Source organism: Streptomyces sp. NPDC024698, assembly GCF_055559015.1.
In genome coordinates, this window is record NZ_JBVHLK010000005.1 from 277,045 (window position 1) to 392,387 (window position 115,343).

General features: G+C 70.6%; 91 protein-coding genes and 1 pseudogene (1 of these 92 running past the window's edge). 34 read left to right on the plus strand and 58 right to left on the minus strand.

The window, feature by feature from the left end; genetic code table 11:
* Window positions 1-114: 114 nt before the first annotated feature.
* A complete protein-coding gene (locus tag ACZ4AA_RS14620; protein ID WP_467600988.1) occupies window positions 115-456 on the minus strand; it encodes a hypothetical protein in 342 nt (113 codons plus the stop codon).
* Window positions 457-666: 210 nt separating this feature from the next.
* Between ACZ4AA_RS14620 and ACZ4AA_RS14625 the strand changes: the two genes are divergently transcribed.
* Entirely contained in the window at window positions 667-1,485 is an 819-nt protein-coding gene (locus tag ACZ4AA_RS14625; RefSeq protein ID WP_467600990.1) for a rhomboid family intramembrane serine protease, read from the plus strand.
* Window positions 1,486-1,528: 43 nt separating this feature from the next.
* Here ACZ4AA_RS14625 and hemE read toward each other — a convergent pair whose 3' ends face one another.
* Window positions 1,529-2,596, minus strand: a complete 1,068-nt coding sequence (gene hemE / locus ACZ4AA_RS14630; protein WP_467600992.1) for a uroporphyrinogen decarboxylase — start codon at window positions 2,594-2,596, stop codon at window positions 1,529-1,531.
* Between the two features lie 185 nt (window positions 2,597-2,781).
* On the opposite strand from hemE, the gene ACZ4AA_RS14635 reads away from it, so the two are divergent.
* From ACZ4AA_RS14635 to ACZ4AA_RS14655, 5 genes are all read left to right on the plus strand, one after another.
* On the plus strand, window positions 2,782-3,456 hold the full coding sequence (locus ACZ4AA_RS14635) for a DUF3000 domain-containing protein (RefSeq protein WP_467600994.1): 675 nt from the start codon (window positions 2,782-2,784) through the stop codon (window positions 3,454-3,456).
* Window positions 3,457-3,755: 299 nt separating this feature from the next.
* The gene (locus tag ACZ4AA_RS14640) at window positions 3,756-4,418 is read left to right on the plus strand and encodes a response regulator transcription factor (protein WP_019073943.1); all 663 of its coding nucleotides are present in this window, start codon (window positions 3,756-3,758) and stop codon (window positions 4,416-4,418) included.
* 170 nt (window positions 4,419-4,588) lie between these two features.
* The gene (locus ACZ4AA_RS14645) at window positions 4,589-5,866 is read left to right on the plus strand and encodes a ribonuclease D (protein WP_467600996.1); all 1,278 of its coding nucleotides are present in this window, start codon (window positions 4,589-4,591) and stop codon (window positions 5,864-5,866) included.
* 632 nt (window positions 5,867-6,498) lie between these two features.
* Window positions 6,499-7,725, plus strand: a complete 1,227-nt coding sequence (locus tag ACZ4AA_RS14650) for a thiolase family protein (RefSeq protein ID WP_467600999.1) — start codon at window positions 6,499-6,501, stop codon at window positions 7,723-7,725.
* Window positions 7,722-9,848 carry a 3-hydroxyacyl-CoA dehydrogenase NAD-binding domain-containing protein gene (locus ACZ4AA_RS14655; RefSeq protein WP_467601001.1) on the plus strand — a complete coding sequence of 709 codons (2,127 nt, stop codon included), beginning with the start codon at window positions 7,722-7,724 and terminating at the stop codon, window positions 9,846-9,848. The genes ACZ4AA_RS14650 and ACZ4AA_RS14655 overlap by 4 nt, the downstream gene beginning before the upstream one ends.
* 83 nt (window positions 9,849-9,931) lie before the next feature.
* On the opposite strand, the gene ACZ4AA_RS14660 is transcribed toward ACZ4AA_RS14655, so the two are convergent.
* From ACZ4AA_RS14660 to ACZ4AA_RS14670, 3 genes are all read right to left on the minus strand, one after another.
* A complete protein-coding gene (locus ACZ4AA_RS14660) occupies window positions 9,932-11,458 on the minus strand; it encodes a hypothetical protein (protein ID WP_467601003.1) in 1,527 nt (508 codons plus the stop codon).
* 32 nt (window positions 11,459-11,490) lie between these two features.
* A complete protein-coding gene (locus ACZ4AA_RS14665; RefSeq protein WP_467601005.1) occupies window positions 11,491-12,975 on the minus strand; it encodes a hypothetical protein in 1,485 nt (494 codons plus the stop codon).
* 371 nt (window positions 12,976-13,346) lie between these two features.
* Complete coding sequence (locus ACZ4AA_RS14670) at window positions 13,347-17,207, minus strand: bifunctional glycosyltransferase/CDP-glycerol:glycerophosphate glycerophosphotransferase (RefSeq protein WP_467601007.1); 3,861 nt, start codon at window positions 17,205-17,207, stop codon at window positions 13,347-13,349.
* Window positions 17,208-17,570: 363 nt separating this feature from the next.
* On the opposite strand from ACZ4AA_RS14670, the gene ACZ4AA_RS14675 reads away from it, so the two are divergent.
* Entirely contained in the window at window positions 17,571-18,665 is a 1,095-nt protein-coding gene (locus tag ACZ4AA_RS14675; protein ID WP_467601009.1) for an LCP family protein, read from the plus strand.
* Window positions 18,666-18,829: 164 nt separating this feature from the next.
* Here ACZ4AA_RS14675 and ACZ4AA_RS14680 read toward each other — a convergent pair whose 3' ends face one another.
* The gene (locus tag ACZ4AA_RS14680) at window positions 18,830-19,846 is read right to left on the minus strand and encodes a DUF8189 domain-containing protein (protein WP_467601011.1); all 1,017 of its coding nucleotides are present in this window, start codon (window positions 19,844-19,846) and stop codon (window positions 18,830-18,832) included.
* Between the two features lie 117 nt (window positions 19,847-19,963).
* Here ACZ4AA_RS14680 and ACZ4AA_RS14685 point away from each other — a divergent pair, with 117 nt between their 5' ends.
* Window positions 19,964-20,356, plus strand: coding sequence for a PIN domain-containing protein (locus ACZ4AA_RS14685; RefSeq protein WP_467601013.1), 393 nt, complete (start codon window positions 19,964-19,966; stop codon window positions 20,354-20,356).
* Window positions 20,357-20,429: 73 nt separating this feature from the next.
* Here the strand turns inward: ACZ4AA_RS14685 and ACZ4AA_RS14690 are convergent, their stop codons facing one another.
* The 9 genes from ACZ4AA_RS14690 to ngcE form a co-directional block, all read right to left on the minus strand.
* Window positions 20,430-21,953, minus strand: a complete 1,524-nt coding sequence (locus ACZ4AA_RS14690; RefSeq protein WP_467601366.1) for an amino acid permease — start codon at window positions 21,951-21,953, stop codon at window positions 20,430-20,432.
* 147 nt (window positions 21,954-22,100) lie between these two features.
* Window positions 22,101-24,032 (minus strand): 1-deoxy-D-xylulose-5-phosphate synthase, encoded by a 1,932-nt coding sequence (gene dxs / locus ACZ4AA_RS14695; protein WP_467601015.1) that lies wholly within the window; start codon window positions 24,030-24,032, stop codon window positions 22,101-22,103.
* Window positions 24,033-24,289: 257 nt separating this feature from the next.
* The gene (locus ACZ4AA_RS14700; protein ID WP_467601017.1) at window positions 24,290-25,603 is read right to left on the minus strand and encodes a sugar ABC transporter permease; all 1,314 of its coding nucleotides are present in this window, start codon (window positions 25,601-25,603) and stop codon (window positions 24,290-24,292) included.
* Window positions 25,600-26,391 carry an ATP-binding cassette domain-containing protein gene (locus ACZ4AA_RS14705; protein WP_339135838.1) on the minus strand — a complete coding sequence of 264 codons (792 nt, stop codon included), beginning with the start codon at window positions 26,389-26,391 and terminating at the stop codon, window positions 25,600-25,602. Before ACZ4AA_RS14705 ends, ACZ4AA_RS14700 begins: the two co-directional genes overlap by 4 nt.
* Before the next feature lie 271 nt (window positions 26,392-26,662).
* Entirely contained in the window at window positions 26,663-27,769 is a 1,107-nt protein-coding gene (locus ACZ4AA_RS14710) for a sugar ABC transporter substrate-binding protein (RefSeq protein ID WP_467601019.1), read from the minus strand.
* A 121-nt stretch (window positions 27,770-27,890) separates the two neighbouring features.
* On the minus strand, window positions 27,891-29,090 hold the full coding sequence (locus tag ACZ4AA_RS14715; protein ID WP_467601021.1) for an ROK family transcriptional regulator: 1,200 nt from the start codon (window positions 29,088-29,090) through the stop codon (window positions 27,891-27,893).
* Between the two features lie 241 nt (window positions 29,091-29,331).
* Window positions 29,332-30,270 carry a carbohydrate ABC transporter permease gene (locus ACZ4AA_RS14720; RefSeq protein ID WP_467601023.1) on the minus strand — a complete coding sequence of 313 codons (939 nt, stop codon included), beginning with the start codon at window positions 30,268-30,270 and terminating at the stop codon, window positions 29,332-29,334.
* A 15-nt stretch (window positions 30,271-30,285) separates the two neighbouring features.
* Window positions 30,286-31,218, minus strand: a complete 933-nt coding sequence (locus ACZ4AA_RS14725) for a carbohydrate ABC transporter permease (protein ID WP_467601025.1) — start codon at window positions 31,216-31,218, stop codon at window positions 30,286-30,288.
* 34 nt (window positions 31,219-31,252) lie between these two features.
* On the minus strand, window positions 31,253-32,701 hold the full coding sequence (gene ngcE / locus ACZ4AA_RS14730; protein WP_467601027.1) for an N-acetylglucosamine/diacetylchitobiose ABC transporter substrate-binding protein: 1,449 nt from the start codon (window positions 32,699-32,701) through the stop codon (window positions 31,253-31,255).
* A gap of 485 nt (window positions 32,702-33,186) precedes the next feature.
* Here ngcE and ACZ4AA_RS14735 point away from each other — a divergent pair, with 485 nt between their 5' ends.
* A complete protein-coding gene (locus tag ACZ4AA_RS14735) occupies window positions 33,187-37,011 on the plus strand; it encodes a GH92 family glycosyl hydrolase (RefSeq protein WP_467601029.1) in 3,825 nt (1,274 codons plus the stop codon).
* 91 nt (window positions 37,012-37,102) lie between these two features.
* Here ACZ4AA_RS14735 and ACZ4AA_RS14740 read toward each other — a convergent pair whose 3' ends face one another.
* The 4 genes from ACZ4AA_RS14740 to acnA form a co-directional block, all read right to left on the minus strand.
* A complete protein-coding gene (locus ACZ4AA_RS14740; protein WP_467601031.1) occupies window positions 37,103-40,381 on the minus strand; it encodes a GH92 family glycosyl hydrolase in 3,279 nt (1,092 codons plus the stop codon).
* Window positions 40,382-40,818: 437 nt separating this feature from the next.
* Window positions 40,819-41,910, minus strand: a complete 1,092-nt coding sequence (locus tag ACZ4AA_RS14745; RefSeq protein WP_467601033.1) for a lytic polysaccharide monooxygenase auxiliary activity family 9 protein — start codon at window positions 41,908-41,910, stop codon at window positions 40,819-40,821.
* 165 nt (window positions 41,911-42,075) lie between these two features.
* Window positions 42,076-43,575 carry a sensor histidine kinase gene (locus ACZ4AA_RS14750; protein WP_467601035.1) on the minus strand — a complete coding sequence of 500 codons (1,500 nt, stop codon included), beginning with the start codon at window positions 43,573-43,575 and terminating at the stop codon, window positions 42,076-42,078.
* Between the two features lie 560 nt (window positions 43,576-44,135).
* A complete protein-coding gene (gene acnA, locus ACZ4AA_RS14755; RefSeq protein WP_467601037.1) occupies window positions 44,136-46,850 on the minus strand; it encodes an aconitate hydratase AcnA in 2,715 nt (904 codons plus the stop codon).
* 400 nt (window positions 46,851-47,250) lie between these two features.
* Here acnA and ACZ4AA_RS14760 point away from each other — a divergent pair, with 400 nt between their 5' ends.
* Window positions 47,251-47,445, plus strand: coding sequence for a DUF4236 domain-containing protein (locus ACZ4AA_RS14760; protein WP_467601039.1), 195 nt, complete (start codon window positions 47,251-47,253; stop codon window positions 47,443-47,445).
* 228 nt (window positions 47,446-47,673) lie between these two features.
* Window positions 47,674-49,203, plus strand: coding sequence for a helix-turn-helix domain-containing protein (locus tag ACZ4AA_RS14765; RefSeq protein WP_467601041.1), 1,530 nt, complete (start codon window positions 47,674-47,676; stop codon window positions 49,201-49,203).
* A gap of 78 nt (window positions 49,204-49,281) precedes the next feature.
* Here ACZ4AA_RS14765 and ACZ4AA_RS14770 read toward each other — a convergent pair whose 3' ends face one another.
* On the minus strand, window positions 49,282-49,707 hold the full coding sequence (locus ACZ4AA_RS14770; protein ID WP_467601043.1) for a DUF6299 family protein: 426 nt from the start codon (window positions 49,705-49,707) through the stop codon (window positions 49,282-49,284).
* Between the two features lie 379 nt (window positions 49,708-50,086).
* On the opposite strand from ACZ4AA_RS14770, the gene ACZ4AA_RS14775 reads away from it, so the two are divergent.
* Complete coding sequence (locus ACZ4AA_RS14775; protein ID WP_467601045.1) at window positions 50,087-50,281, plus strand: DUF5999 family protein; 195 nt, start codon at window positions 50,087-50,089, stop codon at window positions 50,279-50,281.
* Window positions 50,282-50,348: 67 nt separating this feature from the next.
* Here the strand turns inward: ACZ4AA_RS14775 and ACZ4AA_RS14780 are convergent, their stop codons facing one another.
* A complete protein-coding gene (locus tag ACZ4AA_RS14780; RefSeq protein WP_467601047.1) occupies window positions 50,349-50,747 on the minus strand; it encodes a RidA family protein in 399 nt (132 codons plus the stop codon).
* The gene (locus ACZ4AA_RS14785) at window positions 50,744-51,859 is read right to left on the minus strand and encodes an acyl-CoA dehydrogenase family protein (protein WP_467601049.1); all 1,116 of its coding nucleotides are present in this window, start codon (window positions 51,857-51,859) and stop codon (window positions 50,744-50,746) included. The genes ACZ4AA_RS14780 and ACZ4AA_RS14785 overlap by 4 nt, the downstream gene beginning before the upstream one ends.
* Before the next feature lie 151 nt (window positions 51,860-52,010).
* On the opposite strand from ACZ4AA_RS14785, the gene ACZ4AA_RS14790 reads away from it, so the two are divergent.
* Complete coding sequence (locus ACZ4AA_RS14790; RefSeq protein WP_467601051.1) at window positions 52,011-53,759, plus strand: AMP-binding protein; 1,749 nt, start codon at window positions 52,011-52,013, stop codon at window positions 53,757-53,759.
* 15 nt (window positions 53,760-53,774) lie between these two features.
* Window positions 53,775-54,623: a PaaX family transcriptional regulator gene (locus ACZ4AA_RS14795; protein WP_467601053.1), complete on the plus strand. Its 849-nt coding sequence runs from the start codon at window positions 53,775-53,777 to the stop codon at window positions 54,621-54,623.
* On the opposite strand, the gene ACZ4AA_RS14800 is transcribed toward ACZ4AA_RS14795, so the two are convergent.
* Together ACZ4AA_RS14800 and ACZ4AA_RS14805 are read right to left on the minus strand one after the other, a co-directional pair.
* On the minus strand, window positions 54,613-56,901 hold the full coding sequence (locus ACZ4AA_RS14800; RefSeq protein ID WP_467601055.1) for a bifunctional salicylyl-CoA 5-hydroxylase/oxidoreductase: 2,289 nt from the start codon (window positions 56,899-56,901) through the stop codon (window positions 54,613-54,615). The genes ACZ4AA_RS14795 and ACZ4AA_RS14800 overlap by 11 nt on opposite strands.
* A gap of 7 nt (window positions 56,902-56,908) precedes the next feature.
* The gene (locus ACZ4AA_RS14805) at window positions 56,909-57,736 is read right to left on the minus strand and encodes an enoyl-CoA hydratase family protein (protein WP_467601057.1); all 828 of its coding nucleotides are present in this window, start codon (window positions 57,734-57,736) and stop codon (window positions 56,909-56,911) included.
* A gap of 396 nt (window positions 57,737-58,132) precedes the next feature.
* Here ACZ4AA_RS14805 and ACZ4AA_RS14810 point away from each other — a divergent pair, with 396 nt between their 5' ends.
* A complete protein-coding gene (locus tag ACZ4AA_RS14810; protein WP_467601059.1) occupies window positions 58,133-58,573 on the plus strand; it encodes an ATP-binding protein in 441 nt (146 codons plus the stop codon).
* Here the strand turns inward: ACZ4AA_RS14810 and argF are convergent.
* Window positions 58,570-59,601, minus strand: coding sequence for an ornithine carbamoyltransferase (gene argF, locus ACZ4AA_RS14815; protein ID WP_467601061.1), 1,032 nt, complete (start codon window positions 59,599-59,601; stop codon window positions 58,570-58,572). The genes ACZ4AA_RS14810 and argF overlap by 4 nt on opposite strands.
* A 193-nt stretch (window positions 59,602-59,794) precedes the next feature.
* On the minus strand, window positions 59,795-61,018 hold the full coding sequence (locus ACZ4AA_RS14820; RefSeq protein ID WP_467601063.1) for an arginine deiminase: 1,224 nt from the start codon (window positions 61,016-61,018) through the stop codon (window positions 59,795-59,797).
* 164 nt (window positions 61,019-61,182) lie between these two features.
* Here ACZ4AA_RS14820 and ACZ4AA_RS14825 point away from each other — a divergent pair, with 164 nt between their 5' ends.
* Entirely contained in the window at window positions 61,183-62,262 is a 1,080-nt protein-coding gene (locus ACZ4AA_RS14825; protein WP_467601065.1) for an SPFH domain-containing protein, read from the plus strand.
* Entirely contained in the window at window positions 62,259-63,152 is an 894-nt protein-coding gene (locus ACZ4AA_RS14830; protein WP_467601067.1) for an NAD(+)/NADH kinase, read from the plus strand. Before ACZ4AA_RS14825 ends, ACZ4AA_RS14830 begins: the two co-directional genes overlap by 4 nt.
* A gap of 234 nt (window positions 63,153-63,386) precedes the next feature.
* On the opposite strand, the gene ACZ4AA_RS14835 is transcribed toward ACZ4AA_RS14830, so the two are convergent.
* From ACZ4AA_RS14835 to ACZ4AA_RS14845, 3 genes are all read right to left on the minus strand, one after another.
* Complete coding sequence (locus ACZ4AA_RS14835) at window positions 63,387-65,930, minus strand: polynucleotide kinase-phosphatase (protein WP_467601069.1); 2,544 nt, start codon at window positions 65,928-65,930, stop codon at window positions 63,387-63,389.
* Window positions 65,927-67,420: a 3' terminal RNA ribose 2'-O-methyltransferase Hen1 gene (locus tag ACZ4AA_RS14840; RefSeq protein ID WP_467601071.1), complete on the minus strand. Its 1,494-nt coding sequence runs from the start codon at window positions 67,418-67,420 to the stop codon at window positions 65,927-65,929. The genes ACZ4AA_RS14835 and ACZ4AA_RS14840 overlap by 4 nt, the downstream gene beginning before the upstream one ends.
* 357 nt (window positions 67,421-67,777) lie before the next feature.
* Window positions 67,778-68,401 (minus strand): TetR/AcrR family transcriptional regulator, encoded by a 624-nt coding sequence (locus tag ACZ4AA_RS14845; RefSeq protein WP_467601073.1) that lies wholly within the window; start codon window positions 68,399-68,401, stop codon window positions 67,778-67,780.
* Between the two features lie 171 nt (window positions 68,402-68,572).
* On the opposite strand from ACZ4AA_RS14845, the gene ACZ4AA_RS14850 reads away from it, so the two are divergent.
* Both ACZ4AA_RS14850 and ACZ4AA_RS14855 read left to right on the plus strand, forming a co-directional pair.
* On the plus strand, window positions 68,573-69,286 hold the full coding sequence (locus ACZ4AA_RS14850; protein WP_467601075.1) for an SDR family oxidoreductase: 714 nt from the start codon (window positions 68,573-68,575) through the stop codon (window positions 69,284-69,286).
* Between the two features lie 155 nt (window positions 69,287-69,441).
* Window positions 69,442-70,365 (plus strand): LLM class F420-dependent oxidoreductase, encoded by a 924-nt coding sequence (locus ACZ4AA_RS14855; RefSeq protein ID WP_467601077.1) that lies wholly within the window; start codon window positions 69,442-69,444, stop codon window positions 70,363-70,365.
* 127 nt (window positions 70,366-70,492) lie between these two features.
* On the opposite strand, the gene ACZ4AA_RS14860 is transcribed toward ACZ4AA_RS14855, so the two are convergent.
* The 4 genes from ACZ4AA_RS14860 to ACZ4AA_RS14875 form a co-directional block, all read right to left on the minus strand.
* Complete coding sequence (locus ACZ4AA_RS14860; protein ID WP_467601079.1) at window positions 70,493-70,972, minus strand: DUF6099 family protein; 480 nt, start codon at window positions 70,970-70,972, stop codon at window positions 70,493-70,495.
* 230 nt (window positions 70,973-71,202) lie between these two features.
* Window positions 71,203-71,535: a nucleotide pyrophosphohydrolase gene (locus ACZ4AA_RS14865; RefSeq protein WP_467601081.1), complete on the minus strand. Its 333-nt coding sequence runs from the start codon at window positions 71,533-71,535 to the stop codon at window positions 71,203-71,205.
* A gap of 30 nt (window positions 71,536-71,565) precedes the next feature.
* Window positions 71,566-72,723, minus strand: a complete 1,158-nt coding sequence (locus ACZ4AA_RS14870) for an AAA family ATPase (RefSeq protein ID WP_467601083.1) — start codon at window positions 72,721-72,723, stop codon at window positions 71,566-71,568.
* A 96-nt stretch (window positions 72,724-72,819) separates the two neighbouring features.
* The gene (locus tag ACZ4AA_RS14875) at window positions 72,820-73,209 is read right to left on the minus strand and encodes a cell division protein SepF (RefSeq protein ID WP_467601085.1); all 390 of its coding nucleotides are present in this window, start codon (window positions 73,207-73,209) and stop codon (window positions 72,820-72,822) included.
* 174 nt (window positions 73,210-73,383) lie between these two features.
* On the opposite strand from ACZ4AA_RS14875, the gene ACZ4AA_RS14880 reads away from it, so the two are divergent.
* The 3 genes from ACZ4AA_RS14880 to ACZ4AA_RS14890 all read left to right on the plus strand — a co-directional run bounded on the left by ACZ4AA_RS14880 (window position 73,384) and on the right by ACZ4AA_RS14890 (window position 76,614).
* Window positions 73,384-73,803: a TOBE domain-containing protein gene (locus ACZ4AA_RS14880; protein ID WP_467601087.1), complete on the plus strand. Its 420-nt coding sequence runs from the start codon at window positions 73,384-73,386 to the stop codon at window positions 73,801-73,803.
* Between the two features lie 88 nt (window positions 73,804-73,891).
* Window positions 73,892-75,634: a hypothetical protein gene (locus ACZ4AA_RS14885; RefSeq protein WP_467601089.1), complete on the plus strand. Its 1,743-nt coding sequence runs from the start codon at window positions 73,892-73,894 to the stop codon at window positions 75,632-75,634.
* Window positions 75,635-75,822: 188 nt separating this feature from the next.
* Window positions 75,823-76,614 (plus strand): SDR family NAD(P)-dependent oxidoreductase, encoded by a 792-nt coding sequence (locus ACZ4AA_RS14890; RefSeq protein WP_467601091.1) that lies wholly within the window; start codon window positions 75,823-75,825, stop codon window positions 76,612-76,614.
* 309 nt (window positions 76,615-76,923) lie between these two features.
* Here the strand turns inward: ACZ4AA_RS14890 and ACZ4AA_RS14895 are convergent, their stop codons facing one another.
* From ACZ4AA_RS14895 to ACZ4AA_RS14935, 9 genes are all read right to left on the minus strand, one after another.
* Complete coding sequence (locus ACZ4AA_RS14895; protein ID WP_467601093.1) at window positions 76,924-78,270, minus strand: vWA domain-containing protein; 1,347 nt, start codon at window positions 78,268-78,270, stop codon at window positions 76,924-76,926.
* The gene (locus tag ACZ4AA_RS14900) at window positions 78,267-79,571 is read right to left on the minus strand and encodes an AAA family ATPase (protein ID WP_467601095.1); all 1,305 of its coding nucleotides are present in this window, start codon (window positions 79,569-79,571) and stop codon (window positions 78,267-78,269) included. Before ACZ4AA_RS14900 ends, ACZ4AA_RS14895 begins: the two co-directional genes overlap by 4 nt.
* A gap of 101 nt (window positions 79,572-79,672) precedes the next feature.
* Window positions 79,673-81,208: a hypothetical protein gene (locus ACZ4AA_RS14905; protein WP_467601097.1), complete on the minus strand. Its 1,536-nt coding sequence runs from the start codon at window positions 81,206-81,208 to the stop codon at window positions 79,673-79,675.
* A gap of 237 nt (window positions 81,209-81,445) precedes the next feature.
* Window positions 81,446-82,801 carry a hypothetical protein gene (locus tag ACZ4AA_RS14910; RefSeq protein ID WP_467601100.1) on the minus strand — a complete coding sequence of 452 codons (1,356 nt, stop codon included), beginning with the start codon at window positions 82,799-82,801 and terminating at the stop codon, window positions 81,446-81,448.
* 179 nt (window positions 82,802-82,980) lie between these two features.
* A complete protein-coding gene (locus ACZ4AA_RS14915) occupies window positions 82,981-83,514 on the minus strand; it encodes a DUF7144 family membrane protein (protein ID WP_467601103.1) in 534 nt (177 codons plus the stop codon).
* A gap of 200 nt (window positions 83,515-83,714) precedes the next feature.
* On the minus strand, window positions 83,715-84,806 hold the full coding sequence (locus tag ACZ4AA_RS14920; protein WP_467601105.1) for an LLM class flavin-dependent oxidoreductase: 1,092 nt from the start codon (window positions 84,804-84,806) through the stop codon (window positions 83,715-83,717).
* Complete coding sequence (locus ACZ4AA_RS14925) at window positions 84,806-85,330, minus strand: SRPBCC family protein (protein ID WP_467601107.1); 525 nt, start codon at window positions 85,328-85,330, stop codon at window positions 84,806-84,808. Before ACZ4AA_RS14925 ends, ACZ4AA_RS14920 begins: the two co-directional genes overlap by 1 nt.
* 151 nt (window positions 85,331-85,481) lie before the next feature.
* Window positions 85,482-85,979, minus strand: a complete 498-nt coding sequence (locus ACZ4AA_RS14930; protein WP_467601109.1) for a winged helix-turn-helix transcriptional regulator — start codon at window positions 85,977-85,979, stop codon at window positions 85,482-85,484.
* 220 nt (window positions 85,980-86,199) lie between these two features.
* Complete coding sequence (locus ACZ4AA_RS14935; protein WP_467601111.1) at window positions 86,200-88,128, minus strand: N-acetylmuramoyl-L-alanine amidase; 1,929 nt, start codon at window positions 88,126-88,128, stop codon at window positions 86,200-86,202.
* Window positions 88,129-88,668: 540 nt separating this feature from the next.
* On the opposite strand from ACZ4AA_RS14935, the gene ACZ4AA_RS14940 reads away from it, so the two are divergent.
* The 7 genes and pseudogenes from ACZ4AA_RS14940 to ACZ4AA_RS14970 form a co-directional block, all read left to right on the plus strand.
* On the plus strand, window positions 88,669-89,322 hold the full coding sequence (locus ACZ4AA_RS14940) for a hypothetical protein (RefSeq protein ID WP_467601112.1): 654 nt from the start codon (window positions 88,669-88,671) through the stop codon (window positions 89,320-89,322).
* Entirely contained in the window at window positions 89,319-90,395 is a 1,077-nt protein-coding gene (locus tag ACZ4AA_RS14945) for a hypothetical protein (RefSeq protein ID WP_467601114.1), read from the plus strand. Before ACZ4AA_RS14940 ends, ACZ4AA_RS14945 begins: the two co-directional genes overlap by 4 nt.
* 20 nt (window positions 90,396-90,415) lie before the next feature.
* The gene (locus ACZ4AA_RS14950; RefSeq protein ID WP_467601116.1) at window positions 90,416-90,718 is read left to right on the plus strand and encodes a hypothetical protein; all 303 of its coding nucleotides are present in this window, start codon (window positions 90,416-90,418) and stop codon (window positions 90,716-90,718) included.
* Window positions 90,719-91,406: 688 nt separating this feature from the next.
* Window positions 91,407-92,099 (plus strand): hypothetical protein, encoded by a 693-nt coding sequence (locus ACZ4AA_RS14955; RefSeq protein ID WP_467601118.1) that lies wholly within the window; start codon window positions 91,407-91,409, stop codon window positions 92,097-92,099.
* An 87-nt stretch (window positions 92,100-92,186) separates the two neighbouring features.
* On the plus strand, window positions 92,187-92,774 hold the full coding sequence (locus tag ACZ4AA_RS14960) for a hypothetical protein (RefSeq protein ID WP_467601120.1): 588 nt from the start codon (window positions 92,187-92,189) through the stop codon (window positions 92,772-92,774).
* Window positions 92,771-93,088, plus strand: a complete 318-nt coding sequence (locus tag ACZ4AA_RS14965) for a hypothetical protein (RefSeq protein ID WP_467601122.1) — start codon at window positions 92,771-92,773, stop codon at window positions 93,086-93,088. The genes ACZ4AA_RS14960 and ACZ4AA_RS14965 overlap by 4 nt, the downstream gene beginning before the upstream one ends.
* Before the next feature lie 213 nt (window positions 93,089-93,301).
* Window positions 93,302-93,586 (plus strand): annotated as a pseudogene (locus tag ACZ4AA_RS14970) (DNA/RNA helicase domain-containing protein); the annotation flags it as partial.
* 223 nt (window positions 93,587-93,809) lie between these two features.
* On the opposite strand, the gene ACZ4AA_RS14975 reads toward ACZ4AA_RS14970, so the two are convergent.
* On the minus strand, window positions 93,810-95,138 hold the full coding sequence (locus ACZ4AA_RS14975; RefSeq protein WP_467601124.1) for a class I SAM-dependent RNA methyltransferase: 1,329 nt from the start codon (window positions 95,136-95,138) through the stop codon (window positions 93,810-93,812).
* A gap of 161 nt (window positions 95,139-95,299) precedes the next feature.
* Window positions 95,300-97,348, minus strand: coding sequence for an APC family permease (locus ACZ4AA_RS14980; RefSeq protein WP_467601126.1), 2,049 nt, complete (start codon window positions 97,346-97,348; stop codon window positions 95,300-95,302).
* Between the two features lie 443 nt (window positions 97,349-97,791).
* Here ACZ4AA_RS14980 and ACZ4AA_RS14985 point away from each other — a divergent pair, with 443 nt between their 5' ends.
* On the plus strand, window positions 97,792-98,463 hold the full coding sequence (locus tag ACZ4AA_RS14985) for a potassium channel family protein (protein WP_326785032.1): 672 nt from the start codon (window positions 97,792-97,794) through the stop codon (window positions 98,461-98,463).
* Window positions 98,463-99,143: a potassium channel family protein gene (locus ACZ4AA_RS14990; protein WP_326785033.1), complete on the plus strand. Its 681-nt coding sequence runs from the start codon at window positions 98,463-98,465 to the stop codon at window positions 99,141-99,143. The genes ACZ4AA_RS14985 and ACZ4AA_RS14990 overlap by 1 nt, the downstream gene beginning before the upstream one ends.
* Window positions 99,144-99,332: 189 nt before the next feature.
* Here the strand turns inward: ACZ4AA_RS14990 and ACZ4AA_RS14995 are convergent, their stop codons facing one another.
* The 8 genes from ACZ4AA_RS14995 to ACZ4AA_RS15030 all read right to left on the minus strand — a co-directional run bounded on the left by ACZ4AA_RS14995 (window position 99,333) and on the right by ACZ4AA_RS15030 (window position 107,478).
* Window positions 99,333-100,100, minus strand: a complete 768-nt coding sequence (locus ACZ4AA_RS14995; RefSeq protein WP_467601129.1) for a DUF3159 domain-containing protein — start codon at window positions 100,098-100,100, stop codon at window positions 99,333-99,335.
* Between the two features lie 3 nt (window positions 100,101-100,103).
* The gene (locus tag ACZ4AA_RS15000) at window positions 100,104-100,502 is read right to left on the minus strand and encodes an OB-fold nucleic acid binding domain-containing protein (RefSeq protein ID WP_467601131.1); all 399 of its coding nucleotides are present in this window, start codon (window positions 100,500-100,502) and stop codon (window positions 100,104-100,106) included.
* A gap of 127 nt (window positions 100,503-100,629) precedes the next feature.
* Window positions 100,630-101,313, minus strand: a complete 684-nt coding sequence (locus tag ACZ4AA_RS15005) for a response regulator (RefSeq protein ID WP_467601133.1) — start codon at window positions 101,311-101,313, stop codon at window positions 100,630-100,632.
* Window positions 101,310-103,853, minus strand: a complete 2,544-nt coding sequence (locus tag ACZ4AA_RS15010; RefSeq protein WP_467601135.1) for a sensor histidine kinase — start codon at window positions 103,851-103,853, stop codon at window positions 101,310-101,312. The genes ACZ4AA_RS15005 and ACZ4AA_RS15010 overlap by 4 nt, the downstream gene beginning before the upstream one ends.
* A 262-nt stretch (window positions 103,854-104,115) precedes the next feature.
* Complete coding sequence (locus tag ACZ4AA_RS15015; RefSeq protein WP_467601137.1) at window positions 104,116-105,336, minus strand: alginate lyase family protein; 1,221 nt, start codon at window positions 105,334-105,336, stop codon at window positions 104,116-104,118.
* Between the two features lie 255 nt (window positions 105,337-105,591).
* On the minus strand, window positions 105,592-106,356 hold the full coding sequence (locus ACZ4AA_RS15020) for a DUF3710 domain-containing protein (RefSeq protein ID WP_385403161.1): 765 nt from the start codon (window positions 106,354-106,356) through the stop codon (window positions 105,592-105,594).
* 1 nt (window position 106,357) lies between these two features.
* Complete coding sequence (gene dut, locus ACZ4AA_RS15025) at window positions 106,358-106,849, minus strand: dUTP diphosphatase (protein WP_339132051.1); 492 nt, start codon at window positions 106,847-106,849, stop codon at window positions 106,358-106,360.
* A 44-nt stretch (window positions 106,850-106,893) separates the two neighbouring features.
* A complete protein-coding gene (locus ACZ4AA_RS15030; RefSeq protein ID WP_467601140.1) occupies window positions 106,894-107,478 on the minus strand; it encodes a PaaI family thioesterase in 585 nt (194 codons plus the stop codon).
* Window positions 107,479-107,536: 58 nt separating this feature from the next.
* Here ACZ4AA_RS15030 and ACZ4AA_RS15035 point away from each other — a divergent pair, with 58 nt between their 5' ends.
* Window positions 107,537-108,013, plus strand: a complete 477-nt coding sequence (locus ACZ4AA_RS15035; protein ID WP_467601142.1) for a DUF3093 domain-containing protein — start codon at window positions 107,537-107,539, stop codon at window positions 108,011-108,013.
* A 101-nt stretch (window positions 108,014-108,114) separates the two neighbouring features.
* On the opposite strand, the gene ACZ4AA_RS15040 is transcribed toward ACZ4AA_RS15035, so the two are convergent.
* From ACZ4AA_RS15040 to ACZ4AA_RS15055, 4 genes are all read right to left on the minus strand, one after another.
* Entirely contained in the window at window positions 108,115-109,026 is a 912-nt protein-coding gene (locus ACZ4AA_RS15040; protein ID WP_467601144.1) for a hypothetical protein, read from the minus strand.
* Between the two features lie 13 nt (window positions 109,027-109,039).
* Entirely contained in the window at window positions 109,040-109,336 is a 297-nt protein-coding gene (locus tag ACZ4AA_RS15045; RefSeq protein ID WP_003997302.1) for a DUF4193 domain-containing protein, read from the minus strand.
* Between the two features lie 394 nt (window positions 109,337-109,730).
* A complete protein-coding gene (locus ACZ4AA_RS15050; RefSeq protein WP_467601146.1) occupies window positions 109,731-110,963 on the minus strand; it encodes a sensor histidine kinase in 1,233 nt (410 codons plus the stop codon).
* Window positions 110,964-110,969: 6 nt separating this feature from the next.
* The gene (locus ACZ4AA_RS15055; protein ID WP_103549594.1) at window positions 110,970-111,623 is read right to left on the minus strand and encodes a response regulator transcription factor; all 654 of its coding nucleotides are present in this window, start codon (window positions 111,621-111,623) and stop codon (window positions 110,970-110,972) included.
* Window positions 111,624-112,041: 418 nt separating this feature from the next.
* Here ACZ4AA_RS15055 and ACZ4AA_RS15060 point away from each other — a divergent pair, with 418 nt between their 5' ends.
* Entirely contained in the window at window positions 112,042-112,215 is a 174-nt protein-coding gene (locus ACZ4AA_RS15060) for a hypothetical protein (protein WP_467601148.1), read from the plus strand.
* 118 nt (window positions 112,216-112,333) lie between these two features.
* Here ACZ4AA_RS15060 and ACZ4AA_RS15065 read toward each other — a convergent pair whose 3' ends face one another.
* Both ACZ4AA_RS15065 and ACZ4AA_RS15070 read right to left on the minus strand, forming a co-directional pair.
* Window positions 112,334-113,149, minus strand: a complete 816-nt coding sequence (locus ACZ4AA_RS15065) for an inositol monophosphatase family protein (RefSeq protein WP_467601150.1) — start codon at window positions 113,147-113,149, stop codon at window positions 112,334-112,336.
* Window positions 113,150-113,157: 8 nt separating this feature from the next.
* Window positions 113,158-114,285, minus strand: coding sequence for a ferrochelatase (locus ACZ4AA_RS15070; RefSeq protein WP_467601152.1), 1,128 nt, complete (start codon window positions 114,283-114,285; stop codon window positions 113,158-113,160).
* A 175-nt stretch (window positions 114,286-114,460) separates the two neighbouring features.
* On the opposite strand from ACZ4AA_RS15070, the gene ACZ4AA_RS15075 reads away from it, so the two are divergent.
* Window positions 114,461-115,343, plus strand: the 5' portion of a protein-coding gene (locus tag ACZ4AA_RS15075) for an MFS transporter (protein WP_467601153.1). 356 nt of this gene lie beyond the right edge of the window; the window shows 883 of its 1,239 coding nt (coding positions 1-883); it begins with the start codon at window positions 114,461-114,463; its stop codon lies beyond the right edge, outside the window.

A 115,343-nucleotide genomic window follows, 5' to 3' on the forward strand; every position in this document is an offset into this window, starting at 1 on the left:
CGTGACGGGCGGGCCGGCCCGCCGTCCTGCCCGTCCGGCCGACGGGCCGGTACGCGGACGGCGGGGGCCCACCCCTTGGTGGAGCCGGCGGCGGTGCGACCGCCGGTGTGCCGGCTACGCGGACTCGTTGCCGGCCGATCCGTTGATCCGGTCGATCGCCTGCCGGGCCTGCTCCGCGGGCGGGCGGGGCGGCAGCGAGGAGACCGAGGAGACCGTCGCGGACGCGGTCACCGCGGGCGGGGTCTGAACCGGCTTCGCGTGCGCCGCCGGGCGGGAGGACCGCAGACGATGGCTGACGGCCTCGTCCAGGGTCACGGGCCGCTGCATCCGGGCCGCGAGCCGTCCGGCCTCCTGGCCGAGCGCGGCCACGTCCTCCCACGGGAGGTGCAGCACCAGGGCGATTTCCGCCTCGCCGTCGGGCAGAGCATGCATCGGAGGAGTAACTCGGTCGCTCATGGCCTGTGTCCTCACGTCTTCACGTCGTCGCGTCGTCGTACCCCGCCGCGCCGGGGGCGCGGCGCGGGGGGCTGAGAAGACATACGGCCGCGGGGGCACAAGTGTTCAGTGCGCCCGGCGGGAACCGTTCCGGCGGGTCCACCGTCCGGGTGCAGGACCGGGCCGGGTGCGGCGCGGATTCACCCCGCCCTGCGAGGGCAGTAGTTCCTCGTGGTCATTCCCGTCCATGACGTGAACCCGGTGCGGCGCACGCCCTATGTGACGTACGCGCTGATCGCCGCCAATGTGCTCGTCTTCCTCTACACCCCCGGTCTCGCCGGGTCGGTGGCGGGCGACAGCGCCCTGTCGCAGCTGTGCCATCTGCACGCGTTCATGGACCACTACGCGGCCGTGCCGCAGGAACTGATCCACCATCGGATGCCCCGGCTGGTGCCGACCGGCGAAGTCGGCGCCGGGCCGCACGGATCGGGCTGTGCGCTGGCCCCGCCGGGCTACGCCAAGTCGCCGCCGCTGTCGGTGCTCACGGCGATGTTCCTGCACGGCAGCTGGCTGCACCTGCTGGGCAACATGCTCTTCCTGCTGATCTTCGGCAACAACATCGAGGACCGGCTCGGACATGTGCGCTTCACGCTGTTCTACGTGGCCTGCGGCTTCGCGGCGGCGTACGGCTTCGCCCTGGTGAACCAGGACTCGGGCGACCCGCTGATCGGCGCCTCGGGGGCGATCGCCGGGGTCCTCGGGGCGTATCTCGTGCTGTATCCGAGAGCCAGGGTCTGGGTCCTCGTCCCGTTCCTGGTGTTCCTGCCGCTCCGGCTGCCCGCGTGGCTCGTGCTGGGCTTCTGGTTCGTGCTCCAGGCGGCGTACTCGTCCGGCGCCGCCGTGCCCGCGGCCGGGACCGTGGCGTACGCGGCGCACGTCGTCGGCTTCCTGGCCGGGATGCTCCTGGCCTGGCCGCTGCGTCAGGGCACCCCCCCACCGCCCGAACCGCGCCGTCTGCTGTGGGGCAGACAGGCGCGGCACGGCTGGTGAACGGGCGGGAGACGGGCTGTCAGCGGACCGCCGGGGACGGCTTCTAGCGGACGGTCCGCGTGTGGACGTACTCCACCAGACGGCTCAGCGCGTCCGGGTCCATGCTCGGCATGACTCCGTGCCCGAGGTTGAAGACGTGGCCTTCGAGGCCGGCGGCGGCGGCGAGCACCTCGCGGGTCTTCGCCTCGACGGCCTCGGTGGAGGCGAACAGGACCGCGGGGTCGAGGTTGCCCTGGAGCGCCTTGCCGGGGCCGACACGGCGGGCGGCCTCGTCGAGCGGGACGCGCCAGTCGACGCCGACGACGTCCGCGCCGGCCTCACCCATGAGGCCGAGCAGTTCGCCGGTGCCGACACCGAAGTGGATACGCGGCACGCCGTACGAGGCGACGGCGTCGAAGACCTTCGCCGAGGCGGGCATCACGGAGCGGCGGTAGTCGGCCGGGGCCAGGGCGCCGACCCAGGAGTCGAAGAGCTGGACGGCGCTGACGCCGGCCTCGATCTGCACCTTCAGGAAGGCGGAGGTGATCTCGGCGAGGCGGTCGAGCAGATCGGCCCACAGCTGTGGGTCGTTGTACATCAGCGCCTTGGTGTGCTCGTGGTTCTTGGACGGACCGCCCTCCACGAGGTAACTCGCGAGGGTGAAAGGCGCGCCCGCGAAACCGATGAGCGGGGTCTCGCCGAGTTCGGCCGTCAGGAGCCCGATCGCCTCGGTGACGTACCAGACGTCCTCGGGGGTCAGATCACGCAGTTGGGCCAGGTCGGCACGGCTGCGGATCGGGTTCTGGACGACCGGGCCGACGCCCGGCTTGATGTCCAGGTCGACGCCGATGGCCTTCAGCGGGACCACGATGTCGCTGAAGTAGATCGCGGCGTCCACGTGGTGCCTGCGGACCGGCTGGAGCGTGATCTCGGCGACCAGGTCGGGCCGCATGCAGGACTCCAGCATGGGGATGCCCTCGCGCACCTTGAGGTACTCGGGCAGTGAGCGGCCGGCCTGCCGCATGAACCACACGGGCGTGTGCGGCACGGGCTCGCGCCTGCACGCCTTGAGGAAGGCGGACTCGTACGTGGCTGTCGGCTGCTGCCCGGCGGGGCTGTGGTTGGCGCTCACGACGGAAAGTCTCCCACGCTCCGCGGACGCCCCCGTCCCGGGCTCCGCCGCGCCCGCCGCCCCGGCCCGGGTCCCGCGGACGGCCCGTCCGCGGAGCGGTGTCCGCGTGGCGCGATCCGGACAGGGGTCCCACGCACGGGTGTCTCTCCCTGCGCGCGGGCTCCGTTCCCCTTAATCTTCCCGGCATGGCTGCGGCTCAGGGACGACTGTCGGACGGCGCTGGCGGAATGGACGACGCGAGGGAGAAGGAGGGGGACAGGAATGCGGCGGAGACGGCCCCGGGGCCCTTCCGGGCGGCCGTCGACGCACTACGGGCCGCCCGGCTGCGACCGGACATCGAGATCGACCCGACACGACCACCGCAGCGCCTGGCTCCGTACGCGTACGCGCTGGAGGCCGCGGTCGTCGCCGACGACGAGGACCTGGCCGACGGCCGCCTCGTCCTGCTGCACGACCCGGCCGGGCACGACGCCTGGCAGGGCTCCTTCCGTCTGGTGACCCTGGTCCGCGCGGAGCTGGAGCCGGAGATGGCCGCCGATCCCCTGCTCCCCGAGGTCTGCTGGTCATGGCTGACCGGCGCGCTCCAGGCCCGGGGTCTGTCGTACGGCGAGCCGAGCGGCACCGTGACGCGCGCGAGCTCGCACTACTTCGGCGGGCTCGCGGAGCGTCCGGCCGCCTCGCAGATCGAGATCCGCGCGTCGTGGACGCCCCGGGAGGGACTCGGCGGCGTACCGGACACCGCCGCGCACCTCGCCGGCTGGTGCGACCTGCTGTGCCAGGTCGCCGGACTGCCGCCGGTGACTCCGGGTGACGCCTCGGTCGTCACCCTGCCGCAGCGCCGTGGACCACAGTCCCGCTGACCGCCACGAGGGCGCGCGCCGACGCGCGCGCCCTTTCCTTTTCCTTACCGGCCGAATGTCGTTACGACCACTTTCGGCCGCGTATTGACGCTGAACGACCCGGAACGACCCGGAACGACTCGGTTCGATCTTCGGATGATCGATCGCCTGTCCGAATTGAACGGATTGTTACTCACCCCATCGTGATCATTCTCTAAAGGTCCACAGGTTTGATGCCGAAGACGTCTGTGACCTTGAAAGCACGGTTCGTCCTGGCTCGCCCCCCAGAGCCGGCCCCGTCCCGCCCCCCAGGAGGCCTGGTGTCCGTTCTCCTCGAGCAGCCCGCAAGCCTGGTCGCCTACCGCCCGAACAAGCCGACCGCCATGGTGGTCGTGGCAGACCCCCGGGTCCGTTCCACCGTCACCCGCCATCTGTGGGCGCTCGGAGTGCGCGACGTCATCGAGGCGTCGTCCGTCGCGGAGGCCCGTCCCCGAATCGGCAACCCGCGTGACATCTGCGTCGCCGACGTCCATCTGCCGGACGGTTCCGGCCTCACCCTCCTCTCCGAAACCCGAGCCGCGGGCTGGCCCAACGGCCTCGCCCTCTCCGCCGCCGACGACATCGGCGCCGTACGCAACGCCCTCGCGGGCGGCGTCAAGGGCTATGTCGTCACCGGCACCCGCACGAACGTCGGGCTCCCCACCCGGCCCGGCGCCGCGCCCATCGGCTCGGCCGCCGCCCGTATGCACCGCCGCCCCCCGGGTGCCCCGAGCCACCCGGGCGGCTACCGCGAACTGTCCGGACGGGAGGTCGAGGTCCTTCGACTGGTCGCGGAGGGCCAGTCGAACAAGGCCATCGGCGTCTCCATGGGCCTGTCCGCGCTGACCGTCAAGAGCCACCTCGCCCGCATCGCGCGCAAGCTCGGCACGGGCGACCGCGCCGGAATGGTCGCGGTGGCCCTGCGGACCGGAATCATCCACTGACCCCGCCTCGCACCACTCCCCCGGCACCGGGCGGCCCCCGGGTCTCCTGACCGCTTCCCCTCGCGAGTGAACCGTGTCTTGCCCTCACCTGACTGGTTTACGACCATCCGACGCCCGTCGACGGAACGTTCCGTCGACGGGCGTCGTCCATCCACGGATACCCTTGACAGGTGACCGACGCCCAAGAGACCGCAGCAGACAGCTCACTGCGAACCACCGGAGGCGGCCCTCCGGACGACGTCGAATCGGCGCCGACCCCTTTGCTGGAGCCCCGAGAAGGCATCCCGCCGGTGATCACCGACGAGGCCGCGCTCGCCGAGGTGATCGCCGCCTTCGCCGCCGGCACCGGCCCGGTGGCGGTCGACGCCGAGCGCGCGTCCGGCTACCGCTACGGCCAGCGCGCCTACTTGGTGCAGCTGCGCCGCGAGGGCGCCGGCAGCGCGCTCATCGACCCCGTCGCCTGTCCCGACCTCTCCGGCCTCGGCGAGGCCGTCTCCGGGGCCGAATGGGTGCTGCACGCCGCCACCCAGGACCTGCCCTGCCTCCGCGGCATAGGCATGATCCCCACCACCCTCTTCGACACGGAGCTGGCCGGACGCCTGGCCGGGTTCCCCCGGGTGGGCCTCGGTGCCATGGTCGAGAGCGTCCTCGGCTTCGTCCTGGAGAAGGGACACTCCGCCGTCGACTGGTCCACCCGCCCGCTGCCCGAGCCCTGGCTGCGCTACGCCGCGCTCGACGTGGAGCTGCTGGTCGACCTGCGCGACGCCCTGGAGAAGGAGCTCGACCGGCAGGGCAAGCTGGAATGGGCCCGGCAGGAGTTCGACGCCATCGCCCAGGCCGAGCCCGCGCCGCCGCGCAAGGACCCCTGGCGCCGTACGTCCGGGATGCACAAGGTGCGCCGGCGCCGCCAGATGGCCGTCGTCCGGGAGCTGTGGGAGACCCGGGACCGGATCGCGCAGCGCCGGGACATCTCGCCGGGCAAGGTGCTCGGGGACGCGGCGATCGTCGAGGCGGCGCTCGCCGTCCCCGTCAACCTGCACGCCCTGGCCGCCCTGAACGGCTTCGGGCACCGCATGGGCCGGCGCCAGCTGGAGCAGTGGCAGGCCGCGGTCGACCGCGCGAGGGAACTGCCGGACGCCGAGCTGCCGCAGCCCGGACAGCCGGTGACCGGGCCGCCCCCGCCGCGGGCCTGGGCCGACAAGGACCCGGCGGCCGCCGCCCGGCTCTCCGCCGCACGCGCCGGGGTGTCGGCACTGGCCGAGCGGCTCACCATGCCCCAGGAGAACCTGATCACCCCGGACACCGTGCGGCGCGTGTGCTGGGAGCCGCCCAGGACGCCGGACGCGGAGTCCGTGGGCGCGGCGCTCACCGCCTGCGGCGCGCGGCCCTGGCAGGTCGAGCTGGTCACTCCGGCACTGGTGACAGCCCTTTCGGTGAAGGCGCCCTAGGCTGTTTGGCCCGATGACCCGGGCGGTGCCAGACCGCCGGGGTCGTCGGGACCGACCGGTCATCGGGACCGTCCGAGCCAACGGTCCGTGGGGACGGCAGGGTCTAGGGGCCTACGGGCCTACGGGCCTACGGGCCTACGGGATCATCGGGTCCGCCCGAACCGCCGGGAGCACCGGGAGCACCGGGAACATCAGGTCCACCGGGAGCACCAGGACCGTCCGGGACCATCCGGTCCACGCCGAACGGGTCCCCGACACGAAACCGACCCGCCGAACGGGGATCGAGATCACGCCAAGATCCTGGGCCAGCCGGAGGCGCGGCCCCTCCCCCGGACCTTCCGCCACGCGGCCCTCGTCGAGCAGGGTCGCGCAGGCCGGAAGCCCGCGCGCGGACCGGGCGTCACGGCCCCCGTCGCGGTCAGCGCCAGGGCGAGCCAGGAGCGGCGTCCCCGTGCCGGACGCCCCCGGGCACGCGGCCGGGCCGGAACACGTAGGCCTTCCGGATGTGACCTTCGCCGCTCCCGCGCCCGGGACTGGGCAGGTTGGTTACTCGTAAGTAGCATGGGTGCTGAGCGCGCGCTCAGGCGTGTGTCCGCGCAGCAGTGCCATCCCGCATCTGGAGGAGAGCCATCGTGCCTCGTACCGTCAGGGACGTCGTCTTCGTCGACGGCGTCCGCACCCCGTTCGGCAAGGCGGGCCCGAAGGGCATCTACCACGAGACCCGCGCCGACGACCTCGTCGTGAAGGCCATCCGGGAGCTGCTGCGCCGCAACCCCGGTCTTGACACCAAGAAGATCGACGAGGTCGCCATCGCCGCGACCACGCAGATCGGTGACCAGGGTCTGACCCTCGGCCGCACGGCCGGCATCCTCGCCGGACTGCCGCAGTCGGTCCCGGGCTACTCCATCGACCGTATGTGCGCGGGCGCGCTGACCGCCGTCACCAGCGTCGCGGGCTCCATCGGCTTCGGCGCGTACGACGTCGTCATCGCCGGCGGTGTCGAGCACATGGGCCGTCACCCCATGGGCGAGGGCGTGGACCCGAACCCGCGCTTCGTGAGCGAGAAGCTGGTCGACGAGTCCGCCCTGTTCATGGGCATGACCGCCGAGAACCTGCACGACCGCTACCCGACCATCACCAAGCAGCGCGCCGACGAGTACGCGGTGCGCTCGCAGGAGAAGGCCGCCAAGGCGTACGCCAACGGCAAGATCCAGCAGGACCTGGTGCCGATCTCGGTGCGCAACACCAACCCGGACGCCGGTGAGACGGGCTGGGGCCTGGTCACCGCCGACGAGCCGATGCGCCCGGGCACCACCCTGGAGAACCTCGCCGGTCTGAAGACCCCGTTCCGCGTCCACGGCCGGGTCACCGCCGGCAACGCGGCCGGTCTGAACGACGGCGCCACCGCGTCGATCATCGCGTCCGAGGACTTCGCCCGCGAGAACGGCCTGCCGGTCAAGATGCGCCTGGTCTCGTACGCCTTCGCGGGCGTCGAGCCGGAGGTCATGGGCTACGGCCCGATCCCCGCCACCGAGAAGGCCCTGGCCCAGGCCGGTCTGTCGATCGAGGACATCAACCTCTTCGAGATCAACGAGGCCTTCGCCGTCCAGGTGCTCGCCTTCCTCGAGCACTACGGCATCGCCGACGACGACGCGCGCGTCAACCAGTACGGCGGCGCCATCGCCTACGGCCACCCCCTCGCCTCCTCCGGCGTCCGTCTGATGACGCAGCTGGCCCGCCAGTTCGAGGAGCAGCCGGAGGTCCGTTACGGCCTCACCACCATGTGCGTCGGCTTCGGCATGGGCGCCACGGTGATCTGGGAGAACCCGCACCACAAGGACGCCGGAGGCGACAAGTGAGCACCGCTGAACTCCTCAAGGGAGCGGCCGAGCTGTTCCCCGACGAGGTCGTGACCTCGGCGAACGTACGCCACCTCGACCTGCCGTTCGGTGCCGGGCGCTTCGCGCTCATCACCCTCGACAACGGCTTCGACCACACCAAGCCGACCACCTTCGGCCCGGCGTCGCTGGCGAACCTGGACACCGCCATCGACCAGGTCGAGCGGGAGGCCGCGGCCGGCGAGATCGTCGGTATCGGTGTCACCGGCAAGCCGTTCATCTTCGCGGTCGGCGCCGACCTCAAGGGTGTCGAGCTGCTGAAGCGGCACGAGGACGCGCTCGCCATCGGCAAGGGCGGCCACGAGGTCTTCAAGCGTCTGTCGGGCCTCGCGGTCCCGACCTTCGCGTACTACAACGGCGCGGCGATGGGCGGTGGCGTCGAGGTCGGTCTGCACTGCTCGTACCGGACCGTCTCCGCGGCCCTGCCGGCCTTCTCGCTGCCCGAGGTCTTCCTCGGTCTGGTCCCCGGCTGGGGCGGCTGCACGATCCTGCCGAACCTGATCGGCGCGGACAAGGCCGTCTCGGTGATCATCGAGAACTCGCTCAACCAGAACAAGCAGCTCAAGGGCGGTCAGGTCTACGACCTCGGCATCGCCGACGCGCTCTTCGAGGGTGCGGACTTCCTGGAGCAGTCGCTGCTGTGGACGGCCGCCGTCCTCAAGGGCGAGATCGCCGTCGAGCGCCCGGAGATCGACCGCGGCGAGGCCTGGGACCAGGCCGTCGCGCGGGGCCGGTTCATCGCCGACAGCAAGGTGCACGGGGCCGCCCCGGCCGCCTACCGCGCGCTGGACATCATCGCCGCGGCCAAGGACGGCGACCTCCAGAAGGGCTACGACGCCGAGGACGTGGCGCTCGCCGACCTGATCATGGGTGGCGAACTGCGCTCCGGCATCTACGCCTTCAACCTGGTCCAGAAGCGCGGCAAGCGTCCGGCCGGCGCGCCGGACAAGTCCCTCGCGCGTCCGGTCACCAAGGTGGGCGTCGTCGGCGCGGGCCTGATGGCCTCGCAGCTGGCCCTGCTCTTCCTGCGCCGCCTGGAGGTGCCGGTCGTCCTCACGGACATCGACCAGGAGCGCGTCGACAAGGGTGTGGGCTACGTCCACGCCGAGATCGACAAGCTGCTGCTCAAGGGCCGCGTCAACCGGGACAAGGCCAACCGCCTCAAGGCCCTGGTCTCCGGTGTGCTGGACAAGGCGGACGGGTTCTCCGACGCGGACTTCGTCATCGAGGCCGTCTTCGAGGAGATCGGCGTCAAGCAGCAGGTGTTCGCGGAGGTCGAGGCGGTCGCCCCGGCGCACGCGATCTTCGCCACCAACACCTCCTCGCTGTCGGTCACCGAGATGGCGTCGAAGCTGAAGAACCCCGAGCGGGTCGTCGGCTTCCACTTCTTCAACCCGGTCGCGATCCTCCCGCTCCTGGAGATCGTGCGCGGCGAGCAGACGGACGACGCCTCGCTGGCCACGGCGTTCGCCGTCGCCAAGAAGCTGAAGAAGACCGCGGTCCTCACCAAGGACGCCCCGGCGTTCGTCGTGAACCGCATCCTGACCCGCTTCATGGGCGAGATCCAGAACGTCATCGACGAGGGCACCCCGGTCGAGGTCGCCGAGAAGGCCATCGAGCCGCTCGGCCTGCCGATGTCCCCGCTGGTCCTCCTGGAGCTGGTCGGTCCCGCGATCGGTCTGCACGTCTCGGAGACCCTCAACCGGGCCTTCCCGGACCGCTTCACGGTCTCCCCGAACCTCGCGACCGTCGTCAAGGCGGGCAAGCGCGGCTTCTACGTCTACGACTCCGGCAAGCCGGAGCTGGACCCCGAGGTGGCGGCTCTCCTCAAGCAGGGCGACGTCGTCCTGAGCGAGGAGCAGGTTCGGGTCCGTGTCCTCGACGCGGTCGCCCAGGAGATCGGGCTCATGCTCGACGAGGGCGTCGTCGCCGAGGCCCAGGACATCGACCTCTGCCTGATCACCGGCGCGGGCTGGCCCTTCCACCTGGGCGGCATCACGCCGTACCTGGACCGCGAGGGCGTCTCGGAACGCGCGACGGGCAAGCGTTTCCTGGAGCAGGGCGTGGCGTCGGTTCCGGCGTAACGGCCTACGACTGAAAGGGGGCCTCCCGGAATCCGGGAGGCCCCCTTTGTCGTCTGCACGGCCCCTGGGAGCGTGCCGTCGGCTCAGGAGGTAACACCGTGGTAAGCGGCTTGGGCCGTCGTGGCCACGGCGTGCGCCACGGTGAAGGAAAGCCTGGGCGCCGGGAACTCGGCACCCGAGGCGTCCACCGCGAAGACGTCGACGATGTGCGTGCCCACGCTCCACTGCCGGCCCGAATCCCATGACCAAAGGCCGTCCGGGGCAACCGCCGTGCGGCCCAGCAGCTTCCCGTTCTCGCGGAAGCCGACCTGGGCGGAGCCACCCGCGGAGCCGGTGAAGACGACCCGCGGGTTCAGGACCGGTTCGTGCGCGACGGGTTCCAGCACCACGGGGGCGGTGGCGCCCGGCCCGACCGCGGACAGCATCGCGCCGCCGTTCCGTGCCGGAGGCGTGGCCGGGGTCACGGAAGTCGCGCGAATGCCGTCCACCGCCGTGAAGCGGAGTTCGGTACGGCGGGACTGGAACCCTGCCGAGTCCACGCCGTACAGCTTCACCACATGTTCGCCCGGGCTCCAGTCCCTTCCCAGCTCCCAGGACCAGGCACCATCGGCGGTCACATCGGTCCGGCCGAGGTATTTGCCCTGTTCCCACAGAACCACGCGTGCGGCGCCCGGAGCACGGCCCTCGAACCGGACGGCGTGCCTGCCCACTTGGGCCCGCAGCCCGGGTGCAGTGACCGACGGGGGCGGGAACTCGGCCCCGCGCATGATGGCCGTGGCGGCCAGGTAGGAGTCGATGGCGGACCGGTCGCGGTCCGGCTCCTCGAACCCGTTGCGCACGAGGCCCAGCCGTGGCGCGATGCCGTCGATCAGAAAGTTGACCAGGCCCATCAGCATGGGGACGTTGCGTCCCGTGACCTGGGCATGGTCGGTGATGTGCGGCGAGTCGCTCAGGACGAAGTTGAAGTTCTCATAGTGCTGGAACAAGCCGAGGAACGGCTCGACCTGGACCGGATACTGGTCATCCTGAGGTGAGGAGAGCACGTAGATGTTGGCGGTCGGATTGGCGCCGGAGCGCACCAGGTCGGGGATGAGCGAGTCCACGATCTGCAAATTCTCCTCCGGTACACCCTCACCGAGCATGTACCGGGCGGTACCGGGACGCTCGTTCTTCACATACGTGCCGATCGCGAACTGGGGCACGACGGCGACGATGTTCCGGAATTCGTACTTGAGACCGAAGTAGAGGGCGGCACTGCCGCCCTTCGAACCGCCCCACAGCGTCACGGAGTCCGTGGTGAGGTCGAGGGCTCCCATCACCTTCCGGATGAGCGCGACGACAGATCGCTCCAGACCGAAGTCCATCTCCTTGCAGAGGTAGTAGGTCTGGTTTCCCTCAAAACTGTCCCGAATCCACAGGATGTTCGCGCGGACCTTGTCGAACACTCCGTTGGACCAGCCGTAGTCGGACGGTGCGGAGAAGTTGGCGAAGACGACAAGCAGGTGCCGGTTGCCCTTCTGGCCATGCGTGAACCGGTATTCGACCGGGAACGTCCCTGCTGTTTCGATGCCGGTGAGCAGCTGCCTACCGCTGGAGGGTGCTGGAGACATGGGCTGAATCAACTCCTGAGGTGTGTTCCGGTTCACCGGCCGGGGATGGATATGACACCAAAGGCGATGGTCGCGGGCGGGGACACCTCTCCCGCCCCGTTCGCCGCGACGACTTCGACGGTGTGCGCACCGGGGAGCCAGTTGTGGTCCGCGTTCCAGAGCCAGCGGCCGTCATGAGCGACCGGGCAGGAGCCCAGCAGGACGCCGTTCTCCCGGAAGCCGACGTGGGTGGCGGCATTGGAGGCGCCGGTGAAGCGAAGACTGGTGGCGAGAACTTGCTGGCCGGGCTCCGGGGTGTGCAGCAGAGGAGGCAGCAGAGTCACCCGAGCCCCCGCGGCGTCGAAGTACTGCTCCGTTGCCGTGCTCTCCGGTGCCTGCGGGGCGGCGATCCGGTCCGCCGTCGTGAACGTCGCGTCGATGCGGGCGGACTGGATCCCGTTCCGGTCGACGGCGAAGAGCCGTACCGTGTGCTCGCCGGTGCTCCAGGGCTCCCTGCGCTGCCAGGTCCAATCGCCCTCGGGGCCGACGGGTGCGGAGGCCAGGTAGTCGCCGTTCTCCCAGATGCTGACGCGTACCGCCTCCGGTGCCCGACCGGTGAAGGAGACGCCGGTCACGAGCAGGGAATCGTGCGGGAGCGGTGTGGTGACCACCGGCGGCGCGAGCCAGTCCTGCACGATCGAGGTGGCGTTGAGGAATCCGGTGATGCCCGACCGGTCGGCGTCGGGCTCCTCGTAGCCGTGCCGGGCGATGCCCAGCCTCGGACTGATGCCCTCCACGAGAAGGCCCGCGATACCCAGCAGTGGAGGGGTGTTGCGCTGGGTTACCTTGCCGTGGCCGGTGATGTGCGGGGACTCGCTGAAGAGGAAGTTGAAGTTCGGGTACCGCTGGAGCAGTCCCAGGTACGGTTCGATCTGAGTGGCGTACTGCTCGTCCTGCGGCGAGGACACCAGGTAGATGTGGGCGTCCGGATTGACGTCGGAAGCCAACAGGTCGGGCAGGACCGAGTCGAGGAGCCGGACCCTGTCCTCGGGCATCGCCTTGCCGAGCATGCGCCGGCCGGTATGGGGATACATGTCGCGGACGAAGCTGCCGATCCGCAAATGCGGAACGCTGGCGACGATGTTGCGGAAGCCGTGGCGCAGTCCGAAGTAGAGGGCCGCGCTGCCACCCTTCGAGCTGCCCCACAGCGTCACGTCGCCGGGGGTCAGCCCAAGGGCCTTCATCACCCTCTGGATGAGCCCTGTCACGGAGTGCTCGACCCCGAAGTCCCCGTCTCTGCAGAGGTAGTAGCTGTTGCCGCCGTCGAACCGGTCGCGAATCCAGAGAATGTTGGAGCGCAGGTCGTCGAGGGCGCCGTTGGACCAGCCGTAGTCGTCCGGCGCGTGGACGTCGGCGAAGACGACTGTGAGATGCCGGTTGCCGCCCAGCGCGTGGGCGAACCGGTACTCCACGGGATAGGCGCCGGAGGCGTCGATCCCCCGGATGACCTGGCGTCCCTTGGCGGCTGATTCAGACATTGTGCGCTTTTCCTTGTCCTTGAGAATGTGTGATGTCTGGTCCGAGGGCGCGTCGAAGCGGTCCCTGACCACAGCGACCTGGAACACATGTGAGGTGTGGTGCGGCGGAGATGCGTGGCCGGCGGCAGGACGCCGAAGAGCGGTCGCCGGGTCTCCTCGCCATCGCCGCTGAGGCGCGGTGATCTTCGCGCAGGAGACCTGCGGCACCGAACGGCACTCCACACGAAGGGCCTTGGGCCGGTTCTGGCACGCAGCGGCCCTCCCGACGCGACCGGACGGGCAGCGCCCTTCCCGTCCTCAGGCCCTGGGCGGATACACCGAGGGCCTGAGGCCGGAGGCGGGCACGGTCATGGGTGATGCGGCCGTAGGGGTTACACGACCATGCCGTCGACGAAGCTGTCCCGGGGAACCTGGCTGCCCACGCCGTCCCGCCGCACGGGCTGGCTGGGCAGGGCGTTCATGTGCTGGTCGGAGCCCTGCTCCACCGGAGTCCGCGTCGGCGTGAACCAGCGCTCGGCCTTCCAGCCGATTGGCATGAGGGGGCGTCCCTGGTGACGGGTGTCCGCGGAGCTCACCGCGGGGGCCCACGCCTCTTCGGGAGCGAGGTCGCCTCCGGCGATCAGCATCCGGTCCGCCAGGCGAGCCGCGGCGAAGCCGTCGTCGAGGTCGCAGAACTCCTGCTGGAACCGGCGGTAGCGCTCGGCGTAGGCGTCCTGGATCCGGTCGATGTCCCGGATCGCGCTCACCAGGTCCTCGGAGGTGTCCACCAGGGGTCCGGGGGCCCTGCGTTCGAAGTCGAAGTAGAAGCCGCGCAGGGTGTCGCGGTAGTGGTCCAGGTCGTAGGTGAAGAACAGGATCGGGCGACCGGTGTTGACGTAGTCGAACATGAGGGACGAGTAGTCCGTGATCATCACGTCGGTGATCAAGGACAGGTCGGCCATGTCCGGGTAGTCGGAGACGTCGAACACGAAGCCGTCACCGGCTCCGGGGACCGGGTCCACCACGTTGGGATGACGACGCACCAGGAGGACATGGTCGGCTCCCAGTCGGGCGCGCGCGTCCTCCAGATCGACGCGGAAGTCCAGCTTGTACTTGCCGGGCGCGTAGAACTGGTCGTCGCGCCAGGTCGGCGCGTACATCACGACCCTCTTGCCATCGGGCAGTCCGAGACGGCGGCGGATCTCCCGCTCCTGCTGTTCCGTGCCGGGCTTGCGCAGGATGTCGTTGCGCGGGTAGCCGCACTCGACCATCTCGCCCGGGAATCCGAAGGCGCGCTTGAGGATCGGTGTGGAGAAGCTGTTCGGCGAGACCAGCATGTCCCAGTTCTGCACCTCCTTCTCGACCCGTTCCAGATAGCGCTGGTCAGCGAAGTGGATGGCCTCGATGTCGTGGCCGATCTTCTTCAGCGGGGTGCCGTGCCAGGTCTGTACGACGATCTGGCCGTCACGCTTCTGGAACCAGTCGGGCAGGTGATTGTTGGCGACCACGTAACGGCTGGTGGCCAGCGCCTCGTACCACTGCGGGGACCACATGCGCACGGGTGTGGCGGTCGACGGGACCTGGACCTGGTCGTCGCGCACGACCCACAGGTGTTCGAGGTCGAGGCCCCGGCGCACCAGTTCCTCGTGCAGGGCGCGCGGGCTGTCCGAGTACTGGGTGCCCTTGAAGGCGTCCAGGAGGATCGCGGGTCGCACCTTCTCGCGGCGTGCGACCGGGTACTCCTTGGTGCGGAGCACCTTCTGGCGGTAGGGGCCGCGGGCGTGGTCCGGCATGGCGGAGTGGACGAGGAGGGAGAGCCGGTCGTACGCCTCGGCCTGGAGTTCGTAACGGCGTTCGTCCGCCTCGTACTCCTCCGGGAAGGCGGCGACGATCTTCTGCTCGATCTTCACCATGAGGTCTTCGAGCCTGTCCTCGCGGGCCACCGCGGACAGGTCCTGGCGCCGAAGGAAGAAGTCCCAGCGTCCGGACGCGAGCGGGATGTCGCCGGCCAGGGTGCGCATGGCGGCCGGCGTCAGGACGGACCGGAACTCGTTGCCGTCCCACTGGACGGGGACGGGACGTTCGGCACCGTGGGCGCGCGAGCGGACCACGAGGTGGGCGTCGCGGTACTCGCGCTCGGTGAGCCGATCGGCGGCGAGATAACGGCCGGTGATCTCCAGAGAGCCGTTCTCGTGCCAGGCGAAGCCCGTGACCGTGGGCAGGGTGGCGCGTTCGAAGAGCACCAGGTAGCCGGAGCCGTTGCGGTGAACGACGAGTTCACGGTCGCCCTCGCGGGTCTGGAGCGGGGCGGGCATGCGGTAGTGCCCGTCGAACATCTGCTCCGCGGCCACCGGGTAGATGGTCGACTTGCGGCCCTCGACGTAGAACGTGGTCTTCCAGCCGTTGCTGCCCATGCTCCAGGACTGGGGCACCTCCACGCCGGACACGGCGTCGGCGCGGTATCCCGGCACCAGGACGCGCAACGGGATCCGGGCGGTGAAGGTGCACCAGCCATCGCCGCCGGGCCAGAAGTGGACCTTGGCGTCATGACGCCCGGCGCCGCTCATGCTGGTGACCCGGAGCTTGCCCCACTCCGGCACCCTGGCGCCGAGAAAGACACCGTTGATCTCCAGGTGGTCGCCGCTGACACGGTGGCCGGTGATCCGGCAGCGCACGACCTCCACGCGCAGCTTCAGCTTGCCCTGCAAGAACACCGGCAGAACACGGGTGTTGCGGTCGACGTAGCGGTACGGCGGGTTCGCGGCGGTTCCGGCACCGCCGCGGTCCATGCCTCGGTAGCGGAACAGCCCACGGCTGAGAACGCCGACGGCAACGTCCCACGTGCCCTCGGCCCACTCGCCCTTGCGCTTGAGCCGAGTGGTGTCGATCTGCGTCTCGAAACCGGCCCAGTCATAGCAGTAACGATTCTGCTGAGAGTGCTCGGTGGCCTGGGGCGCGTACGTGGTCTTCGCAGTGGCAAGAAGCATCCGCCCCTGCTTCTTGTTGCGCAGGGCGACCGCTTTCACCGACATGTGCTTCTTGTGCACATTGACGAAACGAACATAGGCCGCACCTGTGAGGGTGAGCAGCTCGCCGTCGTCGCTCCAGCGGGCGCCGCCGAGCGACCCGTGCAGCGAGAACTCCTTGTCCAGCCGGTACGCCTTCTTGTCGAGGCCGACCTCGCGGTCGCCGAGGTAGGGATAGTTCAGATAGCGGCGGAAGCGTCGCTGGACAGGCATCGGGCCGCCGAGCCGCTCGAACTGGACGACCTCCAGGAGCTCGGACAGCCGCCGTTCGCGCACCAGCAGCCACTTGACCCGGGCGTCGGCCGGCAGTTCGTCGATGATGGCGGGGTCGGCCTCGTCGAGGAACTCGTTGGCCCACTCCATGAAGGCCTGGCGGTACTCCTCATCGGCGTCCGGGAGCACCTTCAGATGGATCATCAGGTCGGACTTGAGACAGGCAAGGTCGTACTTGCGCTTGCTCTCCTCGTAGACGCGGGAGCGCCCCTCGGCGAGGAAACGACTCACGGACTGCACAGCGGCAACCCGGTCACGCAGGTTGGGCACCTCGGTGTGACGCTGGGTGATCGACGGGGCGGCACCACCCTCGCGGCGACGCCAGAAGTAGACGATGTCGGTGACGACGTCGACCTTGGCGGCCCGGAAATGGGCGTACATGTTGACCCAGGAGTCCTCGTAGAGGACACCCTCGGGGAACTTGATGAAGTGGCAGTCCCAGAAGGACCGCCGGAACAGCTTGTTCCACACCGTCCGGTCATAGATGAGCGCGTCGAACTTCGTGATGTGGGTGCCGCGTCGGTCCTTCTGCATCGGGCTCCGATGCAGGGGGGACTGCCACTTCTTGCTGGAGTTCATCATCTGCACGTTGCCGGAGACGAAGTCCGAGCCGGACTCCTGGAGGGTGCGCACCAGCAGCTCGTAGGCATATTCGGGAATGACGTCGTCACCGTCGACGAAGGCGATGAACTCGGCGTGCGGATGCATGGCCCGCAAACCGGCATTCCGGGCATGTCCGGGCCCCTGCGGCTCCTGCCTGATCAGCCGGAAGCGGGGGTCGGCGGCGCAGAACTCAGCCGCGATGCGCGTCGAACCATCGGTGGACCCGTCGTCGACGAGGATCACCTCGAAGTCGCGAAACGACTGACGTGCTATCGATTCCAGACATTCGGCGAGATAAGCCTCGACATCCTGAAATGGAACAATAACGCCAAGACGCGGACGATACGTCAAGTTCTACTCCTACCGGGGCAGTGCACCCAATGAGTCCATCGATCAGCTGACTGGGCACCCCCGTGACCCCGCGGGTCCGCAGCCCCCTACAGCGCGGACAACCGCCGTCCTCGTGAACTCGGATTCGAGCCCCCTGCACCGATGATCACAGGACCTCCACATTCTTAACCAACACCGCACCTTGGTCAAGAAGAGGCCATGCGATGTCCACCTGGGGTTCAGGACCAGGCCATCCCCCCTTAAAGCATGGTCATGGGGACACCTATAGTTCTCGCACTGCATCGCTTCGTATCAGTTGGGCCGGTTCCCCCTCCGGGCCCACAACTCCGCGTGCGCGGAGCTCGTGAGGAGAGGACCAAGTCCATGACGTACACCACCACGCCCGAAACCAGACAGAACGGCGAACCGGGCAAGACCGGACGGCCCGGCTCGGTACCGCGTAAGAGACGCCGGGGCCGCATCGTGCTGCTGACACTCCTGGTCCTGCTGCTGGCCGCCGGCGGTACCGGCTACTGGCTCTACAGCGGCCTCGACGGCAACATCAAGGGCATCGACCTCGACAAGGCGATCGGTGACGACCGGCCGGCGAAGCTGCCCACCTCCGGGCAGAACATCCTCGTCCTCGGATCGGACTCGCGCGCCGGTGCCAACGCCGCGCTCAAGACCGGCCATGTCTCCGGGGCGCGTTCCGACACCGCGCTGGTGATGCACATACCCGAGGGCCGGAAGAAGGCCGTCGCGGTCAGCATCCCGCGCGACACCCTGGTCACCCGCCCCACGTGCACCAGGGCGGACGGCACCACGGTCCCCTCAGCGCGGCGCGTCATGTTCAACTCCATCTACTCCCAGGTCGGTTCGGCCTGTGTGGTGAAGACGGTGGAGAAGATCACCGGCATCCGCATGGACCACTACATGGAGATCGACTTCGCCGGCTTCAAGGGCTTGGTCGACGCGATAGGCGGCGTGACCGTCAGCGTCGACAAGGACATCCACGACAGCTCCAGCGGCCTCGACCTCACCGCCGGAACGCACCGTCTGGACGGCACGCAGTCGCTGGAGTTCGTACGGACCCGGCACGGCATCGGCGACGGCAGCGACCTCGGACGCATCGGCCTCCAGCAGCGGTTCATGACCGCGCTGCTCTCGGAGATCAAGAAGCAGGACCTGCTGGGCAGCCCCACGAAGACGTACAAGATCGCCGACAGTCTGACCCAGGCGCTCACCACGGACTCCGACCTCGCCTCGCTCTCGGCGCTGGCGGAGTTCGGCCGCAGCATGAACGGCGTCGACCCGTCCACCATGGAGACCATCATGCTCCCGGTGGCCTACGACAAGGTCGACCCGAACCGGGTGGTGGCGGCCGAACCGCAGGCGTCGACGCTGTGGAAGGCGCTGCGGACCGACTCCGTGATCCCCGAGTCGGCGAAGAAGTCGCCCGCCACGGGCGGGAGTTCCTGACCCGACGCGAGGCACCGGGACGACGGGCGGCGGGTGGCGGCCAACCGCGGTGGCCCACCCGTCCGTTGGCCCGCTCCACCGCCGTACCGGCTCGCGGTACGGCGGTGTCGGCATGCCCCGACCGGACAGGGGCTGTACCGTTCGCGGGCTCGGGACCCTCGGTGTCAGACCGTCTGCCACGCCTCCAGCGCGATCCCCGGTTCGTCCTTGCGCCGGGTGACCCGGAGTTCGCCGGTGGCCGGTGAGAGCGTCGCGGCGACCACCCGGCCCCTCTCGTCCTCCGCCAGCGACAGCAGGGCGTCGGCGGGGAGTTGGGGACCCGACTCCGTCCACCACGCGCCCGCCGATTCGTCCTCGGTCGGATAGGCGGCGAAGGCCACCCGGCCGCTCGCCGCGCGCTGCGCGAGCAACGTGCAGTCGTGGCCGTCGAGTTCACAGCGGATGACACGGACGGGACCCGGGCCGGCCGAGGCCAGCAGCGCCACGGGCCTGGCCCCGGGACGCCAGGCGCACACGTCTCCCGCGTCGTCGGTGAAGAAGAGCGTGGTGGAACCGGTGGAGGTGGCGAGCGCCTGGAGGGTGTCCGGGCGGACCCGTGCCTCCAGCGCCTCGTCCAGCGCGGGCACCCCGCCCGGCTCCCCCTGGCTCCAGTGCAGTACGCCGCCCGCCACGGCCGCGTACAGCTCGACGCGGCCGGACATCCCGGTCACGGCCGCCAGATCGCCGCGGACGTCATGCCCCTTGAGATCGTGCCAGGACCCCCAACCGCCCTTCTCCTTCTGCGCGATCACGCTCACTCCGCCGGCGCTGTTGCGCACGAAGACATGGGCGCGCCCCTGCGCGTCGACCGCGACGGCGGGGTTGCCCGTCCGCTCCCTCGAGCGGTCCGGGTGTCCGATCGGGTTCCAGTCGAGGGCGGCGAGATCCGGCCGGAAGTGGGTCGAGTGGACGAGGCCCGCCTGGTCCTGCACGGTCGGGCGCCAGGAGACGAGATGGGTGTAGCGGTCGGGCCCCTGGCCCAGGGCCAGTACGGAGTGCAGGCGCTGGGCGCCCCCCACGGTGCGGGGAGGATCCCAGGGGCCGCCGGGTCCGTGCTCCGCCCGGCAGCGGACGGTGGCCTCCGACAGCAGGTACACACTGAGCCTGCCGTCGCGACCGCGTATGAGCCAGTCCACGTTCACCGTTTCACCTTAATCGCGGGCGGCCGGGGCGGTGACCTGGGGCATGCCCTCGCCGGGGCCACCCCGGTCACCGGCGCCGGGCCAACGGAGCACAGAGCACTCCGGCAGGATGAGGGCATGACGACTCCTCAGGATCCGCCGACGCTGCTCGTCGTGGACGGCGCCAATGTGGTGGGGTCCGTCCCCGACGGCTGGTGGCGGGACCGGCGTGGTGCCGCCGAGCGGCTCAGGGACCGGCTGGCCGGCCTCGCCGGACAGGGGCTGCCCGGCCACCCCGGCCCGCTGGAGATCGTCCTGGTGGTGGAGGGCGCGGCCCGCGGGGTGGACTCCGTCCCTGGGGTCCGGGTGGACGAGGCGCCGGGCAGCGGCGACGACCGCATGGTGGAGCTGGTGGCCGCGGCACGCGACCGTCCCTGTCTGGTGGTCACGGCCGACCGCGAACTGCGCCGCCGGGTCGGCGAACTGGGCGCCGAGGTCACGGGACCGCGCACGGTACGCCCCCGGGGCTGACACCGGACACGCGTCGGCCCCGTGCCGCGCGGCGGGTGCCGGGAGCACGGGGCCGGTGGGCCGGTGGTGGGGTTCAGTCCGCCGTGCCGCCGGGCGGGGTCCGGGTGCTGCCCGAACCGGTCTCCGGGCGAAGGGCCAGACGGCTGTGCGTGCGCCCGTACAGGAAGTACACGGCGATGCCGATCACCATCCAGATCACGAACCGCAGCCAGGTCTCCGCCGGCAGGTTCAGCATCAGCCACAGCGTCGCGAGCACCGACAGGATGGGCACCCACGGCACCCACGGGGTCCGGAAGGCGCGGGGCAGGTCGGGGCGGGTGTGGCGCAGGACGACGACGCCGACCGCGACCACGATGAAGGCGAAGAGCGTGCCGATGTTGACCAGTTCGGCGAGCTCGCTGAGGCTGGTGAAGCCCGCGAGGATCGCGATGATCACACCGAGCAGGATGGTCGGCCGGTGCGGGGTGCGGAACTTCGGGTGGACGCGGGAGAAGAACCGCGGCAGCAGCCCGTCGCGGCTCATCGCGAAGAAGACACGGGTCTGGCCGAGCAGCAGGATCATGCACACCGTGGTCAGTCCGACGGCGGCGCCGAAGCTGATGACGCCCGCGTACCAGGGGTGCCCGGTCGCCTTGAACGCGTCCGCGAGCGGCGCGTCCACGGACAGTTCGGTGTACTTCTGCATACCGGTGACCACGATCGACACCAGGACGTAGAGGGTGGTGCAGATCACGAGCGAACCGAGGATGCCGCGCGGCATGTCGCGCTGCGGGTTCTTCGTCTCCTCCGCGGCCGTGGCGACCACGTCGAAGCCGATGAAGGCGAAGAAGACGACGGAGGCCGCGGTGAAGATGCCCATCACGCCGAAGTTGGTCGGCGCCCAGCCGAACATGATCTGGATCAGCGGCGACTTGATGCCGGTGCCCGCCTCCACGGCCTGCGCCGGGGGGATGAACGGCTTGTAGTTCTTGCCCTCGATGAAGAAGGCGCCCGCGATGATCACGATCAGGACGACGGTGACCTTGATCGCGACGACCAGGGTGGTGATCCGGGCGGAGAGCTTCACGCCGACGACGAGGATGGCGGTGAGGACCAGCACCAGCGCGGCGGCCAGGATGTCGAAACCGAACCCGTGCGCCCCGTCGCGCCCGCCGAGCGAGGCGGGAAGGTGCCAGCCCGCGTTGTCCATCAGCGAGCGCACGTAGCCGGACCAGCCGACGGCCACCACCGCCGTGCCGAGCGCGAACTCCAGGACCAGGTCCCAGCCGATGATCCAGGCGGGCAACTCGCCGAGGGAGGCGTACGAGAAGGTGTACGCGGAGCCCGCGACCGGGACCGTGGAGGCGAACTCCGCGTAGCAGAGGGCCGCCAGCGCGCAGGCGACACCCGCGGCGACGAAGGCCAGCGAGACGCCTGGCCCCGCGTTCTCCTTGGCCACCTTGCCGGTGAGGACGAAGATGCCGGTGCCGATGATGACGCCGACGCCGAACACGGTGAGGTCCAGAGCGGACAGCGACTTCTTGAGCGCGTGCTCCGGTTCCTCGGTGTCCAAGATCGATTGTTCGACCCTTTTCGTCCTGAAGAGGGTGTTGCGCACGGACGTACCTCCCACGCTTGTCGTCCTCGACATGATCGAGAGGGCAGGTAGCACGTATCCCCCGACGCGGCGCTTTTCACGCAGACGGGCCGGTTTCACCACCCGTACAGGGTGCTGAAACCGGCCCGTCGGCCGTGTGCGGCGGCGTCAGTCGCGCGCGGGCTGTACCGCGTCGACCGTCTGTGCCGTGGCGCCGTCGAAGCGGCCGTCGAGCTTGGAGACGAGGCCGGTGACCTGCCGGGCGATGTCCGGAGCGGTCAGCCCGATCTCGGCCATGACCTCGGCGCGGGAGGCGTGGTCGAGGAAGCGCGGCGGGATGCCGAAGTCGCGCAGCGGCATGTCGACGCCCGCGTCGCGCAGCGCCTGCGCGACGGCGGAGCCGACACCGCCGACCCGGGAGTTGTCCTCGACGGTGACGACCACGCGGTGCCGCTCGGCGAGCGGCGCCATGGCCTCGTCCACCGGCTTGACCCAGCGCGGGTCGACGACGGTGGTGGAGATGCCCTGCCGGTCCAGCAGGGCGGCGATCTCCAGGCACATCGGGGCGAGCGCGCCGACGGAGACCAGCAGCACGTCGGGGGTGTCGGTGCCGGGCTCCCGCAGGACGTCCATGCCGCCGATCCGGCCCACCGCGGGGACGGCCGGACCGACCGCGCCCTTGGAGAAGCGCACCACGGTGGGCGCGTCCTTCACCTCGACGGCCTCGCGCAGCTGGGCCCTGACCTGGTCGGCGTCGCGCGGGGCGGCGAGTCTGAGGCCGGGGACGACCTGGAGGATCGACATGTCCCACATGCCGTTGTGCGAGGCGCCGTCGGTGCCGGTGACGCCCGCGCGGTCCAGGACGAAGGTGACGCCGCACTTGTGCAGGGCCACGTCCATCAGGACCTGGTCGAAGGCGCGGTTCAGGAAGGTCGCGTAGACGGCGAAGACGGGGTGCAGTCCGCCGGTGGCGAGGCCGGCCGCGGAGACGGCGGCGTGCTGCTCGGCGATGCCGACGTCGTAGACCCGCTTCGGGAACGCCTTGGCGAACCGGTCGAGGCCGACCGGCTGGAGCATCGCGGCGGTGATGGCGACGATGTCCTCGCGCTCCTTGCCGAGCGCGACCATCTCCTCGCCGAAGACGGAGGTCCAGTCGGCGCCGGAGGAGGCGATCGGCAGGCCCGTGTCCGGGTGGATCTTGCCGACGGCGTGGAAGCGGTCGGCCTCGTCCTGGAGGGCCGGCTGGTAGCCGCGGCCCTTCTCGGTGAGGCAGTGCACGATGACCGGACCGCCGAAGCGCTTGGCGCGGGCGAGCGCCGACTCCAGGGCTTCGAGGTCGTGGCCGTCGATCGGGCCGACGTACTTCAGGCCGAGGTCCTCGAACATGCCCTGCGGGGCGATGAAGTCCTTCAGGCCCTTCTTGGCGCCGTGCAGGGTCTCGTAGAGCGGCTTGCCGACGACCGGCGTGCGCTCCAGGAGGTCCTTGCCGCGGGCCAGGAAGCGCTCGTAGCCGTCGGTGGTGCGCAGGGTCGCCAGGTGGTTCGCGAGGCCGCCGATGGTCGGCGCGTACGAACGCTCGTTGTCGTTGACGACGATGATCAGCGGGCGGTCCTTGGCGTCGGCGATGTTGTTCAGCGCCTCCCAGGCCATGCCGCCGGTGAGCGCGCCGTCACCGATGACGGCGACCACGTGGTCGTTCCTGCCGAGGACCTCGTTCGCCTTCGCGAGTCCGTCGGCCCAGCCGAGGACCGTGGAGGCGTGCGAGTTCTCGATGACGTCGTGCTCGGACTCGGCCTGCGCCGGGTAGCCGGACAGACCGCCCTTCATCTTCAGCCGGGAGAAGTCCTGGCGGCCGGTGAGCAGCTTGTGGACGTAGGACTGGTGGCCCGTGTCCCACAGCACCCTGTCCTTCGGTGACTCGAAGACGCGGTGCAGGGCGATGGTCAGCTCCACCACACCGAGGTTGGGGCCGAGGTGGCCGCCGGTCTTGGAGACCGCGTCGACGAGGAAGGTCCTGATCTCGCCGGCCAGCTGGTCCAGCTGCTCCAGGCTGAGCCGGTCCAGATCGCGCGGTCCCGTGATGCGGGTCAGCAGCGGCACCCGTGCCTCCTTGCAGTAGAGCTGTTGCCGGGCTTGGTCGAGTCTAATGTTCCGTCTTTTCGGGCGCGGGCCGGGCCTGGCGATCGACGCCACACGAACGGCCCAACCGGAGGGGAACAGGCGTTCCCGTCCGGACGTGGCCGCGTCCGGCACCACGGGTGCCGGACGTGACTGTGCCCGGCGCCGCCATTGGCGCCGGGCACAGGATCTTTCGCGGGGGCCGTACCGCGGTGTTCTACGGCGTCCCCCGCGGAGTGTTACGCGCGGCCCGCGGCCTTCTGGCTCTTGCGCGAGACGGAGTCGATGACGACCGCGCCCAGGAGCACCGCACCCGTGATCATGTACTGGATGGAGGTGTTCATGTTGAGCAGGTCGAGACCGGTCTGGATCGACTGGATGACCAGCATGCCCAGGAGGGCCGACCAAACGTTTCCGCGGCCACCGAAGAGGCTGGTACCACCGATGACGGCCGCCGCGATGGCGAGCATCAGGGTGTTGCCGCCGCCGGCGTTCAGCGTGGCGCTCGCGGTCTGTCCGGCGAAGAACATACCGCCGATCGCCGCGAAGGCGCCCGAGATGGCGAAGACGCTGATGCGGATCATGGACACGCTGATACCGGAGCGGCGGGCCGCCTCGATGCCACCGCCGACCGCGAAGATCTTGCGGCCGTACGTGGTGCGGCGCAGCACGAAGTCGACGATCACCAGGGAGATCAGGAAGATCACCAGGGCGTTGGAGACACCGGAGGCGTTGTTGAGCACGGCCGCGGAGACGAAGGCCGCCACGGCGAGCGCGGTGACGCGCAGCAGGATCTCGCTGGTGGGCCGGAAGGGCACACCGACGGCCTTGCGGCGGCGCTGGTCCATGAACGAACCGACGAGCATCGACAGGACGGCGAGGCCGGCCAGCAGGTAGGCGCCGACGACGGCCTGGTCCATGAAGAAGGAGCTCTGGCCGAGCAGGTGCACCGGGCCGCTGTCGGACGGGATGTTGATGGTGCCGCTCGAACCGAGCAGCCACAGCATCAGGCCGCTCCAGCCGAGGAAGCCGGCCAGCGTCACCACGAAGGCGGGGACGCCGATCTTGGCGAAGAACCAGCCCTGGAGCCCGCCGATGGCGGCGCCGACGGCGATGGTCAGGACCAGGGCCAGCCACGGGTTCATGCTGTGGTTGACCACGAACACGGCGAAGACCGTGGAGGCGAGGCCGCTGACCGAGCCGACGGAGAGGTCGATCTCACCGAGCAGCAGGACGAACACCAGGCCGATGGCGAGCATGCCGGTGGCCGACATGAAGTAGCTGATGTTCGACAGGTTGTCGGCGCTCAGGAACCGGGAGTTCTGGGTCTGGAAGATCGTCCAGATGACGACCAGACCGACGAAGACCGGCAGGGAGCCCAGCTCGCCACCCTTGATCTTGCGCTTGAACTCGGTGACGTAGCCCTTGAAGCCCTCTTCGCGGACCAGCAGGCGCGGGTCGACGACCGTGACCGGCGCGGCGGTGGGGTCGCTGGCGGGGGCGACGGTGGTCTGCCCGGCCTCCGCCTTGGAAACCTTGGACGTGTCGCTCACTTTGCGGCCTCCGTGCTGCGACGCCCCGCACGACGGGTCACGGCGTTTTCCGTGGCACCGGTGATCGCGGCGATGATCTCTTCGTGGCTGGTGTCCTTCACGGAGAAGGAGCCGTTGTTCTTGCCCAGGCGCAGGACGGCGACGGTGTCCGCGACGGCCTTCACATCGGCCATGTTGTGGCTGATGAGGATGACGCCGAGACCGCGCTCGCGCAGCCGCTCGACCAGGTCGAGGACCTGCGCGGTCTGCTCGACGCCGAGGGCGGCGGTCGGCTCGTCGAGGATGACGACCTTGGGGTCACCGATGAGGGCGCGGGCGATGGCCACGACCTGGCGCTGACCGCCGGAAAGGCTCGCGATCGGGATGCGGACGCTCGGGATGCGGATCGAGAGCGTGCTGAGCAGCTCGCGCGCCTTCTGCTCCATGGTCACCTCGTCGAGGACGCCGCGGTGCAGCAGCTCCCGGCCGAGGTAGAGGTTGCCGACGACGTCGAGGTTGTCGCACAGCGCGAGGTCCTGGTAGACCGTCGCGACGCCGAGTCCCTGGGCGTCGTGCGGCTTGTTGATGCTGACCGCCTGGCCGTCCCACTCGATGACGCCCTCATCGATGGGGTGAACGCCCGCGATCGTCTTGACCAGCGTGGACTTTCCTGCACCGTTGTCGCCCACCAGGGCGACCACTTCTCCGGCGTGAACCTCGAGCTCGACATCGGTGAGAGCCTGAACCGCACCGAATCGCTTTGAGACTCCGCGCAACGCCAGCACGGGCGTAGCGGACACGTGAACCATCTCCTTCGCCGCCTGACCGGCGGGGATGCCGCGCTCGAACGAACCGGCGCGGAAGACTGTGCAAAAAAGCACAAGATTACATAATGAACATGCGCGAATCCGCTGCAATCCGCAACGGTTCCATCCGACGCCCGCCCCGCAGCGGGGTATGAAGGTGGGGCAGGCGTCGGACAGGTTCACGGGACCGCCCGGGGGCGGTCACGACCACCCTGGGGCGGTCACGAATCGGGCGGCTACCCGTTGTGCGAGTAGTCGCCCGACCCGAAGGTGCTTACTGGAGGCCGGCGGCCTTGCAGGCCTTGGCGAAGTCCGCGGTGCAGATGTCGGAGACCTTGTACAGGCCGTCCTTGATCACCGTGTCCTTGATGTTGGCCTTGGTGACCGAGACCGGGACGAGCAGCTGCGAGGGGACCTTGTCGCCGGAGCCGCTGGTCAGCGTCTGGTTGGCGAGGGTCTTGATGTCCTTGCCCTCGAGCAGGTTGACCGCGAGCTGGGCAGCGGCGTCCGCCTCCGGCTTGAAGGCCTTGTAGACCGTGGAGGACTGGGTGCCGGCGACGAGGCGCTGGATACCGGCGAGCTCGGCGTCCTGACCCGTCAGCGGGATGCCGCTGATCTTCGCGCCCTTGAGGGTGTTGGCGATGCCACCGGCCATGCCGTCGTTGGCGGAGTAGACGCCCGCGATGTTCTTGGCACCGAGCTGCGTGATGGCAGCGGACATCTTCTGCGCGGCGACGGTGTCCTTCCAGAGACCGGACTGCTCGTAGGCGATGTCGACCTTGCCGTCGAGGGCCTTGTGGGCACCCGCCTTGAACTGACCGGCGTTCGGGTCGGCGTCGTCACCGTTGATCATGACGATCTTCGACTTCGGCGTGGCCTTCGAGCCGAGCGAGGTGAGGAGCGCCTGGCCCTGGAGCTCGCCGACCTTCTCGTTGTCGAAGGAGACGTACGCCGAGACCGGACCCTGGGCGAGACGGTCGTACGCGACGACCTTGATGCCCTTGTCGACCGCGGTCTGGATCGAGGACTTGATGGCGGCGGAGTCCTGAGCGCTGATCACGAGGACCTTGACGCCCTGGGTGATCATGGTGCTGACCTGCTGGGCCTGCTTGGCGGCGTCACCGGCCGCGTTCGCGTACTGGACCTTGCAGTCCGGGCACAGCTCCTTGACCTTGGCCTCGAAGAGCGGGTGGTCGAACTTCTCGTAGCGCGCGGTGACGCTGTCGGGGAGCAGGAGACCGATGGTCTTGCTGCCCGAGGAAGAGGAGGAGGAGCTGCTGTCGCTGGAGCTCTTGTCGCCGGCCTTGCCACAGGCGGCCACCGAGAGGGCCATGGAAACAGCGGCGGTGCCGATGACGACTCTGCGCATCGTGTTGTTCATTGGTGGTGCCTCCCTGACAGGGTCGCAACGCTGCGACCGAGGTGGGTTGGAGTCAACTCGGCCGCCCGTGCGACGTCAAGAAGTAAATACTTAACGGGTTGGCAACGGCGTGTTTCGTTCTCTAAGTGAAGGCAGGCGCAGCGGAGGTCAGCGACCCGTCCAAAAGGGTCGAATCGCCCATCTCGCTGAGCGCGAGAGCGAGCGCCCCGAGCACCTCCGCACGACCTCCAAGTGCCCCTGGAAGCACCGAGAGTTGACGTGCGGCACTGGGGATCGCGTAGCGGCCCACGGACTCCCTGATGGGCCCCAGAACAAGCTCCCCGGCCTCGGCGAGATCGCCACCGAGGACCACCCTGCTCGGATTCAGCAGATTGCAGAGATTCGCGACTCCACTGCCGATATGTCGGCCGACGTCGGCGATCACCCGACGGCAGCCCGGATCTCCGTCCCGCGCCAGCCTGACCACGCCTTCCATGGTCAGATCGGTGCCGTGGCTGGACTGGAGGAGCGGCAGCACATAGCGCGCCGCCGCGAAGGTCTCCAGGCAGCCTCGGTTGCCGCACCGGCAGACGGGGCCGGATTCATCCAGTGTAATATGTCCGATTTCACCCGCTGTACCACCGGGGCCGCGGTAGATCTTGCCCTCTATCACCAGGCCCGCTCCGACACCGCTGGCGACCTTGATGTACGCGAGGTCCCTGACCCCGCGCCCACTTCCCCAGACCATCTCGCCGAGCGCGCCCAGATTGGCGTCGTTGTCCACGTGGACGGGCACACCGAGCCGCCCCCGCAGCTCCTCGGCGGGCCTGGCGCCGGTCCAGCCCGGCAGGATCGAGGTGGACCCCAGGGTCCCCGATTCCACGTCGATGGGGCCTGGCACGCCGAGCCCCACACCCGCGATCTTGGAACGGTCGACACCTGTAGCCGCGATCAGCCGGCTGACCAGTTCCTCGGCCCGGTCGAAGCCCTGTGCCGCGGAGGCGTCCACATCCAGCGGTTCGGACTCCTCGGCCAGCACCTGATGGGCCAGATTCCCGACGGCCACGCGCAGATGCGTATGCCCGAAGTCGACACCGATGACGATGCCGGCGTCCCCGCTCAAGGACACGCTGCGCGCCCTGCGACCGCCGGCCGACGTGGGTGTGACCTCGACCGTTCCCCCGTCCTTGAGTTCACGGACGATATTGGAAACGGTCGCGGCCGACAGGCCCGTCGCCCTCGCGATCTCCGCCTGTGTCAGCGAGCCGGCCAGCCGCACCGCTCGCACGACGCGCTCCAGATTGGCTCGGTGCAGCGAAGACTGCGACCCCGGAGTCTCCATCGACTCATCCACTCCTGCCCATAGCCGGGCGGCCCCGATGCCGCCCGTGTGACCTGGGTCACGTCAACGGGACCCGGTCACTTACAAGTTGTGAACTCCAAGCTCCGCTGAACGGGTTACCGCAGTCAAGTCCTTGACGGAAATCAGGTCCGACCGGTCGCGTCCGGCCTCCGGCCCCGCCCGGACGCAGATGCGCCACCCCCGGGACGGGAGTGGCGCATGTGACGGACGGGGCGATTCGTTACTTGAGCGTCGCCGAAGTGAGACCCGCCTGGACCTGACGCTGGAAGGACAGGTAGACGATCAGCATCGGGACCATGGCGATCGTCACGCCGGCGAACAGGACGGGCAGGTCGGTGGCGTACCCCTGTGTCTGCTGGAGCTGGATGAGGCCCTGGGTCAGGACGTAGCGCTCCGGATCGGAGCTGGACTGCGGCTGCATCAGCACCGAGGGCAGGATGTACTGGTTCCACTGGCCCAGCACGTTGAAGATGCCGACGCTGAGCAGTCCGGGCTTGGCCATGGGCAGCATGACCTGGAAGAACGCCCGGGTGTGCGAGGCGCCGTCGAGCACCGCCGCCTCGAAGACCGCCGTGGGCAGCGTCCTGAAGAAGGCGTGCATGAAGAACACGGTGAACGGCAGCGAGTAGGCCACGTACACCAGGACCAGGCCTTGGTAGGTGTTCAGCATGTCGAGACGCTTGACCATGAAGAACAGCGGCACCAGGGCCAGGAAGACGGGGAACATGGCCCCGCCGACGAAGAAGAAGTAGACGGCCCGGTTGCCCGGGAACTCGTAGCGGGCCAGGACGTAGGCCGCCATCGCGCCGAGCAGCATGGTCAGCGGGACCGAGAACACCAGGACGATCAGGGTGTTGGCGAAGTAGTCGCCGATGCCCTTGTTCCAGGCGCGGACGAAGACGTCCAGCTGCCAGTTCGAGGGCCAGCTGAGGGCCGAACCGCCGATCTGCGCGTCGGTCTTGAAGGAACTCAGGATCAGCCAGAGCAGCGGCAGGATGATCAGGATCGCCCACAGGGCGAGGAAGCCGTGCGAGAAGACGTTGAGGGTCAGACCCTCGGTGCGCTTGTCACCCGGCCGGGGCGGGGCCTTCCTGGCGCTGCGTTGCTGGGGTACTGCGGCGCCGTCGACCTTCGCCGGCTCCGTCATGGGTGCGCTCATAGTCGTGTCTCCCGCTCAGAACTCGATGCGCTCGCGGCGGGTGGCGCGCAGCGTGACCACGGACAGGATCAGGGTGAGAACGAGCATGACGACACCCATCGCGCAGGCGTAGCCGCTCTTCCCGTAGTAGAGGAAGTTGCGCATCATGACGTTCGCCATGACCTCGCTGTGGTGGTCGGGCCCTCCGCCGTAGCCGGTGCCCTGGGTCATGGTCGAGACGAGGACGAACATGTCCATCGCGATGATGCCCAGATAGACCCAGGCGGTCTGCACCGTGTCCCACAGCAGGGGCAGGGTGACCCGGAAGAAGGTGTGCGTGCGGCTCGCGCCGTCCAGCAGCGCGGCCTCGTAGATGTCCCTCGGGATGGACTGCATGGCCGCGGAGAACAGCACCAGGTAGAAGCCGACGCCGTGCCAGACGACGACCGCCATCAGGCACCAGAGCACCAGGTCGGGCTCGTTCATCCACTCGATGGGGTTGTTGCCGTCGACCAGATGGAGCTTGATCAGCAGGCCGTTGAGCAGGCCGCCGCTGTCACTTCGGTAGAGGGCTCCGAAGAGGACCGCGACGATCGCGAGCGACAGCACCTGCGGGAAGAAGTACACGATCTTGTAGAAGCGTGAGCCCGCGACGCCCTGGACACCGCCGGCGCCACCCCGCCCGCCCGCGTTCACCATGAAGGCGAAGAAGAGGGCGAGCAGGATGGTGATCACCGGGATGAACACCAGGAACAGGATGTTGTGCCAGATCGCTTCGAGGAATACGTCGTCCTGGAACAACGCCTTGTAATTGTCCAGGCCGACGAAACTGAACGTCTGCGACTGACCCTTCCAGTCGGTGAAGGAGTAACCGATGGTCTGTAGGTAAGGCCAGATCACGAAGATCAGATACAGCGCCAAAGGCGCGAGGAGAAACCCCGCGACGAACCGGTACTGCCCTTTTCGCATGGCATCCTGCCCCTGGTGTTCCGGGTTTACGAGATCAGTCGCGGTGGTTCTTCTTGGACGCCGGGTCCTTGGCCGCCTTGTCGACCGCCGCCTGGGCGCGCTTCAGCCATTCCTTCGGCTGGATGCGCTTGGACATCAGCTCGTTGGACGCGTTCTGGATCGAGACGTCCATCTCGCTGTACCAGTTGGGGTACAGGTAGTTGAAGCTGTTGGTGCCGGCCGCCTTGGAGGCCACGACCGTGGACTGGGTGCCGGGGCGCAGCTGCACGCCGTCGGACACGCCGTCCTTGAGGATGGTCAGCGAGTTGGCCTTCTGGGCGAAGAGCGTCGACCATTCCTTGGAGAGCATGGAGCGCATGAACTCCTGGGCCTCGGGCAGGTTCGAGGCCTTCGCCGGGATGATGAACGGCTCGCCGGAGCCGGCCCGGATCGCCTCGAAGGGCAGCTTGTCGCCGGGCAGGCTGGGCATCGGCATGAACTTCATGTCGAAGTCGCCCGGGGTCTGCTTGAGCTGCTCGTTCTCCAGCCAGGAACCACAGGTGATGAACGCGGCCTTGTACTGGTTCCAGCGGGTCTGCGACTCGGTGTGGGTCAGGCCGTTGGTGCCGGCCATCAGATAGCCCTTTTCCACGACCTCGTAGATGGCCTCGATGGCCGCGAGGGCGGCGTCGGACCCGACGAACGCCTTGGGGTCGAGGTTGTCGATCGCCTTCATGGCGTCCAGACCGCCCTGCTTGGCGATGAGGTCCATGATGGCGACGTTGATGTAGTACGGGTACTTGCCCTGGTGCGCGAGACCGCCGATGCCCTGCGACTTGGCGTCCTTACAGATGGCGAGGAAGTCGTCCCAGGTCTTGGGCACCTCCCAGCCCTTCTCCTTGAAGAGCTTGCCGGAGTACCACAACCCCCACACCGTGTAGATGTAGTTGAGGGAGACGACCTTGCCGCCCTGGAGGCCCGGGTCGAGCGTGCCCGGGATCAGCGTGTCGCGGACCTTCTTCGACGGGTCGTCGATGGAGGGGGCGTCGAGGACGGCGGCCAGGTCGAGGAGCTGGCCGTTCTTGTAGAGCACGTCCAGCTTGATCTGCTGGGCGCCCGAGTCGTCGATGATGTCCGGCGGGTTGCCGCCGTTGAAGCGCGGCTGGAGCTTGCCGGTGATCTCCTGGGTGCCCGTGTGGGCGCTCTTGCTGCCCCACTTCTTGTCGAACGCCGCTTCCCACGCCTTGGCGTAGTCGTCGCCGTAGCCGCCCTTGAAGACGACGACGTCGAGCTTGCCGCCGCCCTTCTTCACACCGAACGGGTTGTCCTTGCTGGTCTTGCCGGTGCCCTTGTCAGTCGACTTGTCGTCACCGCCGCCACTCGCACAGGCGGACAGGAAGCTCATGGTCGGGACGGTGATCAGGCCAAGCGCGGCCGACCTCTTGATGAGGTCGCGACGGCCGACACCCTCGGGGCTGCTGTTCTCGGCGGAAGTGGATCCCATGCTCAAGTCCTCGCCTTCTCCAGGACTCAGGCGGTGAACCGGATCCTCCCCGGCACCGCGGTCAGTTCAAGCTGGGGTCGTGCGTGGGGGATTCAGCGGGACGAACCGGCAGTACGTGTACGGACCACGTTCCGCCGTCCCGCGAAATTCCCCCCTGGGTCCTGCCTGTCCAGAGCCAGTCGATCGACTGGCCGGACGCGACAGGTATAGTCCACTTCCCGCCAACGGAGCAAGATCGAATGCAGGTTTGACCGTCGGTCTTTTCCGAGTTGAGACCTCCCGGAAATATGGGGCACCCCAGGACCACCCCGGCGAAGGCCCACGGACACCGGCCTCCCGCAATGAACGCAATGCACGGTTCGTCACACGGTATTCACCCCGGATGCCGCACCCAACACCCTTGACATCACTGTCAACTTGACGCCCAAATGGACCTTGCGCAGCAAAGTGACAACGTTGTCCACGTGCAGGGAGAGTGCCCGCGCATGCAGCACAGAGCTCGGTACAGACAGAGTTCCACGCATCGGACCGGATGGCGTTCCTCGGCGGCACTGGGGGTGGCGGCCCTTTCCCTGTTAGCGGCCTCCCAGGGCGTCGCGGTCGCCCTGCCCGCCCAAGCGGCCAAGGCCGACCGGGAGTTCAGCTCCTCGTTCGAGACGGGCGATCCGGCCCCTGACTGGCTCAACACGGTGGACACCGCCCCCGACGGGACGAAGCGTTCCTCGGGCGTCGACGGCGGATACAGCACCGGCATCCCCGGCAATGTGACCGACCATGTCACCGACGTACGGGCCAGCGGCGAGAACACCGGCGCGGGCGAGGTCAAGGAGAACCTCGTCGACGGCGAGTCAAGCACCAAGTGGCTGACCTTCGAGCCCACCGGCTGGGCGGAGTTCGACCTGGACGCGCCGGTCAAGGCGGTCACGTACGCGCTCACATCCGCAAACGACCACGACGAGCGCGACCCCCAGGACTGGACCCTCCAGGGCTCCACCGACGGCAAGGACTGGAAGACCCTCGACACCCGCGCCGGCGAATCCTTCGGCGAGCGGTTCCGGACGAAGACGTACGACATCCAGGACCCCGTCGAGTACCAGCACTTCCGGCTCGACGTCACGAAGAACAACGGCGGAGACATCCTCCAGATCGCCGATGTCCAGTTCTCGACCGGCGGGAGCGAGGACCCGACGCCCAAGGACATGCTCTCCCTCGTGGACCGGGGGCCGAGCGGCTCCCCCACCGCGAAGGCGGGCGCGGGCTTCACCGGCAAGCGCGCCCTGCGCTACGCCGGCACCCACCAGGGCGGCGGCCGGGCGTACTCGTACAACAAGGTGTTCGACGTGAACGTGGCCGTCGGGCGCGACACCGAACTGTCGTACCGGATCTTCCCGTCGATGGCGGACGGCGACCGGGACTACGACGCCACGAACGTGGCCGTGGACCTGGTCTTCACCGACGGCACCTCGCTGAGCGATCTGAACGCCGTGGACAGCCACGGATTCACGCTGACACCGCAGGGCCAGGGCGCCGCCAAGGTGCTCTACGTCAACCAGTGGAACAACGTCACCTCGCGGATCGGTTCCGTTGCGGCCGGGAAGACCGTCGACCGGATCCTCCTCGCCTACGACTCGCAGAAGGGCCCCGCGAGGTTCCGCGGCTGGCTGGACGACGTCGCGCTGCGCAGGGCCGCTCCGCAGAAGCCCGCACGTCATCTGGCCGACTACGCGCTCACCACCCGCGGCACCAACTCCAGCGGCGGCTTCTCGCGCGGCAACAACTTCCCCGCGACGGCCGTCCCGCACGGCTTCAACTTCTGGACACCGGTGACCAACGCGGGCTCGCTGAGCTGGCTGTACGACTACGCCCGCGCCAACAACGCGGACAATCTGCCCACCATCCAGGCGTTCAGCGCGAGCCATGAGCCGAGCCCCTGGATGGGTGACCGGCAGACCTTCCAGGTGATGCCGTCGGCCGCCTCCGGCACGCCCGACACCGGCCGCACCGCACGTGAACTGGCCTTCCGGCACGAGAACGAGACCGCGCGGCCGTACTACTACGGGGTGACCTTCGAGAACGGTCTCAAGGCGGAGATGGCCCCGACCGATCACGCCGCCGCCCTGCGCTTCACCTATCCGGGCGACGACGCGAGCGTGGTCTTCGACAACGTCACCGAGCAGGCGGGCCTGACGCTGGACACCTCGGCGGGAGTCGTCAGCGGCTACTCGGACGTGAAGTCCGGGCTGTCGACCGGCGCCACCCGGCTCTTCGTCTACGGGACCTTCGACGCGCCCGTGACCGAGGGCTCCTCCAGCGGCGTCAAGGGCTATCTGAAGTTCAGGCCCGGCTCCGACCACACCGTCACCCTGCGGCTGGCCACCTCGCTCATCAGCATCGACCAGGCCAAGGACAACCTGAACCAGGAGATCCCGGACGGCACGTCGTTCGACGCCGTCAAGAAGGACGCGCGCCGGCAGTGGGACCGGCTGTTCGGACGGATCGAGGTACAGGGCGCCACACCGGACCAGCTGACCACGCTGTACTCCAGCATGTACCGGCTCTACCTGTACCCGAACTCCGGCTTCGAGAAGGTGGGTTCCACCTACCAGTACGCCTCGCCGTTCTCCCCGATGCCGGGTCCGGACACCCCGACCCACACCGGGGCGAAGATCGTCGACGGCAAGGTGTACGTCAACAACGGCTTCTGGGACACCTATCGGACGACCTGGCCCGCCTACTCGCTCCTGACGCCCGATCAGGCCGGTGAGATGGTCGACGGGTTCGTGCAGCAATACAAGGACGGCGGCTGGACCTCACGCTGGTCCTCGCCCGGCTACGCGGACCTGATGACCGGTACCTCCTCGGACGTGGCGTTCGCGGACGCCTACGTCAAGGGCGTCGACTTCGACGCTAAGTCGGCGTACGAGGCCGCCCTGAAGAACGCCACCGTCGTCCCGCCGACCTCCGGAGTGGGCCGCAAGGGCATGGCCACCTCGCCCTTCCTCGGCTACACGAGCACGTCCACGGGCGAGGGCCTGTCCTGGGCCATGGAGGGCTACGTGAACGACTACGGCATCGCCGAGATGGGCAAGGCGCTCTACAGGAAGACCGGCGAGAAGCGCTACAAGGAGGAGTCGGACTACTTCCTCAACCGCTCCCAGGACTACGTGAACCTCTTCGACTCCAAGGCCGGCTTCTTCCAGGGCCGCGATGCCAAGGGCGACTGGCGGGTCGACTCCACGAAGTACGATCCGCGCGTGTGGGGTTACGACTACACGGAGACCGACGGCTGGGGGTACGCGTTCACCGCGCCGCAGGACTCGCGCGGTCTCGCCAACCTGTACGGCGGCAGGTCCGCGCTCGCGGACAAGCTCGACACGTACTTCTCCACCCCCGAGACGGCCTCGCCGGACACCGTCGGCTCCTACGGCGGTGTCATCCACGAGATGACCGAGGCCCGGGACGTACGGATGGGCCAGTACGGGCACTCCAACCAGGTGGCCCACCACGTGAACTACATGTACGACGCGGCCGGACAGCCCTGGAAGGCCCAGAAGAACATCCGCGAGGTCCTCTCCCGTCTCTACACCGGCAGCGAGATCGGGCAGGGCTACCACGGCGACGAGGACAACGGCGAGCAGTCGGCCTGGTATCTCTTCTCCGCGCTCGGCTTCTACCCGCTGGTGATGGGCAGCGGCGAGTACGCCATCGGCTCCCCGCTGTTCACGAAGGCGACCGTCCACCTGGAGAACGGCCACGACCTGGTCGTCAAGGCCCCGCGCAACAGCACGAAGAACGTGTACGTGCAGGGGGTCCGGTTCAACGGCAAGCGCTGGAACTCGACTTCGCTCCCCCACTCGCTCATCACCCGTGGCGGAGTCCTGGAGTTCGACATGGGCGCCGAGCCGTCCTCGTGGGGCACCGGCAAGGACGCGGCGCCGGCGTCGGTCACGACGGACGACAAGGTGCCCGCGCCGCGCGCGGACACCCTCAAGGGGGACGGCGCCCTCTTCGACAACACCTCGGCCACGGACGCCACCGTCACCTCGGTGGACCTCCCGGTCGGCGGCGACACCAAGGGAGTCCAGTACACGCTGACCTCGTCGGACCGCACCAAGGCCCCGGCCGGATGGACCCTACAGGGCTCCGCGGACGGGACGACCTGGACGGACCTCGACAGGCGCTCCGGTGAGTCCTTCCCCTGGGACCGGCAGACCCGGGTGTTCACGGTCGCGTCCCCGGGCTCGTACGCCCACTACCGCCTCGTCCTCGACGGCGCGTCGACCCTCGCGGAGGTGGAGCTGCTGGCCTAGCCGTACGCGGCGGAGGCAAAGGGGGGGCGGGCCCGGAGGAGACTCCGGGCCCGCCCCTCGTTCGCGTACGGGTGCTCGTGTGCGGGTCAGCTCACCGGCTCACCGCGATGGTGAAGACGTGCAGGTCCGCGTCGTCCGGGAGCTTCACGCTCTTGATCGTCCTTCCCTCCGGCGCCGTGAACGGCTTGGTCGCGAAGACGTAGGTGGCCACCGGATCCTTGTCGGCCCCGGCGACATTGCGGTAGGCGGTCTTCGCGACGGTCTCGTTGCCGTACTGGACGGTCCCGCCTCCGCCGCCGACGGTCCAGTCGGTGAAGGACAGGTCGACGGAGCCGGTGCTCCCGTCGGTGTAGGTGACGGTCGCCGTGGCCTTCTGGTCGCCGTTCACGGCACTGCCGATGAAGGACAACCGGCTTGCCGGGTCGCTCAGTTCGATGGTCTGCGAGGTGCCCGAGGCGTTGTCGGGGCGCCCGGACGGGGACTTCGGCCAGGTGTAGGCGAGACCGTCCACCGTTCCCGTGCCGCCCGGGGTCAGCCCGGCGTCGGCGAGGGCCTGACGGGAGTAGCTCCAGCCACCGCCGTCGTAGTCGGCCTCGGAGTGGTCGCCGGTGTCGTCCGAGACGCCGGTGTTGTCGTAGGCCGCGAGGAGGGACCCCGGGGCCGCGACGGTGAGCGCCACCGGCTGGGTGTACGAGGTGGCGCCGGAGGTCACGGACACCTCGGCGTCGTAGAACCCCTGCTCGGCGTCGTCGGCGGCGGTGAGGACGATCCGCTGGGCACCGTCGCTCACCGTGCCCTCCGCGGGTGTCGCCTTCACCCCCGCGGGCACGTCCACGTGGAAGCGGACCTCGGGCCCCGCTCCCCCGCCGAGGGCGAGGGCACGGATATCGAGCGCGGTACTGCCACCGGGCGCGAGCGTCGCGGCCGTCGGGCCCACTCCGATCTGGTAGGGCTGCTCACCCGTGCGGAAGGAGGGCGGCGCGGCCGACTCGGCGCTTCCCCAGTTCTTGTCGGGTGTCGCGGACAGCGTGTAGTCGAGGGTGCCGCCGTCACGGACGAAGGAGGCCGGGAGCCAGGGCCTGGCGCTGCCGCGGCCGTCGACCCGCAGCGACTGGACGTACGGGGCGTCCGCGGCCGCGTCCCGGGCCCGGATCTCGATGTCGGCGCCGCCCGGACGCTCGATCTCGATCCTCGGGAACAGCGGTGAGGCCAGGACGAGTTCGGCACGGGAGGGCACCTGCGGATACATGCCGAGCGCGGAGAAGACGTACCAGGAGGACATCTCGCCGAGGTCGTCGTTGCCGGGGATGCCCTCGGGCCGCGTCGACCACAGCCGGGCCATCGCCGCGCGGACGGTCTCCTGCGTCTTGTAGGGCGCGCCCGCGTAGTCGTACAGATAGGGCACGTTGACCGACGGCTCGTTGTCCAGCTCGGACTTGTCCCCGCCGCTGCCGCTGAACGCCCAGCCGCCGTCCGCTTCGTGGAAGAACGTGTCCAGTCGGCCGAGAGCCTTGGCGCGGCCGCCCATCGCGGCGAAGAGGCCCGCCGGGTCGTGCTGCACCATCCAGGTGTACTGGGCGGCCGTGCCCTCCACGAAGCCGTTGCCGGTCGCCGGGGTGAACCCGGTGACCCAACTGCCGTCGGCCTTGCGGTTGGCGATGTAGCCGCCGCTCGGGTCGGCCGCGAGGTTGAAGTTGTTCTGCCACCACTGGGAGCGCTCGGCGAAGTCGGCGGCGGTCTTCTTCTTCCCCGCCGCCCTGGCCAGTTGGGAGATCGCGAAGTCCGCGCCCGACATCTCCAGGGTCTCGGCGGCGCCGCCCCAGGCGTTGGACACGGACGGCATGTAGTGGTGTTCGAGGTACTTGTCCAGCGAGGGGCGCTGACCGGCCGAGAGAACCGGCTTGCCGGCCGGTGAGCGGTCCTGCTCGGTCGGTACCGTCGCCGCCTTCACCAGGGAGGAGAGCGCGCCGCGCAGATCGAAGTCCGTGCCGCCGAAGGCGCGGATGCCGGCGAGGGCGGGCGCCGAGGGATCGCCGTTCATGACGTGCGTGCCGCTCGCTCCGTGCAGCCAGCGGTCCCAGACTCCCCCGTTCTGCCGGGCGAGTTCGAGGAGCGACTGCGCGATGTCGGAACCGGTGTCCGGGTCGAGCAGGGTGAGTAGTTGGACCTGGGAGCGGTAGACGTCCCAGCCGGAGAAGGTGCCGTACTGCGCCGCGTGGCCCCGGCCGACGATGTGCACCTTGTCGTCGGGGCCCCGGTATCTGCGGTCGGCGTCGCTGATGACGTTCGGGTGCAGGAGGGCGTGGTAGAGCGCGGTGTAGAAGGTGGTGCGGTCGGTGTCGGTGCCGCCGCCGACGCCGATCGCGCCCAGCTGTCGGCGCCAGGCCCGGTGGGCGGCGCCCTGGACGGAGGCGAAGGAGCGCGAGGGCGGGTTCTCGTCCTCCAGGTTGGCGGTGGCGCCCTCCTGACTGACGTAGGAGATACCGACCTTGACGTTCACGGGGCCGGTGCCGGGCTCGAACTCCACATAGCCGCCCGCCCCCTTGCCCGCGAGCGGCCGGCCGCCCTGGGCGAAGCCTCCGGTGCCGCCGCTCGCCTCGGTGGCCCCCGGGCTCAGCCGGTCGTCCCGCCAGGTTCCGGTGGTCTTGAAGGCACGGTCGAAGCGGGCGGTGAAGTACAGCGTGTAGTAGGAGCGTTGGCCCTCGGGGTCGAGGTAGCCGCAGAAGTTGCCGGAGGTGACGGAGCCCGAGACGGTCCTGTTCGCCGGGTCGATCCGCACGGCCGAGTCCGTCGATCCGACCTCGGAGTTGGCGGTGCGGATCAGCATCGAGGCGGGCTTGTCGGCGGGGAAGGTGAAGCGGCCGGAGCCGGTGCGCGCGGTGGCCGTGAGGTCGGCGGTCACTCCGGAGGCGAGCCCCACCTCGTAGTGGCCGGGTTCGGCCGTCTCGTCGGTGTGGGCGAACCCGGAGGCGTAGACGGCGTCCTTGGTGTCGGTCGCCGGGGAGGAGGTGACCTCACCGGCGTACGGGAAGAACGGGATGTCTCCGCTGCCGCCCGCGCATCCCGTTCCGGACATGTGGGTGAGGCTGAAGCCCCGGATGCGCGGGGCGTCGTACTGGTAACCGCCGGGCGCGGCGGTGCGGGTGGCGTCGCCGCGGGTGTTCTCCGGGCTCCAGGAGAGCATGCCGAAGGGGGTGACGGCGCCCGGGAAGACGTTGCCGCCGTTCCTGGTGCCGATCAGCGGATCGACGTACGCGGTGGGGTCCTTGACGAGTTCCGGCGGCCCCGACGGGGGCGCGGCGAGCGCCGGGGTGGCGCCGGCGACCGTCAGGGCGACGGCCAGCAGTAACGATGACGGACGGAAACGCATGACGCGGCCCCTCCTCCTTCGGACGGGTCGCGCACCACAGGTCGCACAAGCCGCAGGGACAGTAACGTGCGCCACGGGTACCACGGAAGACCGCCTGCGGCGCCCGGGGCGCGCCCCGCGGGCACTCCGATGGAGCCAGGGCCCGGCCGGACGTGTGCCGGTTGAGGTCCGCCCCTCGACGGGCCGGCACCGGCCCGTCGAGGGGCCCGACGGAATCGGGCCGAGGGGCGCGAACGAGCCCGAGGTGGGCCGTCAACGTTCTTGACATCGTTGTCCGTTGAGGCGATAGAGTCGTGTGCAGACCGTACGACAACGTTGTCGCGCAGCACGGTCGTCACAAGCCGCACCATCCCGGGCAGGGCCTCCCCCTCCCGTCCGGGCTCGCGGACCGGGTGGGTCCGAACCCTCCCACCCGGTCCGCCCCGAGCCTCGCCCGTTCAGCCGACGCGGCAGGAAAGGGCCGCCGACGGCTCGTCGCCCGCGCCCTGGACGACGTACCCGAACGTGGTGCTGCCACCCGGGCTCAGCGGGCCGTTCCAGTCCGCGTTGTGCACCATCACGTCCTGGCCGCCGTAGGTCGCGTTGCCGTTCCACAGGCTCGCGACCGACTGACCGGCCGGCAGCGTCCAGTCGACCATCCAGCCGAGCATCGGGACCGTGCCGGTGTTGGTGACCGTCACCTCGGACTGGTGGCCGCCGGGCCAGCTGTTGGTGGTACGCCGGGCCGCCGAGCAGACACCGGGCGGAGGCTCGGTCGGGCCGCCCGGGTCGTGGATGCCGGTGACCTCCCCGTCGCCGCCGTCGAAGACGACGTCCGAGCAGGAGTAGAAGGTCTCCGTGCTGTCCGAGCGCTGCCAGACCATGTAGACGATGTGCCGGCCGGTCTTGCCCGCCGGAAGTTTGCCGCTCCAGGAGTAGTTGGCCTCGACCGTGCCCGGGGTGCCGTTGAGCGGCGGGTGGTCGACGGTGAGGAACGGCTGGTCCTCCATGGCGTCCCAGGTGAGCGGCTTCGTCGGGTCGAAGCCGTCCTTGGTGATGTAGACGGAGAACCAACCCGGGTGCGCGGCCCAGGCGTTGTACGCGAAGTCGATGGTCGCGCCCGCGGTCAGGTGGGTCAACGGCCAGTCGGAGCGGGGCAGATCGAAGCCCGTGAAGTTCGGGTTGCCGCCGCTGCACAGCGAGCCGTCGGGGACGAAGCCGCGGGTGCGCCCGGCGCCGTCCGAGCGCAGCACCGAGAACCAGTTGTAGAACGGCGTCGTCCCTCCGACCTGTTGGGCCGCCTTGCAGGCCGGGTTCACCGACTTGATCTCACCGGTGTCGGTCAGCCCGTCCTTCCAGCACAGGAACGTACGGCTGCCGGGCTTCATGGGGGTGCCGTGCGCTTCCGCACGGGTGCCGGTCGTGACGATCAGGGCCAGGGCCGGGAGCACGGCGAGCAGCGCGAGCAGGACGAGGAAGGGGGACCTGCGGCGGTGCGGCCGTAATCGCGGGAGTGACGGTCGTCCTCCCGCCGCCGAACGCGGCAACATTGATAGGTGCATGACAATCCCTTCGTGGGGTGGACGGGATCGGAGCGAGGTGGGAGCGGCTCCGGGGCGGGTTCCGGTCCACCCTATGGGAGCGCTCCCACCTCACTCGGAAAGTAACGCACCCGGGAACCCCTGTAAACGCCCGGCGCATCGGGTGCACCGGGCTCATCGCCGGGGGAACGCGGCGGCCTGCCCTCCGGTCCTGGACTCGGGCGCGCGCTCCGACGGTGACGGACACCTCGGGGACGGGGGCGACGGCCGCAGGGCCGGGAGTTCGACGGTGAACTCCGTACGGCCCGGGGCGCTTTCGGCGTGGACACGGCCGTGGTGCGCCTTCGTGACCGCCGCGGCGACGGCGAGCCCGAGACCCGAGCCACCGTGTCCGGGAGAGACGCGGGAGCGGGAGACGTCGGCGCGGGTGAAGCGCTCGAAGACGCGGGGCAGCAGGGCGGGCGGGATTCCGGGGCCGTCGTCGCGGACCCGGACCGTGCAGGTCGCGCCCGTGGCCTCCACCGTGGTGACGACCGTCGTGCCGGCCGGTGTGTGCGCACGGGCGTTGGCCAGCAGGTTGCCGACCACCTGGCGGAGCCGGGCCTCGTCGCCCGCCACCAGGGCCGGGGAGTCCGGGAGCCGGCCCAGGCGCCAGACGTGACCCTCCCCCGCGGCCCGCGCGGCCCGCACGCCCTCGGCGGCGAGCACGCCCAGATCCACCTCCGCGCGCTCCCGCGCGGGCGTCCGGTGCTCGTCGTCGAGCCGGGCGAGCAGCAGCAGGTCCTCGACCAGGCCCGTCATCCGGGCCGACTCGGCGGACACCCTCCTCCAGGCCGTGGCCGGTTCGGCCAGACCGGGGTTCCTGGTCATCAGCTCGGCGTATCCGGCGACGGCCGCCAGGGGTGTACGGAGTTCATGGCTCGCGTCGGAGAGGAAGCGGCGCATGCGCTCCTCACCGGCGCGCACGCGCTCCTCTCCGGCACGCACGCGCTCCTCTCCGCGCAGGCGCCGGGCCCGGGCGGCCTCGGCCCGGTCCACGAGACGGCCGAGCGCGGCGCCGATCCGGTCGGCCTCGCTGCCGGGGTCCCCTTCGGCGGCTCGGGCCGGGCCGGTGAACTCGTGCTGTTCCCTCGGCGGGCGGGAGAGTTCGGCCGCCCGGGCCGCCACCTGTTCCAGCGGGCGGAGCCGGCGCCGGACCACGGCCGCGCAGACGCAGCCCACGACGGTGACGGCGGCGGCCGCCGTCACCGCCTCGACCACGGCCAGACCCCGCAGCGCGTCCTGGACGTCGTCCATGGGGAGGCCGGTGAGCACGGGCCGTCCGCCGCCGTCGAGCGCGGCGACGCGATAGGTGCCGAGTCCCGGGACGGTACGGGTGTGCGGGGAGCCGTCCGTTTCGACGGCCGCGAGGGCGGAACGCTGGGCGGCGCCGAGGTCGCGCGGCCCGCCGGAACGGCGCACGACCGCTGCCGCCACGACGGTCCCGTCCGTGTCGAGCCGGGCGGAGATCGTGCCGACCGGCAGCCCTCGCCCGTCGAACGAGCCGAGGCCCGTTCCGGCGCCGGGTCCGCCGCCGAGGACGGCGACCCGGCCGAGCTCGGCGGCCTCGCCGACCCTCCGGTCCAAGTCGCCCAGCAGATAGGCGCGTTGCGTGAGCACCGTGGAGAGGGCCATGGTCCCGCACACCGCGAGAAGCGCCAGTCCGACGAGGACGAGGAGGCGCGTGCGCAGGGATCGGGGGCGTGGGGAACGGGGGCGCCGGGACTGTCCGTTCGGTCGCGGCCACGGCGGCCGGTGGGCGCCGCGCCGGCTCATCTCCCGTTCTCCCGGAGCCCGTTGGCGACGGCGGAGGCAAGGGCGTCGGGGTACGGCCGGCCGGGCGCCGTACCATCTCCGGGGCGCGGACCGTCGTGGACACCCGTTGCACGGGGACGAGGACGGAGCCCGTCTCGACCACGGCCTCGGCCTCGATCGCGGCCTCGGCCGACACGGACTTGGCTGACAAGGACCCCAGATGCGCCGTACATGGGGCAATCGTGTCCCGGTCCACTGGGGGAACCCTGTGTTCCACCTGAGCACCGCCGATGTCCTGGAAGGACTAAGGACTAAGGACCGAGGACCGAGGACCGAGGGCCGAGGGCTCCGGGGCGACGGCGAAGGGCCGCACCCCCGTCGGACGGGGATACGGCCCTGTGCTCCTGCGGAGCTGCGCTACGACTGCGTCACCGGAACGGTCAGTTGCGGATCAGGTTGCGCAGCACGTACTGCATGATGCCGCCGTTGCGGTAGTAGTCCGCCTCGCCGGGGGTGTCGATGCGGACGACCGCGTCGAACTCGACGCCGGTGTCGGTGGAGACCTTCACCGTGCGCGGGGTGGTGCCGTTGTTGAGCTCCTCGACACCGGTGAAGGAGAAGGTCTCCTCGCCGGTCAGACCGAGGGACTCCGGCGTCGCGCCCTCCGGGAACTGGAGCGGCAGGACGCCCATGCCGATGAGGTTCGAGCGGTGGATGCGCTCGTACGACTCGGCGATGACGGCCTTGACGCCGAGGAGCGCGGTGCCCTTGGCGGCCCAGTCGCGGGACGAGCCGGAGCCGTACTCCTTGCCGGCCAGGATAACCAGCGGGATGCCCTGCTCGATGTAGTTGCGCGAGGCGTCGTAGATGAAGGAGACGGGGGCGCCGTCCTGCGTGAAGTCGCGGGTGTAGCCGCCCTCGGTGCCCGGCGCGATCTGGTTGCGCAGGCGGATGTTGGCGAACGTACCGCGGATCATGACCTCGTGGTTGCCGCGGCGCGAGCCGTAGCTGTTGAAGTCACGGCGCTCCACGCCGTGCTCCGTGAGGTACTTGCCTCCGGGGGTGTCGGCCTTGATCGCGCCGGCCGGGGAGATGTGGTCGGTGGTGACCGAGTCGCCGAGCTTGGCGAGGACGCGTGCGGCGGCGATGTCCGAGACCGGGGTGGTCTCCATCGTCATGCCCTCGAAGTAAGGGGGCTTGCGGACGTACGTCGACTGCGGGTCCCACTCGAAGGTGTTGCCCTCGGGGATCGGCAGCGCCTGCCACTGGGCGTCACCCGCGAAGACGTCCTGGTAGGACTTGTTGAACATGTCCTCGCCGATGGCGTTCGCCACGACGTCGTTGACCTCGGCCTCGGAGGGCCAGATGTCGGCCAGGTAGACCGGCTTGCCCTCGGTGTCGGTGCCGAGCGCGTCGCGGGTGATGTCCACCTTCATGGAGCCCGCGAGGGCGTAGGCGACGACCAGCGGCGGGGAGGCCAGGTAGTTCATCTTGACGTCGGGGTTGATACGGCCCTCGAAGTTCCGGTTGCCGGAGAGGACCGAGGTGACCGCGAGGTCGTGGTCGTTGACGGCCTTGGAGACCTCGTCCGGCAGCGGGCCGGAGTTGCCGATGCAGGTGGTGCAGCCGTAACCGACCAGGTTGAAGCCGACCTTGTCGAGGTAGGGGGTGAGCCCCGCCTTGTCGAAGTAGTCGGTGACGACCTTGGAGCCCGGGGCGAGGGTGGTCTTGACCCACGGCTTGCGGGTCAGGCCCTTCTCCACGGCCTTCTTCGCGACGAGCGCGGCGGCGACCATGACGTACGGGTTCGAGGTGTTGGTGCAGGAGGTGATGGCCGCGACCGTCACCGCGCCGTGGTCGATCTCGTAGGTCGAGCCGTCGGGGGCCGTGACCGTGACCGGGTTGGACGGGACGCCGTTGGCGGCGGCCGGGGAGTCGGAGGCCGGGAAGGACTCCTTGCCCGCCTCGTCGTCGTCGGCGACGTAGTTGCGCACGTCGCTCTTGAACTGCTCGGCGGCGTTCGCGAGGACGATGCGGTCCTGCGGGCGCTTCGGGCCGGCGATGGAGGGGACGACCGTGGAGAGGTCGAGCTCCAGCTTCTCGGAGAAGTCGGGCTCGGCGGCCGGGTCGAGCCAGAGGCCCTGCTCCTTGGCGTACGCCTCGACGAGCGCGAGCTGCTGCGCGGAGCGGCCGGTCAGCTTCAGGTACTTGATGGTCTCGCCGTCGATCGGGAAGATCGCGGCGGTGGAGCCGAACTCCGGCGACATGTTGCCGATGGTGGCGCGGTTGGCCAGCGACGTGGCGGCCACACCCTCGCCGTAGAACTCGACGAACTTGCCGACGACACCGTGCTTGCGCAGCATCTCGGTGATGGTCAGCACGAGGTCGGTCGCGGTGGTGCCGGGGGTGAGCTCACCGGTCAGCTTGAAGCCGACGACACGCGGGATGAGCATGGAGACCGGCTGGCCGAGCATCGCGGCCTCGGCCTCGATGCCGCCGACGCCCCAGCCGAGCACGCCGAGGCCGTTGACCATCGTGGTGTGCGAGTCGGTGCCGACGAGGGTGTCGGGGTACGCCTGGCCACCGCGGACCATGACCGTGCGGGCCAGGTGCTCGATGTTGACCTGGTGCACGATGCCGGTGCCCGGCGGGACGACCTTGAAGTCGTCGAACGCGGTCTGGCCCCAGCGCAGGAACTGGTAGCGCTCCTTGTTGCGGCCGTACTCCAGCTCGACGTTCTGGCCGAAGGCTTCCTTCGTACCGAACTTGTCGGCGATGACGGAGTGGTCGATGACCAGCTCGGCCGGGGAGAGCGGGTTGACCTTGGCCGGGTCGCCGCCGAGCTCCTTGACGGCCTCGCGCATGGTGGCGAGGTCGACGACGCAGGGCACGCCGGTGAAGTCCTGCATGATCACGCGGGCGGGCGTGAACTGGATCTCCTGGCTGGGCTGGGCCTGCGAGTCCCACCCGCCGAGCGCCCGGATGTGGTCGGCGGTGATGTTCGCGCCGTCCTCCGTGCGGAGCAGGTTCTCCAGCAGCACCTTCAGGCTGTACGGAAGGCGAGCCGAGCCTTCCACCTTGTCCAGCCGGAAGATCTCGTACGACTCGTCGCCCACGTGCAGCGTGCTGCGGGCGTCGAAGCTGTTCGCCGACACGACAGTCTCCTTCATTGATGTGCGCGTTCCCACCGCATCCTGCCGCCACGACGCCATGGCCGATCCGCTAAGGTAAGGCTAAGTTAGGTAGCCCTTACCGACGGATCGATGGCGGCGTGCTGCTGCGGTACGCCTCGGCAGATATCTCGATGTCGAGATAACTCTAGTGCATGGGGGCTGACAGGTCATGTCCGCACGCCCGCATGTCCGCCCCGTACCGATTGCCCCGTGACGGGGAGAACGCCCCGCATCATCCGGCATCGCCCGGCCGCGGGACGGCATCCGCGCCCCGCCCGCAGGGAAGTTGACGCGCCGAGGCCACGGACAGGCACGCCGCGACCGTTCCGGGGTACCAGGTGTCTGCCGGGAACGTCCCGGCGTCACCGACCCAGGGGGCACCATGCCGCTGACCTTCCGCAAGAGCTTCCGCATCCTTCCCGGACTACGGCTCAACATCAACCGCAAGTCGTGGTCCATCACCTCGGGCGGAAAGCACGGGCCGAAGCGCACGCACAGCAGCACCGGACGCAGGACGACGTCGATGGACCTGCCGGGGCCGTTCGGGTGGCGCAAGACCACACGTAAGACGAAGTAGGGGAATAGCGACAAACGGAGCAGCGCCGACGAACCGTCACGGAAGCGCATCTTCACCGCATTCACCGGCTGCGGCGCGGGGCCGCCGGGCACCCGGCACGCCATGGACCCCGTCGCCGCACCGGTGCGGGGCGCCCGAACTGCCCCTCGAACACCGCCTGGTGACGCACACCACCCGGAAGGCGGCGCTCCATTTTTCTTTATCTCACATCCGATATACGGTCGCGCCATGGCAGACGACTACCTCGTACGCATCGGCAAGCTCATCCGTGACGCCCGGCAACACCGGGGCTGGACACAGTCGCAGCTCGCCGAGGCGCTCGGCACAAGTCAGAGCGCCGTCAACCGCATCGAGCGCGGCAACCAGAACATCAGCCTTGAGATGATCGCCCGCATCGGTGAGGCGCTGGACAGCGAGATCGTCTCGCTCGGGTATGCGGGTCCGATGCATCTGCGGGTGGTGGGCGGGCGTCGTCTGTCCGGCTCGATCGACGTCAAGACCAGTAAGAACGCCTGTGTCGCCCTGCTGTGCGCCACGCTCCTGAACAAGGGGCGCACGGTGCTGCGCCGGGTGGCCCGGATCGAGGAGGTCTACCGCCTTCTGGAGGTCCTCAGCTCGATCGGCGTCCGCACCCGGTGGATCAACGGCGGCGTCGACTTGGAGATCGTGCCCCCGAACGAGCTCGACATGGAGTCGATCGACCACGAGGCCGCCATCCGCACGCGGTCCATCATCATGTTCCTCGGCCCGCTGCTGCACCGCCTGGAGGCCTTCAAGCTGCCCTACGCGGGCGGTTGCGACCTCGGCACCCGCACCATCGAGCCGCACATGATCGCGCTGCGCCGGTTCGGCCTCGACATCGCCGCCACCGAGGGCCTGTACCACGCCCGCGTCGACCGGTCCGTCACGCCCGGACGGCCGATCGTGCTGACCGAGCGCGGGGACACGGTCACCGAGAACGCGCTGCTCGCCGCCGCCCGCCACGACGGCGTCACGGTCATCCGCAACGCCTCCTCCAACTACATGGTCCAGGACCTGTGCTTCTTCCTGGAGACCCTGGGCGTACGGGTGGAGGGCATCGGCACCACGACGCTCACCGTGCACGGCGTGCCGAACATCGACGTCGACGTGGACTACTCGCCCTCGGAGGACCCGGTCGAGGCGATGAGCCTGCTCGCCGCCGCCGTGGTCACCGAGTCGGAGCTGACGGTCCGCCGGGTGCCGATCGAGTTCCTGGAGATCGAGCTCGCGGTCCTGGAGGAGATGGGCCTCGACCACGACCGCACGCCCGAGTACTTCGCCGACAACGGCCGTACGCGGCTGATCGACCTGACGGTGCGGCCCTCCAAGCTGGAGGCGCCCATCGACAAGATCCACCCGATGCCGTTCCCGGGCCTGAACATCGACAACGTCCCGTTCTTCGCGGCCATCGCGGCCACCGCGCAGGGCCAGACGCTGATCCACGACTGGGTCTACGACAACCGGGCGATCTACCTGACGGACCTCAACCGCCTCGGCGGCCGGCTCCAGCTGCTCGACCCGCACCGGGTGCTCGTCGAGGGCCCGACCCGCTGGCGGGCCGCCGAGATGATGTGCCCGCCCGCGCTGCGGCCCGCCGTGGTCGTGCTGCTCGCGATGATGGCGGCCGACGGGACCTCGGTGCTGCGGAACGTGTACGTCATCAACCGCGGTTACGAGGACCTCGCGGAGCGCCTGAACTCGATCGGCGCGCAGATCGAGATCTTCCGGGACATCTGAGCCACTGAGCGAGAACGCCGACGCGCCCTGCCGGACCCGCTCACCCGAGGGTCCGGCAGGGCGCGTCGGCGTTCTCGCTCAGCCCTGTACGAGCGTGACGTCCTGGTCCCGTACCGCGTGGAAGGTGGGGAGGGGGAGGCCGGTGGCGCTCAGTTCCATGACCGTGGCCTGGACGTGGGCCGCGCCCGCCTTGAGGCTGTCCGGGACGGCCTTCGCCGCGTTGGTCCAGGTGTGCTCGGCGCCGTCGCAGAGTGCCGTCGTGCCGCCGATGCCCTGGTTGACCCGGGGATCGCCCTGGGAGAGCGAGGAGGACACGAAGACGGGGCCGGAGGCGCCGGTGCAGCGGTAGGTGCCGGAGAGGGTGACGGTGCCGTCGGCCGCGAGCGTGCCGGTCGGGTTCACGGTCACCTCCTCGGACGAGGCGGACAGGGCGACGGCGGACGGGGCGAGGAGCAGGAGCAGCGCGGCACCGGCGGCCGTGCCGACGGCCTGGCGGAACACCATGGGATACCTCCTTGGAGCGGGGACCTGCACAGGGCGCTCAACAGGTACCGGTCCAGCGCCCCGAGGCCGGTGATCATCACCCCTTTGGTGGCGAGTTGGCGGGGCTCCTTCGGCGGTGGAGGGCAGGGGCAGGTGCCGGTGCCGCTTCGTCGGCGGTGGGGGCCGGTGCCGCTGTCGCTTCGGCGGTGGGGGCCGATGCCGCGCCGTGGGTCGGTCGCGGGTCGGCTCCGTCCGTCCCGGGGGCGTCCGAGAGTTGTCCTCGTGTTGTCACGCTTTCCGGCCAGGGGTTCCACTCGGTTCGCCGTGCGCGCATCTTCTGGTCATGCGAGGGCGACGACAGCGCCGCCGACACTCTTCGCATCCCCCGTGGAGGTGCACCATGTGCTCACACCGGTCCTCGTGCCCGTCCGCCGACGCAGCCGCCCCGCACATCGTCTCGGCCCACCCCGAGCAGGGCTGGAAGCTCCTGTGCGACGGAGCGATCGTCTTCGACGACAGCGGTGAACTGCTCCCCGACGGACGCGTCGTCGCGCCCCACCGGGTGTTCGCCGACCGGCTGACCGTCGCGGCCTGAGCTCGGCCGGACCGCGGGTCCCCCGACGACCGCCCGGACCGGGTACGGCCCGGGCCGCCCCGCCCTCCTAGGCCAGCACGGCGAAGCCGTCGAGTTCGACCAGGGCCTGTTCGTCCCACAGGCGCACGGCGCCGACGACGGCCATCGCCGGGTAGTCGCGACCGGCCGACCGGCGCCAGATGCCGCCCAGTTCGGCGGCGTGCGCGCGGTAGTCGGCGACGTCCGTGGCATAGACCGTGACCCGGGCGAGGTCCGCGGGAGTACCGCCCGCCGCGCGCAGCGCGGTCAGCAGATTGGCCAGCGCCCTCTCGAACTGCTCGGGCAGGGTCTCCCCCACCACCTTCCCGCCGTCGTCCAGCGCGGTCTGCCCGGCCAGGAAGACGATCCGGGAGCCGGTGGCGACGACGGCGTGGGAGAACCCGGTGGCCGGGGAGAGTTCGGGCGGATTGACGCGCTCGGCGGTCATGCGCGGTACAACTCCTTGGCGATGATGGTTCGTTGGACCTCGCTGGCGCCTTCGTAGATTCGTGGCGCGCGCACCTCGCGGTAGAGGTGTTCGAGGAGATGACCCCGGCGCAGGGCACGGGCGCCGTGCAGTTGGACGGCCGCGTCGACGACGTACTGAGCCGTCTCGGTCGCGAGGAGCTTGGCCATCGCCGCCCGCCGGGGCACGTCCGCCGCCCCCTCGTCGTACGCCGCCGCGGCCGCGTACACCATGAGGCGGGCGGCCTCGGTGCGCACTGCCATCTCGGCGACCTGGTGGGAGACGGTCTGGAGGTCCTTCAGCGGGCCGCCGAACGCCTCGCGCCGTGCCGTGTGTTCGAGAGTGGCGTCCAGCGCGGCCTGCGCCATGCCGACGGCGAAGGCGCCCACGCTCGGGCGGAAGAGGTTGAGGGTGCCCATCGCGACCCGGAACCCGTGGCCCCTCTCACCGAGGACGTCGTCCGGTGTGACGGGTACGGCGTCGAAGGCGAGGGCGCCGATGGGGTGCGGGGAGAGCATGTCGAGCGGGGTGCCGGTGAGTCCTGGGCGGTCGGCGGGGACGAGGAAGGCGGTGACACCGCGGGCGCCGGCGTCGGGTGTGGTGCGGGCGAAGACGGTGTAGAGGTCTGCCTCCGGGGCGTTGGAGATCCAGCACTTCTCGCCGGTGAGCCGCCAGCCGCCGGTGCCGTCCTCGTCCGCCCGGAGTGCCAGGGCGGCCGCGTCCGAACCGGCGCCGGGCTCGCTGAGCGCGAAGGCCGCCACGGCGTCGCCCTCGGTGACCCGGGGCAGCCAGTGGGCGCGCTGGGCCGCGGTGCCGTACGCGTGGACGGGATGCGCGCCGAGTCCCTGGAGGGCCAGGGCGGTCTCGGCCTCGGTGCAGACCTGGGCCAGCGACTCGCGCATCAGACACAGATCGAGGGCGCCGGAGGAGAACAGCCGGGAGAGCAGGCCGAGCCGGCCGAGTGCGGTGACGAGCGGCCGGTTGACCCGGCCGGGCTCGCCCTTGTCGGCCAGGTGGCGCAGGTGGTCCGCGGCCAGCGCGCGCAGCTCGGCACACCAGGCGGTCTGCCCCGGATCGAGCGAGAATGCGGTCATTGCCCGTCCCCTCTCCCCATCGGACGGCACCCACGTTATCGCGAACCGTTGACTGTCGTCACCAACACGATACGCTCCTTGTGCGAGCCCACCACGACGCCCACCACGACGGCCATCGAGGCAGCCCATCAAGGCAAGGGGGCGAGACGCCATGGACCTTGTGGATCCCCTGGATCCCGCAGCCACCCCGGGGCCGGCACGCTCGGCCCACGTCGACACCTTCGCGCGCGACCATCTGCCGCCCCCCGGCCAGTGGCCCGACCTCCGCTTCGACCTTCCCGGGCTGCGCTACCCCGCCCGGCTCAACTGCGCCGTCGAGCTCCTCGCGGACACCGACGCCGGCCGCCCGGTGTTCCGTACGCCGTCCGGGGCGCCCTGGACCTACGGGCAGCTGCGCGCCCGGGTCGACCGGATCGCCCATGTGCTGACCGGAGAGCTGGGCGTCGTCCCGGGCAACCGGGTGCTGCTGCGCGGTCCGACCACGCCGTGGCTGGCGGCCTGCTGGCTGGCGGTGCTGAAGGCGGGCGCGGTCGCCGTCACGGTGCTGGCGCAGCAGCGGTCGCACGAACTGAGCACGATGTGCGGGATCGCGCGGGTGACGCACGCCCTGTGCGACGTGCGCTCCGTCGACGACCTGGTCAAGGCGGAGGTCCCCGGGCTGCGGGTGACGACGTACGGCGGTGACGCGCCCGACGATCTGCTGCTGCGGATCACCGGCGCCCCCGACGGGCCCTTCGACGCGGTGGACACGGCCGCCGACGACGTGGCGCTGATCGCCTTCACCTCGGGCACCACCGGACGGCCCAAGGGCTGTACGCACTTCCACCGCGATGTGCTGGCGATCGCGGACACGTTCTCTGAGCATGTGCTGCGCCCGCGCGAGGACGACGTCTTCGCGGGCAGTCCCCCGCTCGGCTTCACGTTCGGGCTCGGCGGTCTCGTGGTCTTCCCGCTGCGCGCCGGGGCGTGCTCGCTGCTGCTCGAACAGGCGGGCCCCAAGCAGCTGTTGCCCGCGATCGCCGAGCACCGGGTCTCCGTCCTGTTCACCGCGCCGACCGCCTACCGGGCGATGCTGGCGGAGCTGGCGGAGACGGACGGGCACGACATCGGGTCGCTGCGGCGCTGTGTGTCCGCCGGTGAGAACCTGCCCGCCGCGACCTGGCGGGACTGGAGCGAGCGCACCGGGCTCGGCATCATCAACGGCATAGGCGCCACCGAGCTGCTGCACATCTTCATCTCCGCCGCCGACGGGGACATCCGCCCCGGCACGACGGGGGTGCCGGTGCCCGGCTGGCAGGCGCGCGTGGTCGACGCGGACGGGACACCGGTGCCGGACGGCGAACCCGGTCTGCTCGCCGTGCGCGGTCCTGTCGGCTGCCGCTATCTCGCCGACCCCCGGCAGCGGGAGTACGTGCGCGACGGCTGGAACATCACCGGTGACACCTATGTGCGCGACCCCGACGGGTACTTCCGCTATGTCGCCCGCGCGGACGACATGATCATCTCGGCGGGGTACAACATCGCGGGACCCGAGGTCGAGGACGCGCTGCTGCGGCACCCCGACGTCGTGGAGACGGCCGTGGTCGGACGGTCCGACGAGGCGCGCGGGCAGATCGTGGTCGCCTACACCGTGCTCAGGGAGGGTGCCCACCGGGACGTCGACGCGCTGCGCGCCTTCCTCAAGTCCGAGCTGGCGCCGTACAAATGCCCCCGCGAGATCGTCTTCCTGGACGCGCTGCCACGCACCGCGACGGGAAAGCTGCAACGGTTCAGACTGCGCGAGGAGAACCGTTCCGGCGATCCCGCCGGCAACGCTACGGGCACCGCGCCGGCGCCGGTGCCCGAGGCCGCCGACCCCGCTGCCGACGGCGGCTCGCCCGCGAGCGGCGATCCCAAGTGATCTTGGCCCACTAGAGTGATCAACGTGTCAGAGCACCACGCCCCCCGGTCCCTCATCGTCACCTTCTACGGCGCCTACGGCCGTTTCGCCCCCGGCCCGGTGCCGGTGGCCGAGCTGATCAGGCTCCTCGCCGCCGTCGGCGTGGACGCTCCCTCGGTGCGCTCGTCCGTGTCCCGGCTCAAGCGCCGCGGACTGCTGGAGCCGGCGCGCACCGCGGCGGGCTCCGCGGGCTACGCGTTGTCGCCGGACGCACGGCAGTTGCTCGACGACGGCGACCGCAGGGTGTACGCGACCGTGCCCCCGAAGGACGGTGGCTGGGTGCTCGCCGTCTTCTCGGTGCCCGAGTCGGAGCGGCAGAAGCGCCACGTCCTGCGCTCGCGGCTGGCCGGACTCGGGTTCGGCACGGCCGCTCCCGGGGTGTGGATCGCCCCGGCGCGGCTGTACGAGGAGACCCGGCACACCCTGGAACGGCTACGGCTCGACGGGTACGTGGAACTGTTCCGCGGTGAGCACCTGGGGTACGCCGCCACGGCGGACGCGGTGGCGCGCTGGTGGGACCTGACCTCGATCGCCAAGGAGCACGAGGCGTTCCTCGGCCGGCACGCGCCCGTGCTGCGCGCCTGGGAGGAGCGGACGGACACCCCGCCGGAGGAGGCCTACCGCGACTATCTGCTCGCTCTGGACTCCTGGCGCCATCTCCCGTACACCGACCCGGGGTTGCCCGCGGCCCTGCTCCCCGACGACTGGCCCGGCGCTCGCTCGTCCACCGTGTTCCGGGCGCTGCACGAGCGGCTGCGGGACGCGGGCGCGGAGTTCGCCGGGGTGCCCCCGTGGCCGGGGCACCCGGACACCGTCACGTACTGAGGGTGAGGCGGGGTTTGGGGGCGTCGGTGCGGCCGGTCTGGGGGCGGCGGCTGCCCGCGCGGTAGGGCGCCGGCCAGTCGGCGCCGGGCCCCTCGTAGCCTTGTTCGGCGGCCGCGTGCAGCGTCCAGTTCGGGTCGTACAGATGCGGTCTGGCGAGCGCGCACAGGTCCGTACGCCCGGCCAGGATCAGGGAGTTGACGTCGTCCCAGGAGGAGATGGCGCCGACGGCGATCACCGGGAGGCCGGTCCCGTGGCGGATCCGGTCCGCGTAGGGCGTCTGGTACGAGCGGCCGTACTCGGGGCGTTCGTCGGCCACGACCTGGCCGGTCGACACGTCCACCGCGTCGGCTCCGTGCGCGGCGAAGGCCCGGGCGATGGCCACCGCGTCGTCCCCCGTGGTCCCGCCCTCGGCCCAGTCGGTGGCGGAGATGCGGACGGTCATCGGCCGTTCCGCGGGCCACACCGCCCGTACGGCGTCGAAGACTTCGAGCGGGAAGCGCAGCCGCTTCTCCAGGGAGCCGCCGTACGCGTCGGTGCGCAGGTTGGTCAGCGGGGAGAGGAAGCCGGAGAGCAGATAGCCGTGGGCGCAGTGCAGTTCGAGGAGGTCGAAACCGCAGCGGGCGGCACGGCAGGCGGCCGCGGTGAACTGCTCGCGCAGATCGGTGAGCTGGGCCCGCGACAGTTCGCGGGGCGTCTGGCCGCCCGGCTTGTACGGGAGCGGGGAGGCGGCCACGAGCGGCCAGTTGCCGTCCGGCAGGGGTTCGTCGATGCCCTCCCACATCAGCCGGGTGGAGCCCTTGCGGCCCGCGTGGCCGAGCTGGAGGCCGATCGCGCTGCCGGGTGCCTGACGGTGGGTGAAGTCCACTATCCGGCGCCAGGATTCGGCCTGGCGCGCGGTGTAGAGGCCGGCGCAGCCGGGCGTGATGCGCCCCTCGGCGCTGACGCACACCATCTCGGTCATGACCAGTCCCGCTCCGCCCAGGGCGCGGGCGCCCAGGTGGACGAGATGGAAGTCGCCGGGGACGCCGTCCACGGCCGAGTACATGTCCATCGGTGAGACCACGACCCGGTTGCGCAGGGTCAGGCCGCGCAGCCGGAACGGGGTGAACATCGGCGGGGTGCCCGGCGGGCAGCGGAACTCCCGCTCGACCGCGGCCACGAAGCGCGGATCGCGCAGCCGCAGGTTGTCGTGCGTGACGCGACGGCTGCGGGTGAGGAGGTTGAACGCGAACTGCCGGGTGGGCTGGCCGAGATAGCGGTCCAGGTTCTCGAACCAGTCGAGGCTGGCGCGGGCGGCCCGCTGCGTGGAGGCGACGACCGGGCGGCGCTCCTCCTCGTAGGCCGTCAACGCCATCTCCAGTGACGGCTGTTCCTCCAGGCAGGCGGCCAGTGCGAGGGCGTCCTCGACGGCGAGCTTGGTGCCGGAGCCGATGGAGAAGTGGGCGGTATGGGCCGCGTCGCCGAGCAGGACCAGATTGCCGTGCGACCAGCGGTCGTTGACGATCGTCCGGAACGTCGTCCAGGCGGACTTGTTGGCGCGCAGGGGGCGTCCGCCGAGGGCGTCCGTGAAGATCTTGCCGCACCGCTCGACGGATTCCTCCTCACCGAGGTCCGCGAACCCCGAGGCCCGCCAGACCTCTTCGCGCATCTCGATGATGACGGTGGAGGCATCGGCCGCGTACGGGTAGCCGTGGAGCTGCATCACGCCGTGTTCGGTCTCGGCGATCTCGAAGCGGAAGGCGTCGAAGGCGAAGTCGGCGGCGAGCCAGATGTAGCGGCAGCGGTGCTCCTCCACGGACGGCTCGAACACCTCCGCGTGGGCCGCGCGCGTGAGGCTGTGGACGCCGTCGGCGGCGACGACGAGGTCGTACGCCGTCATCAGTTCGTCCACGGGCGGGGCCTCGGACGTGAAGCGCAGGTCGACGCCGAGCGAACGGCAGCGTTCGTGCAGGATCTCCAGGAGCCGACGCCGCCCGAGCGCGGCGAAACCGTGGCCGCCGGAGGTGTGCCGCACTCCTCGGTGCACGATGTCGATGTCGTCCCAGCGGACGAACTCGGCCTGGAGCGCCGCGTACACGACCGGGTCGGCGTGCTCGATGCCCCCCAGGGTCTCGTCCGAGAGGACGACACCGAAGCCGAAGGTGTCGTCGGGCGCGTTGCGCTCCCAGACGGTGATCTCCCGGTCCTGGTCCAGGCGTTTGAGGAGGGCTGCGGCATACAGTCCGCCGGGACCTCCGCCGATCACCGCGACCCGTGCCGCACCACCGCTCACCGGCATCCCGGGCTCACCTCCCCCGCCACTTCGGGGCCCGCTTCTCCGTGAAGGCCGCGTGGAACTCGCCGTAGTCCTCGCCGTTCATGAGCAGGGCCTGGGTCGCCGCGTCCAGTTCGACGGCGGCCGCCAGCGGCATGTCGAGTTCGGCGGTGAGCAGCGCCTTGGTCTGGGCGTACGCGAGTGCCGGGCCGTCGGCGAGGCGGCGGGCCAGCGCCTGGGCGCCCTCGTCGGCATGCCCCTCGTCGGTGAGTTCGCTGATCAGTCCGATGCGCTCGGCCTCGGGCGCGCGCACCGGTTCGCCGAGCATCAGCAGCCGGGTCGCGTGGCCGAGCCCGACCACGCGGGGCAGCAGATAGGCCGCGCCCATGTCGCCGCCGGACAGTCCGACCCGGGTGAAGAGGAAGGCGAAGCGGGCACTGGGGTCGGCCACCCGGAAGTCCGCGGCCAGTGCCAGCACGGCTCCGGCGCCCGCGGCCACCCCGTGCACGGCGGCGATCACCGGGAACGGGCACTCCCGTACGGCCCTGACGACCTGCCCGGTCATCCGGTTGAAGTCGAGGAGCTGCGCGGTGTCCATGGAGAGGGTCGCGCCGATGATCTCGTCGACGTCGCCGCCGGAGCAGAATCCGCGGCCCTCGCCCGCGAGCACCAGGGCGCGCACGGACCGCTCGCGGGACAGCTCGGCGAGCAGGTCCCGCAGGTCCGCGTAGGCGCCGAAGGTGAGCGCGTTGAGCTTCTCGGGGCGGGCCAGGGTGACCGTGGCGACGCCGTCGGTGAACTCGTACCTCAGATGCTGCCAGTCGGCGGTGCGGCCGGCGGAGCCGGTGAAGGGACTCATGGCGGGCGGCCTCCTAGGGCGGGGGCGACGCTGTACGGCTGTCCCGTCAATTTATCACTTGTTCGTGACTGTCGTCACGAGCGCGCGATAGGGCGATCGTGACGCCGGGAGCGTCGGATCAGTCGAACGACCGGTCGGGCGACTGGTCGGGCGGTCGGTCCGTCACCGCGTCACGGAATTTCGACAGGCGCGTAACGACGGGAGCGGACGCGGGAAGAGGACCGTTCGTCCGGGTACACAGCCCGTATCGGACCGAACGTCCCGAAAGGAGGCCCCGGCCGCCGGGGAACACTTCGGACGATGTCCCGAGAAAGCCCACCGCGCGCGTTTCCCCGGCGTGGCCGTACCATTCCTAAGGTTGTCAGCAGGACAGCCTGCTCCACGAACGGACGCGACTTGCACGACACCCCAGCACCCGCCTTCTGGCGCATCGCGCTGCCGCACAGCTTCGCGGCCGTGCCGGTGGCCCGCGCCCTGGTCCGCAGGGCCTTCGCGGACCGGGAGCACGCGGCGGACACCGACACCGCCGAGCTGCTCACCGCGGAGCTGGTCGCCAACGCCGTGGAGCACACCGCGGGCGACGGACCGATAGAGCTGGTCGTGGAGCTGATGCCGACCGGCTGCCGGGTCGAGGTGCACGACCCCGACCCCGCGCCTCCGGCCGACCTCACCCTCCCGCATCCGCCCGGTGAACCGGACCCCTGGCAGGAGCACGGGCGCGGTCTGCTGCTGCTGCGCGCCCTCAGTTCCGCGTGCGGGCACCGCCCCACGGACTCCGGCAAGGCGGTCTGGTTCCGGCTGCCGGTGATCCCCGCCCAGCGGCAGCCCGTGCTTTAGGGCCTGCCCGCCAAGGGTGCGCGGCCGAGGGTGGCGACCATGATCGCCTTGATGGTGTGCAGCCGGTTCTCGGCCTGGTCGAACACGACGGAGTGCGCCGACTCGAAGACCTCGTCGGTGACCTCCAGCGAGTCGAGTCCGTGCGCCTCGTACAGGTCACGGCCGACCTGGGTGCCGAGGTCGTGGAAGGCCGGCAGGCAGTGCAGGAACTTGACGTCCGGGTTCCCGGTGGCCCGCAGCACGTCCATGGTCACGGCGTACGGGACGAGGGCGCCGATGCGCTCGGCCCACACCTCCTTGGGCTCCCCCATGGAGACCCAGACGTCGGTGGCCACGAAGTCGGCGCCCCGCACGCCCTCGCCCACGTGCTCGGTGAGGGTGACGGTGCCGCCGCTCTTCCCGGCGAGTTCGCGGGCCTTCGCGACGATGTCGTCGGCCGGCCAGTAGGCCTGGGGGGCCACTATCCGCACATCCATGCCGAGCAGCGCGCCGGTGATCAGATACGAGTTGCCCATGTTGAAACGGGCGTCACCCAGATAGGCGAAGGCGATCTCGCCGACCGGCCGGGCACAGTGCTCGGCCATCGTGAGGACGTCGGCCAGCATCTGCGTGGGGTGCCAGTCGTCGGTGAGGCCGTTGTAGACCGGCACTCCGGCGTGGGCGGCCAGCTCCTCCACCGCGGCCTGGCTGTCGCCGCGGTACTCGATGGCGTCGAACATACGGCCGAGCACACGGGCGGTGTCCTTCACCGACTCCTTGTGACCGATCTGCGAGCCGACCGGGTCCAGATACGTCGTCGAGGCACCCTGGTCCGCGGCCGCGACCTCGAAGGCACAGCGGGTGCGGGTCGAGGTCTTCTCGAAGATCAGCGCGATGTTCCTGCCGTGCAGATACCGGGTCTCCGCCCCGGCCCTCTTGGCCGCCTTGAGCTCGGCGGCCAGCTCGACCAGGCCGAGGAACTCCTCCTCCGTGAAGTCCAGCTCCTTGAGGAAGTGACGGCCGGCGAGGGCGGTCGGGACTGTCGCCATGGGGGCGCTCCAGGGATGACGGGGACGAGGACGGGACCGGACATCTGGAATTCTATACGAAGCTCAGAATTTATATGCGATCTGTCGTTCGACTCCGCACACCGGGCCCCCGCCCTTCGGCCCACGGGGACCCCTCGGACCGGGCCCCGTCGGACCGGCCCCCCTCAGAACAGGCTCCCTCAGAACAGGCTCCTCAGACCGGGTCGCGTTCGACGGGGCAGCTCATACAGCGGGGGCCTCCCCTGCCCCGGCCCAGTTCACTGCCCGGGATCTCGATCACCTCGATGCCCTGCTTGCGCAGATGGGTGTTGGTGGTGGAGTTGCGCTCGTAGGCGATGACGACGCCCGGCTCGACGGCCAGGACGTTGCAGCCGTCGTCCCACTGCTCCCGCTCGGCCGCGTGGACGTCCTGCGTGGCGGTGAGCACCCGGATCTCGTTGAGGCCGAGCGCCGCGGCGATGGCGCGGTGCATGTGCTCCGGGGGATGGTCGGTGACCTTCAGTTCTTTGTCCCCCGCGCCCGGCTCGATGGTGTAGGAGCGGAGCATGCCGAGCCCGGCGTACTGCGTGAAGATGTCGCCGTCGACCATCGTCATCACGGTGTCGAGGTGCATGAGCGCACGCCGCTTGGGCATGTCGAGGGCCACGATGGTGCGGGCCGAACCGGCCGCGAACAGCTTGTGCGCGAGCATCTCGACGGCCTGGGGCGTCGTCCGCTCGCTCATGCCGATGAGCACGGCGCCGTTGCCGATGACGAGGACGTCACCGCCCTCGATGGTGGAGGGGTAGTCCGCCTGCCCCTCCGACCAGAGGTTGAAGCCCTCCTCGCGGAACAGCGGGTGATGCCGGTAGATCGCCTCGAAGTGCACGGTCTCGCGCTGCCGGGCCGGCCAGCGCATGGCGTTGATGGAGACCCCGTCGTAGATCCAGGCGGAGGTGTCACGGGTGAAGAGATGGTTGGGCAGCGGGCGCAGGAGGAAGTCGTCGAGGTCCATGACATGGAAGCGCACCGAGGTGGGTTCCGCGTGCGCGTCCAGGAACTCGCGCTTGGTCATGCCGCCGACGAGCACGGACGCCAGCTCGGCCGCGGGCATCGCCTCGAAGGCGGCCCGGAGGTGGTCGGTGGCGAGCGGTCCGTACTCCTTCTCGTCGAAGACCCGGTCCAGGACGAGCGATCTGGCCGCCCCGATCGCCAGGGTCTCGGCGAGCAGGTCACCGAACAGATGGACGGTGACCCCACGGTCGCGCAGTACGTCGGCGAATCCGTCGTGTTCCGCGCGCGCCCGGCGCACCCACAGCACGTCGTCGAAGAGGAGCGCGTCCTTGTTGCTGGGGGTGAGCCTTTTGAGCTCGAGATCGGGCCGGTGCAGGATGACGCGGCGCAACCGCCCGGCCTCGGAGTCGACATGGAATCCCATGCCTCCATCCTGACCATCCGGACGCGTGTTCACCCGTGGATCGCCCAGGGTCGCACCCCTTTCATTTCGTCCCCTTGACGATAAGCGGTCCTCTCTATTATCGTCTCGATGACGACAACGAGTGAGCGCAGCCGCCGGGACCGCCCGGCGCCGAGGGGGTACTCATGGCCGACATCACGCGACGCCTCGGCTGGCGCCATCTGCGCGGGGCGCCCACCGCCCATGTCCGGCACCACAAGTCGGGAGAGTTGGCCCACGACGGGCCCGGACTCAGCTTCTGGTACCGCTCACTGACCGCGGCGCTCTCCGAAGTCCCGGTCGACGACCGCGAGTTGGCGATGACCTTCCACGCCCGTACGTCCGACTTCCAGGACGTGGCGGTGCAGGCGACCGTGACATACCGGATCAGCGACCCCGCCGTCGCGGCCTCCCGCATCGACTTCTCCATAGACCCCGACTCCGGTGCCTGGCGCGGCACTCCGCTGGAACAGCTGGGCTCGCTGCTGACCGAGACGGCACAGCAGCACGCGCTCGCCGTCCTGGCCCGCACGACACTGGCCTCCGCCCTGGTCGACGGCGTCGCGGCGGTACGGGAGCGGATCGCGGGCGGCCTCGCCGCCGAACCCCGGCTGCCCGCGACGGGCATCGAGGTGGTCGCGGTACGGGTCGTGGCGCTGCGGCCCGAGCCCGAGGTGGAGCGGGCGCTGCGCACCCCCGCCCGGGAGCAGATCCAGCAGGACGCGGACAAGGCGACGTACGAACGCCGGGCGGTCGCCGTCGAGCGGGAGCGGGCCATCGCCGAGAACGAACTCGCCAGCCGGATCGAACTCGCCCGGCGCGAGGAGCAGTTGGTCGACCAACAGGGCACGAACGCGCGCCGCGAGGCCGAGGAGCTCGCGGCGGCGGACGCGGTGCGCGCCGGTGCGGAGGCGGCCCGGACGGTCCGGCTGGCCGAGGCGGAGGCCACCCGGTCGCTGCGGCTCGCCGAGGCGGAGGCCACCCGCAAGGTGCGGCTCGCGGGGGCCGAGGCGCAGGCGGAGCGCGAGGTCGGCGCCGCACGGGCCGAGGCGCAGGCGGCCTGGCTGCGGGTCCACGCCGAGGTCGACGCCGCCACGCTGCACGCCCTGACCGGCAGCCGGCTCGCGGAGAACCTGCCGCGGATCGAGAACCTCACCATCTCGCCCGACGTCCTGACCGGGCTGCTCGCCAAACTGGGCAACGGGGCCGCCGGGGAATCGGCGTGAGCCTCGCGCCCCGGGTCGTCCTCGTCCACCGGACCACCGAGTACGAGGAGTTGACGGCTCGTCATGGCACGCACGGGCAGGCGGCGTTCTACCTGACCTCGCGCGGCCGGGACATCGCCGAGGTGTACGAGCGGCACCAGCACGTCCGCGAGGCGCTCGCCGCGGTCGTGTCGGCCATTCCGCTGACCTGGCGTCAGGCACGGGTGGAGCGGGCCGACCTGGACCGCTTCCTGTTCGCGCCGGAGGACGTGATCGTCGTGGTCGGGCAGGACGGGCTGGTCGCGAACGTCGCCAAGTACCTCGAAGGACAGCCGGTGGTGGGGATCGACACCGACCCCGGGCGCAATCCGGGCGTCCTGGTGCGGCACCGGCCCGCCGACGCGGGCGCGCTGCTCGCCTCGGCGCACGGCGGTAGCGCCGACGAGCTGACCATGGTCGAGGCGGTCGCCGACGACACCCAGCGGCTGGTCGCGCTCAACGAGATCTATCTCGGGGCGGCGGGCCATCAGACGGCCCGCTATCGGCTGGGGCTCGACGAGTACGGGGGTGCCGTCGAGCCCCAGGCGTCCTCCGGGGTGCTGGTGGGGACCGGGACCGGGGCCACCGGCTGGCTCCGGTCGGTCTGGCAGGAGCGGGGGGAGCGGTTGCCGCTGCCCGGGCCCACGGACGAGCGGCTGCTGTGGTTCGTCCGTGAGGCCTGGCCCTCGCCGGCCACCGGGACCTCGCTGGTGGCCGGGGAGCTCTCCGGGGCCGGGCGGCTGTCCCTCACGGTGGAGTCGGACCGTCTCATCGTGTTCGGGGACGGGATGGAGGGGGATGCGGTGGAGCTGGTGTGGGGGCAGACGGTGCACGTGGGGGTGGCCGGGGTTCGGCTCCGCCTCGTCGGTTGAGGTTTCTGGCCCCTGGGCCCTGACCGGAGTCTCCTCGGCCGGGGTCGAGTGCGTGCCCCGATGGTGCCGAATGGCTGCGGGCCCGGTAGGGGCTTGTCGCGCAGTTCCTCGCGCCCCTGACGGGGCCCCCACCGGGGCTGAGATGCGGCCGCCGGCCCGGTGGGGGCTTGTCGCGCAGTTCCTCGCGCCCCTGACGGGGCCGGGCTCCCCACCGGGGTCAGGAGCGTGGACCGGCTACAGGCGGGGGTCCACCGGTTCGGATTCCAGGGCCAGGACTCCGAAGACCGCCTCGTGGACGCGCCAGAGGGGTTCGCCCTCGGCCAGGCGGTCCAGGGCTTCGAGGCCGAGGGCGTACTCGCGGATGGCCAGGGACCGCTTGTGGTTGAGGAAGCGGCCGCGCAGCCGGGCGAGGTTCTCCGGGCGCGTGTACTCCGGGCCGTAGATGATCCGCAGGTACTCGCGGCCCCGGCACTTGATGCCGGGCTGCACCAGGCGGCCCTGAGCACCGCGCACCACCGCGCCGACCGGCTTCACGACCATGCCCTCTCCCCCGCGGCCGGTCATCTCCAGCCACCAGTCGACCCCGGCCCGCACCGACTCCGGGTCGCCGGTGTCGACGAAGAGCCGCCGGGTGGTGTGCAGCAGTCCGCTCCCGTCGTTCTCCACGAGCCGGTCGATCAGGGCGAGTTGCTCGTCGTGCGGCAGCCCGGCCAGGCTCCGGCCCTGGACGGCCAGGATCTGGAACGGTGCGAGGCGGACGCCGTCGAGGCCGTCCGTCGTCCAGCAGTAGCGCCGGTACGCCTCCGTGAACGCCTGTGCGTCCGCTGCCCGTTCACGCTGGCGCGTCAGCAGCTCCGCGACATCGACGCCCCGCGCCGCGACCCCTTCGAGCGCGGTCAGCACACCGGGGAACACCGCCCCGGACGCGGCGCCGACAGCGGCGTACTGACTGCGCAGCAGCCCGGACGCCTTCAGCGACCACGGCATCAACTCGGCGTCCAGCAGCACCCAGTCGGTGTCGAGCTCCTCCCACAGTCCGGCCTCCGTCGCGGCGGCGCGCACCCGGCCGAGGATCTCCTCGGTGACGGCGGCGTCGCCGAAGAAGGGGCGGCCGGTACGGGTGTACAGCGACCCGGTGGGGCCGTCGACGCCGAACCGCTCGCGCGCCGCCTCGGCGTCCCGGCAGACCAGGGCGACCGCGCGCGACCCCATGTGCTTCTCCTCGCACACGACCCGGGCGACCCCGTCCTCCCGGTACTGGGCGAACGCCTCGGCGGGGTGCTCCAGATAGCCGTCGAGGTGCGAGGTCGCGGTCGGTGCCATGGTCGGCGGGAGGTACGGGAGCAGCCGGGGGTCCACCGCGAAGCGGCTCATGACCTCCAGCGCCGCCGCCGCGTTCTCCTCGCGGACGGCCACCCGGCCCGCGTGCCGGGTCTCGACGGCCCTGCGGCCGTGCACGTCCGCGAGGTCCAGCGGACGGCCCTCGTGACCGCCCGGCGCCTCGGTGACCAGCGGCTTGGCCGGCTCGTACCAGACCCGTTCGGCGGGTACGTCGACGAGCTCGCGCTCCGGCCAGCGCAGCGCGCTGAGCTTGCCGCCGAACACGGCGCCGGTGTCCAGGCAGACGGTGTTGTTGAGCCAGGTGGCGTTGGGGACCGGGGTGTGGCCGTAGACGACCGCGGCGCGGCCCCGGTAGTCCTCCGCCCACGGGTAGCGCACGGGCAGCCCGAACTCGTCGGTCTCCCCCGTGGTGTCGCCGTACAGCGCGTGCGAGCGCACCCGGCCCGAGGTGCGGCCGTGGTACTTCTCGGGCAGGCCGGCGTGGCAGACGACGAGGCGCCCGCCGTCGAGGACGTAGTGGCTGACCAGTCCGTCGACGAACTCCCTTACCGAGGCGCGGAATTCCTCGCTCTCCCGGTCCATCTGCTCGATGGTCTCGGCGAGTCCGTGCGTGTGCTGGACCTGGCGGCCCTTGAGGTAACGGCCGAGCTTGTTCTCGTGGTTGCCGGGCACGCACAGGGCATTGCCGGAACCGACCATGGACATCACCCGGCGCAGCACGCCTGGCGAGTCGGGACCGCGGTCGACGAGGTCGCCCACGAAGACGGCCGTCCGGCCCTCGGGGTGCACGCCGTCGACGTAGCCGAGCTTGCCGAGCAGGGTCTCCAGTTCGGAGGCGCAGCCGTGGATGTCGCCGACGATGTCGAACGGGCCGGTGAGGTGGGTCAGGTCGTTGAACCGCCTCTCGGTCACCACCGACGCTTTCTCGATGTCCGTCACCCCGCGCAGGACGTACACCTTGCGGAAGCCCTCCCGCTCCAGGGAGCGCAGCGAGCGCCGCAGTTCGCGGATGTGGCGCTGGATCACGCGGCGGGGCATCCCGGCGCGGTCGGTGCGCGCCGCGTTGCGCTCGGCACACACCTCCTCGGGCACGTCGAGCACGACGGCGATGGGCAGCACGTCGTACTTCCTGGCCAGTTCGATCAGGCTTCGGCGGCTGTCCTGCTGGACGCTGGTGGCGTCGACGACGGTCCTGCGTCCGGCCGCGAGCCGCTTGCCCGCGATGTAGTGCAGGACGTCGAAGGCGTCGCCACTGGCGCTCTGGTCGTTCTCGTCGTCGGCGACCAGGCCCCGGCAGAAGTCGCTGGAGATGACCTCCGTCGGCTTGAAGTGCCGCCGGGCGAAAGTGGACTTGCCGGAGCCCGAGGCGCCGATCAGCACCACGAGGGAGAGATCGGTGACGGGCAGGACGCGCCCCTGTTCGGTCTGCTCGCTCATGCTGCCTTCTCCTCCTTCGTGTTCGGGGTGCCGGTGGTGCCGGTCGTGTTCGCGGCCAGGGTGAAGACGGCCATCTGGGTGGGCGGGCCGACCTCGGGGTCGTCGAGGCCGACGGGGGCGAACTCCACGTCGTAGCCGTGCCGTCCGGCCACCGCGCGGGCCCAGGAGCGGAACTCCTCGCGGGTCCATTCGAAGCGGTGGTCCCCGTGCCGGGAGTGTCCGGCCGGCAGGGTCTCCCAGCGGACGTTGTACTCGACGTTCGGTGTCGTCACCAGGACCGTCCGCGGGCGGGCGGAACCGAACACCGCGTACTCCAGGGCGGGCAGCCGGGGCAGGTCGAGGTGCTCGACGACCTCGCTGAGCACGGCGGCGTCGTAGCCCTTGAGACGGCGGTCGGTGTAGGCGAGCGAACCCTGGATCAACTGGACGCGGGAAGCCTGCCGCTCGCCCATGCGGTCGAGCTTGAGGCGGCGCGAGGCGATGGTGAGCGCGCGTATGGACACGTCCATCCCGACGATGTCGGTGAACCGGGTGTCCTTGAGCAGCGCCTGTACCAACTGGCCCTGTCCGCAGCCGAGATCGAGGACCCGGCTCGCGCCGGACGCGTGCAGCGCGGCGAGGATCGTGTCCCGGCGCAGCACGGCGAGCGGCACCGGCTTCTCCTCGGTGTCGGCGTCCTCGTCGACGGCGTTGTCGATCTGCTCGACGGCGATGTCGTCGGCCTCGGCGAGCCGCGCGAGTTCGAGCCGCTCCATCGCCTCCCGGGTCAGCGACCGGCGCCGGGCGAGATAGCGGTCCGCGATCAGCTTCTGCTCCGGGTGCCCCGGCAGCCAGCCCTCGCCGGCGCGCAGCAGCTTGTCGACCTCGTCGGACGACACCCAGTAGTGCTTGGCGTCGTCGAGTACGGGGAGCAGCACATAGAGGTGGCGCAGCGCCTCGGCGAGCGTCAGACCCTCGGCTTCCAGTTCCAGGCGTACGTAGCGGGAGTCGCCCCACTCCGGGAAGCGCTCGTCGAGCGGCACGGGCTCGGCCGTCACCGTCCAGCCCAGCGGCTCGAAGAGCGTGCGGACGACACCGGCGCCGCCGCGAGCGGGCAGCGCGGGCACCTCGACGCGCAGCGGTCTGGCCACGGCCGGCAGCTCGGGGCGGGCCGCGCACTGGCCCTTCATCGCGCTGGAGAAGACGGCGCCGATCGCCACGGCGAGCAGCGAGGACGCCGCGTACGGGCGGTCGTTGACGTACTGGGCGAGGGCCGCGTCGGGTGCTCCGCCGCGCCCCTTCCCCTTGCCGCGCCTGACCAGCGCCACCGGGTCGATCTCGAGCAGCAGGGCGGCGGTGCACCGCTCGGCGGTCCTCTCGGGGTACAGCACGTGTGCCGTTCCGTGCGAGGTCGAGAACCGCTGCGCTTTGTCGGGATGCTTGTGCAGCAGAAAGCCGAGATCGGTCGCGGGCCGCTCTGGGGTACCGGTGGTACTGATCGTCAGGAACACGGTGTGTCTGCCTCGGAACGTCTCTGAGCCGCGGGGACCCTGCGGGTCGTCCGGCCGGTGCGCGGTACGCGACCGCCGGACACCGAGGGGCCACGGCGTGGGCGAGCGCGCCCCGGCTGTCGCCGCTCCCGGCTCCGCCGCGGGCTCCGCGGCCCGTTGGCCACGCCGCGCCGCGGCCGACCGCAGGGGCGACGCCTGCCCTCGGCGCGCCCCCACAACGTACAGCGAACGCCCCAGGTGGACCCCCGGTTTTTCGCCGAGCCCGGGGGTGGGACCGTGGCTTACCGGTGGACGGCCCGGGACAGCCCGGACCCGGTCCGCGGGCCGCCCCGGGGAGCGCCCGACGTCAGTCGGACATCAGTCGGAGGTCCCCGGTTCGCGGTGTCCGGCAGCGGCTGCGCCGTCGACGCCCGCGCCGGTGAGCAGGGCGGTGGCGGTCGCGAGAGCGAGACCGTCCAGGCCCTGGCCCTGCATGACGGCCCGGACGCCCGATCCGTCGAAGGCGACGGTCAGCTGGCGCGCGAGCAGTTCGGGGTCCCCGGCTCCGCCCAGCTCCGCCTCCTGCCGGAAGAACGCGGTCAGCGCGTCCTTGCAGCGGCGGGCCACCAGGCTCGCGGGGTGATCCGGCGCCTTCAGCTCGGCGGTCACGGACACGAAGGGGCAGCCGTGGAAGTCCGGCCGGGCGGCCATCTCCTCAAGGCGCGCGAAGACGTGCAGGATGCGCTCACGCGGCGGCCGGCCGTCGTCGGGGGGCAGCAGGAACGCCAGGTAGGCGGGCGCGCTGCGCTCCAGGCTCGCCGCCAGCACGCCGTCCTTGCTGTCGAACAGCTGGTACATCGAGCGCTTGGACACGCCGGCCACCCGGCACAGCGCCTCGACACCGACGCCGACGCCCTCGCGGTAGAAGAGCTCGGCCGCGGCGTCGAGCAGCCGGTCCCGGGTCGGTGAACCGGCGGTCACGGTGGAGGTCGCCTGTGTCATGAGCCCAGCTTACGTTCTCCGCTTGCCTCAGGGAAACCGATCGGTTTACAGTGCGGGTGACGCTAGAAAACCGATCGGTTTACGATGGGCCGGTGCGACGCCCGGCACAGCCGGCCGCGCCGCGACCGCCCCGTCCTCCCGATTCACGGCAGCCCTCAAGAGGAGAAGCTCATGACCAGCATCGAAGGCTCGGTGGCACTCGTGACGGGTGGCAGCCGCGGCATCGGCAAGGCCTTCGTGGACGCGCTGTACGAACGCGGCGCCCGGAAGGTCTACGCGACCGCCCGCGACCCGCGGACCGTCGCGCACCCCGACGCGGTACCGCTGGCCCTGGAGGTCACCGACCCCGCGTCGGTCGCGGCCGCCGCCGCGCGGGCCCAGGACGTCACCGTGCTGATCAACAACGCGGGAGCGACGACCCCGACCTCGTTCCTGGACTCCCCCGTCGAGGACGTGCGGCGGGAGTTCGACATCAACTTCTTCGGCCCGCTCCTCACCACCCGGGCCTTCGTCCCGGTCATGGAGCGCAACGGCGGTGGTCACATCCTCACCGTCCACTCGGTACTGTCCTGGGTCACCGTGCCCGGCGCCGACGGCTACAGCGCCGCCAAGGCCGCCCTGTGGTCCCAGAGCAACGCGCTGCGCCTGGAGCTCCGGCCGCGCGGCATCAGGGTCACCGGTCTGCACGTCGGCTACGTCGACACGGATCTGACCGCGAGCCTGGACGTACCCAAGGTCACCGCGCGCAGCGTCGCGACGCAGGCGCTCGACGGGATCGAGACGGACGCCCACGAGGTCCTCGCCGACGCGCTCACCCGCCAGGTCAAGGCCGGCCTCTCGGGAGAGCTGAGCGATCTGTACCCCCAGCTCGCCGGGCAGCCGTAGCCCGTCACGGACCTCACCCCCGGGCGGTCCCGCCCGCCGCCGGCCCCACCGACGAAGGCCCGCCGCGGGCCCCGGGCCCAGACCTTTCACGACGGGCGGCGGCGTGCCAGCGGTTCGACAGGGGACACCTGTTGTGACCGGTGCATGATGGATACATGGATCTTCGAGTCTTCACAGAACCGCAGCAAGGCGCGACCTACGACACGCTGCTCCGCGTCGCCAAGGCCGCCGAAGACCTCCATTACGGAGCCTTCTTCCGCTCTGATCACTATGTGCACATGGGTTCCGTCGACGGGCTCCCCGGCCCCACCGACGCTTGGATCACCCTGGCCGGCATCGCCCGCGAGACGAGCCGCATCCGCCTGGGCACCCTGATGACCGCCGGAACCTTTCGCCTTCCCGGCGTGCTCGCCATCCAGGTCGCCCAGGTCGACCAGATGTCGGGCGGCCGTGTCGAACTCGGCCTGGGGGCCGGATGGTACGAGGCCGAGCACACGGCGTACGGCATTCCGTTCCCGAAGGAGAAGTTCGGGCGGCTGGAGGAGCAGCTCGCCGTGGTCACCGGGCTGTGGGGCACGCCGGTCGGCGAACGCTTCACCTTCGAGGGGACGTACTACCAGCTCAAGGACTCGCCCGCGCTGCCCAAGCCCGCGCAGACGAAGGTGCCCGTGCTGATCGGCGGCCACGGCGCCCGGCGGACCCCCGCGCTCGCGGCGCGCTACGCCGACGAGTTCAACATCCCCTTCGCCGGAGTCCCGGACACGGAGCAGCAGTTCGGCCGGGTCCGCGCCGCGCTGGAACAGGCCGGGCGCAAGCCCGACGAACTCGTCTATTCCAATGCGCTGGTGGCGTGCGTCGGCCGGACCGACAGTGAGGTGAGGCGACGGGCGGACGCGATCGGGCGCGATGTCGACGAGCTGAGGGCGAACGGGCTCGCGGGTTCTCCGGCGGAGGTCGTGGAGCGGATCGCCCGCTATCAGGCGGTCGGTTCGCAGCGGATGTATCTCCAGATGCTGGACCTCACCGACCTGGACCATCTGGACCTGATCGCCTCCGAGGTGGCATCCCAGCTCGACTGACCGTCTCCCGCGGGGCACCCCGGCCCGGCCGGACGATCGGGTGTCGCGGGCGGTTCCGGGCGGGTGTCGCGGGCGGTTCCGGTCGGGTTCCTCGCCACGGCCGGGCCGATCGAGGCCCGCGGGCCGGCTATCCGGCGGCCGAGTCCCGTTCCACCACGCGTCTCTCGTCCCGCACCTCGAGGCGTCTCAGCATCTCCAGGACGCGGTCCCGGGACTCGTCCGCCGCGTCGATCGCCTCCATGCACTGCCAGTACGTGCCCTCGTCGTCCGCCGAACAGGCGACGCCGACCAGGGCTATGCCGACCTCGGCGAGGAGGGCGCCGAGACTGAGCAGTGACTCACGCGCGTCGCCCAGCTCCGTGAGCCGGGCGGCCCGTAAGGCACCGATGTCGAGGGCGTGGTCGCCGAGCACACCGCAGCCGCGGCCCGCCAGCTCGGTCAACCCCAGGGCCTCGCCCCGGAGTTCAGGGGGTCCGGACACGGCGAGACGGCTGCCGATCGCCTGTGCCAGGGAATGCGCCTGCCATGCCTCCGCCATGACCTCCGGAGTCTCGCCGCTCTCCGCCAGGGCATGTCTGCTCGCCGCGATGAGCCGCACCGCTTCCATGCGCTGCCCCCGTCTGTCCGACGCGCTCTCGCGCGTACAGCCGAACTCCCTTGTTCACTACCCAGAGTGAGGGCGCTTGAGACAGAAAGCCAGAGGAAGCCCGAAATCTGTGGACACGGAATCGCATCGGAGCCCGACGGCGACTACGGAGAGTGTCAGATTCCGTTTCGAGTGACGCCGGGCGGGCGCTGGGCAGGCCTCGGGCGGGCACCGGGCGGCGAGGCGCCCCGTCAGGGGTTACCCGGCGCCGGGAACCTCCGCTCGTTCCGGTCGATCTTCGCGTCGAGGGCCGCGAGCGGGTCGATCCCCAGCACCTCGCAGAACTGGAGCAGATACGCGAGCACGTCCGCGACCTCGTCGGTGACGCGGTGCGCGGTGTCCTCGTCCCGCATCACCCGGGCCGACTCGTCCGGCGTCAACCACTGGAAGATCTCCAGGAGTTCGGACGCCTCCACGCTCAGCGCGGCGACCAGGTTCTTGGGTGTGTGGTACGGCTGCCAGTTCCGCGCGGCCGCGAACTCGGCCAGTCTGCGCTGAAGCGTCGCCACGTCCAGTTCACTCACGCGGTCAGGTGTATCACCCCGCCCGGCTCCTCACGACCTCAGATCCACCACCGTGACCCCGGCCGCTCCGGACACGTGCGTCCCGTCGCGGACCGTGCCGAGCAGCCGGATGTGCCCCCGCTCGCACATCCGCGCCGCCAGCCGCACCAGTTCCCCGGCCTGCCGGGCGTCCAGTCCGCGGTCGAAGCCGTCGGCCAGGACCGTCAGCGACTGGAACGCGGCCGGCACCTCACCCGCCGGGTCGACCTCCAGGACGCCGGGCCCGGTGAGCAGCACGAGGGCGAGCGCGAGATACCTCAACTCCCCGTCCCCGAGCAGTCCGAGGGGCGTACGCACTCCGTCGCCGCGGTCGAGGAAGGCGCGGACGGTGCCGTCGCCCAGCACCTCGGCCGACACGTCCGTGACCGGGCCGGCGCATCCGGCGTCGACCGCGGCGACCAGATGGGCGTAGCGCCGGCCGCACTCCGACCTCGTACGCCACAGGACTTCGGCGAGGTTGCCGCAGCCGCGCAACAGGCGTCCGGAGCCGAGCGGAACGGGGGCCCGCATGGAGTCCGGGTCCGGATCGCAGACGTAGACGGACCGCAGGGCGAGCACCATCTGCTCGGCGGCGGCCAGGACTTGGCGCTCCCCGGGGGTGCGGCCCGCGACGCGAAGGGGCAGCAGCGAGGTGCCGAGACGGTCGTCGGGGAGCGGGACCCGTGTCACCGAGGACGTGCCGCCCGTGTACCAGGCCGCCTGGACGAACGGGCGGCCCGGGTCGCGCAGCGCCGTCTCCAGCAGGGTCCGCCCGCCCGCCGACAACCGCTCGCCCACGATGCGCAGTTCGGGCTCGGCCTGGACGGCGACGTCGAGCCGGACCGGGCCCTCGGGGCCGTCGACCGTGCAGCCGATCCGGAAGCCCCTGCGGTGCTGGGCGTCGGCCCGGGACCGCTCGGGAACGCAGGCGACCGGGTCCGGGAACACCTCGGGCAGCCCCGCCCCGGCGCCGAGCCGCGCCAGCGCCTCGTACGCCCGCAGGGCGGCCGTCTTGCCGCTGCCGGTGGGGCCGTGCACGAGGGTGAGCGGTCCGAGCGGGAACCGGACGCGGCGGTGGGCGGCGAAGGCGGCGAGCCGCAGCTCGGTGACGCCCGGACGGACCGGGCGCGCCTCCACCGCCGTGGGCGCTTCCGGAGAGGACAGAGTCATATGCCGAAGGTAGGCCGCCCGCGGAAGGCGAACCGTTACGTCCGGGGGACCTTCCTACGATCGGGGGACGAAACCCCCGATCAGGAACAGGCGTCGTCAGACGCCGGGAACGCCGACGCCTTCCATCAGCCCGCGCACCTCTGTCCCCGGGGGCGTCAGCAGGAACACGTTCCGGTCGACCCGGTGCATCCCGCTGGCGAGGCCGAAGACCACGCCCGTACTGAAGTCCAGGACCCGCTTGGCGACGTCGGTCTCCGCCCCGGTCAGATCGAGGAGCACGGGGATGCCGGACATGAGGGTCTCGGCGACGTCGCGGGCGTCCGCGAAGACGTTGACCCGCAGGACCACGAAGCGGCGCCGCGTCTCGGTCTCGGCCTCGGGGACCGACCGGTGACGCACCGCCGACGGCCAGGCGTCCCGGCCGCGCAACGGAACGACCTGGGCGAGCCCTTCCCATTGTTCATCGGTGACGTCGTGGCCGGTCATCGGCCCACCCCGTCCTGGCTCGCCTTCATTGTCTGCACCGGGCAATTCTTACGCATGGTCACCCGTTCGGCCCAACAGCGACACGGTCCGCGACCCGGACCCGGATCCGTCGCGTGCGGCAAGCTACGTATATACGAACCAATCCATCCCGCCGACAGCAAGCGAGGTCTCCCCGTGAGCCTGAGCATCCGCAATCAGCTCCCCGGCACCGTCACCTCCGTCACCCCCGGTGAGGTGATGGCGACGGTCAAGGTCCGGCTCGACGCCGGACAGGAGATCACCGCGGCCGTCACCCTGGAGGCCGTACAGGACCTCGGTCTGACGTCGGGCTCGACCGTGCGGGCCCTGGTCAAGTCCACGGAGGTCTCCCTCGCGACCGGGCCGGTGGAAGGACTGAGCATCCGCAACCAGCTGCCCGGCACGGTCACCGGTGTCACGACGGGCGGCGCCATGGCCAGCGTCAAGGTCCGGGTCGCGGGCGGCGAGCTGACCTCGGCGATCACCCGGGACGCGGTCGCGGACCTGGGCCTCGCCGCCGGTTCCGAGGTCGTCGCGCTGATCAAGTCCACCGAGGTGTCGCTGTCCAACGCCTGACGCGCCCGGCCCCCTCTTACTCGCCTCACACCCGACTCTTCACGTCCCGTCGAGCGCCGCTCACCAGCTGGAATTAGCGTAAGGGGCCGTGTACTCGGCAGAGATCAAGCCGGCGCCGACGCGCCGCCAGGCCCCTTCGACACTCCCGTCCGGCGGGCCGGTCACGCGCTGGAACCCGGACGAGGCGCCCGCGCAGTGGCACCGCGTCCTGACGCTCCTGGCCGACATCAGCCTGTTCATCGGCACGCGCCCGCTGTGGGCGCAGGCCGCGAGCCACCGGCTCCTCGTCGCCGCGATCGTCTCGCTCTGCTACGCCTCGATCCTGGCGACCGGCGTCCTGACCCTCGTGGTGCGCCGGGGCCGCTCACTGGCGCGGCTCGACCTCGTCGTCCTGCTGACCGCGGTGACCCTCGTGGTGTGCGGACTGGTCATGAACCACCAGGGCAGCGACGAGTCGGTCCTCACCACCCAGGCCGCCCACGAGTTCGCCGCCGGCCATCAGGTCTACGGGACCCCGTGGCCCTGGCTCTTCCGCCACGGCGTCGCCCTCACGGCGACGATGAACGGCGGCTACGACTACACGTACGGCTATCCGCCGCTCGCGCTGATGCTCACCGCGCCGCTGCTGTGGGTCGGACACGGCTCGATGGCCGCCACGATGGTCAGCACCGGGGCCCTCGTCACGGGCGCGGTCGTCATGTGGCGGATGCTGCCGGTGCCGTGGCGGTCCGCGGCGACGCTGGTCTGTCTCGGTCTGGGGCTGCTGCCGACGTACGCACGGCTCGGCTATCCGGCGATCCTCGCGTGCGCCCTGCTCATCCCGGTGGTCATGGGATGGCCGCGGATGGGCCGCGGCGGACGGGGCGACCTCGCGCGGGCGGTCTGTCTCGGGGCGGCGTGCGCGGCGCAGCAGCTCCCCTGGTTCCTCACCCCGTTCCTGCTGGCCGGGGTGTACGCGCTGCGCCGCGGCGACCTCGGCGCGCGGGCGGCGGCGATCGCGGTCGGCCGGATCGTCGGCGTCGCCGCCACCACCTGGCTGCTGATCAACGCGTACTTCATCGTGAGCGAGCCGCGCTCCTGGTTCTCCGGGATCGCCCTGCCCCTCACCCAGGACGCGGACATCCACGGACAGGGCCTGGTCGGCATCTCGCTGTACTTCACCGACGGAAGCGACCGCCTGGCCTGGTACGCGCACGCGAGCCTGCTCCTGGCGGCGGCCCTGCTGGCGCTGTTCGTGCTGTTCGTGCGGCGGCTGGGCCCCGCGGCGACGGTGCTGCCCTGGTGCGCGTTCTACGTGGCGACCCGTTCGCAGGACGGGTACTACCTGCTGATGACGCCGCTGTGGGTGGCCGCCGCGATCACCGCGCCCTGGCAGTCCTTCCGGACCGCGTGGCAGCCCCGCCCGGCCTTCCTGCGCGGTCCGCACCGGCGCGGGGCCCTCATGGCCGCGGTCGCCCTGCTGCTGGCCCCCTCGGCGGCGGCGGTGACGCTGGCGGCCACCGGGTCACCGCCGCTGCGCATGGAGGTCACCGAGGCCCGCCGGGCCGCCGGCTCCCTGACCGGGCTGACGGTCGGCGTCACCAACCTCGGCGACGCGGCCCTGAGCCCGCACTTCACGCTGACCACGGGCCAGGGCCTGAGCCGCTACTGGTCGGTCGCGTCCGGCCCGTCCACGCTGGCCGGCCATGCCTTCGGCCGCTACGAACTCCGTCCCCCCGACGGGAAGTTCACCCTCCCGCGAGCCGGCGTACGCATGCGGCTGCGAGCGGTCTCGCCGACGCCGATGACCCTGTCGAGCACGGACCTCCACCTGCCCCTCACCCACCCCTGAGGATGCGCCGCCCGCCCCGGGCGGTGAATCGGTGCACGCGGGTGTTCCGCGGGCAGGGGCGCGTGCTGCAATGTCCCGTCGCCCGGCGGTGAGCGAACCCGCGCACCGCATCGATCCGTGCCGGATCCACTCCGGGCCCGCGAGGTCGTGAAGGTCAGCGTCGCCGAGTCCACGGGACAGTGATGTCGATGTCGAAGACGGCGGATTTCTCGCACCGCAGGGGTGCCGCGTTCGTGTCGGGCGGCACCGGGGGCATCGGCGCCGCGGTCGTACGGATCCTCGCCGAGCGGGGCAGTGACGTGGTGTTCACCTACCGGTCCAGCCGGGAGGCCGCCGAGGCGCTCGCCGCCGGGCTGGCGGAGGAGTTCGCGGACCAGGGCCGCCGGGTACGGGCCCTGCGGCTCGACCTGGGCGAGGAGCGGGCCGTGGCCACCGCCGTGGCCGAGGCGGCCGCGGAGTACGGCGGACTGCACACCCTCGTCCACGCGGCGGGCCCGCATGTGCCGATGACCCACCTGAGCAGGGTCACACCGGCCGCGTTCCGGGCCCAGCTCGACGTCGACGCGGGCGCGTTCTTCAACCTGGTCCATCCCGCGCTGCCGCTGCTGCGGGAGAGCCGGGGCAGCGCCGTCGCCGTCACCACCGTGGCCACCCGCAGGTTCCCGGTGCGCGACGGGCTCTCCTCGGGCCCGAAGGGAGCGGTCGAGGCGGTCGCCCGCGCCCTGGCGGCCGAGGAGGGACGCTACGGCGTCCGGGTCAACTGCGTCGCCCCCGGCATGCTGACCGACGGCATCGCCGCCCGGCTGATCGGTTCCGGCGAACTCGACGACACGGCACTGGAGATGACCCGCCGCAACACCCCGTTGCGCCGCTTCGGGACCGCCCGGGACGTCGCCGAGGCCGTCGCGTTCCTGGCCTCGGACCGCGCGGGCTTCATCACCGGCCAGGCGCTCGGCGTGGACGGCGGATACAGCGTGTAGCCGCGCAGGGCCCGTCCGGCCCTTCCTGCGCGCGCGGCGGCCTCCCTGGGGCGCCGCGTCCGACAGGAGTTAGGGCCTGTCGTTTGGATCAGTTCGCAGACGCGGGGTCTGGCACGCACTCCCCCAAGCTCTTCGAGCAGGGGGCACAGCGGCGTTGTCGTCGGTCGCCAACGTCCCCCAGCCTCCGGCCGGGAGGTGCCCCCACCGCGTCGACTCCCTCCTCCGCCTTGCAGCTGCACGCACCAGACCCCGCTCACCGGCGCAGAACAGCCCCGTCGATGCCCTGCGACCTGATCCAAACGACACGCCCTAGCCGATCTCCACCACCCGCGCCCAGGCCGGCGGTTCGTCGGGGACGTAGTCGGGGTCGTCCTCGTCGTACGAGGAGTCCGACCGCCCGCGCGAGAAGAGGCCCACGACCGTCCGGCACGGCGGGCGCTCCGCAGGCCAGGGGGTCTGCCCGTCGGTCAGGACCACGACGACGTCGGGGCCCGGCCGTACCCGGAGCGCCGCGGTGAATCCCGAGCGCAGATCCGTACCGCCGCCGCCCAGGAGCGGAATGCCCTCGGCCCGGCACAGCGGGTGCGCGATCCGGGCCGCCGCGTCGCACGGGACCACGGTGACCAGGTCGCGGCGGCCGCCCACCGCCCGGGAGATCGCGGAGACCTCCAGCAGCGCACTGCCCAGTTCCGCGTCGCTGACCGACCCGGAGGTGTCGATGACCACCGAGACCCTCGGCGGTCTGCGGCGCAGGCTCGGCAGGACGACACCGGGCAGGGAGGCCGAGCGCCGCGACGGCCGGCCGTAGGTGTAGTCCTCCCCCGCACCGGGGCCAGAAGCCGCGGAGCGGACCGCGGCCCCCAGCAACTCCCGCCACGGCTGCGGCCGGTGGAAGGCCTCCTCCGCCCACCGCTTCCATCCCGCCGGGCTCTTCCCCGGCCGGGCCTTGATGCCCTGCGCGACCCGGAACCGGACCGCGTCGCGTTCCTGCGCGCTCAGGCCGTGCGCGCCGTCCGGACCGAGTTCCCACTCGCGTTCACGTCCGTCGGCGCCGCTGCCGCAGTCCAGCCAGGCCAGGCTCTGGGTGCGCGGTCCGAGCCGGAACTGGCGGAGATAGTCCTCCATGAGCTCGCCGGACGACAGGCCGAGGAACTCCGGGGTGACGGCGCCCTCGGGCAGGACGAGCCCCTCGCCGAACGCGTCGTCGTTGATCTCGCAGTCGGCGGCGATGTTCATCCGCAGCCGCTCCGCCGGGCCGGTGAGTCCGTGTTCGCGGGCGAACCGCTCGCTGCGGCCGTGATGGTCGCGCAGCAGGTGCGACACCTCGTGCACCCAGACCCCGGCCAGGTCCTCGACCGGCATACGGTCCACGAAGCCGGGCGACACGTAGCAGCGCCAGTGCCGGTCGACGGCCATCGTCGGCACCCACCGGGACTCGACGGTGTGCAGGGCGAACAGGGCCGTCGCCAGGTAGGGCCGGGCCCGCGCCGCCTGAAGGCGAGCCGCGTACAGCTTGTCGAGATCCAGGGCCCCCGGCCTGCCCAGGTCCAGGGCCCCCCGCCTGCCCGGGTCCAGAGGCCTCGGCCTGCCCGGATCCAGAGGCACCGGCGTGGGCGCCGTGGTCGTCGCCCGGGGCCCCGGCGCGCGCGCCGTCATCGTCGCGCCTCGGCGGCGACCGCGACGCGGGCCGCCGCGTCGTCCGCGCGCCGGGAGAGGGCCACCGCTCCGGCCAGCCGCTCGATGGACGCGGGGATGTCCCAGTCCTCCCGGCGCAGCGACGCGAGCGTGGTCGCGGGCACGACCACCAGGTCCGGGGCTCCGGTGTCCAGCGCCCGCACGAGCAGTGCCCAGGCGGCGTCCCAGCGGTCCCTGCCCGGCCGCGCGCGGACCGCGGCCACCACGCCGTCGAGGACGGCCTGGCGCAGATCACCCCGCTCGGGCAGGACGGCGCCCGCCGGATCGGCGAGCAGGGTCTCGGGGTCGGGCAGGTCCATCCGGTCCACGCTCGCCAGCAGTTCCAGTCCCGGACCGTCGCCGACGGCGCCCCTGACCAGCAGGGAGAGCACGTCCCGTGGGGATCCGGCGGCCTGCGCGAAGGCGATGAGCCGCAGGGTCGTCTCCCAGCTCCGGGGCGAGGGCCAGGCGCCGCCCCGGCGGGTCTCGCCGCTGGGCAGCCGGTGGACGAGTCCGGGGCGGGCGGCGAGGAGCCCGCACACCGCGCGGCGGGCGAAGTCCACGGCCTCCGGGAGCCGCTGCGGGTCGAGCCGCGGCAGGGTCGCGCGGGGCCAGGTGCCGCCGAGTCCGCGGACGACGACCTCGTGGTCGTGGGCCCACTGGAGATGGACGAACCGGTTGGCCAGCGGCGGGCTCAGTTCCCAGCCGTCGGCGGCCGAGGAGCGCGGGTTCGCGGCGGCCACGATCCGTACCCCGGGCGGCAGTTGAAGCGCTCCGATGCGCCGCTCCAGGACGAGGCGGAGCAACGCGGCCTGAACCGCCGGGGGCGCGGTGGACAGTTCGTCCAGGAACAGCAGTCCGCGGCCGGCCCGTACGAGCCGCACCGCCCAGTCCGGCGGGGCCATGGGCACGCCCTGCCGCGCGGGGTCGTCGCCGAGGACGGGCAGCCCCGAGAAGTCGGAGGGCTCGTGGACGCTGGCGATCACCGTGGTCAGGGGCAGGTCCAGGGTCTCGGCGAGCTGGGTGAGGGCGGCGGTCTTGCCGATCCCGGGTTCACCCCAGAGCAGTACGGGCAGATCGGCGGCGACGGCGAGGGTCAGCGCCTCCAGCTGGGTGTCGGGCCGCGGCTCGGTGCCGGTGTCGCGCAGCAGCGCCGACAGGGCGTCGGCCACGTCGAGTTGGGCGGCTCCGGACAGGTCGGCGAACGGATCGGCGACGTCCGGCCGGTCGGCAACGCCCGACTGGTCAGCGACGTCCGGCCGGTCGGCAAGGGGGCTGGTCATGGGCATGTCTGATCACCTTTGGGTTCGTGAAAGGACCACCTGGGCGGGGGACTTGACCGTCTGGGCGGTCAACTGGCTTTCGGTGGACGGTGGAAGAGGGGTCAGCGGCCGGTCGTGTCGCGCGGGTGGGAGCGATGGTCGCGGGGTCGGGCGGGTCCGGGGGTGAGGCGGTCGGGTCCGGGACCGGCCAGACCCGCCCTGAACAGTCCGTAGGTGACGCGTCGCTGCGCGGCGGCCCGGAGTTCGTCGCGCAGGGCGCCTCCGCGGAGCACCGCGTCGGGGCCCAGGAGTCCCTCGACGACGGCCAGCGCACCGGCGGTGTCGCCGTGGCGCAGCCGTTGCTGGACACCGGAGAGGCAGTGCGGCCGCCGGTGTGCCTCGTCGATGGCGCGGAGGCAGGGAAGCGGTGTGCCGGTGAGGGCGACCAGCAGCTCTTCCCGGCGGATCTCGTCCGGACCGTGGTCGAGCGGCGCGAGGACGCCGTCGACCAGGCCGATCCGGTGCACGGCTCCCCGGCATTCCACCCGGCGCGGCGCTTCCGCCGGGTCCGCGTTCCGGCGGGCCACGGCCGGGGTGTGTCCCGGCGCCAGCGCCGCGGCGACCAGCGGATGCAGCCGCTCGCTCTCGACGGCACCGGCGCGGATCAGCGCCAGGTCGGGCAGCACCCAGGTCGCGGCGTCGGGCAGGACCGGCACCGCGAGGTCGGCGCAAGGCCCGTCGGCGGGCGCGGCGGTGATCCGCAGGACGGGCGGCCCTGTCCCCGGTACGGGCAGCCCGGTCCCCGGTACGGGCGACCCCGTCCGCAGTACGAGCGGCCCCGTCCCCAGTACGGGCAGCCCCGTCCCCAGTACGAGCGGTCCCGCGCGTTCCGTGTCCGCGGCCAGGTCCAGGAGCAGCCACCGGCGGGTCCCGAGCCGCACGGCGACGGTGCCGCTCGTGCGCCCCTCGTCGCGCAGCACGATCGCCGCCTCGTCCGCCCACCGGCCGACCGCGCAGCCGAGGTCGGCGGGCAGCGGACCCGGTGGATCGGCGCTCCCCCGGCGGGCGCCGTCCGTCGGCAGGTCGGCCCCGGAACGGACCCGCAGTTCAGCGGTTCTGCGGGTGTCCCACAGGTGGCGGTGCAGGTCCAGACGGTAGCGCCGGCTGGGACGCGGATGCGGGTGGCCACAGGCCCCGGTGTCGAGGGGGAACCCGTCACGGGAACCGCCGGCGGCCGCGTCCCAGAGCGCGAGGCTCATCCGCTGGCCGCCGTCCGCCCAGGCCGGTGGCGTACGGACCACGAGGTGCACGGGTCGTACGCCGTCACGTCCCGCGCCTTCGTACCGGGCCAGGGTGATTGTGAGGCCGGGACGCAGCAGCCCGTCGGGGGCGACTCTCGGCAGGTGCCAGCGCAGCAGGTCGGGAGCCAGATGCCGGAGGTCGCGGCGGACCCGGGACATGAGGTCGCGCCCGTGTGTACGGGCCGACGAGCCCAGATCGAAGTCGATGTCGACACCGGCGGCGGCACACGCCCCCGCCCAGTCGCCGCGCAGGCGGCGGGCGGTCGCGGTCTCGATCATGGTGGGCGGCACGGCGAAGTCACGCACGCGCGGCCAGAAGGAGAGGGAGGAGTCCTCGTACGCGGTCGAAGTGAGCATCAGCACTCACCTTGCGCGGACGGGTCCTCCGATCTGATGGAGGTGTAGGTCGTCATCGGGGGGAGCGTAACCCGGTGCCGACGATCTGTCAGACGGTTTTTCCCGCGCACGGATCCGGCGTCCGCCGACGGATGCCGGGGACGCCGGAACAGTGCGGGAGCGGCCGCCGGAGGCCACGGGAGCCACGGTCACTGCTGGGCCGGAGCCGTAGCCGGAGAAGCCGCGCGAGGCCGCCGGTCAGGCCGGGCTCTTCACCGCGGGTCCCGCCCCGGCCCCGCCGCCGGGGCCGGGGGCGGTCAGATGCGGGGTGCCGTCGTCGTCGAGGAACTCGACCACGGCCAGGGCCACCAGGGCCAGTACGGCGATCCAGACGGTGACGACGGCCGTGGGGTAGTTCCAGATCAGCAGAATGACGGCGGCGACCACGACCACGGTCCAGTTGAGCCACGTCTTGACCCGGTGCACCCACGCGCCGACCGAGCCGAGCTCGGCCCCGGTCGCCGTCCGCACGGCGCCGATACCGCCGGTCCAGGCGGCGTTGACCCGCCTGGCCGCCCGGCCGCCGCCGGTCAGCCAGGCCGCCAGCGCCACGATGATGCCGAGGGTGATGATCAGGCGTACCGAGGTCCGCAGATAGCGCACCAGGGTGTCGAAGACCGACGCGGCGGCGGGCTGGGAGACGTCCGAAGGGAGCCCGTCGAGATAGACCGCCCGGAAGATCCACAGCGCGATGCCGAGGACGGCGGCCCCGGCCGCCACCAGGAGCGCCGCCGTGACCAGGGCACGGCGTCGGCGCACGGCGAGCAGCACACCGGCGGCCGCCAGCAGCAGGGTCAGCACCGGAAGCCAGAACCCGACCAGTTCGAGCAGCCGGTAGAGCTTCTTGGCCTTGCCGATGGAGTCGGAGGTCATCACGGTGAAGTCCGTGTGCACCTGGGGGATCTTGGCCGCGACGGTGAGTCCCCGGTCGACGAGGGACGTCTTGACCTGGTCGATGACGGGGGCGAGGTCGATGACGACGGCGTCGTTGGTGAGCTTGACCGCTCCGCCGCCCTTGCCCGTGAGCGCCTTGTCGACGGCGGCGTGCGCCTTGCGGTTGAGTTCGGTCCACAGGGTGGCGAACGCCTTGCTGCTGACGAACTTGAGCGCCACGGTGTGCACGAAGTCGGTGAGGCCGCTGGTGATCGGCCCGCTCAGCGGGCCCAGGGCCTTGGTCAGCCGCGGCCGGTCGGCGGGGGCGACGGACTCCAGCAGCGTCTGGACGTCGACGCGCTGCATCACCGCGTCGGTCACCCGGTTGGCGACGGCGTTCTGGACGTCGGGGTCGGAGGCCAGCGGCTGCATCGTGGAGACGTACCGGTCGGTGTTCCCGATCAGGTCGCTCGACCAGGCGGCGACGGCGCTGAGCGGGGTCAGCAGGGCCGCGAGGAGGACCAGGACGACCGCGAAGGAGGACCGGACGCGGTGGTGCTCGCGCCGCGGCGTGCGCTGTTCCAGTTCGGCGACGCGGGCCCGCAGTTCGGCGATCTCGTGCGAGTCGTTGCCGCCCGCGCCGCCTCCGTTCGCGGGGCCGCTCAGGTCTCCGGTGCTCACGTCGCCTCCGCGTCGTCGATCGTGCCCGCGGCGCCGCGCGCGGGCGGAGCTGCTCGCGTCCGGTCGGTCGCGTCATCCATGGCGTGTCTCGTTCCGCTCGGTCCGGTTCATGGGGTTCGACGGCACTGGGACGGCTTCTCCGCGGCGCTCGCCCGGCGGCGGCCGGAGGGAAGGGCGGGTCAGCGCGGATGCCGGGCGTCGGGCCGGTACGTGGCCAGGGCCCAGATGACGAAGACGTCGATGGCCAGCAGGATGACCGACCAGATCGGCGCGTACGGCAGGAACATGAACTGGAAGAGCATGCTCAGCGCTGCCAGCACGATGCCGGTGACCCGGGCCCATGCGGCGTCCTTGAGGATCCCCCAGCCGGTGACGGCGGCGATCACGCCGAGGATCAGCAGGATCCAGCCCCAGCCGGTGAGGTTGATGCGGTAGACGTAGTCGTTCACGCGCGCGTAGACGTCGTCCTTGGCTATCGCGGAGATGCCCTGGAGGATGTTCAGGCCGCCGTTCACCAGCATGAGGACGCCCGCGAAGGTGACACCGCCGGCCGCCCAGCCGCTGCTGCCCGAGGGCGGCGGCCCCATGCCGCCCGCGGCCGGACCTGCCCCGGACCACTGGTCTCCCCACAGCGGCATGTCTCCGCCGCTGGGCTGGGATCCGGTGCCGCCACCGGGCGGGGGGCCCGGAGGCCTCGAAGGATCCTGGCTCATGCTCGACCACCTCGCTGCGCTGCCGGCCGCAGGCCGTCCCCGTGCCGGACGCACCGGGAGTTCGAGCGTCCGCCCGCCGCGACCCGCCCGCCACGGGGGCTCCACCGACCGGGTGACGGCGCTCGGGGGGTGTCGGGGCCGGACGCGTGCTGCGGCCGGCCCCGCACCGGGCCGGGACGGCGAGTGAGCCGTCCGGCGAACTACCCGGCGATGCCGTGCTCCCCCGCGGAGTGCCCGGCGTCCACCCGGTTCTCCTGCGCCACGAGATCCAGCGCGCGCCCCAGCGTCGTGAGCCGCTCGTCCAGGGTCCCTCCGGCCGGGTACAGACGTACGGTGTCGACCCCCGCGGCGCGCCAGACGCGAAGCCGCGCGCGGACCATGTCCTCGGTGCCGATCAGGGTGGTGCCGAGGACCATCTCGTCGGTCACCAGCCCGGCGGCGCCGTCCCGGTCCCCGGCCTGCCAGCGCTCATGGATCTCGGCGGCGATCTCCGCCCAGCCCTGCCTGCTGTAGGCGGCGTTGTAGAAGTTGGTGGTGGCGGACCCCATCCCGCCGAGGCTGAAGGCGAGTTCCTTCTTCCGGCCCGCGACCATGACGCGCAGCGCGTCCTCGTCCTCGGCGAAGGCCACTTCGGCACCCTGGCAGATGTCGAGATCGGAGCGGTGGCGTCCCGCCGCCGCGAGGCCCGCGTCCAGATGGTCGAAGTAGGCCTCCTTGGCGCCCTCGGGCACGAAGCTGGTGCCCAGCCAGCCGTCGGCGACCTCGCCCGTCAGGTGCAGCATCTTCGGCGAGAGCGTGGCGAGATAGACGGGCAGCGCGTGTTCGGCACGGATGGACATCCGCATGGGCCGCGCCTCACCGCCCGGCAGCGGGATCGTGAACTCCCTTCCCTCGTACGAGAGTCTGTCCCCGGCGACGGCCCGCCGGACGATCTCCACGGTCTCCCGCATCCGGGACAGCGGGCGCGCGAACGGCACACCGTGCAGGCCCTCGATCACCTGGGGCCCGGACGGTCCGAGGCCGAGGAGGAAGCGTCCGCCGGAGATGTTGGAGAGCGTGATCGCGGCACGGGCGATGGCCGCCGGGGTGCGGGTCCCGAGCTGGATGATCCCGGAGCCGAGGAGCAGCCGGTCGGTCCGCGCCGCCAAGTAGCCCAGCGGAGAAGGGGCTTCGGAGCCCCAGGCCTCCGCGACCCAGCAGATGTCCATCCCGAGCCTCTCGGCCTCGACCACGAATTCGACGGTCTCCCGCCAGTCGCCGGCCGACGCCTCGATCGTCGTGGAGGTACGCATCACGCCTCCGCCCCTTCCGCGCTCTCGGCCAGCTTCCTGATCGCCGCGAGCGTGTCCGTCATGCTCCGCTCGAACTCCCGCAGCCGTACGAACACGATCTTCTGTTCCTTCTCCGGCATCCGGTCGATCGCGAACGAGAGCCCCGAACGGCCGGGACCCATCCGCATCCACTGGGTCAGCTCCGTGCCGCCGCCTGACTCCTCCAGCCCGAACCGCCAGAGGGAGCTGGGGTGTTCGGGGTCGCCGACGGCCCAGGCGAACGCCCGGCACGGCCGGCACTCCACCACGTACGAGGTGGTCTCCCACTCCCCCAGCGACTCGTGCCTGCTGCGCCCCACGAAGCGGGCACCGGCCGTCGGCATCGTCACACCGTCGAGCCACTCGGCGGACCGGAGCTCCGCGCTCAGGTCCGGCATCAGCCGGATGTCGGAGACGAGGTCCCACACCCGGTGCGGTGGAGCGTCGATCCGTGTCCGCACCTCGACGGTCGGCTGGTCCGCGTAGCGCGCGCCCGTCCACTCCATGAGTCTCCGGCCTTCCTCTCGTCCCCCGGGAAGCTCACCCTCCCCAGGTCCCTGACCTTGAGAGTTGCGTAGATAGACTGACGTGTCAAGGAAAACCGCCCCCGGCGCGGAAGGCCGGGAGCGGAAACCGGACGCGCGGGCCGAGCCGCGCTCAGGTGGTGAAACGCCGCTGGATGTCGGGGCGTTCGGCGAGATGCGGGGAGTAGCCGGGGCCGAGCCGCGGCCGGGTGTCCTCGGACGTCATCGGCTCGCCGCAGTCGGCGCACACGACCGCGGCCTCGCTCTCGTGCCCGCAGCGGTCGTGGTGGAAGACGACCGGCGGCCCCTGCTCCCCGCTGAGCCAGCGGTTGCCCCAGCTGTTCATGGCGGCCAGCACGCCGAAGAAGTCCCGGCCCATCTCGGTGAGGACGTAGTCGTAGCGCACCGGGTCCGTCTGATAGGCCCGCTTCTCCATGAGCCCCTCGTCGACCAGCCGGCGCAGCCGGTCGGTGAGGGTGTTGCGCGCGATGCCGAGCTCCTGCTGGAACGCGTCGAACCGCTTGATCCCGTAGAACGCCTCGCGCAGCACGAGCGGCGTCCACCAGTCGCCCAGCAGGTCCATCGTGCGCGCGATGGAACAGGGCCAGTTCGCAAAAGAAGTCCGCCTCACGAGCCCAGCATACGAGGGTCTCGGAAACGGACCCACCAGCTCGGGGCGGAGCCGACGCCGAGGGACGCGGTCGGTACGGTCGTTCCCCTGAGCGCCGGGGGGAGCTTGCCCGAGCGGCCGTCCATGGACGCGACCGCTGTGCCCGGCGCATCGAGGATGCGCCGGGCACAGGTGGTGTTTCAGGCAGGTCGGCGTGATGAGTCGCCGTCCGGTGTCCGGGTCAGGAGCCGGTGGCCGTCACGTCCGACGAATAGACCAGCGCGACGCGGTGGTTGTACTGGATGGTGTACATCTGCTTGGCGCCGGTGACGACCGCCCCCGAGGTGAAGTAGTCGTCGGTGTTGGCCGGCGGCCGGGTGGCGACGTACGACTGCCCGGCGGGCACGGTGTAGTAGCTGATCGGCGCCTGCGTCGAAGGCGACAGGCCCGCGGGGTACTCGGCCCGGTCGGGGTAGCTCGAACCGTAGACCGCCACCGGCGTGGTGCCCGCGGCGGAGACCAGCGTCACGTCGTGCGCGGGCGTGGTGTTGGCACCGCCCGGGTTGTAGAACCACACCATGGACCCGCTGTACCAGATGGCGGTCCAGTCGCCGTCGACGCCGGCCACCACGAACTGCTGTCCCGCCTGCGCGGTCGAGCCCCAGTCGCTGATGCGGTCGGTGCCGGCCGCGCCCTTGTGGATGGCCTGGTCGCCGAAGAGCGGGGCCGTGTCGGCGGGTTCGGTGCGCAGGAACACGAAGTTGGAGGACTGCTGCTGCTCGGTGCACGCCGGGGTGGCGCCGGTGGGATCGTCACCGGGGCAGATCTGCACGGTCTGCTGGTTGCCGGTGAAGCCCGGGGTGATCGTCACCGCCGACCCGACCGGCCCGACGCCGTGCTCGCCCGTCACCGGGGCGCCGAGCAGGCTCATCAGGTGCTCCCAGTCCCAGGACGTACCCGGGTCCCAGTGCATGCCCGCGACGAGGCTGGAGTTGGGTCCGGCGACGTTGTCGTGGCCGATGATGTGCTCGCGGTCCAGCGGAATGCCGAAGCGGTCCGAGAGATAGCGCACCAGGGAGGCCGTGGCCTCGTACTGGGCCTCGGTGTACCAGGTGCCTCCGTGCGCGGCGTAGCCCTCGTGCTCGATGCCGATGGAGTGCAGGTTCGTCGAGTAGTTCCCGGCGTGGTAGGCGATGTCCTTGGTGGGCACCATCTGCGTCACCGCGCCGTCCGAGGACCGCATGACGTAGTGCGCGGAACTGCCGCCCGCGTTCTGGAACGTCGCGATGGCCGACTCGTACGACGACTCGGTGTCGTGGATGACGATCGTGTCGATCCTGATGCCGTTGGCCGGGCGGTTGGAGACCTGGCCGTTGGACGAGGCCGCCGGCACGAAGGTGCACGAGACCTCGGGCGGGCACTCGGTCGCCGTCGTCGCCGCGACACCGGCCAGCGAGAGCTTGCCCAACTGCCCGGTCGCGACACGGACCTTGCTGTCGGCCCCCAGGGAGACCCGCTGGCCGTCCCGGGTCAGCCGGGTGGCCCCGGACCTGACGGTGGCGAAGACACGGTCGGCGAACGCGGCGGCACTGCGCTTCTGCTCCGAGCCGCTGTAGCGGGCCACCGCCCCGTACCACTGACCCGCGTCCGCGGACCGGCCGGCGGACAAGGCCCGCTGATAGGACGCCAGAAGCGCGGCACCACCCGCGATGTTCGCCGCGGGGTCGTCCCGCAGCTCGGCGGGGGTCAGACCGGTGAGCTTCGCCGCGGCCCGCAGCGTGTGCAGGGCGGGATCCTTCGCCCGGTCCGCGAGGTCAGCCCGCCCGACGGCCCCGGCCGGACCGCCGGCCAGCATGGCGGGGGTGACGTCGGTGAGGTGCATGGGCCCGTAGCCGCCACTGGTGCTCATCTGCCCGGAGTGCGCGTCCCACGCCGACTCCTGATACGCCACGGCCAGCAACACACTTACGGGGACGTGGTACTTGGCGGCGGCGACCGCGAAGGCGTGCTGCCGCGCGCCCGATCCGGCCGGGGTACCGGCCTGCGCGGCCGTCGGCACCAGGGCGGTCAGGGCCCCCACGGTCAGCGCGCTCGCGGCGGCTAAACCGATCAGCCGACGACTGGCCCCACGCTTACGGGCAACTATGCCCGCCGTTCTCTGCGTCTTCACGTGTTCCGCTACTCCAGGACGAACGAGAAGGAATCAGCGGCCCACCACCGAGGGCGGAACCGATGACACTTCAGTACGGAAAAAAGGGAAAGGAGGGAAATCCAGAGATCCCGCGCGAGGAAATCCCCGGACGACTTCCACCGACCCAAGGTACGCGGCGCCTCACAGCCGCCGGCACCCGGTACAGCGCACTGACGAGCCAACACACGCTGAACCGAACCGTACTGACGTCACATCAGCAGCGCGTAACCGCCGACCCGTGCGGCGGCTCGGAATAACCGAGGCCAACTCGCCTTTGCATACGAACAGTTCCCTGCTCCAACCTTCTCGAAGGTTGCGTCGGGAGTGTTCACCTACCGCCCTTCGGCGGGGTTGACGAGTGCTTTCCACTACTCGCCCAACGCCATGCGACGACGGCCGCACCGACCCAAGTAGACCTGCTCTGGCCCCTCCTGACGGAATCACCAACTGGTGTCACCACCCGTCTCACGGATAGCGTGGATTCACTTGAGCAACCCCTCGCCTCAACAGGAGACCCCAGTGAACCGCCCCGCCCGGCTCGTCGCAGTCGCACTCACCGCATCCACGGGACTGCTCCTGGCCGCCTGCGGCTCAGGAGGGAGCGCCGACTCGACGTCGGACAAGATCAAGGGGGCGGACAGCAGCGGCGCGAAGGCTTCGACAAGCCCCTCCGCCCCGTCGTCAAAGGACCGAGCCGGTCGGCCGAAGATCACGCTCCCCGAGGAGTTCCAGGCGAACTTCGAGGGCTGGACCAACAGCGACCCGAAGCTCCAGGCGATCCTGGACGACGGGTGGGAGGAGCTGAGGTCGGAGTATGCCGCAGTGATCGAGGCGGATCTACATTCCGACGCGGTGGCGTTCTACAACTCGGACGCCACCTTGGTCACAGCCCGCAAGTGGATCAAGCAGTTCGTCGACGACGACGAGAGCCTGATCGGCAGCGTCACGGCCTTCGACCCCCAGGTGCACATCAACGACACCGGCTCGGGCGTGCTCTTCTACTGCGTCGACGAACGCAAGGCGTCCACGAAGAACCGCAGGACCGCGAAGGTCACCACCACCGCCGACAAGCCCGAGAACGTGATCCAGTACCGCAACAGGCTGGACAAGAACCCACAGGGCGTTTGGAAGACCACCTCCTCGACGGTGGCTCCGGGAGCCTGTGACCGATGAGCTTCGCAGCGAAGACCTGCACGTTGTTGGCCACGTCGGTCTACGCGGTCGTCCTCTCCTCCACAGCGGCTTACGCCGCCATCGGGGATCAGGACAACAAGCCCCCTTCTTCGACACCTTCCGGCGGCGTATCCGGCAGCACACTGAACGCCAAGGCCACCGCCACCCAGATCAAGGTCACACCGGTCGGCGGTGGCGCCTCGGGCACGTCGCCCAAGCCCCTCGCCCCCGTGGACCCCACCTGGAAGCCCCCCGCCTGCTGGTACGAACCGGTGGCCACGCCACAGGCGCTCAAGGCGGCGGTGGACCGCCTCAAGAAGAACCCCAACTCGGACCTCGTGCCCGTCACCCCCACGCTCAACTGGGGCGAGGACCTGATGGTGGACCACTACGAGAAGGGCAAGGCGGAGTCCGGCAGCGGCGACGGCTACGAGAACTACAACCTCGGCAAGGACGGCATGTTCTGGCGCGGGGTGATCAATCAGGACAGGGCCAACGACCCCGAGTCCTACGACTGCGAGGACACCCTCTTCTGGCAGAACGCCAGGACGCTCCCCGCCAACAAGCACGCCCCCACCCCTGACATCCTCGCCGCCTACGCCTACAACAAGATCAAGGTTCCCGAGACCGAGATCGAGGTGAAGCCGGCCGCCAAGTCCACAGTCAACGTGCCGACTTGGGTGTGGCTGGACAAGGGAACCTTCAAGCCGGTCAAGGTCCGCGCCGAACTGGCGGCCGCGGGAGTGTGGGCGGAGACGACGGCGAAGCCGGTCGCCCTCCACCTGAACCCTGGCACGGGCGACGCCGAGACCTACCCCGCCTCCGGGGACTGCGCGATCGACGACGACGGCTCCATCGGCACCCCGTACGCCAAGGGCGACGCCGGCAGGACCCCGCCGTGCGGCATCACCTACCTGCGTGCCACGGCCGGGAAGCCGTACCGGCTCAACGCGTCCATCACCTGGCAGATCTCCTGGCAGGGCAGCGGCGGCGCGGCGGGCGACCTGCCGGACGGCACGTTCGAGACCACCCAGGACATGAACGTCCAGGAGATCCAGGCCATCAACCGCTAGACCGACCGCACGGGGGAATCTTGAGTGACATTCGCGTCGACTTCGACGTGCTTGATCGCGTCCGGCACGACATCAAGCACATCGGCGAGCTGATGGAAGGTCCGGTCAAGGAGATGGACGAGGTCGACGGCGACTCCATGGGCGTGAGCATGCTGGCGGCGCGCATGAACGACTTCGGTGACGAATGGTCGTACGGGATCAAGCAGATCAAGAAGTTCTCCGGTGCGGCGGTCAAAGAGCTCGACAAGATGAAGCGGGCCTTCGAGCATCTCGACGACAAGCTTGAGGAAGAGCTGCGGAAATCGCGGGAGAAGTCCGCGTGAGCGACCTGTTCGCGTGGCCCTCTCCCACGCAGACCTCACCGCTGAGGGACCAGTTCCCCGCGGTGGGGTTCGTCCCCTGCCCAGGGGAGCCCCACACGGCCCAGCATGTGGCGGGCATCGTGCAGCCTTCATCGCCGACCCGACCGCCCTGGGATACTTCGCTCCCAAGAACGACCGGCAGACCATCGAGGCGGCGCTGCCGGGCGGCGACCTGCTCGTAGCGTTCGAGAACGCCTGGAAGACCGGCAGCGACAAGGACAGAGCAGCCAGGCAGGGGAAGTGAGCCGCACGATGAAAGACCCGGAAATACTGTCCCGATTCGACGGACGGGGCCACGTCGAGTTCCTCCTCGGCGGCTTCGAAGGCGGCCAGTCCAACAAGATCACGGCGATCGGCTTGGAGTTCGGCTACGACCTCCAGGCAACCGAGATGCCGAGCAAGAGCACCATCCGCCTCGCCTTCGTCCGAAACGATTCCCCACCAGCCCGACAACGTGCCCAGCAGGCTCAGGACCGGCTGCGCGCCGGAGGCCCGCTCCTGCCGACGTGGGACGCTCCCGCCGCGCAGCCGGGCACGACCCGGCCTGTCACGGCCGAAGAGATGGCATCGGCGCGCCGGGGTGTCACCGCCTACGCCCACCACCGCCCAGGTCCTCCGACGGGCACCCCCGTGCAGCGGACGGACTGTGATGCGGATCGACTTCTCCGTACCCGCCGAGTTCGAGGAAGTGCCGCTGGGCATGGACTTCGACGCCGCTTGCGCCGAGGTGAACGCCCGGAGCGCGTACGGCACTTCGAGAGTCGGGACGGACGAACAGTCGCTGACGGAGATGGCGCGGGCGCTGCAACGGATTTCGCGCTTCCTCGACGACAGTGGAGTGGTGTACGCCGCCAACTGCCTGCACTCCTTCGAAGGAGAGGTCTCCCTGGGGTCGCTCGCCGTATCGGTCGTCGACCATCCCTACGGCGCCGACGCCGCCACGGCAGCCCGAGGAAGTCTGCGAGGCGTCCTCGCATCGCGGGGAAAGGGCTGGACAGGGAGAGTGCTCGACGCCCCGTGCGGCAAGGCTGCCGTCTTCACCGGTGGCCGGATCTATGTCCTTCCTCCGGCGTTCTCGCCGACCGGTGAGCAGGTCGAGGTACTCACGGCTCAGTTCCACGCGATGATCCCTGTCCCCTCCGAGAGTGGAGACGGCCGGCGCATGTGCCTGATGGCCTTCTCCACTCCGCAGGTCACCCACTGGGAGCGGTGCTACGCACCGGTCATGGCCGGAGTGCTGCGAAGCCTCCGATTCACCGAGGACGGTCAGCACGACGCGGGCACCGAGGACACCCCGTTGGCGAAGTCCACGAACGCTTCGGAGCAGTCGGCCGACACGTAGAGGCAGCCGTGGGGTCGGCACAGAGGCAGCACCGCCCTCCTAGGCTCACTGGGGATCCGGAACGAACTTGGTAACGGAGAAGCGAGCATGAGCAGTGCCGTCGAGGACGAAGCACGGCCGAAGCAGGTACGACGCCCCGTCCCGCTCGCCGTCGGCATCGGCTGCTACGTACTCGCGGTGATGGCGGGGCTGTTCCTCCTGGCGGACGACTTCGGTCCTGCCCTGTTGGTGCCCCTGTGGATCGTGCACGGCGTGCTGCTCACCCTGCTGATCCGGAAGCTGGGCGCCAAGGAGTCCAGCACGTACACGACGTTGTTCATCGTGATCACCTCGCTGATGTCCGTGTACGTCGCCACCATGGCACGCGACGATCTCACGATGCAGCAGCGCGGGAAGAAGGTCACGGCCACCGTCCTGAAGAAGTGGCTCGACCCGGCCCAAGAGCGCAAGAACCGCGACTACAACTACACGCTGGAACATCAAGACGGCACCAAGGTGCCGGGACCCGCCATGAAGACACCGTCCGACCGCTACGACATCGGCCAGAAGGTGACCGTGCTTGAGGCCCCCTGGGCGAACTCCGCCCGCAGACACCTGGCCAGGCGGATGCCACGGGCGAGTCGCTCGGATCGGGGGCACTCTCGCTTGCCGCACTCGGCGCCGTCGGCTGGATGACCTGGCGGGGCTCCGACGCCGCGAGACGGCGAGACCGTGGAAAGCCGTCGGCTGGCATACACAAGGCGTACAAGGCCGGCACCGGCGACCGCGCAACGGGGGAAGAGCAGGAGGAGAAGCTCCGCGAAGCCCTGCGCACATACCCCGCCGACCGCCGCGGCTACATCAAGGTCCAGCCCGAGGACTACCCCGACCTGCCTCGGCAGCGAGCCGCCCGGATCGCCTGGGAGATGGGCCTGCGTGCGGAGGCGACGGGCAACCGGGGTTCGTGGCGCTTCAAGGAGACCGTGATCGAGGAAGTCCCGCACGACTGAACCGGGCAGCGGAAGCAGGCCGGCCTCCGAGAGACCCACGGCCGGTGCGGAAGGTGTGGAACGAACGAGGTGCCGTGGGGAAGCACAGGCCGGACCACGGCGTGGCCGTCCCCGTCCGGGCGCATCCTCGTAACGCCCGGACTGCGCAGCGCGATTCGCCCCGCGCACCCGGCGGGCCGCCGCCGAGAAAGGCCTCGACTGCACGGTCGTAGAACGGCACAGGGCTTCGAGTACGACTGGTCAGGTGTGATCATCGGCCCTGACCTGGTGTGGCGTACCGACCGCTGGGTCGTGGACCGGACGGCGTCCAAGGACCCGATCTTCACCAAGGCGACGCCGGACAGCGACATCGACCGGCTGATCCGCAACACCTACAAGGTGCTGCTGACCAGGGGCATGATCGGGACGATCACCTACTCGACGGACCCGGAGACGCGGGAGAGGCTGGCCTCGCTGGTGCGTCCGGCGTCGGGCGCGGAAACACCCGTACTCGTATAGCGGGCCCTGTCCACCCGCGTGGGACGCCAGTCGCCCGGCAGGGCAGCGGGGCTCCTGGCGGGCCTGGACCGCTCCGGCGCCGGGCAGTGAAGCTGTGGGCGGGGCGACGCGGGACAGGAGTTCAGGCCGTGGCCGGGGGCGACGCGGGACGGGGTCAGGCCCCTGCCCACATGGCCCCCGCAGCCGCGCCCTACCCCCTGTAGCCGCGAGCCGCCGGCAAGCCTCAGCCCGCCTTCTTCACCGGCTCCAGAATCGCCACGCACTCCACGTGATGCGTCATCGGGAACAGGTCGAACGCGCGCAGCGTCCGTACCTTGTAGCCGCCGTCGCGGAAGTACGCGATGTCGCGGGCCAGCGCGGCCGGGTCGCAGGCCACGTACGCGATCTTGCGGGCGCCCAGCGACACCAGGTGCTCCACCGTCTTCTTGCCGGCGCCCGCGCGGGGCGGGTCGAGGACGATGATGTCGACCTCGGAGATGCCGGTGCGCGGGAGGATCGCCTCGACCTTGCCCTGCTCGATGCGGACGCGGTCGAAGGCGGCGAGGTTGTGCCGGGCGTCCTCCACCGCGCGCTTGCCCGACTCGATGCCGAGGACCGCGCCCTGGTCGCCGATGCGGTCCGCGAGGGCTCCGGCGAAGAGGCCGACGCCGCAGTAGAGGTCGAGGGCCATGTCGCCCTTGCGGGGCAGCAGGCCCTGCATGACCGCCTTGACGAGGGTGTCGGCGGCCATCGGGTGGACCTGCCAGAAGCCGCCGCTGCCGACCCGGTGGGTGCGGCCGTCGGCGCGCTCACGCACGAACGCGCGGCCGTGGACGCGGTGGATGCCGCCGTCCTGTTCGGCGACCCGCATCACGGAGACCGGCTTGTCGAGCTCGACCAGGGGGAGGCGGGCGCCGGGGCGCGGTTCGAGGATCACCATGCGGTCCTGGGAGCCGGTCGCGGCGATCGCCTCGACGGCCTCCATGCCGGACCAGTCGCGCTCCTCGATACCGAGCTCGGTGACCCCCGGAGCGGCGATCATGCAGCGCTCGACGGGCTCGACCTCGTGCGAGCGGTGGCGGCGCAGGCCGGCGTTGCCGTCGGGGTCGACGGCGTACTGGACGCGGGTGCGCCACTGCGGCACCTCGCCCGCGGGCAGCTTGTCGCCCTCGGCGGGCATGACCGTGCCGTCCCAGCCGGCCTCCTCGGGGGTGAGGCCCGCGAGGCGCAGCAGCTGCTCGGCGATGACCTCGCCCTTGAGCCGGCGCTGGGCGCCGGGCTTGGCGTGCTGCCAGTCGCAGCCGCCGCAGCGGCCGGGGCCCGCGTACGGGCAGGGCGCCTCGACGCGGTCCTTGGAGGCGTCGATGATCCGCACGGCGTCGGCGCGCAGGAACCGCGCGCCCTCCTCGCCCTCGGTCACCCGGGCGACGACCCGCTCGCCCGGCAGCGCGTGCCGGACGAAGAGGACCTGGCCCTCGTCCGTCCGGGCGATGCAGTGCCCGCCGTGCGCGACGGGGCCGATCTCGACCTCGTACTCGTCCCCCACCAGCGACTTCTTCGGTTCTGCCTGCATGGTGGGGTGACTCCAGTTGAGAGGGGGGAAACGGCCGGACAACGCGGCCGGACAACAGCCGTCCAGTCTACGTGCTCACGGCACCGCTTCCCGACTCGTGCCACGTGCCCACGGCACCGCGCCCCGCCTCGCCCGTGAGCGCGCGGCGCTTCCCGCCCCCGTCAGCTCTTCTGGGTGGGCTCCTTGGGCCGCTCGTGGGCCGGTCCGCGGCGCACCGCGCCCGGAGCGTTCCAGTCCTGCCGCTTGCGGGCGCGCAGCTTCGCGGCCTCGGACGACTCGAGCTGGTAGGGCACGGAGGTGACCATGACGCCCGGGGTGAACAGCAGGCGGCCCTTGAGGCGCAGGGCGCTCTGGTTGTGCAGCAGGTGCTCGTACCAGTGGCCGACCACGTACTCGGGGATGATCACGGAGACCGCGTCGCGCGGCGACTCCTTGCGCAGGCCCTTGACGTACTCGATGACCGGTCGGGTGATCTCGCGGTAGGGCGAGTCGAGGACCTTCAGCGGTACGTCGATGCCGCGCCTCTCCCACTCGTCGCGCAGGGTCTTGGTCTCGGCCGGGTCCACGTTGACGCTGAGCGCTTCGAGGGTGTCGGAGCGCAGCAGCTTGGCGTAGGCGAGGGCGCGCAGGGCCGGCCGGTGGATCTTGGAGACCAGGACGACGGAGTGGACGCGGGACGGGCGGACGCTGTCGTCGCTGGGTCCCTCGGGGGCGGCGAGCTCTTCCGCGACGCGGTCGTAGTGCTTACGGATCGCGGTCATCGTCGCGTAGAAGATCACCATGCCGAGCAGGGCGACCCAGGCGCCGTGCGTGAACTTGGTGACGAGGACGACGACCAGGACGAGCCCGGTGAAGAAGGCGCCGAAGGCGTTGATCGCGCGGGAGCGGATCATGTGGGTGCGCTTGGCCGCGTCGGTCTCGTCGGCCAGGTGGCGGTTCCAGTGGCGGACCATGCCGGTCTGGCTGAGAGTGAAGGAGACGAAGACACCGACGATGTAGAGCTGGATCAGCCGGGTGGAGTCGGCCCCGTAGATGATGACGAGCATGCTCGCGGCGCCGGCCAGGAGCACGATGCCGTTCGAGAAGGCCAGGCGGTCGCCGCGGGTGTGGAGCTGACGCGGCAGGTAGCGGTCCTGGGCGAGGATCGAGCCGAGCAGCGGGAAGCCGTTGTACGCGGTGTTCGCGGCCAGGAACAGGACGAGGGCGGTGGCGGCGGCCAGCAGGATGAACAGGAAGCTGCCCTTGCCGAACACGGCCTCGGCCACCTGGGAGATCACCGGGTTCTGGACGTAGCCGGAGCCGACCGCCACGCCGTTGTGGATCAGGTCCGTGGCGGGGTTCTCGGCCATGCGCACCTTGGTGGTCATGGCCAGGGCGATGATGCCGCAGAACATGGTGACGGCGAGCAGGCCCATGGCGGCCAGCGTCGACGCGGCGTTCTTCGACTTCGGCTTGCGGAACGCGGGGACGCCGTTGGAGATGGCCTCGACGCCGGTGAGCGCCGCACAGCCGGACGAGAAGGCGCGCAGCAGCAGGAAGACGAGGGCGAAGCCCGCGAGCCCCTGGTGCTCGGCCTTGATGTGGTACTCGGCGGTCGGGGCGTGCATCGTGTCGCCGAGCACGAGCCCGCGGAAGGCACCCCAGGCGATCATGATGAAGACGCCCGCGACGAACACGTACGTCGGGATCGCGAAGAGCTTTCCGGACTCCTTGACCCCGCGCAGGTTCATCAGCGTGAGCAGCACGATGACGGCGACCGCGCAGAAGACCTTGTGCTCCACCACGAACGGCACCGCCGAGCCGAGGTTCTCGATGCCGGAGGCGATCGAGACGGCGACGGTGAGGACGTAGTCGACGAGCAGCGCGCTGGCGACGGTGAGACCGGCCCGCGGACCGAGGTTGGTGGTGGCGACCTCGTAGTCGCCGCCGCCGCTCGGGTAGGCGTGCACGTTCTGGCGGTAGGAGGCGACCACCGTGAACATCAGCACGACGACCGCGACCGCGATCCAGGGGCTGAAGTGGTAGGCCGACACGCCCGCGATGGAAAGGACCAGCAGGACTTCTCCGGGCGCGTACGCCACGGAGGAGAGCGGGTCGGATGCGAAGACGGGGAGGGCGATGCGCTTCGGCAGAAGCGTTTCGCCCAGCCGGTCGCTGCGCAGTGCACGCCCGATGAGGATCCGCTTGGGCACGTCGGTCAGTTTGGACACAACAGGGAATCGTAAGGGTTCGAACTGGCTGTCGCCCACCCGCCGTCCCTCTTCGGTCCGCGATCTGCTCTCCGGGTGAAAACGGGGCGGGGCGGAACTGCGGATTCCGCAGCCTCGGAGATCCGCGTGTCTCTATGACAGAACCGTGCCCCGACCGCCCTGGAGGACCCTTGCACCTGAGCCCCGAGATCATCGGCGCGGCCCTCGCTCTGGCCGGCCTCGGAATCCTGACCCTCGCGAGTGTTCGCAGCATCACACGGCGCCGAGCCCCCGCATCCGCCGCCGGTGCGCCGCCGTTCACCGCCGCTCCCGGAACGTTCCGCGAAAAAGCCACAGTCGATCCCGCGCAACGATGCCCCCGGTCGACCGTGCGTGTGTAGCTTGGGCGGCGGTCTGAGACCCTGTTTAGCCTGAGCCGTAACCATTCACGCGGAAGGACGGTCGTGCACATCGTCATCATGGGCTGCGGAAGAGTAGGTTCCGCTCTTGCCCAGAACCTGGAGCAACAGGGGCACACGGTCGCCGTGATCGACCAGGACCCCACGGCCTTTAGGCGGCTGGGCTCCGGGTTCGGCGGCCGTCGTGTCACCGGAGTCGGCTTCGACCAGGACACCCTGCGCGAGGCGGGCATCGAGGAGGCCGGGGCGTTCGCCGCGGTCTCCAGCGGTGACAACTCGAACATCATCGCCGCCCGGGTGGCCCGCGAGATGTTCGGTATCGAGAACGTCGCCGCCCGCATCTACGACCCGCGCCGCGCCGAGGTCTACCAGCGCCTGGGCATCCCGACCGTCGCCACCGTCCGCTGGACGGCCGACCAGATGCTCCGCCGGCTCCTGCCCTCGGGCGCCGAGCCGCTGTGGCGCGACCCCACGGGAGGTGTGCAGCTCGCCGAGGTGCACACCTCCGTCGCGTGGGTCGGCCACAAGATCAGCCGCCTCCAGGACGAGACGGGCGTACGCGTGGCCTTCCTGACCCGGCTGGGCGAGGCGGTTCTGCCCAGCTCGCAGACGGTGTTGCAGGAGGGCGATCTGGTGCACGTCATGATGCGCACCGACGAGGTGGACAAGGTCGAGGCGGCGTTCGCCAAGGGTCCTGAAGAAGAGGCGGGGCACTGATGAGAGTCGCCATTGCCGGCGCCGGCGCCGTGGGCCGCTCGATCGCGGGCGAACTGCTGGAGAACGGCCACGAGATCCTGCTGATCGACAAGGCGCCGACCGCCATCTCGGTCGAACGCGTCCCGCAGGCCGAGTGGCTGCTCGCCGACGCCTGCGAGATCACCTCCCTGGACGAGGCCGCGCTCCAGCGCTGCAACGTGGTCATCGCGGCCACCGGGGACGACAAGGTCAACCTTGTGGTCTCGCTGCTCGCCAAGACGGAGTACGGGGTTCCGCGCGTCGTCGCCCGAGTGAACAACCCGAAGAACGAGTGGCTCTTCAACGAGTCCTGGGGCGTCGACGTCGCCGTCTCCACCCCGCGCCTGATGTCGGCGCTCGTGGAGGAGGCCGTGAGCGTCGGCGACCTGGTGCGGCTGCTCCGCTTCAGCCACGGCGACGCCAACCTCGTCGAGCTGACCCTGCCGCCGGAGTCCGCCCTGGCCGGCACGACGGTCGGCGATGTCGCCTGGCCGGAGGACACCTCGCTGGTGACCATCATCCGCGGCACCCGCGTCCTGACCCCCTCCCGGGAGGACTCCCTGGAAGCGGGCGACGAGCTCCTGTTCGTGGCCGCCCAGGCCCGCGAGGAACAGCTCGAGGACCTGCTGTCGGTACGGCGCGACACGAGCACGACGAAGTAGCGGTTCCCTCCCGTCGGCGGCACGACCGCCGACGGGAAGGGCTTCCGCGTTGTTGTACGACGATGGGGGCGCCCGGAGATTCTCCGGGCGCCCCCATCGTCGTACAACCTCCGCACCGCGGGCGTACGGACTCGTGCTCAGGCGCTGTCAGGCACCCTCAGCCGTCCTCACCCGCGGCGGTGCCCAGGCTCACGCCTCGCGGCGGTGGCGGGCCGGGGCAGGTGCGTCGCCGCGCTCCTGCGCGAGGGCGGCCTTGCGCTCCTTCTCCGCCTGCTCCTCGGCCTCCATCTCCGCGAACACGTCGATGGGCGGCGGTGCCTTGGCCAGGAAGACCCAGGTGAGCCAGACGGCGAGCAGGAACGGCGGGATCTTCAGCGCGATCAGGACCCAGCCGAACTGGGTGGTGTCGCCCCACCAGTAGAGCGGGAAGAGCACCGCGCACTTGGCGAGCAGGATCAGGCCCCAGGCCCAACTGGCCTTCGCGTACGCCTTCTTGCGGCCAGGGTTGCGCGTACGCCAGGAGAGGTTCTCCTTGAAGACCGGTCCGAGGATCAGGCCGATCAGCGGGACGCCCGCGAGCGTGGTCACGATGTAGGCGACGGCCAGACCGAGCGTGTACAGCATGCCCGGCAGATAGAAGTCCTTGGCGTTGCCGGTCATCATCGCGAAGACCACGCCGAAGGCGACGCCGAAGACACCGCTGAAGGCGTGCTTCACGGTGTCGCGCCTGACCAGGCGGACCACGACCAGCAGCAGGGACACGGCGAGGGCGGCGATCGCCGCCCAGTGCAGGTCCTTGTTGATCGTGAAGATGGTGACGAAGAGCAGGCCCGGGACAACGGTTTCGACCATGCCCCGCACGCCGCCGAACGCCTCGAAGAGTGCGGCCTCGGTCACCGCCCGCGCATCCTGCTCGGCGTCCTGGGCGTCTTCGGTCGGCTTGTCGAGCGACGTCACCGGCTACTCCCGTCCGAGGGGTCTGAGTTCGTACTTCGGATTGAACAACACCCTACGGCCCCGGCTCATCGAGATGCGGCCAGAGGCGATCAGCCTGCGTCCGGGCTCGATACCGACGATGGAGCGGCGGCCTAGCCAGACCACGTCCAGGGCGGCCGAGCCGTCGAACAGCTCGGCCTCCAGGGCCGGGACACCGGCCCTCGGCCGCAGAGTGACCGTGCGCAAGGTACCAGTAACGGTGACTATCTGCCGGTCGTGGCAGTCGCCGATACGGGTACAGCCCGTGGTCGCCGTGTCCTCCCGCAGCTCCTCGGACTCCAGGTCCTCCTGGGACGAGGAGAGCCGGTCCATCATGCGCCGGAAGCGGCCCGCCGGCTTTTCAGAACGGGGAACAGCACTCATACCGAAAGCGTACCGGGGGGCACCGACAGCTTCGTACCCGCGGCACCACCGCCCGAACCGCTCCGAACCGGCCCCGCACTCCGCCCGATCGGGCGACGGCACGGGCGGTGCGAGGGCCGTGACGGCGTCACCGTTCGAATCTGTATCCCATCCCCGGCTCGGTGATGAAGTGCTTGGGGTGCGAGGGGTCGACCTCCAGCTTGCGGCGCAGCTGCGCCATGTAGACCCGCAGGTAGTTCGTCTCCGTGCCGTAGGACGGACCCCAGACCTCCTGGAGGAGCTGCTTCTGGCCGACGAGCCTGCCCGTGTTGCGGACCAGCACGTCCAGCAGATGCCATTCCGTGGGGGTGAGCCGCACGTCCCGCCCGTCGCGCTGGACCTTCTTGGCCGCCAGGTCGACGGTGAACCCCGCGGTCTCCACGATCACGTCGTCCTCGCCGCCCCCGGTGGGCTCCGCCCGGCGGACGGCGGCGCGGAGCCGGGCGAGCAGTTCGTCCATGCCGAAGGGCTTGGTGACGTAGTCGTCGGCGCCCGCGTCGAGCGCCTCGACCTTCTCGTCCGAGGAGTGCCGGGCGGACAGCACCAGGATCGGCACCCGGGTCCAGCCGCGCAGCCCCTTGATCACCTCGACGCCGTCCATGTCGGGCAGGCCGAGGTCGAGCACGACGACATCGGGGTGGCGGGCGGCCGCGAGCTGGAGCGCGGTGGCTCCGTCGGGGGCCGCGTCGACCTCGTACTTGCGTGCCTTCAGGTTGATCACGAGGGCTCGGGTGATCTGCGGCTCGTCGTCGACCACGAGGACCCGGGTCATGAAGCCTGCCTTTCCGCGAGTGCTGATGGGCCTGCCGGATCGGGACGGCGTGCCACCGCCCGCACCGTGAGCACCATGGTGAGTCCGCCGCCGGGGGTGTCCTCGGCGTCGAGGGTGCCGCCCATCGCCTCGGTGAAGCCGCGGGCGACCGCGAGGCCGAGGCCCACACCGGTGCCGCGCGGGGCGTCTCCGTAGCGCTGGAACGGCGCGAATATCCGGTCCTTGGCCTCGTCCGGGACGCCGGGGCCGCGGTCCACCACGCGCACCTCCACGCGGTCGGCCATGGCGCTCGCGGCGACCAGGACCCGTTCGTCGACGGGGCTGTACTTGACGGCGTTCTCGACGAGGTTGGCCATGGCGCGCTCCAGCAGTCCGGCGTCGACGGCCACCATCGGCAGGCTCTCCGGGACGTCGAGGTCCACGCTTCCCTCGGGGACCCCGCCGAGCGCCATCGGGACGACCTCGTCGAGGTCGATCTCGCGGATCAGCGGGGCGACCGTGCCGGTCTGGAGCCGGGACATGTCCAGCAGGTTGCCCACCAGGTGGTCGAGGCGGTCGGCGCCGTCCTCGATGCCTTCGAGGAGCTCGGCGCGGTCCTCGTCCGACCAGGCCACGTCGTCCGAGCGCAGGGACGAGACCGCGGCCTTGATCGCGGCGAGCGGGGTCCGCAGGTCGTGGCTCACGGCGGCCAGCAGGGCGGTGCGGATGCGGTTGCCCTCGGCCAGCTCCTTGGCCTGGTCGGCCTCGTGCTGGAGGCGCTGGCGGTCCAGGACCACCACGGCCTGCGCGGCGAAGGCGGCCAGCACCCGGCGGTCGGAGGCGGGCAGCACCCGCCCGGACAGCGCGAGCGCCATGTGGTCGCCGACGGGCATGTCGACGTCGGCGTCCTCGGGCCGGGTCGCGGGTCCCGGCCCCGCGCTGCCCGCGCACGTCCACGGCTCGACGTCGCTCGCGCGCTCCAGCAGCGCCACCGACTCCATCCCGAAGGTCTCCCGGACGCGCTCCAGCAGCGCTTCCAGACTGGTCTCACCGCGCAGCACACTGCCCGCGAGGAAGGAGAGGATCTCCGACTCGGCCCTGAGCCGCGCCGCCTGGTGGGTGCGGCGGGCCGCCAGGTCCACGACGGACGCCACGGAGACGGCGACGCCCACGAAGATCACGATGGCGACGATGTTCTTCGGGTCGGCGACGGTCAGCCGGTGCAGGGGCGGTGTGTAGAAGTAGTTCAGCAGGAGCGAGCCGAAGGCCGCCGAGGCGAGGGCCGGGAGCAGACCGCCGAGCAGGGCGGCCGCGACCGTCACCGACAGGAACAGCAGCATGTCGTTGGCGAGGCCGAGGTCGATGGTGTTCAGCAGCAGGGCCATGACCACCGGGCCGCCGATGCCGACCGCCCAACCCCAGATGATCCGGGAGCGGCCGAGCCGTGCTCCGCGTGCCACCGGCAGCCCGCGTCCCTTGGCGACCTCTTCGTGGGTGACGATGTGGACGTCCAGGTCGGGTCCGGACTCGCGGGCGACCGTGGTGCCGACGCCCGGCCCGAAGACGTACTGCCAGGTCTTGCGGCGGGAGGAGCCGAGCACGATCTGTGTGGCGTTGACCCCGCGCGCGAAGTCCAGCAGGGAGGCGGGGACGTCGTCGCCGACCACATGGTGGAACGTGCCGCCGAGGTCCTCGACCAGGGTGCGCTGGACGGCCAGCTCCTTCGGCGAGGCGGAGGTGAGTCCGTCGCTGCGGGCGATGTAGACCGCCAGGACCTCGCCGCCCGCGCCCTTCTCGGCCAGGCGCGCGGCGCGCCTGATCAGCGTCCGTCCCTCCGGACCGCCGGTCAGCCCGACCACGATCCGCTCCCGGGATCCCCAGATCTTCGAGACCTGGTGCTCGCTGCGGTACTCGGTCAGGTATTCGTCGGCCCGGTCGGCGACCCACAGCAGGGCGAGCTCGCGCAGGGCCGTGAGATTGCCCGGACGGAAGTAGTTGGACAGGGCCGCGTCGACCTTGTCGGGTTTGTAGATGTTGCCGTGCGCCATCCGGCGGCGCAGCGCGGGCGGCGACATGTCGACCAGCTCGATCTGGTCCGCCCGCCGGACGACCTCGTCCGGCAGGGTCTCGCGCTGCCGCACTCCCGTTATCGACTCGACGACGTCTCCCAGTGACTCCAGGTGCTGGATGTTGACGGTGGAGACGACGTCGATCCCGGCGGCGAGCAGTTCCTCCACGTCCTGCCAGCGCTTGGCGTTGCGGGAGCCGGGGACATTGGTGTGCGCCAGTTCGTCCACCAGGGCGACGGCCGGGGCCCGGCGGAGCACGGCCTCGACGTCCATCTCGGTGAAGACGCCGCCGCGGTACTCCAGCTCCTTGCGCGGAACCTGCTCGAGGCCGTGCAGCATCACCTCGGTGCGGGGCCGGTGATGGTGCTCGACGAACCCCACCACGCAGTCCGTCCCGCGTTCCACGCGGCGGTGCGCCTCGGAGAGCATCGCGTAGGTCTTGCCCACGCCGGGTGCCGCGCCGAGGTAGATCCGAAGCTTGCCGCGTCCCATGAGCCTATTGTCTTCCTGTCACCGCTGTGTACGCAGCGTCGACCTTACGGCCAGGATTCCCGGCGAACGGGACGTTCGTCCCGCCGGGGAGCACCCTTGACGCAACCCTGATGCGCCGCGTGCGCCGGCGGCGGCGGTGCCGGCACCGCCGGTGACGGTTCGGTTCATGTTCCCTCCCGGTGATCTCCGCGGGCCGGGCGCCGGTGTCCTGCCCGGACGCCCGGTCCCTCATCTCCTCATCGGATGGGACCCCGGTTTCGGTTCACGCGGGATTGTCGCCGTGCGTCAGCGTCTCCCAGGCCACGAAGAGGTTGTTGCTGCCGGCCGGACGGTTCTGCTGGGTGAGGATCTGGGTGTTGGTCATCGCGACGCCCAGACGGTTGTGCAGGGCGTTGTAGCCGACCTCGGTGACCGGGCCGAGCCCGAGGTTCAGCGAGCCGCCGCACAGCCAGCTCGGCACCGCCGTGCCCAGCTGGTACTTCGCCTGGAAGCCGAGCGCCTGGCGCAGCCGTTCGCCGACGTCGGTGCCGTACAGGTCCTGCCCCTGGATGCGGCTGGTCTCGGCGATGTGCCCGATGGCGGAGATGCCGTACCCGGTGTGGGTGAGGTCCCGGCAGGTCTCCTGGGTGAGTCCGGTGACGAAGGTGGACTGGCCCTGCCAGTAGCTGACGATCTTGGCGGTGGTGTCGAGGTTCTGGCTCGGCACGGTCTTCGGCACGGCGCCGTCGGTGGAGAGGTAGACGTAGGCCGCGGTCCGCGTCCGGAACTTCGCCATGGCCTTGTCGTACGAGGTCCTGTCCTCCAGGAAGACGGAGATGCCGACCGCGGCCTCCATCATCGACAGCTCCCAGTTCCCGTTGGAGTTGGAGCCGTTGATGATCTCGGGCAGATAGACGTCGCGCAGCATGGTCGCGAAGCGGCCGGAGTTCGCCCAGGTGCCGGTGTACGTGTACTTGATGATCTCGGCGGCCTTGGGCCAGGAGGAGCCGGCCCAGCCGGTCTGTAGGGGCGCGTTGCTGTTGGTGTGGTCCTTGATCACCGCGGACCAGGCGTCCATCAGCTCGATCGACTTCTTGGCGTACCGGTCGTCGCGGGTGATGTACCAGGCGAGGGCGTCGGTGTACGCGGCGATCGCGTCCTCGCGTTCGTCCGTGCAGCCGTTGTTCGGGTTGGAGTACGAGCCGCACTCGACGGTCGCACGGGGCGCGGGGGTGCGCGTGAGCGAGGCGTACGTGCTCGCCGTCATCCGGTCGTAGGCGCCCTTCCAGGGCTGGGCGCCGGCCAGGACCTCGGTGCGGGCGAAGTCCAGCTGCCCCCGGGAGACGGTGACACCGGGGTGGACGAAGGCGGCGGGCGCCGCTTCGGCCCGGTGAGCTTCGGGCCAGGACAGGAGGGTGCCGACGAGTGCGGCGGTCGCGGCGGCGACGGTGACGAATAAGGCCGGGCGCCGTCGGCGGCCATGCCGAGTGGGGGTGTCGGACATGCGGAGTCATCCATTCTCGTATGTGAACTTCACACGGGATGCTGAACATGGGGTGCTGGCCGGTGACCATAGGTATGGACCAGACGTCCGTCAAGACCTGATTGCAGATCCGCTGCTCAACCATCGTTCACGTACAAGAACGCGCTCGATGTGTGTCCGACCGGGACCCCGCACATGGCAAAGGGCCGCACCCCTGGGGGTGCGGCCCTTGTGCTGCCTTTGTACTGCCCTTGTCCTCGACCGTCCGTCGTCCGCCTAGCGGACTTCGGTGATCTCCGGTCCGCGCTGGAGCTGGCCCATGCCGCCGGAGAAGCGCGAGCCGCTCTGGTCCTCCTGCTGAACACCCTCGGGGACCATCTGCGCGTCGTTCGGCAGCTTCAGGACGATCGGGTCGCGGGGGGCCATCGGGCCCTCACCACGGACGACGACCGTGTCCCGGAAGATCTGCTCCAGCAGGCCCGCGGCCTGCGGCTGCACCGCGCCCTGCCCGGAGATCACTCCGCGCAGGAACCAGCGGGGACCGTCCACACCGACGAACCGCACGACCTGGAAACCGCCCGTGCCGTCCGGCAGCTGGACCGGCACCTGAGCCCGCAGCTCCCAGCCCAGCGGCCCCTCGACCTCGTCGATGACACCGCCCTGCTGGGTGATCCCGGAGGCGATCTCCTCGCGCACCTCGCCCCAGATGCCCTCGCGCTTGGGGGCGGCGAAGGCCTGGAGCTGCACGGCGCTGTCGTTGACGACGACGGTCGCCGCGACGATCGCGTCGCCCGCGACCTCGACCCGCAGCTCCATGCCGTCGACTCCGGGCACGAACAGACCACCGAGGTCCACCCGGCCCTCGGCCGGGTCACGTACTTCTTCACTGTCCCAGGGCCCGTCGGGGCGCGGCTCGGGTTCGAGCCTCACACGCTCACGCTCCGCGTCCTCGTCCGCCTCAGTGTCGACGCCGTCGACGACCTGCTCGGCCTCGCCCGCCGCGTCCTCGGCGGCACTGCCCTTCTTGCGACGTCCGAACACGTCACTGTCCTTCCCGGTCGGATACGACCGAAGCGTATCGATTCCCACCCGTTGTGCTGTCCACGGCGGCATGACCGCCGGTGGACCCGAAGCCCCCTGCGGCCCGCGCCGATTCGGGAAGTTCCGCGACCTCCTGGAAGCGAACCTTCTCGACCTGCTGGACGACCAGTTGAGCAATCCGGTCGAAGCGCTCGAACCGCACCGACTCGCGCGGATCGAGATTCACCACGATCACCTTGATCTCCCCACGGTACCCGGCATCCACCGTCCCCGGGGCATTCACCAGGGCTACACCGCAGCGGGCGGCGAGGCCCGACCGCGGGTGCACGAAGGCCGCGTACCCCTCGGGCAGCGCGATGGCCACTCCGGTCGGCAGCACGGCCCGCTCACCGGGCTTCAGCTCGTGACTCTCGGTGGTGCGCAGATCGGCTCCGGCGTCACCGGGCTGCGCGTACTCGGGCAGCGGGACCTCCGGGTCGACGCGCCTGATCATCACAGGGAGTTCCGGACGGGGCTCGCTCGCCCCGGGGCTACGGGTCACGGGTTCACCTCGAAGGCACGGGCTCGCCGGATCTGGTCCGGGTCGCTCATCGCCGCGCGGATCTCCTCCGGGCGGCCGTTGTCGATGAAGTGGTCGACCTTCACCTCGACGAAGAGGGCGTCCGCGCGGACGGCGACGGGCCCATCGGGGCCGCCGATCCGCCCGGTGGCGGTGCAGTAGATCTTCCGGCCGGCCACCGCGGTGACCTCGGCCTCCAGATACAGCACGGTGTCGACGGGTACGGGGCGCAGGAAGTCGGTCTCCAGGCGGCCCGTCACGGCGATCGTCCGCAGCAGCCAGTTCAGCGAGCCGAGCGTCTCGTCGAGCGCGGTGGCGAGGACGCCGCCGTGCGCGAGTCCCGGGGCGCCCTGGTGGACGGGGCGCACGGTGAACTCCGCCGTGATCGTGACGCCGTCCCCCGCACGGGCCTCCAGATGGAGTCCGTGGGGCTGTGCCCCACCACACCCGAAACAGTGTTCGTAGTGTGCTCCGAGGAGCTCTCCTGGGGCGGGCGCGTCGGGGTGCCGCACCGGCGCGACGGCGTCGGCGGGAGGCGTCAGAGCTGCGGAAGTACCACTCACAGCCGCAGACCTTACCCGCGCGTCCACCAAGTCTTCGCACCGTGCCAAGCTTGGCGTCATGCAGCTCTCCGCCTCCCCCTACGAAGAACGACTCACCGCGCCCCGGTCGTGGTGGGTGATCAGCTTCCTGGTCGGGCTCGCGCTGGCCCTGGTCTTCCTGCCGTTCGGCACCCTGCCGATGCTCGGGGCGCTCGTCGGCGGTACCGCCGTCGCGGCGGTCGCGGCCAGTTCGTACGGCTCGATCCGCATCCGCGTGGTCGGTGACGCGCTGATCGCCGGCGACGCCAAGATCCCCGTGTCGGCGCTCGGCGGCACGGAGGTCATGGATTCGGAGGAAGCGCGCGCCTGGCGTACGTACAAGGCCGACACCCGCGCCTTCATGCTCCTGCGCTCGTACATCCCGACGGCGCTGCGCGTCCAGGTCACCGACCCCGCGGACCCGACGCCCTATCTGTACCTGTCGACCCGGGAGCCGGAGCGCCTGGCCGCCGCCCTGCGGACGGCACGGGAGTCGGCCCGGTCCACGGAGAGCTGACGGCGCCACGGGCCACGGCCCGTCCGCGACGAGGGTTTACGAGCCCACGCAGAGGCGTCCGGGGGTGCCTGCCGCGCGCGGTCCCGGTCGCCCGGGTCTCCTCACTCCCCCAGATCCGTGGGAATCTCCCCGATCACCACCGGATCGATCGGCTTCTCCAGCGGTGGCAGCTGCGGGAGCGCGTCCCAGGGGATCTGCATCTTGCGCAGGTCCTTGCGGATGTGGCCCGCCACGCGCTTGGTGTCACGGCGGTTCATCACCGCCCCCACGGCCGCTCCGACCATGAACGGCATGAGGTTGGGCAGGTCCCGGACCGTTCGCTTCATGATCTGCTGGCGCAGCTCGCGCTTCATCTGGCCGCCCAGCGCGGCGTTGATCGTCATGGGCTTGGCCACGTCGATACCGCGCTCGCCCGACCAGGAGTGGAGATAGGCCGTGCTGCGCTCCTTGAGGTTGCCCTGCGGACGCAGGCCGTAGACCTCGTGGAGTTCGGCGATCAGCTTCAGCTCGATCGCGGCGACCGCCGTGATCTCGGCGGCCAGTTCGGTGGGCATGGCGGGCGGCACCGGCAGCATCGCGGCGGCGCCGATCCCGGCGCCGACGGTGGACGTCGCGGCGGCGGCGCCCGCGACGAGCTTGTCCGCGATCTCCTCGGGCCCGAGGCCCGGGAACTGCCGGCGAAGAGCGGCCAGGTCCCTTACGGGGATCCGCGGGGCGATGTCGATGATGCGGTCGGTGACATACGCCAGGCCCGCCCTGGCCCGGACGCCACTTCGCGTGACGCCCCTTCTGACTCCGTCCCGGACAGCCTCCACACGACGCCTCGCCGCGGGCGAGGGACTGTCGGTGGGGGCCGTCAGGCCGTCTGTGGCGGCCGCTCGGTCGAGCGAGGCTGATCCCTGTTCGGAAGAGCCCCGCTCGTCGTCACGCACGCCTTCAGAGCCCTTGGCGGGCCCTTCGTCCGCCGCCCTGGAAGGGAGGCGGCGCTTCCAAGGTGGGGTCGAGCCGGTCACGGCCGACCCTGCCTCAGTCGCAGTCGCGGCAGATCGGCTGACCGTTCTTCTCGCGGGCCAGCTGGCTGCGGTGGTGCACCAGGAAGCAGCTCATGCAGGTGAACTCGTCCTGCTGCTTGGGCAGCACCCGGACGGCCAGCTCTTCGTTCGAGAGGTCCGCACCGGGCAGCTCCAGGCCTTCCGCGGCCTCGAACTCATCTACGTCGACGGACGAGGTCGACTTGTCGTTCCGGCGAGCCTTCAGTTCTTCAAGGCTGTCCGAGTCGACGTCGTCGTCGGTCTTGCGCGGGGTGTCGTAATCCGTTGCCATTGTCGCTCTCCCCCTCTGGGTGTCTGCGGTGTCTCCAGCGCACGTAACGCGTGAGAGGCCGGACTTGTGCCCGACCTGAGGCGGAGATTTTGCCTCACATCAAGGTCTGTTACTCAATCGACACCCAACCGGACTCATCAAGAGTGATCGGCTTGGATGGCGATGCGGACCGTACACGGTCTCCAGGTCGCACTTCAAAGGCGCCCCACCGTGTACTTCCCGTGATCGGGAACCCTGAAAACCCGGATTTTCCCGGCTTTCCGGCAGCTTGCATGATCACGGAGAGTAGATGGGCAGAAAATCGCCCTTGTGATCGATCACACACGGATCACTCGGGTGGGTGACCCGAAAATTCCGCGCAAAGCGAACAAGGCCGCGTGTCCGCGACATGGTCTCAGATCGGAAGGGTGACGCGCATCACGAGTCCACCCCCCTCCCGGGGCTGAGCGACGATGTGGCCCCCGTGCGCGCGGGCCACGGACCGGACGATCGACAGGCCGAGGCCCACGCCCTTGTCACTGCCCGTGCGCTCCGTACGCAGCCGCCGGAAGGGTTCGAAAAGATTGTCGACCTCGTACGCGGGAACGACCGGCCCCGTGTTCGACACCTCCAGGACCGCCCGGCCGTGCTCCGTGTCGGTCGTGACCTCGACCCAGCCGTCCTGCGGCACGTTGTACCGCACGGCGTTCTGGACGAGGTTCAGGGCGATCCGCTCCAGAAGTACACCGTTGCCCTGGACAACCACCGGAGCGCGGTGTCCGCGGATCTCCACACCCTTGACCTCGGCCTCGGCGTGCACCTGGTCGACGGCCTGGGTGGCGACCTCGGCGAGGTCCACGGGCTTGCGCTCGATGATCTGGTTGTCGCTGCGGGCGAGCAGCAGCAGGCCCTCGACGAGCTGCTCACTGCGCTCGTTCGTGGCGAGCAGCGTCTTGCCGAGCTGTTGCATCTCCGTCGGCACACCCGGTCCCGAGAGATGCACCTCCAGGAGCGTGCGGTTGATCGCGAGCGGGGTGCGCAGTTCGTGCGAGGCGTTCCCGACGAACCGCTGCTGGGCGGTGAAGGCCCGTTGCAGCCGCTCCAGCATGTCGTCGAAGGTGTCCGCGAGCTCCTTCAGCTCGTCGTCCGGGCCGTCGAGCTCGATGCGCCGGGACAGGTCCGAGCCGGCCACCGCGCGCGCGGTGCGGGTGATGTGCCCGAGCGGCGACAGGACACGGCCGGCCATCGCGTAACCGAAGGCGAAGGCGATGACCGCGAGGCCGAGCAGGGCGAGCAGGGAGCGGCTGAGCAGGTCGTCCAGGGCGTGCTGGCGCTGCCGGTTCACGCAGTCGGCCATCGCGCGGTTGAGCTCGTCCGCCGAGGGCTTCGCCGGGAGGTTGCAGAGGTTGCTGCCGACCTTCCCGGAAATGATCTGGAAGGGGAGTTCGCTGCCGACGTTCAGCGCCTGGGCCGCGAGCAGGTAGATGATCGACAGCAGCATGATGCCGGCGATCAGGAACATGCCGCCGTACAGCAGCGTCAGCCGTATGCGGATCGTGGGGCGGAGCCAGGGGAAGGGCGGCTCGGCCCTTCTCGGGTCCCAGGTCGGCTTCGGAGGCGCCGCGGGCGGCGCGGGGGTCGTGGCCACGGTGGATCAGATCCTGTACCCGGAACCGGGCACGGTGACGATCACGGCGGGCTCGCCGAGCTTGCGCCGCAGCGTCATCACGGTCACGCGCACGACGTTGGTGAACGGGTCCGTGTTCTCGTCCCAGGCCTTCTCCAGGAGCTGTTCCGCGGAGACCACGGCGCCCTCGCTGCGCAGCAGCACCTCCAGGACGGCGAACTCCTTGGGCGCGAGCTGGACCTCCTTGCCGTCGCGGAAGACCTCGCGCCGGTTGGGGTCGAGCTTGATCCCGGCACGCTCCAGGACGGGCGGCAGCGGCACGCTCGTACGACGTCCGAGGGCCCGCACGCGCGCGGTCAGCTCGCTGAACGCGAACGGCTTGGGGAGGTAGTCGTCGGCACCGATCTCCAGGCCCTCGACACGGTCGCTGACGTCACCGGAGGCGGTCAGCATCAGCACGCGCGTGGGCATGCCGAGCTCGACGATCTTCCGGCAGACGTCGTCGCCGTGCACGAGCGGGAGGTCGCGGTCGAGGACGACCACGTCGTAGTCGTTGACGCCGATGCGCTCCAGAGCGGCCGCGCCGTCGTACACGACGTCGACGGCCATGGCCTCCCGGCGCAGTCCGGTGGCCACCGCATCGGCGAGCAGCTGCTCGTCCTCGACGACGAGTACGCGCACGTCGCTTGTCCTTCCTCTGTCCACCGGCGGGCACGTCTGAGCGCACCACGCGGGCAGGTCCGTCACGGATGAGAGCTCCATCCTGCCCGTTTCGGTCATAAACCGGCTGTAAGGCGGGGGCCGCGCCAGGGAAGCGCCTCCGGGGGACCGGGAATGCGCGATTTTCTCGTCGGGTTGAGGTTTCCACGGAAGAGCGCGCGGGGAGGACGGCTTTACACCCCGCGATCACGCTCTGCATGTGGCAAGCCACATTGTGGTACGTCCAACGCTTCCGCGGAGCGGGCGTGGGTGTCCGGCACCGTCGCCGCCCAGCCCGGGCAGCGCTGGGCAGGCACCCCATTCGGAGACGTGATCGCCCCTTTTCCATCGGCACACCCCCGTGCCACCCGACCCACGACCCAGGACGAGGGGGCGCAGCATGGACGCATTCACCACAGGACTTCTGCAGCGCATAAGGACGACCGAGTCCGACCTGACGCGGGCTCGCGAAACAGGCGACGACTTCCTCACGGAGATCGAGCAGGCCGAGCTGGACGACCTGCACCGCCTCGCCGCTGAGCACGGTGTGCAGGTCGGCGCCACACGCGTCTGATCGGCACGTACGAGAGCGGGGCCCCGGTATCGATCCAGTACCGGGGCCCCGCTCCGTTCTCCGCCGTTTCTCCGGTGCCGGCCGGGACTCCACCCGCGGCCGTTCCCCGTCACGGCCGTCAGTCGTGCCAGGCCCCGAAGTCCTCCAGAAGCCGCTGGAGGGGCTCGAAGACACCAGGGGAGGCCGCCACAGCCAGCTCGCCCGTGGGGCGCTCTCCTGGGCGTCCACCGGTCACCGCGCCCGCTTCCCGGGCGATCAGGTCCCCCGCCGCGAGGTCCCACGGTTGCAGACCGCGTTCGTAGTAGCCGTCGAGGCGGCCGGCCGCGACGTCGCACAGGTCGATCGCCGCCGATCCGGAGCGGCGGATGTCACGCACCAGCGGGATCAGCCGCTGGACCACGTCGGCCTGATGGATCTTGACCTCGGTCACGTAGTTGAAGCCGGTCGCGACGAGGGCCTGGTCGAGCGGCGGGGACGGGCGGCAGGCCAGCCGGCGTTCGCCGACCCACGCGCCGGAGGCCCGGGCGCCCCGGCCGCGGACCGCGTGGTAGGTCTCACCGCGCATCGGTGCGGCCACGACGCCGACGACGGTCTCGCCGTCCTGCTGGGCCGCGATGGACACGGCCCAGGTCGGTAGCCCGTACAGGTAGTTGACGGTGCCGTCGAGCGGGTCGACGATCCAGCGGACACCGCTGGTGCCCTCGGTCGCCGCGCCCTCCTCCCCGAGGAGGCCGTCGCCGGGGCGGTGCTCGGCGATCAGCGAGGTGATCAGTTTCTCGGCGGCGATGTCCATCTCGGTGACGACGTCGATCGGGCTGGACTTGGTCGCGGCGACCGCGAGGTCGGCCGGACGGCCGTCGCGCAGCAGCTCGCCCGCGCGTCGGGCGGCCTCGTGCGCGAGCTGGAGGAGTTCGGTGTACAGGGGCTCGGTCACGTGACTCCTCATGCGAAGGGGCTGTCGGCGCCCGCGGCGGCGGGCTTGGGCGCGCGGGCGGGGCAGCAGCCCACCGGGCACAGGTCGTGACTCGCGCCGAGCGTGCCCAGGGCACACCGTGTCACCTGCCGGCCGCTCTCGGCCGCGGCGCGCTCCAGCACCAGGTCACGGACCGCCGCGGCGAACCGGGGATCGGAGCCCACCGTGGCCGAACGGCGGACCGGAAGGCCCAGTTCGAGCGCCTTCGCCCGCGCCTCGGTGTCCAGGTCGTACAGGACCTCCATGTGGTCGGAGACGAACCCGATCGGCACCATCACCGCGGCCGCCGCCCCGGCCGCGTGCAGCTCCTGGAGGTGGTCGCAGATGTCGGGCTCCAGCCACGGGATGTGCGGCGCCCCGGAGCGGGACTGGTACACGAGCCGCCACGGGCGGTCGGTGCCGGTCTCCTCGCGCACCGCGTCCGCGATCAGCCGGGCCACGTCCAGATGCTGCCGGACGTAGGCGCCGCCGTCGCCGTGTCCCTCCACCGGGCCCGAGGTGTCCGCCGCGGCGACCGGGATCGAATGGGTGGTGAACACCAGATGGGCGCCCGCCCGGACGTCCTCGGGCAGCTCGGCGAGCGACGCGAGGACACTCTCGGTCATCGGCTCCACGAACCCGGGGTGGTTGAAGTAGTGCCGCAGCTTGTCGACCCTCGGCGGCTCCAGTCCCTCCCCCTCCAGGACGGCCAGGGCTCCCGCGAGGTCCTCGCGGTACTGCCGGCAGCCCGAGTACGAGGCGTACGCGCTGGTGGCCAGCACCAGGATCCGGCGCCGCCCGTCGGCGGCCATCTCGCGCAGCGTGTCGGTCAGGTACGGCGCCCAGTTGCGGTTGCCCCAGTAGACCGGCAGGTCCAGGCCGTGCCCGGCGAAGTCCTTGCGCAGCGCGTCGAGCAGCGCCCGGTTCTGTTCGTTGATCGGGCTGATCCCGTCGAACAGGAAGTAGTGCTGCCCGACCTCCTTGAGCCGTTCCTTGGGGATACCTCTGCCCCTCGTCACGTTCTCCAGGAACGGGACCACGTCGTCCGGGCCCTCCGGACCGCCGAACGAGAGCAGGAGCAGGGCGTCGTAGGGGCTGGCATCGAGCACTTCTGGCATGGGTCCGATCCTGCCACTCACCGCCGACGGGCGAGAACCGGCGGGGTGACGAGCGGACACGGGGGCTGTATTAGGGTTACCTAACCCGTAAGCTGTATCGGCCAGCTTCACGCCTTACAGAAGTTCGGCCGCCCGCGGTGGACGGGAGGGGCCGAGCCGAGCCGACGGAGACCTCGTGCCCAGCCCGTACCGCGCCCTGTTCGCCGCCCCCGGCTCCAAGAGCTTCTCCGCCGCGGGCCTGCTCGGCCGGATGCCGCTGTCCATGATGGGCATCGGTATCGTCACGATGATCTCCCAGCTCAGCGGGCGCTACGGCCTCGCGGGCGCCCTGTCGGCGACGATCGCGCTGGCGGCCGCGCTGATGGGGCCGCAGGTCTCCCGACTGGTGGACCGGCACGGCCAGCGCCGCGTCCTGCGTCCGGTGACGCTCTTCGCGCTCGCGGCGTCCGGGGGCCTGCTGGCCGCCGCCCACTTCGGGTGGCCCGACTGGGTCCTGTTCGTGTGCGCGGCCGGCATCGGCTGCGTCCCGAGCGTCGGCGCGATGATCCGGGCCCGCTGGGCGGCCCTCTACGGAGGCACCCCGCAACTGCACACCGCGTACTCCCTGGAGTCCGTGGTGGACGAGATCTGCTTCATCTTCGGGCCCATCATCTCCATCGGCCTGTGCACGGTGTGGTTCCCCGAGGCCGGACCGCTGCTCGCCGCCTGCTTCCTCGCGGCCGGCGTCTTCTGGCTGACCTCCCAGCGCGCCACCGAGCCGCAGCCGCATCCGCGCGGAGAGCACGGCGGCGGCTCGGCGCTCCGCTCGACCGGACTCCAGGTCCTCGTGGCCACGTTCGTGGCGGTCGGGACGATCTTCGGAGCCGTCGACGTGGTCACCGTCGCCTTCGCCGACGAGCAGGGCCACAAGGGCGCCGCGAGCATCGTCCTGGCCCTCTATGCGGCGGGCTCCTGCCTCGCCGGGGCCGTCTTCGGACTGCTGCACTTCAAGGGGGCCGCGGAGGCCAGGTGGCTGCTGGGCATATGCGCGATGGCCGTGAGTATGATCCCCCTCCTAC

Bases quoted from the DNA above. Each gene is read 5' to 3' on its own strand.
- ACZ4AA_RS14620 (WP_467600988.1), bottom strand. From the start codon at position 456: ATGAGCGACCGAGTTACTCCTCCGATGCATGCTCTGCCCGACGGCGAG.
- ACZ4AA_RS14635 (WP_467600994.1), top strand. From the start codon at position 2,782: ATGGCTGCGGCTCAGGGACGACTGTCGGACGGCGCTGGCGGAATGGAC.
- ACZ4AA_RS14660 (WP_467601003.1), bottom strand. From the start codon at position 11,458: ATGTCTCCAGCACCCTCCAGCGGTAGGCAGCTGCTCACCGGCATCGAA.
- ACZ4AA_RS14665 (WP_467601005.1), bottom strand. From the start codon at position 12,975: ATGTCTGAATCAGCCGCCAAGGGACGCCAGGTCATCCGGGGGATCGAC.
- ACZ4AA_RS14675 (WP_467601009.1), top strand. From the start codon at position 17,571: ATGACGTACACCACCACGCCCGAAACCAGACAGAACGGCGAACCGGGC.
- ACZ4AA_RS14685 (WP_467601013.1), top strand. From the start codon at position 19,964: ATGACGACTCCTCAGGATCCGCCGACGCTGCTCGTCGTGGACGGCGCC.
- ACZ4AA_RS14705 (WP_339135838.1), bottom strand. From the start codon at position 26,391: ATGGTTCACGTGTCCGCTACGCCCGTGCTGGCGTTGCGCGGAGTCTCA.
- ACZ4AA_RS14710 (WP_467601019.1), bottom strand. From the start codon at position 27,769: ATGAACAACACGATGCGCAGAGTCGTCATCGGCACCGCCGCTGTTTCC.
- ACZ4AA_RS14715 (WP_467601021.1), bottom strand. From the start codon at position 29,090: ATGGAGACTCCGGGGTCGCAGTCTTCGCTGCACCGAGCCAATCTGGAG.
- ACZ4AA_RS14720 (WP_467601023.1), bottom strand. From the start codon at position 30,270: ATGAGCGCACCCATGACGGAGCCGGCGAAGGTCGACGGCGCCGCAGTA.
- ACZ4AA_RS14725 (WP_467601025.1), bottom strand. From the start codon at position 31,218: ATGCGAAAAGGGCAGTACCGGTTCGTCGCGGGGTTTCTCCTCGCGCCT.
- ngcE (WP_467601027.1), bottom strand. From the start codon at position 32,701: ATGGGATCCACTTCCGCCGAGAACAGCAGCCCCGAGGGTGTCGGCCGT.
- ACZ4AA_RS14735 (WP_467601029.1), top strand. From the start codon at position 33,187: ATGCAGCACAGAGCTCGGTACAGACAGAGTTCCACGCATCGGACCGGA.
- ACZ4AA_RS14740 (WP_467601031.1), bottom strand. From the start codon at position 40,381: ATGCGTTTCCGTCCGTCATCGTTACTGCTGGCCGTCGCCCTGACGGTC.
- ACZ4AA_RS14745 (WP_467601033.1), bottom strand. From the start codon at position 41,910: ATGTTGCCGCGTTCGGCGGCGGGAGGACGACCGTCACTCCCGCGATTA.
- ACZ4AA_RS14750 (WP_467601035.1), bottom strand. From the start codon at position 43,575: ATGGCCCTCTCCACGGTGCTCACGCAACGCGCCTATCTGCTGGGCGAC.
- ACZ4AA_RS14760 (WP_467601039.1), top strand. From the start codon at position 47,251: ATGCCGCTGACCTTCCGCAAGAGCTTCCGCATCCTTCCCGGACTACGG.
- ACZ4AA_RS14765 (WP_467601041.1), top strand. From the start codon at position 47,674: ATGGCAGACGACTACCTCGTACGCATCGGCAAGCTCATCCGTGACGCC.
- ACZ4AA_RS14770 (WP_467601043.1), bottom strand. From the start codon at position 49,707: ATGGTGTTCCGCCAGGCCGTCGGCACGGCCGCCGGTGCCGCGCTGCTC.
- ACZ4AA_RS14775 (WP_467601045.1), top strand. From the start codon at position 50,087: ATGTGCTCACACCGGTCCTCGTGCCCGTCCGCCGACGCAGCCGCCCCG.
- ACZ4AA_RS14780 (WP_467601047.1), bottom strand. From the start codon at position 50,747: ATGACCGCCGAGCGCGTCAATCCGCCCGAACTCTCCCCGGCCACCGGG.
- ACZ4AA_RS14785 (WP_467601049.1), bottom strand. From the start codon at position 51,859: ATGACCGCATTCTCGCTCGATCCGGGGCAGACCGCCTGGTGTGCCGAG.
- ACZ4AA_RS14790 (WP_467601051.1), top strand. From the start codon at position 52,011: ATGGACCTTGTGGATCCCCTGGATCCCGCAGCCACCCCGGGGCCGGCA.
- ACZ4AA_RS14800 (WP_467601055.1), bottom strand. From the start codon at position 56,901: ATGCCGGTGAGCGGTGGTGCGGCACGGGTCGCGGTGATCGGCGGAGGT.
- ACZ4AA_RS14805 (WP_467601057.1), bottom strand. From the start codon at position 57,736: ATGAGTCCCTTCACCGGCTCCGCCGGCCGCACCGCCGACTGGCAGCAT.
- argF (WP_467601061.1), bottom strand. From the start codon at position 59,601: ATGGCGACAGTCCCGACCGCCCTCGCCGGCCGTCACTTCCTCAAGGAG.
- ACZ4AA_RS14820 (WP_467601063.1), bottom strand. From the start codon at position 61,018: ATGGGATTCCATGTCGACTCCGAGGCCGGGCGGTTGCGCCGCGTCATC.
- ACZ4AA_RS14825 (WP_467601065.1), top strand. From the start codon at position 61,183: ATGGCCGACATCACGCGACGCCTCGGCTGGCGCCATCTGCGCGGGGCG.
- ACZ4AA_RS14835 (WP_467601069.1), bottom strand. From the start codon at position 65,930: ATGAGCGAGCAGACCGAACAGGGGCGCGTCCTGCCCGTCACCGATCTC.
- ACZ4AA_RS14845 (WP_467601073.1), bottom strand. From the start codon at position 68,401: ATGACACAGGCGACCTCCACCGTGACCGCCGGTTCACCGACCCGGGAC.
- ACZ4AA_RS14850 (WP_467601075.1), top strand. From the start codon at position 68,573: ATGACCAGCATCGAAGGCTCGGTGGCACTCGTGACGGGTGGCAGCCGC.
- ACZ4AA_RS14855 (WP_467601077.1), top strand. From the start codon at position 69,442: ATGGATCTTCGAGTCTTCACAGAACCGCAGCAAGGCGCGACCTACGAC.
- ACZ4AA_RS14860 (WP_467601079.1), bottom strand. From the start codon at position 70,972: ATGGAAGCGGTGCGGCTCATCGCGGCGAGCAGACATGCCCTGGCGGAG.
- ACZ4AA_RS14870 (WP_467601083.1), bottom strand. From the start codon at position 72,723: ATGACTCTGTCCTCTCCGGAAGCGCCCACGGCGGTGGAGGCGCGCCCG.
- ACZ4AA_RS14875 (WP_467601085.1), bottom strand. From the start codon at position 73,209: ATGACCGGCCACGACGTCACCGATGAACAATGGGAAGGGCTCGCCCAG.
- ACZ4AA_RS14890 (WP_467601091.1), top strand. From the start codon at position 75,823: ATGTCGAAGACGGCGGATTTCTCGCACCGCAGGGGTGCCGCGTTCGTG.
- ACZ4AA_RS14895 (WP_467601093.1), bottom strand. From the start codon at position 78,270: ATGACGGCGCGCGCGCCGGGGCCCCGGGCGACGACCACGGCGCCCACG.
- ACZ4AA_RS14900 (WP_467601095.1), bottom strand. From the start codon at position 79,571: ATGACCAGCCCCCTTGCCGACCGGCCGGACGTCGCTGACCAGTCGGGC.
- ACZ4AA_RS14905 (WP_467601097.1), bottom strand. From the start codon at position 81,208: ATGCTCACTTCGACCGCGTACGAGGACTCCTCCCTCTCCTTCTGGCCG.
- ACZ4AA_RS14915 (WP_467601103.1), bottom strand. From the start codon at position 83,514: ATGAGCCAGGATCCTTCGAGGCCTCCGGGCCCCCCGCCCGGTGGCGGC.
- ACZ4AA_RS14920 (WP_467601105.1), bottom strand. From the start codon at position 84,806: ATGCGTACCTCCACGACGATCGAGGCGTCGGCCGGCGACTGGCGGGAG.
- ACZ4AA_RS14925 (WP_467601107.1), bottom strand. From the start codon at position 85,330: ATGGAGTGGACGGGCGCGCGCTACGCGGACCAGCCGACCGTCGAGGTG.
- ACZ4AA_RS14945 (WP_467601114.1), top strand. From the start codon at position 89,319: ATGAGCTTCGCAGCGAAGACCTGCACGTTGTTGGCCACGTCGGTCTAC.
- ACZ4AA_RS14955 (WP_467601118.1), top strand. From the start codon at position 91,407: ATGCGGATCGACTTCTCCGTACCCGCCGAGTTCGAGGAAGTGCCGCTG.
- ACZ4AA_RS14960 (WP_467601120.1), top strand. From the start codon at position 92,187: ATGAGCAGTGCCGTCGAGGACGAAGCACGGCCGAAGCAGGTACGACGC.
- ACZ4AA_RS14965 (WP_467601122.1), top strand. From the start codon at position 92,771: ATGACCTGGCGGGGCTCCGACGCCGCGAGACGGCGAGACCGTGGAAAG.
- ACZ4AA_RS14975 (WP_467601124.1), bottom strand. From the start codon at position 95,138: ATGCAGGCAGAACCGAAGAAGTCGCTGGTGGGGGACGAGTACGAGGTC.
- ACZ4AA_RS14990 (WP_326785033.1), top strand. From the start codon at position 98,463: ATGAGAGTCGCCATTGCCGGCGCCGGCGCCGTGGGCCGCTCGATCGCG.
- ACZ4AA_RS15000 (WP_467601131.1), bottom strand. From the start codon at position 100,502: ATGAGTGCTGTTCCCCGTTCTGAAAAGCCGGCGGGCCGCTTCCGGCGC.
- ACZ4AA_RS15005 (WP_467601133.1), bottom strand. From the start codon at position 101,313: ATGACCCGGGTCCTCGTGGTCGACGACGAGCCGCAGATCACCCGAGCC.
- ACZ4AA_RS15010 (WP_467601135.1), bottom strand. From the start codon at position 103,853: ATGGGACGCGGCAAGCTTCGGATCTACCTCGGCGCGGCACCCGGCGTG.
- ACZ4AA_RS15015 (WP_467601137.1), bottom strand. From the start codon at position 105,336: ATGTCCGACACCCCCACTCGGCATGGCCGCCGACGGCGCCCGGCCTTA.
- dut (WP_339132051.1), bottom strand. From the start codon at position 106,849: ATGATCAGGCGCGTCGACCCGGAGGTCCCGCTGCCCGAGTACGCGCAG.
- ACZ4AA_RS15035 (WP_467601142.1), top strand. From the start codon at position 107,537: ATGCAGCTCTCCGCCTCCCCCTACGAAGAACGACTCACCGCGCCCCGG.
- ACZ4AA_RS15045 (WP_003997302.1), bottom strand. From the start codon at position 109,336: ATGGCAACGGATTACGACACCCCGCGCAAGACCGACGACGACGTCGAC.
- ACZ4AA_RS15060 (WP_467601148.1), top strand. From the start codon at position 112,042: ATGGACGCATTCACCACAGGACTTCTGCAGCGCATAAGGACGACCGAG.
- ACZ4AA_RS15070 (WP_467601152.1), bottom strand. From the start codon at position 114,285: ATGCCAGAAGTGCTCGATGCCAGCCCCTACGACGCCCTGCTCCTGCTC.